This window comes from Massilia sp. TS11 (assembly GCF_022012445.1).
Classification (GTDB): domain Bacteria; phylum Pseudomonadota; class Gammaproteobacteria; order Burkholderiales; family Burkholderiaceae_D; genus Telluria.
Window position 1 is genome coordinate 114,837 of the sequence record NZ_JAKLTS010000005.1, and the last position, 113,688, is coordinate 228,524.

Here is a 113,688-nt window from a genome sequence, read left to right on the forward strand (position 1 = left end):
CGGCCGTCAAGGAAGAGAAGGCGGAAGACCGCCCCGAACTCGGCGTGCTGAAGAAAATGCAGACCATGCAGAAAGAGGCGGCCAAGGCCGACGCCGAAAACAATCCGGTCAATAAGATCGGCAATGCGGTCGGCGCGCTCGACCCGAACCGGCCGACGGCGCCGGCCGCCGCCAGCGCAGCCGCCAAGGGCAAGGAAGCCAGTGCCGAGCAGCTGCTGTTCCGCCATGCGGTCGAGGTCACGCTCGAAGGCAATTACCTGGACCTGGTCGCCTACATGCAGGCGCTCGAGTCGATGCCGACCCAGCTGTTCTGGGGACGCGCCAAGCTGGATGTGATCGAGTACCCGAATGCGCGTCTGAACCTGGTCGTGTACACGCTCAGCCTGGACGAGAAATGGATGAAGCTATGAAGCGCGCCTGCCTGATCGCCGTGTGGGCTGTGGCCGCGCCGCTGTGGGCCCAGAGCCTGCCGGACCCGACCTTGCCGCCGGCCGCGGCCATGCCGACCCAGCCGAGCGACACGCCGGCCGCGGCGATGCTGCAGGCCGCCCCGGCGCTGGCCGAGCCCCAGCTGCAGTCGATTCTGTTGGGGAAAAAGCCGGGCGGACGCCGCCTCGCATTGATTGATGGACAGCTGTATAAGATTGGCGACAAAATGCGTGATATGGAACTCGTCTCGATCGATGAGAACCGCGTCATTCTGCGCCAGGGAAAAACGACCAAAGTACTGAAGCTGTACGGGAGCAACGGCGCAGCCGGTGCGGAGACCGCGCAAAACGGGGTCACAAAGTAGACGGAACACCATGCAAAGACTAAGCATCCTGGCGGTCCTGGTCTGCGCGCTGAGTGCGTGCGCAAGCCCGGGCAAGGCGCCCAAGAACGCCACCCTTGATCAGATCGAGGCCACCCTGGCACAAGCGGCCGGGAAGGGCGCTGCGCCCGTTTCCGACGAGGCCGTGGCGAATGCCCTGCTGCCGCCGGTGTCGGCCCTGGCCGACCAGCTGCCCAAGGCGCGCCAGGCGCTGGAAGAGCGCTTCGATGTCAAAGTTAATAACGCCGCCGCGCCGCAATTCTTTAATTCGCTCGTGGCCGGTACGCGCTACAACATGCTGGTGCACCCGGATGTGACCGGCACGATCAGCGTCAATCTCAAGGACGTGACGATGGTCGAGGCCCTCGAGGCTGTGCGCGACCTGTACGGCTACGACTTCAGTATCGTCGGCAACCGGATTCAGGTGAAACCGCTGACCATGCAGACCAAGATGTTCCAGGTGAACTATCTGGTCGGTACCCGCCGCGGCCTGTCGAATCTGCGTGTCAGCTCGACCTCGGTCGGGACGGCCGGCCAGACCCAGGCCGGCAATCAGGGCGGCGTGACCGGCGGCTTGCCGGGGCAGGGCACCCCTGGCCAGCCGGGCAATCAGCAACAGAATCAGAACCAGATCGATTCGGCCAGTGTGAACACGGTCAACTCGGCCGATTTCTGGGCCGATCTGCGCAAGGCCCTGGAAGCCATCGTCGGCCAGGCCGACGGCCGCAGCGTGGTCGTCAGCCCGCAGTCGGGCATGCTGGTCGTGCGCGCCATGCCGGACGAGCTGCGCGCCGTGGAAGCCTATCTGAAGGCGACCCAGCTGTCGGTCGACCGCCAGGTGATCCTCGAGGCCAAGATCCTCGAAGTGGAACTCAGTGAAAACTTCCAGTCGGGTATCAACTGGGCCTCGTTCGCGTCCTTCCGCAGCTCGCACGGCAATCGCGTGTCGACCGGTCTGGTGTCGCCCGGCACGACGCTGCAGCCGCTGCCCTTCGATGGCAGCCAGCCGGCCAGTGCCGTGATCGGCAGCCTGACGGCCAGCAGCGGCTACTCGCTGAGCAATGCGGCCACGGCCGCGGGCTCGCTGTTTGGCTTCGCCTTCCAGACCAGCAATTTCGCCGCGCTGATTTCCTTCCTGGAGTCGCAGGGCACCGTGCATGTGCTGTCCAGTCCGCGTGTGACGGCGATGAACAATCAGAAGTCGGTGCTGAAGATCGGTACCGACGAGTTCTACGTGACCGGCGTGCAGACCACCCAGACCGTGGCCAATAATGGCAGCACGGCGGCCTCGCCGAACGTGACCTTGCAGCCCTTCTTCTCGGGCGTGGTGCTGGACGTGACCCCGCAGATCGACGATCGCGGCAATATCGTGCTGCATGTGCACCCCTCGGTCAGCCAGGTGACGACCAAGAACCAGGGCGTGAATCTGGGTAATGCCGGTAATCTGCAGCTGCCGCTGCCTTCGTCCTCGACCTCGGAAATGGATACGCTCGTGCGTGGCCAGGATGGGCGCGTGGTGGCCATTGGCGGCCTGATGCGTCAGGCCTCGGTCGACGACAATTCCGGCCTGCCTGGCGTGTCCGATGTGCCGGTGCTCGGCACGCTGTTCCGCAACAAGACGCGCACCTTGCAGAAGCGTGAGCTGGTGGTGCTGATCAAGCCCACCATCGTGGAAGACGCGACCAGCTGGAGCAATGACCTGCTCGACACCGGCCGCCGCATTCAGGACATGGACCCGCGCCGCGGCGCGACGGAGCGCAAGTAATGTACACCGCTCACTTCGGCCTGCGCGAAATCCCCTTCGGCATCACGCCGGATACCAGCTATTTCTTCACCAGCCCGCATGCGCAGGAAGCCCTGAACACGCTGCTGGTGGCGGCGCGCAATGGCGAAGGCTTCATCAAGATCACCGGTGAAGTGGGGACCGGCAAGACCCTGCTGTGCCGTAAGTTCATGGCCACGCTCGACGAGCATTTCGTCACGGCCTATATTCCGAATCCCTATCTGGAGCCGCGCACCCTGATGCTGGCCCTGGCCGATGAACTCGAGCTGACGCTGGAGAAGGACGTCGACCAGCACCAGATGCTCAAGGCCATCACCCAGCGCCTGGTCGACTTGGCCCATCAGGACAAGCGCGTGATTCTGTGCCTGGACGAAGCCCAGGCCATCCCGCTCGAAAGCCTGGAAGCGCTGCGCCTGCTGACCAATCTGGAAACCGAAAAGCGCAAGCTGCTGCAGATCGTGCTGTTCGGTCAGCCCGAGCTCGATACCAATCTCGAGCTGCCCTCGATCCGCCAGCTGGCCCAGCGCATCACTTTCCATTACCACCTCGGCCCGCTTACGCGCGACGAGATGGAGTATTACGTGGCGCACCGACTGCGCGTGGCCGGCTATACCGGCGGCCCGCTGTTCACGCGCGCCGCGATGGCGCGGCTGTATGCCGTGAGTGGCGGCGTGCCGCGCCTGATCAACATCCTCGCCCACAAGTCCATGATGCTGTGCTTCGGCGAAGGCAAACAACAAATCAAGAAGACGCACGTCGAGGAGGCGGCACGCGATACCGTCGCCACCAAAACCGTGCGCTGGCTGCCGTGGGCCATCGGCGCGGCAGCCGCCGGCGTGCTGGGTCTGGGCGCCGCTTTGTGGGTGGCGTTGCGATGAGTCTCATAAATAAAATGCTGAAGGACCTGGACGCGCGCGGCCAGATGTCCAGTCATTCGGCCCAGCCGCATATCAAGCTGGCCGCCGTCGAAGAACCGATGGTCAGTCCGCGCACCATGGTGAGCCTGGTGGCGCTCGGTCTGGCCCTGGCCTATGCCAGCTGGATGCTGTATGGCTACTTCAAGAAGCCGAAAGGGCCGCGCCCGCTCGGCGCCGCCATCACGGCCAGCGCTCCGGCCACGGCCGTGCAGGCGCCGCCCGCAGTGAGCGTGGCTGCGCCGCCGCCCGTCAGCGGGGCTTTTGGTCCGGCCTCGGCAGCCGCTTCGGCGCCGGTGGCCAGTGCGCCCGCGCCGGCCAAAGCCGCCGCCGACGCCAAACCGGCGCCCGTCGCCGCGCCCGCGCCGGTCGAGAACAAAGTGGCCGCGCCCGCGCAGAAACCGCAAGCCCCGGCGCTGGCGGCTGCGGCGGCTCCGGCCGAGCCCAAGCCGGCCGCCAGGACCGAGCCGGCGCCCAAACTCGAGGCCGCCGCACCGCGCTTGGCCGAGGCGACACCGTCCGATAAGCCGGCCGCGAAAGCCGCCAAGGGCCGCAAGAGCGCGCCGTCGGCCAGCGCCAGTGCGCCAGCCGCGCCGGTGCTGAGCGAATCGCGTGAGATGAGTCCGCAGCAGCGCGCCGAAGCCGCGTATGCCAAGGCCCTGGCCGCGCTGCCCGATGGCCGGGTGGCCGAGGCCATGTCCCAGCTCGAGCAGGCGGTCCAGCTCGATCCGCGCCATGACGCGGCCCGTCAGGCCCTGGTGCGTCTGCTGCTGGAAAACCGCCGCACCGAGGAAGCCATGCGCCAGCTGCAGAACGGCCTCTCGCTCGACCCGCGCCAGCCCGACATGGCCATGCTGCTGGCCCGTCTGCAGATCGACCGCGGCCAGTCCGGCGTCGACACGCTGATGCGCACCGCGCCTTATGCCAACGGCAATGGCGAGTATTTCGCCTTCCTCGGCGGGGCGCTGCAACGCGAGCAGCGCAATGTCGAAGCGGCCGAGGCCTATCGGATGGCGCTCAAGACCGCGCCGGGCAATGGTGTCTGGTGGGTCGGCCTGGGGATTTCGCTGCAGGCCAACAAGCAGCAGCCTGAAGCGGTGGAAGCCTTCCAGAAAGCGCGCAACGCCAGCAATCTGTCGCCCGAACTGCGCGCCTTTGTGGACCGCAAACTGGCCCAGCTCGGCGCCCGCTGAACCCGGCCGCCCGGCTTACAGGGCGGCCGTTTCTCCCCACACCTGTTTCATCGAGAAGCGCGCACCGGCTTCATCCTCGTGCACGGCGGCGGCAATGGCGAAGCCCATTTCACGGCTGCTGTGCAGAGCCGGGGTGGGGCGCAGCACAAACACGCGCCAGTCCTCGGGCGCAGCCTGATGGGCGACCACGCCGGTGGCGCCATTTTCCAGACGCACCAGCGTACCCGGTGGATAGAGGCCAAGCCGGTCGCGAAATAACCGGGCCAGGCCGGCATCGACCGGGGCCGCGCCGGCGCCCAGCAGTTGGGACAGCGCGGCCGGCGGCAGCAGCGAGCGGCGGTAATTGCGCGCCGAAACATGGGCGCAATAGCGGTCGGCCAGACCGATCAGCTTGGCATTGCGCGGAATCGCGTCGCCGCTGCGGCCCTCCGGATAGCCGCTGCCATCCTCATGCTCGTGGTGCAGCAGCACATAGTCGAGCCAGTCATCATCGACGACGCCGGCCTCGCGCAGCAGATTCGCGCCGGCGCTCGGGTGGCGCTGGACGATCGCGCGCTCCGCTGGCGACAGCATGCCCGGCTTGGCCTGAAAGTGTTCAGCCTCTTTCAGCATGCCGGCGTTCATGGTCAGTGCGGCCGCGGTGGCGCAGTCGATTTCCTCGGCACTGCTGTCGAGCGCCAATTCCATCAGCACGACCACGATGGCCGTTTCCACGCAATGGCGCACCGTGTACAGGCCGCCGATTTGATTAAGGAAGATGCTGGCCAGGGCCACGTCGGGATCGCGCTGGACGGCGGCGGCGACGCGCTGCGCAAGCTGGCGCAGCGACTGATCGGCTGCGGCCTTGCCGCGCAGGCCCAGCAGGATCTGCTCGAGCTCACGGCAGGCCGCGTTCAGTTCATGCAGCACCGATTGCGGCGCCGCGGCCAAGTGCATCATGGCAGTCCCCTTGTCAGAGACGGGCCAGGCGCTCCAGGGCCAGGCGCAGCGTCTCGTCTTTTTTGGCGAAGCAAAAACGCACGATGCCGGATTCCTGCCCATGCCGGTAGAAGGCCGAGACAGGGATCGCGGCGACCCCGATTTCGGTGGTCAGAAAGCGTGCGAAGTCCGCTTCCAGTATAGGCGAAATGGCCGTGTACCGGACACATTGGAAGTAGGTGCCGTCGGCTGGCAGCAACGTAAAGCGCGTACCGGCCAGGCCGGCGCGAAACAGGTCGCGTTTGCGCTGATAAAAGGCCGGCAGATCGCGGTAGGGCGCCGGATCGGCCAGGTGGGTGGCCAGGCCCGCCTGCATCGGGGTGTTGACGGAAAAGACGTTGTACTGGTGCACCTTGCGGAACTCCGCCATCAGCGGCGCGGGCGCCACCACATAGCCGAGCTTCCAGCCCGTCACATGGTAGGTCTTGCCGAAGCTGGAGACGACGAAGGCGCGCGCCGCCAGGTCCGGATGGCGGCAGACCGACTCATGGCGCAGGCCGTCGAACACCATGTGCTCATACACCTCGTCCGACAGCAGCAGGATGTCGGTACCGCGCACGATGTCGGCCAGGGCGCGCAGGTCGGATTCGCGCAGGACGGTACCGGTTGGGTTGTGCGGCGTGTTGAGGATGATGAGGCGCGTGCGCGGCGAGACCGCGTCGGCCAGCGCCTCCCAATCGACGCGGTAGCCGTGTTCGTCGAGCTGCATCGGGACCCCGACCGCCAGGCCGCCGGCCAGCTCGATGGCGGGTAGGTAGCTATCATAGGCCGGCTCGATGATGATGACCTCGTCGCCGGGATGGACCGCGCACAGAATCGCCGTGGTCAAGGCCTGGGTGGCGCCGGCGGTGACGGTGATCTCGCTGTCGATGTCGTACTGCTGACTATAGCAGGCCGCAATCTTGTGTGCGATGGCCGTGCGCAGGGACGGCAGGCCCGTCATCGGCGCGTACTGGTTGTGGCCGGCGCGCATGGCCGTCTCGACGGCCGACAGCAGGGCCGGGTCGCAATCGAAGTCCGGAAAGCCCTGGCCGAGGTTGACGGCGCCGTGTTCGGCCGCCAGGGCCGACATGACGCTGAACACCGTGGTGCCCACGGCCGGCAGTTTGCTTTTCAGGACGGGTGTATCAGGATGGGAGGGCTGAGTGTGCATCTGCACATTCTAGCGCGAAGGCGCCGACCCAGTCCTCGGGCGTCACAATGCGGAACAGGCGCGCGGCAGCCGTGCGCTTGTTCAGTTTGAGCAGGGCCTTGTCCTTGCTGATCAGGACATCCGCCCCCGCATCGCGCGCCAGTTCCAGGAACTTCTGGTCCTCGCGGTCGGTGCAGACCGGCAGCAGCAAGGGGCGGGCAGGCGGCTCGATCAGCGTGATGGCCGCATCAAAGGCCGCCGCCGCGCGCGGGCGGGTCTCGGCGTCGAGCGGCAGATGCGGATAGTGCAGCACGAAGCGGAACTCCTTGCGGCAGGCCGGATTCGTCACGGCCTCGACCAGACCGGCCGCCAGCGCCGCGCGCAGGGAGGCCACGCGCGGGTCCTGCCAGACGAACAAATCGAGGCAGACATTGGTATCAAGAATCAGGCGCGGTATCATGCTGGGTTGAATTTTGTTGTCACCGATTATCGTATGCTGATTGTTCTTTCGCCAGCCAAATCGCTGGACCTCGACACCCCGTTCAAATCCAAGCTGCGCAGTACGCCCGATTTTCTGAGCGAGACGGCGACCCTGATCGACCTCCTGCGCGAACTCTCGCCGGGCCAGCTGTCCGAGCTGATGGACTTGTCCGACAAGCTGGCGGTGCTGAATGTCGGCCGCTATGCGAGCTGGAGCGGGGCGCCCGAGCACAGCCGCCCGGCCGTGATGATGTTCGACGGCGACGTCTACGACGGCCTGCAGGCGCGCAGCCTGACGCCCAAGCAGCTCGAGTATGCCCAGCAGCATGTGCGCATCCTGTCCGGCCTGTATGGGCGCCTGCGCCCGATGGACCTGATCGAAGCGCACCGGCTCGAAATGGGCACGGCGCTGGCCAATCCGCGCGGCAAAGACCTGTACGCGTTCTGGGGCGAGCGCATCACCCAGGCCCTGCAGGCCGACATCGATGCCGTGGGCGCGACGGCGCTGGTGAACCTGGCCTCCGACGAGTACTTCAAGTCGGTCAAACCCAAGCAGCTGAGCGTACCCGTGATCACGCCCGTGTTCGAGGACTACAAGGGCGGCAAGTACAAGATTATTTCCTTCTTCGCCAAGCGCGCGCGCGGCATGATGGCGCGCTATGCCGCCCAGAAAGGCCTGAGCGACCCGGCCGGGCTGAAGCGATTCAAAGAAGACGGCTACGTCTACGACAAGGCCGCCTCGACCGACACGACCTGGGTCTTCCGCCGCAAAATTGCCCCCTAAACAAATCGGGGTCAGACCCCATTTTTCTAAGACGAAAAATGGGGTCTGACCCCGATTTTGCTGGAACTCAATTCCAGAACTTGTACCAGGGCTTTTCGGGCTTGGCGTAGGGCAGTTTGGAGTTCGGGAAGCTGCGCTGGAACACGCGCATGGTGTCGTCGCGCAGGTCGTTCATGCCCATCTTGTCGTAGCACTTGGCCATCATCCACAGCGCGTCTTCGATGGCGGGCGCGTCGCGGTAGTCGGCCACCGCACCCTGGGCACGGTTGAGGGCGGCCACGAAGGCGCCGCGCCGGTAGTAGTACTTGGCCACGTGCACTTCGTACGAGGCCATGGCATTGACCAGGTATTTCATACGCGCCACGGAATCGGCCGCGTAGGGACTATTGGGGAATTTGTCGACCAGCTGCTTGAAGGCGACAAAGGCTTCGCGCGTGGCTTTCGGGTCGCGCTCGGTCAGGTCCTGCTCGTACAGGAAGCCAAGCAGGCCGATCTGATCGTTAAAATTGATCAGGCCGCGCAGGTAGTACATGTAGTCGACGTTCGGATGATTCGGGTGCAGTTTGATGAAGCGTTCGACCGCTGCCAGGGCCTCGGCCTGGTCGCCTTGCTTGTACTTGCCATAGGCGATTTCCATCTGCGCCTGCTGAGCATACACACCAAACGGATAGCTGGATTCGAGCTTTTCGAACAGGCTCACGGCACGCTCGAAATTCTTCGCGTCCATTTCCTCGCGCGCCTCCTTGTATAATTTGGGGGCAGACCAGCCTTTGGTTTCGTCTGCTTTTTCCCCAAACATACCGCAACCGGCAAGAAGAACAGACGCTGCGATGGCCGCTAACAGTTTTTTTTGCATAGCTCTTTGCACGAAGTAGTGAACCGAAACAACAACGAAAGGCTGATTATAGCCGATGGGATTGCCGTGTCAGACAAGGAATCTGTAAGCGAATTTGACTTTGAGGACGAGATCGAGGGCGAGGCCCCCGGTTGGGACCCCATCGAATTGCAATTATCTGCCGAACACTGCGGCCAGCGCCTGGACAAAGTCGTGGCCGGCCTGGTGCCGCAGTACTCGCGCAGCCGCCTGGCGGAATGGATCAACGGGGGCTTCGTCACCGTCGATGGCAAGGTGGCGCGTGGCAAGGATACGGTCTACGGCGACGAAACCGTGATCGTCTCGCCCCAGGCCCAGCCTGAGGACGCCGCCTACACGCCCGAGCCGATCGCGCTCGAGATCGTGTACGAGGATGAGGACATCATCGTCGTCAACAAGCCGGCCGGCCTGGTCGTGCATCCCGGCGCCGGCAACTGGTCGGGCACTTTGCTCAACGGTCTGCTGCACCATTGCCCGCAGCTGGCCAAGGTGCCGCGCGCCGGCATCGTGCACCGCCTGGACAAGGACACCAGCGGCTTGATGGTGGTGGGTAAGACCCTGGCCTCACAGACCGACCTGGTGCGCCAGCTGCAGGCGCGCACCGTCAAGCGCGAATACTACGCGCTGGTGTGGGGCACGCCTTACCTGCAGGGGACCATCGACCGCCCGATGGGCCGCCACCCGCAGAACCGCATCAAGATGGCGGTGTCCACCAGCTTGCTGGCGAAGCCGGCCATCACCCACTTTGAGCGTCTGGGTGAAGGAAAGTTCGACGGCAAACCGGTCAGCCTGCTGCGCTGCTCGCTCGAAACGGGCCGTACCCACCAGATTCGCGTGCATATGGCCGCTACCGGCTTCCCGCTGGTCGGCGACACGCTGTACGGCAAGCCGCATCTGCAGCATCTGTTCCCGCGTCAGGCCCTGCAGGCCCGCCGCCTGGGGCTCAGCCACCCGCGTACGGGCGAGCCCTGCGAATGGACGGTGCCGCTGGCCGAGGATTTTGCGGAACTCATCGCCCAATGCGGGATCGAAGAACTTGAAGACGACTGACGTGCATCCGCTGCTGCTGTTGCCGGACTGGCCGGATCTGCCGGCGCGTGCGCGCGCCTGCAGCACCACGCGTATCGGCGGTGTCAGCAGCGGTGCGTTTGACGACGGGCAGGGCGGCGGCGGTCTGAATCTGGGCCGCCATGTCGGCGACGACGATGCCAATGTGCTGGAGAATCGGCGCCGCCTGCAGGCGGCCCTTGGCGTGCGGCCGGCTTTTGTATCGCAGGTGCATGGCGTGGCCGTGGCCGATGCGGCTGCCGTGCTGGCGCCGGACGCGCCTGTGCATACGGCGGACGCGCTGATCGCCACCACCACCGGGCAGGCCTGCACGATCATGACGGCGGACTGCTTGCCCGTGCTGTTTGCTGCCTTGGACGGCAGCTGTGTCGGCGCGGCCCACGCGGGCTGGCGCGGTCTGGCCGATGGGGTACTGGCCAGTACGGTAGCGGCCATGCGCGCGGCCGGTGCCGGCGAACTGACTTGCTGGCTTGGCCCGGCCATCGGTCCGGCCCAGTTTGAAGTTGGCGCCGAGGTGCTCGACACCTTTGTCCAGCGCCTGGGCGAGGGTGCGCGTGCGGCCTTCGCCGCCTATCCTGGCCGGGCTGGCAAGTACCGTGCCGATATCTACGCGCTCGCCCGTCTGGCACTGGGGCAGGCGGGTGTGCACCGCATCCATGGCGGCGGCCGCTGCACGGTTAGCGAACGTGCGCTGTTCTATTCCTACCGGCGCGAGCGGGCCACGGGCCGCCAGGCCAGCCTGATCTGGCTGGCTGCTGATTAATCGATACTCGGATATGGCGTCGGCGCGGGCGTCGGCGCTGGTGCGCTCGGCGGGTCGAAGCTGCCGAGATTGAAATCGAGCCCTGGCATGTCGAGCGTCGGGGCGGGCGTTGGCGCCGGCGTGGGCGCAGCGGCCGGCGGGGTGAAGTCGAGGGCGCCGAAGTCCAGCGGCGGCAGGTCCAGGTGCTCGGCGGCAGCCGGCGCCGGCGTCGGGGCCGGCGTGGGGGAGGGGGCCGACGTGGGGACATCGAAATCGAGTGCCCCGATATCGAGCGGCGGCAGATCCGCGGCCGGTGCGCTCGTGGCCGTGTCGATGCTCGCTTCGGCCTGCAGCGCCGCGGCCTCCGCGGCGGCGGCTTCCTCTTCGGCTGCCATGGCTTCTTCCAGCAAACGGCGCGCTTCCTCCGACAAGCCTGTATCCGCCGTGTCTGCCTGGGCCTGTGCTTCGGCCGCGGCGGCTTCCTCCTCGGCTGCCATCGCTTCTTCCAGCAAGCGCTTGGCTTCATCGGACAGGCCGCTCTCGGCCGGCGCGATGTCGACCATCTGCAGGGTGGGCAAGGGAGCCGGTGCGGGCGACAGGTCGAGGGCTGGCAGGGCTGGCGCGTCGGTCGGTATGTCGATGGGCATGAGCAGCGGCGCCTCGGTCGGGGCTGCTGTCGGGGCCGCGGTCGGCGCCTCAGTCGGGGCTTCGGTCGGCGCTTCGGTCGGGGCGATCAGGGTCTCAGCCAGGGCCGCAGTCAGCACGGGGGCGGGCGCTTCCGGCGTGTCGAGCACAGGCTCGACCGGTGTGATGTCGGTTTGACGCTGCAGCAGGGAGCGGATCGGGCGTTTCGGTTTGCGGCCCACGAGGTAATACAGTATGCTCAGCGGCACTATGCAGTACATCACAAAGGTCATGATTCCGCTGACGATGTTTTTTTCCGCATCCACCAAGGCCATCAGGCCGACCACATAGACCCACGCCAGTACCACTACCCACATATTTTTCTCCACAAAGAACACGCCGACACATGGATCAGTTCAAAAATCTGCCCGATGCGCAAGCGATGGCCGCCTGGATGTCGCAATTCCAGGACCCGAAAACCTGGCAACAGTGGTTCAAGGTTCCCGAGCTGGAGTCCAATCCGTTTTCAGGCATTCTCAAGGATGCCGGCGCTCTGATCAAGCCTGCAACACTTGAGAAATTAAAGCAAGATTATATGCAGGAGGTGGGGAGCCTGTGGCAAAGTTTTATGGCCGGCCAGCCGCCCGTGCTGAAAGACCGCCGTTTTTCGGCGCCGGAATGGCTGGCGAATCCCGTGTCGGCCTTCCAGGCGGCCTCGTATCTGTTGAACGCCAAGTTCCTGATGGCCATGGCGGACGCCGTCGAGGCCCCGCACAAGGAGCGCCAGAAGATCCAATTCGCCGTGCAACAAATGGTCGATGCCATGTCACCGGCCAACTTCCTGGCGACCAATCCCGAGGCGCAGCAAAAGCTGATCGACACCAAGGGCGAGAGCCTGGCCAAGGGCCTGGCCAATATGCTGGCCGACATCGGCAAGGGCCGCATCTCGCAGTCGGACGAATCGGCCTTTGAGGTGGGCCGCAACGTCGCCACCACGGAAGGCGCTGTCGTTTTCGAGAACGACTTGTTCCAGCTGATTCAATACAAGCCGCTGACCACCACCGTGCACCAGACGCCGCTGCTGATGGTCCCGCCGTGCATCAACAAGTTCTACATCCTCGACCTGCAGCCCGAGAATTCGGTCGTGCGTTACGCGGTGGAGCAGGGCAATACGGTGTTCCTCGTTTCCTGGCGCAACCCGGACAAGGAGCTGGCCAAGGTCACCTGGGATGACTACATCGAAAAAGGCGCGATCCAGGCGATGCGCGTGGCCCAGGCCATCAGCGGCCAGGAGAAGCTGAACCTGTTCGGTTTCTGCGTGGGCGGCACCATCGTCAGCACGGCGCTGGCGGTGCTGGCCGCGCGCGGTGAGCAGGTGGCCAATAGCCTGACCCTGCTGACCACCTTCCTCGACTTCAGCGACACCGGCGTGCTCGAAGTCTTCGTCGACGAAGCCCAGGTGGCGCTGCGCGAGCAGACTCTGGCCAATGGCGGCCTGATGGCGGGCCGCGACCTGGCCTCGACCTTCTCGGCCCTGCGCCCGAACGATCTGGTGTGGAACTACGTGCAGTCCAACTACCTGAAGGGCAATAGCCCGCCGCCGTTCGACCTGCTCTACTGGAATGCCGACAGCACCAATCTGCCGGGCCCGATGTTCTGCTGGTATCTGCGTAACACCTATCTCGAGAATAGCCTGAAGGTGCCGGGCAAGCTAAAGGTGGCGGGCCAGAAGGTCGACCTCGGCAAGATCGACTGCCCGGCCTTCATCTACGGCTCGCGCGAGGATCACATCGTGCCCTGGGCCTCGGCCTATGCCTCGCTGCATGTGCTCAATCCGAAGAAGCCGAAGAACAACCGCTTCGTGCTGGGCGCTTCGGGCCACATCGCCGGTGTGATCAATCCGGCCTCGAAAGGCAAGCGCAGCCACTGGACCAATGCCAAGGCCGACAAGGCGGCCAAGCCGCTGAGCGCAGAGGACTGGTTCGCCGGCGCAACCGAGCACAGCGGCAGCTGGTGGACGGAGTGGGCGGCCTTCCTCAAGCAGCACGGCGGCAAGTCGGTCAAAGCCCCGGCGCGCCTCGGCAATACCAAATACAAACCAATCGAGGCGGCCCCGGGCCGTTATGTGAAAGTGCGGGCCGACTGAGGCGCAACAGCCTAGTTTGCAATGCAATATTTTTATAGCCTGCATGGCGCCAACCTGCCTATAATGCAAGCTTGGGTGCAGTCAACAACACAGCTGGAGACGCGCTGCGGCGCAATATTGGACGCGATATGAGCAGTACGAAAAAGACCGACCGCCTGATCAAAAAATACCCCAACCGTCGACTCTACGACACCCAGACCAGCTCCTACATCACGCTGGCCGATGTCAAGCAACTGGTGCTCGATGCTGAAGAATTCACCGTCGTTGATGCCAAGACGAATGAAGACCTGACCCGCTCGATCCTGCTGCAGATCATTCTGGAGGAAGAGGCCAACGGCGTGCCGATGTTCTCCAGCGCCATGCTGTCGCAGATCATCCGCTACTACGGCCACGCCATGCAGGGCATGATGGGCTCCTATCTGGAGAAGAACCTGCAGGCCTTCGCCGACATCCAGAACCGCCTGGCCAGTAGCGCCATGGACGGCAAAGCCTTCAACCCGGAAATGTGGACCCAGTTCATGAATGTCCAGGGGCCGATGATGCAGGGGATGATGAACAGCTATATCGACCAGAGCAAGAACCTGTTCGTGCAGATGCAGGAGCAGATGCAGAACCAGTCGAAGAACCTGTTCTCCGCTTTCCCCTTCGCCAATATGGATAAGAAGTAAGCCCGGTTTTTGGTAAAATGGAGGATTCCCCCGAATTCTCCGTTTCGCCATGACTGAACTGCGCCGTCCGTCCAATCCCGCCACGCCCGCTGCTGCCGCTCCCAAAGTCGGTTTCGTTTCGCTCGGCTGTCCGAAAGCCCTGGTCGATTCCGAGCAGATTCTGACCCAGCTGCGTGCAGAAGGTTACGAGACGGCCAAGTCCTACGACGGCGCCGACCTGGTCATCGTCAACACCTGCGGCTTCATCGACGCCGCCGTGCAGGAGTCGCTCGATGCGATTGGCGAGGCCCTGGCCGAAAACGGCAAGGTCATCGTGACCGGCTGCCTCGGCGCCAAGAAGGATGCCGCCGGCCAGGACATCATCACCAAGGTCCACCCCAAGGTGCTGGCCGTGACCGGTCCGCACGCCGTGACCGAAGTGATGGAATCGGTGCACACCTATCTGCCCAAGCCGCACGACCCGTATATCGACCTCGTGCCGGCCTCGGGCGTGAAGCTCACGCCCAAGCACTACGCCTACCTGAAAATCTCCGAGGGCTGCAATCACCGCTGCTCGTTTTGCATCATCCCCTCGATGCGCGGCGACCTCGTCTCGCGCCCGATCGGCGAACTGATGATCGAAGCCGAAAACCTGTTCAAGGCCGGCGTGAAAGAGCTGCTCGTGATTTCGCAGGACACCAGTGCCTACGGCGTGGACGTAAAATTCCGCACCGGCTTCTGGAATGGCCGCCCGGTGAAAACCCATATGACCCAGCTGACCGAAGCGCTGGGCGAACTGGCCAAGCAGTACGGCGCCTGGGTGCGTCTGCACTACGTCTACCCGTATCCGCATGTGGACGAAGTCATCCCCCTGATGCAGGGCGGCCATGTGCTGCCTTACCTGGACGTGCCGCTGCAGCACGCCCACCCCGATGTCCTCAAGCGCATGAAGCGTCCGGCCAGCGGCGAGAAGAACCTCGACCGCATCCAGGCCTGGCGCAAGATGAATCCGGAGCTGACGATCCGCTCCACCTTCATCGCCGGCTTCCCGGGCGAGACCGAGGCCGAATTCGAGTATCTGCTGGACTTCCTGAAGGAAGCGCAGATCGACCGCCTGGGCTGCTTTGCCTATTCGCCGGTGGAGGGCGCGACCGCCAACGCGCTGCCCGACCCGGTGCCCGAAGCAGTGCGCGAAGAGCGCCGCGCCCGCGTGATGCTGCTGCAGGAAAAAATCTCGCGCAAACGCCTCGAAGCCAAGGTAGGCAAGACCCTGCGCGTGCTGGTGGACGAAGTCGGCCAGCGCGAAGCGATTGGCCGTTCGATGGCCGACGCGCCCGAAATCGACGGCGTGGTGCACATCAAGCGCCCGCTGATGGGCGCGAAGAAGCTCAGCGTCGGCGAGTTCATCGACGTCACCATCACCAAGGCCGACGCCCACGACCTCTGGGCCAACCCCGTGTAAGCCGAAAATCCCGGAGGCCGGGTAACCGGGTAACTGGGTAACTCGGTAACTGGGTAACTGGGTAACCGGGTAGGGCGGGTCTTCAGACCCGCGCGCGCAGCACGCAAACCAAAGAAAGGAATCCCATGTCCCGACTGTTCGCCTGCATCCTGATCCTGTTCAGCGCCGCCGCCGGCGCCACTGAGCGTCTCGAGGCCGTGCAGCGCGTGCTGCCCCAGCTCGATCAGACCTTCAGCACCCTCGCCGACAAAGAGCATATCCCCGGCATCGTATGGGGCGTGGTCCTCGACGGGAAGCTGGTGCACGTGCGCAGCCAGGGCGTAGCGAATATCGAGACCAAAGTCCCGGTCAGCGCGCAGACCGCCTTCCGCATCGCCTCCATGTCGAAGAGCTTCGCCGCCTTGGCGATTCTGCGCCTGCGCGACGAAGGCAAGCTGCAGCTGGACGACCCGGTCAGCCGCTATCTGCCAGAGCTGAGCGCCGTCGGCGCCCCCAAAGATGCGCCGACGCTCACCCTGCGCCACCTGCTGACGATGACCCCCGGCCTCCCGGAGGACAATCCCTGGGGCGACCGCCACATGCGCATGACGCGCAGCGAGCTTGCCGAACTCGTGGGCCGCGGCCTGTCCTTTTCCAGCACGCCCGGTGGCCCCTACGAGTATTCGAACCTTGGCTACATCATGCTGGGCCAAATCATCTGCAAGGTGTCGGGCCAGCCCTTCCAGGACTACATCCGCCAGCACATCTTCCGTCCGCTCGGCATGCACTCCACCGTGTGGGAATACAGCGAACTGCCGGCCGGCCGCTTCGCCCAGGGCTACCAGTGGCTCAATGGCGCCTGGGTGGCCGAACCCGTGCTGCACGATGGCGAAGGCGCGGCCATGGGCGGCATCATCACCACGCTGGACGACTTTGCCCGCTATGTCGCCTTCCTGATGGACGCCTGGCCCGCGCGTGAAGCGCCCGACAATGGCCCGGTCAAACGATCGAGCGTGCGCGAGCTGGCCGAACCGCGCGCCTTCATCAGCATGAATACCCGCGCAACCCTGGGCGAGGGCCAGGCCGATCCACGCGTGGCCTTCTACGGCTATGGCCTGAACTGGATGCGCAACAGCCGCGACGTGGTGATGGTCGGCCATGGCGGCGGCCTGCCCGGCTACGGCAGCCAGTACCGCTTTTCGCCCGAGCGCGGCGTCGCCGTGATCGCCTTCGGCAATCTGCGCTACGCCCCGGTCTACCAGCCGGTGACGAATGAGGCCTTCAACCTCGTCGAGCGCGCGCACCTGCCTGCGCGCGTGCCAGCGCCGGCCGCGATTCTGCTGCAGCGCCAGCAGGAGGTCGTCTCCCTGCTGCAGGGCTGGGACGAAAGCTTCGCAGCCAAGGTGGTGGCGATGAACTTCTTCCTCGACCGCGCGCGCAGCGACTGGGCCGCGCAATCGGCGGCGGCGCTGGCCCGCATCGGCACCATCCATAAGATCGGCCCGATCCAGCCCGAGAATGCGCTGCGCGGTACCTTCATCATCGAGGGCGAGCGCGGCCGGCTGGAAGTCTTCTTCACGCTCACGCCCGAGCGCGAGGCGCGCCTGCAGGAACTGCGGCTGCGGGTGCTGTAAGGCGGTGCTACACTTAGGCGCATGAAAACATCGCGCCAAACCCGCCTGGTCCACACCGACTACGCCGCGCCGGAAGGCTTTGCCGCCTTCCCCAGCGCTATCCACCACGCCTCGACCGTCCTGTTTGAAAACGTCGCCGCCATGCGCGCGGCCAGCTGGAAAACCAAGGACGGCTATACCTACGGCCTGCACGGCACGCCGACCACCTTCACGCTCGAGGCCCGGCTGGCCGACATCGAGGGCGGCCGCTACTGCCTGCTCGCGCCCAGCGGTCTGGCGGCGATTGTCATGGTCGATTTCGCGCTGCTGAAAACCGGCGACGATGTGCTACTGCCCGAAAACGTCTACAACCCCAGCCGCGAGATGGCGCGCTGGCTGCAGCAGGATTTCGGCATCTCCTGCCGTTTTTATGACCCAATGATCGGCGCCGGCATTACGGAGCTGATTCAGCCGAACACCAAATTGATCTGGACCGAGTCGCCCGGCTCGGTCACGATGGAGGTGCCCGATCTGCCCGCGATCTGCGCTGCCGCCAAGGCACGCGGCGTGCTCGTCGCGCTGGACAACACCTGGGCCGCCGGTCTGGCGCTCAATGGCTTCGACATGGGCTGCGACATCGTGATGCAGGCCCTGACCAAATACCAGTCGGGCGGTTCCGATGTGCTGATGGGCGCCGTGATCACGCGCGACCCTGCGCTCAATGAACGCATCGGCCTTGCGCACATGCGCCTGGGGATGGGCGTCTCGGGCGACGACGCCTTCCTCGTGATGCGCGGCCTGCCGACCCTGAAAATGCGCTTCGAGGCCCACGACGCCAGCGCGCGCAAGGTGGCAAGCTGGCTCAAGGCACGGCCCGAAGTCGCGGCCATCCTGCATCCGGCGTTTGAAGACTGCCCCGGCCACGCCCACTGGCAGCGCGACTTCACCGGCGCCGGTGGCCTGTTCTCGTTCGTGTTCGACGCCCGCTACACGCAGGAACAGACCGACCGCTTCGTCGATGCGCTGACGCTGTTTGGTCTTGGGTATAGCTGGGGCGGGGCGCACAGCCTGGTGATGCCGTATCCGGCCAAGGCGATGCGCGCCAACTGGCCGCACGAAGGGCAGCTGGTACGCTTGCACATCGGCCTGGAAGATCCGGACGATCTGATCGCCGATATGACCCAGGCCCTGGGCAAACTGGCCTAGGCGCGCTCGGGCGGGGCTTCGGTGGCGTTCAGGGCGCGGTAGCCGCGGTACAGGTTCCGCGCCATCATGATCCAGCCGACGATGATAATCAGCCCGCCGACCGTAAAGCGCAGCGTCAGCGAGCCCACGCACATCATCGCCGCGTAGATCCAGAAGCTGCGGATCATCCACGCATGGTGGCGCTGCACCAGGCCATTGGTGCGCTGGCGGCGCATGTAATTGAGGATCACCGGGATCAGATTGAAGGCGCCGGCGGAGAACAGCAGACAGGCCCCATGCAGGATGTAGAGCAGGCGCGCCTGATCGATCTGTTGGACCAGGTCTTCGGTAACGTCGAATTCAGCTTCCATGCGGCGATTGTAGCTCAGCGCAGTGCAGTCACGACACCGTCCAGCCCCACGTAATTGAGGGCGATGCTGGCCTGCAGGCGCACCACCGGCTTGGCGCGGAAGGCCACCGACAGGCCGGCGATGCCCATCATCTTCAGGTCGTTGGCGCCATCGCCCATCACGATGGCCTGGCTGGTCGCGATGCCCATCTCGGCGCACACGCGCTCCACGGAGCGTTTCTTTTCCTCGGCGTCGACGATGGTGCCGAGCACGCGCCCGGTCAGGCGGCCGTCTTCCACTTCGAGCGTGTTGGCGTGGGTGTAGTCGAGGCCCAGGCGTGCCTGCAGGCGCTCGGTGAAGAAGGTGAAGCCGCCCGACACCAGCAGGGTTTTCAGACCGGCGGCCTTGACGGCCGCCAGCATCGCTTCGCCGCCCAGCGAAATCTGCAGACGCTCGTCGTACACGCGCTGCAGGGCGCCGAAATCGAGGCCCTTGAGCAGGGCCACGCGACGGCGCAGGCTCTCGGAAAAATCAAGCTCCCCGCGCATGGCGGCCTCGGTGATTTCAGCGACCCGGGGCTTCAGGCCCTGCATATCCGCGATCTCGTCGATGCACTCGATGGTGATCAGAGTCGAGTCCATATCCATCGCCACCAGCTTGAAGTCGGCCAGGGACTGGCCGGCCGGCAGATAGCAGGCGTCGACAGCCAGCGCGTGCGCGGCCTCGATCAGGGCGGGGTCGCGTTCAAGGCCTTCGGCGCGCAGGGCATGGTCGCTCAGGCGGGTGGTGCGGGTGGCGCCCGCCTGTTGCGCCAGGCGCTCCAGGGTGGCGTAGTCGGCGGCGCGGGTTTGCAGTACCAGTCGGGTCGTCATAACAGGGCTTTGATCGTATTCTTAATCGCGGTGACACGGGTGGCCAGATCAGGCATCGGCGCGCTGATCTTCAGTTTGTCCTGCCCATTGAGTTTGATATGCCGATGCTTCTGGATCAGGGTGATGATCTTCATCGGGTCGATGGGCGGCTTGGGTTCGAATTGCAGATTGGCCGACTCCGTGTGGGCGTCGATCTTGATGATGCCCACCTGCTTGGCCGATACGCGCAGGCGGTGGGTTTCGATCAGGGCCTTGACCGGCTCCGGCATTTTACCGAAGCGGTCGATCAGTTCTTCCTGCATATCGTCGATGGCGCCCTGGCTTTCGCAGTTGGCCAGGCGCTTATAGATCGACAAGCGTTCGTGCACGTCGCCGCAGTAATCCGCGGGCAGCAGGGCGGGCACGTGCAGATTGATTTCGGTGGTCGAGGACAGCGGCGCCGCCAGGTCCGGCTCCTTGCCGGCCTTGAGGGCGCGCACCGCCTCATTGAGCATGTCCGAGTACAGCTGGAAGCCGACTTCGAGCATCTCGCCCGACTGGTTCTCGCCCAGCACTTCGCCGGCGCCGCGGATTTCCAGGTCGTGCATCGCCAGGTAGAAGCCGGAGCCCAGCTCCTCCATCTGCTGAATCGCTTCAAGGCGGCGCTGCGCCTGTTTATTCAGGCTCTGCACCTCGCTCACCAGCAGATAGGCATAGGCCTGGTGGTGCGAACGGCCGACGCGCCCGCGCAGCTGGTGGAGCTGGGCCAGGCCGAACTTGTCGGCGCGGTGCATGATGATGGTGTTCGCCGTCGGCACGTCGATACCGGTTTCGATGATGGTCGTGCAGAGCAGGATGTTGTAGCGCTGGGTGACGAAGTCGCGCATCACCTTTTCGAGTTCGCGCTCGTGCATCTGGCCGTGCGCGATGGCGATGCGTGCCTCGGGCAGTAGCTCCTGCAGCATGGCGTAGCGGTTCTGGATGGTTTCGACCTCGTTATGCAGGAAGTAGACCTGGCCGCCGCGTTTCAGCTCGCGCAGGCAGGCCTCGCGGATGATCGAGCCGTCTTCATTGCGCACAAAGGTCTTGATGGCCAGGCGCTTCTGCGGCGCGGTGGCGATCACCGAGAAATCGCGCAGGCCTTCGAGGGCCATGCCGAGCGTGCGCGGGATCGGGGTAGCGGTCAGGGTCAGCACGTCGACCTCGGCGCGCAGGGCCTTGAGCGCCTCTTTCTGGCGCACGCCAAAGCGGTGCTCTTCGTCGATGATGACCAGGCCCAGACGCTCGAACTTCACATCGGGCGAGAGCAGCTTGTGGGTGCCGATCACGATGTCGAGCGTGCCGTCGGCCATGCCCTTGATCGCCTGGGTGATCTCCTTACCGGTGCGGAAGCGCGACAGTTCGGCGATGCGCACCGGCCAGTCGGCGAAGCGGTCGGCGAAGGTCTGCGCGTGTTGTTCGGCCAGCAGCGTGGTCGGCGCCAGAATCGCCACCTGCTTGCCGCCCATGACGGCGATGAAGGCGGCGCGCAGGGCGACTTCGGTCTTGCCGAAGCCGACGTCGCCGCAGACCAGGCGGTCCATCGGCTTACCCGAGGTCATATCCTGCATGACGGCGCGGATGGCTTCGGCCTGGTCGGGCGTCTCCTCGAAGCCGAAGCTCTCGGCAAAGGCTTCGTAGTCGTGCGCCGAGAACTGGAAGGCGTGGCCATGGCGTGCAGCGCGGCGCGCGTACAGATTGAGCAGCTCGGCGGCCGTATCGCGCACCTGCTGGGCGGCCTTGCGCTTGGCCTTTTCCCACTGGCCGGAGCCGAGTGCGTGCAGCGGCGCGTCCTCGGGCGAACCGCCCGAATAGCGCGAAATCACGTGTAGCTGCGAGACCGGCACATACAGCTTGGTGTCCTTGGCGTATTCGAGGTGAAGGAATTCCATCTCGCCTTCGCCTAGGTCCATGCTGGTCAGGCCCATGTAGCGGCCGATGCCGTGATTGACGTGCACGACCGGATCGCCGATCTTCAGTTCGGACAGGTCGCGCACCATCGACTCGACCTGGGTCACGCCTTCCTGCTTGCGGCGGCCCACGCGCCGGCCGGCGCCGGCATACAGCTCGCTTTCGGTGATGAAGGCCAGGACTTCGCCGCTGTCGGTCACCAGTTCGAAGCCAGCCTGCAGCGGCGCCACGCCCAGCACGAAGCGCGCGTCGCTGCTGCGCAGGGCGGCAAAGCCGTCCAGCACCACGGGCGACAGATCGTATTCGTTGAAGTACTGCTGCAAGGTCTCGCGGCGGCCGTTGGAGTCGGCGCAGACCATCACGCGCCGCCCGGGCGCCATCAGGTAGGCGCGCAGGTTCAGCAGCGGATCGTCGGCGCGGCGGTTGGCCGCCACATTCGGCAGCGGGGCGGACAGCTCGGAGGCCGGGCCGTCGGCCTGGCGCCCGATCACGATGCGCGCATGCTCCTTGGCCAGCGTGAAGAAGCCCTCGTCATTGAGGAAGATCTCGGCCGGTTCGAGAATCGGCTTGTCGCGGTCGGCTTTGAGGAATTTGTAGCGGCTTTCGGTATCGGCCCAGAAGCGCTGGATGGCGCCGTCGATATCGCCCACCAGGGCCAGGCTGACCTGCTGCGGCAGATAGTCGAACAGGGTCGCGGTCTGGTCGAAGAACAGCGGCAGGTAGTACTCGATACCGGCCGAGGCGATCCCGCTGTTCATGTCCTTGTAGATGACGGCGCGCGAGGGATCGCCCTCGAAGCGCTCGCGCCAGCGGCTGCGGAAGGCCGTGCGCGCCGCCTCGTCCATCGGGAACTCGCGCCCCGGCAGCAGGCGCACTTCCTTGACCGGATAGAGCGAGCGCTGGGTGTCGGCGTCGAAGGTGCGGATGGTCTCGATCTCGTCGCCGAACAGGTCGATTCGGTAGGGCAGGGCCGAACCCATGGGGAACAGGTCGATCAGGCCGCCGCGCACCGAGTATTCGCCGGGCGACATGACCTGCGACACATGGGTGTAGCCGGCCAGCGTCAGCTGGTTTTTGAGTGCGCCCTCGTCAAGCTTTTCGCCCTGTTTGAAGAAGAAGGTGTAGGCCGCCAGGAAGGCCGGCGGCGCCAGGCGCACCAGGGCGGTGGTGATCGGCGCGATCAGGACGTCGCAGGCACTGGTGCGCACGCCGTGCAGCGTGGCCAGACGCTCGGACACCAGGTCCTGGTGCGGCGAGAAGCTATCGTAGGGCAGGGTCTCCCAGTCCGGCAGCAGATGGCAGCGCAGATCGGCCCCGCCGAACCACGGAATTTCATCGAGCAGGCGCTGGGCGTCGGCCGCGTTGGCGGTGAACACGGCCACGGTCTGGCCGCGCGCTTTGAGCGCCACGGCCGCCTGGGCCAGGGCATAGGCGTCGCTGGAGCCGTACAGGGCCGGCAGGGCGAAACGGTGGCCAGGCTTGGGAAGGGCTTTGACGAGATCGAAGGGCATCGGCGTAAACAATCTGAGCGGCCCGAAATTATAGCGTTTCGGGCCGTATTTCGCCGCCGAATCAGCGCTGGCGGTTGGCCACGCCGAAGGGGATGTGCACCATCGGCACGCTGGCGCCTTCCGCTCGCAGGTGGCTGAGCTGGTCGTCGAAGAACATATGCGGCCGGAACACTGACAACACGCGCGCCTTGCTCATCCCGCCGAGGAAGAAGGTCTCATTGGCCGAGACGCCCCAGCTTTTCAGGGTGGTGATGACGCGCTCGTGCGAGGGCGCGCCGCGCGCGGTGATGATGGCGATGCGCAGGATGCGCCGGTAGTCCGGGCTGGCCGCGCGCGCCGATTCCTCCAGATGCTGGAGGGCGGCCAGGCGCTGGAACAGAGTGGCCAGCGGCCCTGGCTGGTGCGGGCGCGCCACGTGGGTCAGCTCGTGCTGGTCGAATTCGGCCAGGTCCATATTGCGCTTATAGACGGCTTCGGCCTCGTCGTCGGCCAGCACGCCGTCGAAGTCGAAGGCCACGCGCAGTTCGATGTCGTCCTCGCTGTCGTCCACGGCACCGGGCAGCACCAGGCCGGCCGGGTAACCGGCGTCGATCGCCTTGCGCACGTCCTCCTCGTTCGCCGACAGGAACAGCGCGCAGTTAAATGCGGGCAGATAGGCGTAGGGCGATTCGCCCGTGGTGAAGGCCGCGCGCGTGATGTCGAGGCCATAGTGGGCGATCGAGTGCATGACGCGCAGGCCGGTCTCGGGCGAATTGCGCGACAGGAGCACCACTTCGACCGGGGCCTCCTGCGCAAACGCGCGGTTAATCTGCAGGAAGCGGCGGATGAAGGGGAAGGCCACGCCCTTGCCCAGCACCTGGTCGTGATGCGCCTCCTGGTAGGCGCGATAGGCTTCGGGACCGCTATCCAGATACACCTGGTGCGAGTCGGACAGGTCGAACAGGGCCGAGGAGGCGACCCCGATCACCAGCTTGTTCTCAATGGGGAAGGGCATTCATGCTTCCTCGTTCTGCAGTTTGTCGAAGATGCGCTGGGTCGCGCGGTCCAGTCCCTGGGTGATGAAGGGATCATCGGCGGGCACATGGCCGGCATCGACCAGCAGGCGCAGTTTGGCGAGTTTGTCGGCCAGGCCGAGCACCTGTCCCAGGGCTTCGGCCTGGGCTTCGTGCATCGTGCGGATGGCCTCCGCCACACTCGGCGGAAAGTCCCACAGGCGGGCGATGCGCGCCGACAGATAGTGGCCGGCCTTGGCCAGTCCCTTGCAGAAGGCGTCCGACTGCGGCAGCACTTCGTCATGGTGGACCTGGTCGATGACGCGGAAGGCGACGATCATGCCGACGCTTTGCATCAGGCCTGCCAGATAGGCCTCGAACACTGGGGCCTGGGCGCCGGGCGCCAGCAGGCTGGCCGCCTGCGCGCATTTTTCGGCATGGCCCCACACGGTCGGCGCCACGCGCTTGACGAAGTGGCCGGTCTGCATATTGATGATCGGCCGGAAGGCCACGCGCGCCAGCAGCATGCGCAGGCCGTTCTGCCCGAGCAGCATGACGGCCCCGTCGAGGGTCTTGATCGGCGTGGTCGAGCGGTAGAAGGGGCTGTTCGCCTCGCGGATCACTTCGGCCACCAGCACCACGTCCTGGGCGATCAGCCTGGCGATGTCGGCGCCGGACTGCGATTCGTCGCGCAGGCTGCGCAGCAGCTGCGGGATCACGGCCGGCACGCGCGGCACCAGTTCGGCACCGGCGGTCGGCGTTTTGGCCACGCGCACCAGCTCATCGAGGATGATGCGGGCGGCGTCGTGGTTGGCGCGGCCGTGTTGGCCCTGCACCAGCCAGCGGTAATACAGGTTGTCGACGTCCGCCACCATCGAGGTGGCGGTTGGCACGCTGGCCGGCGGCTCGGTCGGCGCCGGCGCCGCGGCCGCGGAAGGAGCAGCGGCCGGCGTCTCGGGACTCCCGCCGCCGAACAGGCGCGACAGCCAGCCGATCATTCCTTGGCCCCTCCCTCGGGCTTGGGCGGCGGCTCGGCGGCCGGCTTGGCCGGCGCCTCATCGAGGTCGATCGACTTGAACATGGTCTGGCCCACGTATTCCTCGTACAGCCAGTCGCCATCGTGCTGGACCACGCCTTCGGGCACGGACTTCTCGGCCACCGGAATGCGGTTCAGCGCCACGCGCATGTAGTCGATCCAGATCGGCAGGGCCAGGGTGGCGCCGAATTCGCGTCCGCCCAGCGACTTCGGCTCGTCGTAGCCCATCCAGGCCACGGCCACCAGCTTGTTGGCGTAGCCGGCGAACCAGCCGTCCATCGCATCGCTCGTGGTGCCGGTTTTGCCTGCCACGTCGGGGCGCTTGAGCTGGGCCGCGGCTTGGGCGCCGGTGCCGAAGCGCGCCACGTCCTTCAGCATCGAGTCCATGACGAACACATTGCGCGGGTCGATCGCGCGCTGGTCCTCGCCCAGCGCGGCCGGCGGCTTGGTCTCGGACAGCACGGCGCCCTTGGCGTCGACCACGCGCGCGATCAGCCAGGGCTGGACGCGGTAGCCGCCGTTGGCGAAGACGGCGTAGGCCGATGCCATCTGCTGCACGGTGACCGAGCCGGTGCCCAGGGCCATCGTCAGGTTCTTCGGCCAGCGCGCCGACTCGAAGCCGAACTTGGTCAGGTAGTCGTGCGTGTAATCGATGCCGATGGCGCGCAGCAGGCGCACCGAGGGCACGTTCTTGGACTTGGCCAGGGCCGTGCGCATGCTGATCGGGCCATCGAAGACGCCGTCGTCATTGTTTGGCGCCCAGGTGGCGCCGGCGTTCTCGCCCGGCAGCTCGAGCACCTCGTCGAGGATCTGGGTGGCCGGCGAAAAGCCTTTTTCCAGTGCAGCCGAATACACAAACGGCTTGATCGAGGAACCGGGCTGGCGCCAGGCCTGGGTCGCATGGTTGAACTTCTGCTGGTTGAAGTCGTAGCCGCCCACCATGGCGCGCGTGGCGCCGGTCTCGGCGTCGAGCGAGATGAAGGCTGCCTGCACCTGTGGCACCTGGGTGATACTCCAGCGCTTCTTCTCGTCCAGGGCCACGCGGATGACGGCGCCCGGCACCAGTTTCAGGCCGGCGCGCGCATTGGCGGCCAGTGCGGGCGCGGCCAGCTTCAGGCCCTCGCCGCTGATTTCGATCGGACCGTCGGCCGCGGTTTCGGCCTTCACCCGCTCGGGCGAGGCTTCCAGCACGACGGCCGGAATCAGGCGGTCGCTCGCGTGGCGCTTGGCCAGGGCTTCGTCGATGGCGTCGTCGCGCTCCTCCTGGTCGGCCGGCAGCTTGATGAAGGCCTCCGGGCCGCGGTACCCGTGGCGCTGATCGTAGGCCAGCACATTGCGGCGCAGGGCCTCGTAGGCGGCATCCTGGTCGGCCTTCAGCAGCGTCGTGTAGACCTTGATGCCGCGCGTGTAGGCTTCCTCCTTGTACTGGGCGTAGACCGCCTGGCGCGCCAGTTCGGCCGCGTATTCGGCGTGGCTGTCGAATTCCTGGCCGCGGTTATTCACGCGCAGCGGCTCGTGCAGGGCCTTCTGGTACTGGTCCTCGCTGATCATGTCCAGCTCGCGCATGCGCTTGAGCACCTGCTGCTGGCGGATCTTGGCGCGCTTGGGATTGGCCACCGGGTTGTGGGCGGCCGGATTCTGCGGCAGGCCGGCCAGCATGGCCGTTTCCGCGATCGACAGCTCCTGCACCGATTTGCCGAAGTAGATGCGGGCAGCGCTGCCGAAGCCGTAGGCGCGCTGGCCCAGGTACATGTGGTTCATGTACAGCTCGAGGATCTGGTCCTTGCTCAGGGCCGCTTCGATCCGGTAGGCCAGCAGGATTTCAATCAGCTTGCGCTGCCAGACCTTCTCGCGCGAGATCACGAAATTGCGCGGGATCTGCATGGTGATGGTGGAGAAGCCGGTCAGGCGTCCGCCCAGCAGCTTGCTCTTGATGGCGCCGGCCGCGCGCATCCAGTCCACGCCGCCATGTTCGTAGAAGCGCGCGTCCTCGATCGCCAGCAGGGCCTTCTTCATCAGCGGCGGCATCTGGGCGATCGGCACCAGGTCGCGGTGCTCCTCGCCGAATTCGCCGATCAGGGCGCCGTCGGCCGTGTAGATGCGCAGCGGGACCTTGGGTTTGTAGTCGGTGATGACGTCGATGGCCGGCAGATTCGGCATGACCACGGTGACCGTGTACACGGCCAGGGCGATGGCCAGCAGGGCGAGGGCGGCGACGGCGAGAATGGCGCTGCGCAGCCACAGCGAACGCTTGCGCAGGAAGGCGGGAAGCTTGTCGGTGATACTCAAGACGGCTCTCTCAGAGGCGGGTGCGGGACGGCTGATTATAGCCCCAAGCGGCTGCACCGGCGTTTAGGGATTTTTTAACTTTTCAAGGGCCGGGCCTTATGCGATAGTGGCCGCTGTTGATGCCTGTCTGATATGCATATCCCCTTTGAATTCAAGGCGGTGGCCTGACCATGCGCCTGCGTTTGCCATTGCCGACCTGGCGCCTCCTGTTCGGGGTGCTGTGCGCGTTTGCGTCCCTCGTCATTCTGACCGAGCTGGCCTTTGCCGGCCGCGCCATCCTGGGTGACCAGGCGGGCACCCTGGGCTTCGAGCGCCAGCTGGTGGACCGCTACGGCCAGCTCGAATGGCAGATCACCTCCCTGACCGCGGGCGGGCCGCTGCAGCGCGCCGGGGTGCAGGTCGGCGACCATGTGCGCTACGACCGCGTGTACGACGCCCAGCGCATCTACGGCGTCGGCGAAAAGGTCTGCATGACCATCGTGCACGGGTCGAGCCAGCGGCATATCGAAACCTATACCGTGGCGCGTGGCTGGGTCGATCCGCAGGCCGTGCTGCAGTACCTGATCATCGGCGTCTTCGGCCTGCTGTCGCTGGCCTTCGCCATCCTGATCGGCCTGCGGCGCGGCGAAAGCACGGCCTGCCGCGCGCTGGCGGTGGCGCTCTTGATTCTGTCGATCCGCTTCTACCCGATGTGCATGCCGCCGGGCTTCATGGCGACGCTGGCCGACATCGCCAGCCGCGCGCTGTTCTGGGCGATCTTCTATCTGTTCGCGCTGTTTTCGCTCTACTACCCGGACGACAAGCCAAGCGGTCTGCGCGCCGCCATGCTGCGCTTTTACCCGCTGTATCTGGCCTTGTGCATCGTGGCGACCGTGCCGCAGTTTTATCCGCTGGTGCAGTACAACTTCCCGCCGACCCAGGTGCTGACCACGGTGCTGGTGGGCCTGTCGGTGTGCCCGGCCCTGCTGGCCTTCTGGGACGGCTGGCGCAGCAGCGAAGGTGAACTGAAGCTGCGCCAGCAGTGGACCTCGATGTCGCTCGGCGTGATCTACCTGGCCTTCCTCGCATCCTGGATCAATGCGGTGATCGGCTTTCCGCTGCCGCGCAATGTGGCGCGCATGACCTATCTGTCGGTCTGCCTGCTTGGCTATGCGGGGCTGGCGTATGCGGTGCTGCGCCACCGCGTGTTCTATTTTGGCTTTGCCCTGAACCGCGCGCTGGTCAATGGCGGCGTGTGGCTGATGCTCGCGGGCCTGCTGGTCTTCCTCGAATGGCTGACGCGTCGCCTGATGCCGCTCGACTCGCGCGTGCTGGCCCTGTGCCAGGGCGCCGGCATGGGCCTGCTGGTCTACTATTTGTACCGTCCGCTGTACCGGGCGATGGAGCGTTTCATCCAGCCGCGCTTCTATCGCGACTGGCACGAGAAGGAGGCGCGCCTGCGCGCCTCCGTGCTGGCGGCCGCCGAAATCGACAGCCGCGAAGGCCTGATCGCCGCCTATCTGGCGGCACTGCGCGATTTTTCGGGCAGCGCCAACCATGCCATTTATGAGCGCCGCAGCGACGGCGGTTTCGAGCGCATCGACGAAGGCGCCAGCGACGCGCCGCACCGCATCGCGCCGAGCCACCCGCTGGCCCTGGCCCTGGCCACTCAGAAGCAGGCCGTCGCCGTGGACGAAAGCCTGCCCGCGCTCGACATGGCCCTGGCCCTGCCGACCCTGCACCGCGGTCAGCTCTCGGGCTTTGTGATCGTCGGCGTGAAGAAGGACGTGGTGCCTTACCGCCCGGACGAAGTCGAGGTGCTGGCCATGGCCGTCGACCAGCTGCATCTGGACCTGCGCGCCATCGCCGCGCGTCTGCATAACCGCATGATGGCGCAGCAGTTCGAGAGCGAGCAGATCGCGCGCCAGCGGGCCGAGGAAAACACCCGCCTGAAGAGCGAATTCCTGGCCAATATGAGCCACGAGATCCGCACGCCAATGAACGCCGTGATCGGCATGGCCCATCTGGCCCTGAAGACCGACCTCAATCCCAAGCAGCGCGATTATGTCGACAAGATCCACCGCGCCGGCCAGGCCCTGCTGGGCATCATCAACGATATTCTCGACTTCTCGAAGATCGAGGCGGGCAAGCTCGAAGTCGACCAGGTGCCGTTCTCGCTCGACGATGTACTGGGCCACGTCTCCAATCTGGCGGCCCAGAAGGCGGGCGACAAGCATATCGAGCTGATGTTCAATGTCGGCGCCGAGGTGCCGCGCCATCTGGTCGGCGACGGCATGCGCCTGGGCCAGGTGCTGATCAACCTGGTCAGCAATGCCGTCAAATTCACCGAAAGCGGCGGCGAGATCGAGCTGGCCATCGGCGTGGCCAAGACCGGCAAGGAGCACGTGCGTCTGCACTTCGAGGTGCGCGACACCGGCATCGGCATGAGCCAGGAGCAGCAGCGCCGCCTGTTCCAGCCCTTCACCCAGGCCGATGGATCGACCAGCCGGCGCTACGGCGGCACCGGCCTTGGTTTGTCGATTTCGCGCCGCCTGGTCGACCTGATGGGCGGCGATCTGCGCTGCGAATCCGCGCCCGGCGCCGGCTCGCGCTTCCATTTCCGCCTGGGCTTCAATGTGCGCCCGGCCGTGCTGCGCCCGCCGCTGCCGGCGCGCGTGCAGGGCGCGCGTGTGCTGGTGGTGGACGACCATCCGAAGGCGCGCGGGATTCTGCTGGCCGCGCTCGGCGAGCTGGGACTCGAGGCGCGCGCCGTGGACAGCGCTGCCACGGCCTGGACCACGCTGGTGGAGGCACCGGCCGAACAGCCGTTCACCCTGGTGCTGGCCGACTGGCAGATGCCAGGCATGGACGGCATTTCGCTGGCGCGATCGATCCGCAACGACAGCGGCATCACGCGCCGCCCGCCGGTGATGCTGGTGTCGGCCTTTGGCGGCGAAGACGTGCAGCGCGAGGCCTCACGCGCCGGCGTGGCCGGCTTTGTGCCCAAGCCCGTGCATGTGGCGGCCCTGCTCGAAGCCCTGATCCAGCACTTTGGCGAGCGCACCCGCCAGGGCGAGAGCGCGGGCGGGGAGGGCGGTCTGTATTTCGCCGGCACCCGCGTGCTGCTGGTCGAGGACAATGACCTGAACCAGCAGCTGGCGTGCGAGCTGCTCGACATCGTCGGCATCGAAGCCGATGTGGCCAACAACGGCCAGGAAGCGCTCGACCTGCTGATGGCGGCCGGCCCCGACAAGTACGCGCTGGTGCTGATGGACCTGCAGATGCCGGGCATCGACGGCCACGTGGCCACGCGCCTGATCCGGGTCGACCAGCGCTTTGCCGAGGTGCCGATCATCGCCATGACGGCGCATGCGATGGCCGATGTGCGCGAGCGCTGCATGGAGGACGGCATGCAGGACTATCTGGCCAAGCCGATCCAGCCGAAGGAATTGTTCGATGTGCTGGCGCGCTGGCTGGAGCACCGCCGCCTCGGCAAGCCGCTCGATCAGGCGCCCGGCAGCCAGTCGGGCGCGGTCGATGTGCGTCTGGTCGACATGCGCGAAATCGACGCCGTGGCCGGGCTGCGCCAGATGGCGGGCAAACCGGAGCTGTACGGGCGCATGCTGACCAGCTTCTGCGAGGCCAACCGCGACGCCGTCGAGAAGCTGGCGATGCTGATCCGCGCCGGCGAGCGCGACGCCGCCGAGCGCCTGGCGCACACGCTCAAGGGCCTGGCCGCCAGCATCGCCGCCACCCGTGTGCGCGCCGCCGCCGCCAGCGTGGAGCAGCTGCTGCGCGCCGCGCCCGACGGCGCCCGCATCGATGCGACGGCCGAACTGGATGCGCTCGCCCAGGCCCTGGCCGCGCTGATCGCGGAAGTGGAGCGTTTCGAAGGTCTGGCCGAAACCGCGCCCGCCCAGGCGGCGGCCTCGGTTGGCGTGGACGATCCGGCCCAGGCCCTGGGCGAGTTGAAAACCATGCTGGCCGAATTCAACGGCGACGCTTCGGACTACTTCCTGGCCGTGAAGGGCGGCCTGGCCGGCCTGATGGACACGGCCACGCTCAAGGCGGTGGCCGACCATATCGCCGCTTACGAGTATCAGGAAGCGCTTGGCCTGCTCGAGCAGGCCGTGCCGGTTCAGACGTAATCGAGGTCGTAGTGGCGGATCACGTCGTCCAGCCACTCGTCGGTGCGGCCGAACTGGAAGCCCAGGCGCTGGGCGCGCGTGGTATCGAGCCAGGTGGCCTGCGGGTAGTCGAAGGGGCTCAGCTCATACGGCTGGCCCGGCAGCTTGGCCGGAATCGCCTTGACCGGCACATCGAGCACGGCGCCGATCCGGTGGAACAGATCGAAGGCCGAGAGTGCGCCCTCGCAGGCGGCATTGATCGCGCCCTTGAAGTTTTGCGCGCCCACCCACACCAGAAAATCGGCGATCTCCTGGGCGCTGATGAAGGAGGCCGCGGCGGCCGCATTCGTGTAGCGCAGCGGAGCGCCCAGGCGGGCCAGCTCCACATAGCCGGCCAGGCGCTTGGTGTAGTCCTCCGAGCCGGCCAGCACGTGGCCGATGCGCACGGTGACCACCGGCAGTGACCCATCGCGGTACAGATAGGCCTCGGCCTGGCGCTTGCCCATGGCATAGGCCTCGGGCGGCAGCTGCTGGCGATGCCACGGATAGCGGGTGTCGATCGGCTGCGCCATGATGCGCAGGTCGTCCTCGGCAAACGGGGCTTCCTGGCTGCCCAGCAGCTCGCGGTAGACCTCGATGGTCGAGGCCATCACATAGCGCTTGACCTTGCCTTTGAAGACACGGGTGATGATGGCGGCGTCCAGCGGGCTGTAGCAGAGCTGGTCGTAAATGATGTCGTAGCCGGGAATATTCGCAAACGCGCGCGCCATGGCCAGTTCGTCATGGCGGTCGACGCGGATGCGCTTGACGCGCTCGCCGAAGGGATCATGCGCCTGGCCGCGGGTGGCAATCGTCACAGCGTGGCCCGCGCTCAGCAGGCGCTGAACCAGTAATCGGCCGAAGTAACGTGTTCCGCCCAGCACCAAAATATTCTTGCGCATGGCTAAGTCCTTTCTATTGAGGTATATTTTGTTCCTATGCAAACTGGATTTCAAACGATAAATATTGATCCCATGAATAAGAAAAACTTATTCATGCACCAAGAATGAGCAAAGCCCTGCGCAGCCTGTCCGGGCTGATCGACTTCGATTGTGCGGCCCGCTGGGGCAGTTTCAAGCTGGCCGCCCAGGAGCTGCACAAGACCCCGGCCGCCATCAGCCAGCAGGTCAAGCACCTGGAGGAGCAGGTCGGCTTTCCCCTGTTTATCCGCCATCCGCGCCACATCAGCCTGACGGAAAAAGGCAGCGAACTGGCCATTGCCGTCGGCCGCATGCTGACCGAGCTGCGCAACAAGATCGATGCGCTGCAGACGGGCGACGAGGAAAAGGTGCTGAATATTTCGACCACGCACTCGCTGGCCATCAAATGGCTGGTGCCGCGCATGCACCGCTTTACCAAGCTCTACCCGGACCTCGATATCCGCCTCGATTCGAATGACCGCCCGGTCAGCCTTGACGATGCGAGCACCGACGTGGCCATCCGCTATGGCGAGGTGGACGACGACGATCCGTCCCTGTTGTTCCGCGAGCAGCTGGTGGCCGTCTACAGCCCCAGCCTGTTGGCCCCGGGCCAGGCCGATATTACCCTGGCCGAGCTGCACAAATACCCGCTGCTGTACGAGCGCACGACCGAGTCCTGGCTGCTGTTCCTGAAGGAGAACAAGGGCGCCAAGGGCAAGTTCGATTTCTCCAAGAGCTATTCGCACTACGGGGTGCTGGCCCAGGCCGCCGTGGCCGGGCAGGGCGTGGCCCTGGTCGCCTATGGCATCGCCTATGACGATATCCAGAACGGCAGCCTGAAGCAGATCGCCAGCCGCAGCCCGCGCTTTTCCAAGGGTTACCGTTTTCTCGTCAATCCGAGCAAGGAGAAGATGCAGAAGATCCAGCGCTTCCGCAACTGGATCGTGGCCGAGATGGCCGAAATGAAGCGCAGTCTGAAGAAATAAAAAAACCGGGCCGCAGCCCGGTTTTTTGTGTGCGTTGTGGCGAAATTACTTCACGCCGTGCATCAGTTTCTGGATCAGCGGGGCCAGCAGGAAGAGCACCACGCCGGCGCCGCACAGCACGTAGAAGCTGAGCGTGTAGCCGTGCAGGGCCGAGGCCACCGACATGCCCGATTCGCCCGAGATGAAGGCGGCGAATTTGCCGGACAGGTTGTTGCCGATACCGGTCGACAGGAACCAGCCGCCCATGCCCAGGCCAACCAGGCGGGTCGGGGCCAGCTTGGTCACCATCGACAGGCCGATCGGGGACAGGCACAGCTCGCCGACGGACTGGATCCAGTACACAGCCACCAGGGTCCAGAACGGAATCTTGCCGCCCGCATCGACCATCGAGCTCAGGGCCACCATCAGGATCAGGAAGGCGAGGCCGTTGAAGAAGATGCCGAGGCTGAACTTACGCGGGATCGAGGGATTGAACTTGCCCATCTTCACCCAGATCCAGGCGACCAGCGGGGCCATGGTGATGATGGCCACCGAGTTTACCGACTGGAACCAGGCGGTCGGGAATTCGTCCATGCCGGCCAGCGAGGTCAGGAAGTGCAGATCGCCAACGCGGTGCACGATGTTCTCGGCCAGGAAGGTGAACGAGGAACCGGCCTGCTCGAAGAACATCCAGAACAGCACGTTGACCGTGAAGATGATCAGCAGGGCGATGACCTTGTCGCGCGCGACCGGGCCGACGCGCACGCCTTCAATCAGCAGCAGCACGGACAGGATAATGAACAGCAGCGTCAGCACCACTTGCAGGGTGTCGGCGCCCATCTGCAGCAGGAAGTAGGTGATCGGGGTGATGACCAGGCCGCCGATGACCACGTAGGCCATGCGCTTGCGGTCTTCCTGGCCGGCCTGGGGCGCGCCGATGCCTTGCAGCACTTTGCGGCCGAAGTAGAACCAGACCAGGGACACCAGCATGCCGATACCGGCGCAGATGAAGACGATTTTGTAGGCCGGGGTATTGCCGGTGTTGAAGACCTTCTGGGCCAGCAGCTGGGTCAGAATCGGGGCGATGAAGGCGCCCGCGTTGATGCCCATGTAGAAGATGGTGAAGCCGGAGTCGCGCCGCTCGTCGCCCATCTTGTACAGCTTGCCGACCATGGTCGAGATATTCGGCTTGAACAGGCCGTTACCGGTGATGATCGTGGCGAGGCCGAGCTTGAAGATATTCGGGTCCGGCAGCGAGATCATGAACAGACCGGCGGCCATGAAGGAGGCGCCAATCAGGATCGAACGCTGGTAGCCGATCACGCGGTCGGCCACATAGCCGCCGAGCAGGGCCGCGGCATACACGAGGGCCAGATAGGAACCGTAAATGAGGTTGGCGTCTTTTTGGCCGGCGGCATCGCCACCGTGGAACTGGGCGACGATGTACAGCGTCAGGGCCCAACGGATACCGTAGAAAGCGAAGCGCTCCCAGAACTCGGACATAAACAGCATCCACAGCGGCTGGGGGTGGCCCATGATCTGTTTAAATTCCGGAATGGCGACTTCCTGTTGAGTAGTTGCTCCACCGCTCATGCGGTTTCTCCCAAATGTAATTATCGGAATGGTGTCAGGGTGCCCGGGGTCGCCGGACGCAGCATTGTAATCTAGAAAACGAAGCTGTCCAGCCCTTTTCGGGCAGGGCTGGCGGGGTGGGGCGGAGGTGTCGTATATTGGCACGCATGCGCGGCCGCTTAGGTTTCTACTCTGTTTAAGGAATTTGCAACATGAACCACGACGTCGTGGACACTCTCGTCTCTCCCGAAGGCCGTCTCGAAATCCTGTCCAAGGCCGAAGTGGCCAAATTGCTCGATGCGGGACAGGGCGGTCTGTACAAACTTTTCCGTAACTGTTCGCTCGCCGTGCTCAACTGCGGCAGCGCCAGCGACGACGCCAAGGAACTGCTCGAACGCTACAAGGATTTTGATATCAACATCATCCAGCGCGAGCGCGGCATCAAACTCGACATCAAGGGCGCACCGGCGATTGCCTTTGTCGATAACAAGATGATCAAGGGCATACACGAGCACCTGTTTGCCGTGCTGCGCGACATCGTCTTCGTCAGCAATGAAGTCAGCGACAACCCCAAGTTCGACCTGAAAGCCAGCGACGGCATTACCGACGCCGTCTTCCACATTCTGCGCAACGCCAATATCCTGCAGCCGCAGCGCAATCCGAACCTGGTTGTGTGCTGGGGCGGCCACTCGATCAACCGCACCGAGTACAACTATTCGAAGGAAGTCGGCTACCAGCTCGGTCTGCGTGAGCTCGATATCTGCACGGGCTGCGGCCCGGGCGCGATGAAGGGCCCGATGAAGGGCGCCACCATCGGTCACGCCAAGCAGCGCATCAACAACGGGCGCTATCTCGGCATTACCGAACCGGGCATCATCGCGGCCGAGTCGCCGAATCCGATCGTCAATGATCTGGTCATCATGCCGGACATCGAAAAGCGCCTCGAAGCCTTTGTCCGCACCGGCCACGGCATCATCGTGTTCCCGGGCGGGGCCGGCACGGCCGAGGAGATCCTTTACATCCTCGGCATCCTGCTCCATCCGGACAATGTGGAACTGCCTTTCCCGCTGATCTTCACCGGGCCGGAGTCGGCGCGCGACTACTTCACGCAGATCGACGAATTTATCGGCTTCACGCTCGGCAAGGCGGCGCAGGCGCGCTACCAGATCATCATCGACGATCCGGCCAAGGTCGCTCAGGAAATGGCAAATGGCATCCGCCAGGTGCGCGAATACCGCAAGGCCTGCAGTGACGCCTACTATTTCAACTGGTCGCTGAAGATCGACCACGAGTTCCAGCGCCCGTTCGCGCCGACCCACGAGAATATGCGCAACCTCAGCCTGCACCGCAATCAGGAGGTGCACCTGCTGGCGGCCAATCTGCGGCGCGCGTTCTCGGGCATCGTGGCCGGCAACGTCAAGGACGAAGGCATCCGCGCGATCGAACAGCACGGCCACTTCGAAATCCACGGCGACGCCGACATCATGCACAAGCTCGACGAACTGCTGGCCGCCTTCGTTGCCCAGAGCCGCATGAAGCTCGCAGGCAAGGCCTACACGCCTTGCTACAAGGTGATGAAGTAAGGCTTAGAAGCGTTCTTTGCCGTAGGCCGCCTTCATGACCAGACGCTTGGTGGCGGCCATCACGAAAGTCTGGTCGTAGCCGGCCTCGAACAGGGTGTCCTGAAAGGCCGAGGCCAGGCGCGCCTTCTTGTAGGCGTTGTACTTGCGCTTGATGTTCTCGCGCTCGATCTGCTGGTACAGATTTTCCAGCGCCTGCTGGTGCTTCTGGCCGGCCTTGGCATTGCCGGCCAGGGCGGCCGGCGGCAGGGTCTTGATGATGCGCTCGGCCATCGAGATGCCGGTGGCAATCGCTTCGGAGGCGTCAAACCAGGAGAACATGGGCGGGGCTTTCGTCAAAAAGGATCGTCATTCGAGAACCAGCGCGCGAAGAAGCTTTTCTTCGGCGCTGTCTGCATGCGCTGCAGGCGCAGCATGAAGTCGTCGCGCAGGGCCAGCCAGGCGGCCTCGTCCAGGTCCTGCAGGCCGCCGTGTTCGCGCCGCTGCGGGTGGGCGCGCAGGGCCGCTTCGATGCGTGCGATCGGTTCGGCATAGGAGGCAGCGCGCTCCTGGCGGTACTGGCGCAGGGTCGGATACCAGAAGCAGTCCTCGCCTTCAAAGCCCCAGCGCCAGTCGCAGCCGATGCGGTTCAGCATCCACACGGGCACGCCCATGGCGCCGGCCACGTGGATGGTGCTGGTGTCCACGCCGATGACCAGATCGAGCTGGCTGACCAGGGCCGCCGTATCGGCAAAGTCCTTGCAGGCCGAGATGGCGTCGAGCAGGTGAAAACCGTGCGCATTGAGGTCGCGCGCACCCATTTGCAGGCTGATGAAGCTGACCCCGGGGATCTTGGCCAGCGGCGCCAGCTGCTCGAGCGAGACGCTGCGCAGCTTGTCGTAAGTGAGGTGCGGATTGCCGGCCCAGACCAGGCCGACCTTCAGGCCCGGCACCATGCGCAGCTGCTCGCGCCAGGCTTTGACATCGGCCGGGCGCGCGTGCAGATAGGGCGTCTTGACCGGAATCGTGTCGCGCGTCAGGCCCAGGCGCAGCGGCAGGCTCATCAGCGGTACATGGTAGTCGTAGCTGGCCGGATCGAGCAGCTCGTGGTCGCTGACCACGTCCACCTCAAGGCCCTGCATCAGGCGCACCAGCGGCGGGCGGCAGGAAAAGCGTACCGAGGCGGCCCCGGTGGCGCGTTTGACGAGCGGCAGAAAGCGCGCGCCAAACAGATTGTCGCCCAGGCCCTGTTCGCTCCAGACCACGAGGCGTTTGCCGCGCAGGTCTTCGCCGCGCCACCACGGGTAGTCCATGAACTGGGGTGGCAGATCGGTTTCGCCATAGGCCGCGCGTTTCAGATTGTCGTGCGCTTCGAAGCGGTGCTCATAACCTTCGAAGGCCTCGAACTGCATCAGGCCGAGGCGGTGCAGGGCCATATTGAATTCGATGCGCGCGCGCTGGCGTTCGTAGTCGGCTTCGGTGATGCGTTTTTCGCGCCAGCTGGTTTCGAGCGCCGCGCGCGCCTGCTGGTAGAAGCTGAAGCTGGCCGCGCGCTGGTCCATGAAGCCGTGGATCACGGCCTTGGTGCAGAGCAGGGCGGGCGAATTCGGATAGGCCTGCAAGGTCGCGTCGACCGCATCCATGGCCTGCTGCAGGCGGTTCTGGCGCAGGTGCACGAGCGGCAGCCAGGTCTGCGCCTCGAAATAGCACGGATGGGTCGGGGCGATGCTGCTGGCCTCGCGCAGCACCGCATCGAACTGGTGGTGCGCGAGCAGCCTGTTAAAGCGCTTGGTCAGGTCCCCCGGCTTGAGCGACTTGGTATCCATCGCGCCCGGATCAGTCTTCGCGGCGCAGGTGCGGGAACAGCAGCACGTCGCGGATATTGGGCGAATCCGTAATCAGCATCATCAGGCGGTCGATGCCGATGCCGCAGCCGCCGGCCGGCGGCATGCCGTATTCGAGCGCGCGGATGTAATCAGCGTCGTAGTACATGGCCTCGTCGTCGCCGGCGTTCTTTGCTTCGACCTGGGACAGGAAGCGCGCTGCCTGGTCTTCCGGGTCGTTCAGCTCGGAGAAGCCGTTGGCGATTTCACGGCCGACGATGAACAGCTCGAAGCGCTCGGTGATGCCGGCCATGGTGTCGGAGGCACGCGCCAGCGGCGACACTTCGACCGGGTAGTCGATGATGAAGGTCGGTTCCCACAACTGGGCTTCGGCGGTTTCTTCGAACAGGGCCAGCTGCAGCGCGCCCAGGCCGGCGGTGGCGAAGGGCTTGACGTCGAACTTGGCTAGTTCGGCCTTGAGGAAGTCGAAGTCGTTCAGCTGCGCGTCCGTGTAGTGCGGGGCGTACTTCTTGATGGCTTCGCAGATCGTCAGGCGGTGGAAAGGCTTGGACAGATCGAGCTCGCGCCCGCCGTAGGACAGCAGGGCAGTGCCGTGGGCGTCGATGGCGGCCTGGCGGATCACCTGCTCGGTGAAGTCCATCATCCAGCGGTAGTCGACGTAGGCGGCGTAGAACTCCATCATCGTGAATTCCGGATTGTGGCGCGTCGAGACGCCTTCGTTACGGAAGTTACGGTTGATTTCGAAGACGCGCTCGAAGCCGCCCACCACCAGGCGCTTCAGATACAGCTCGGGCGCGATGCGCAGGTACATTTCCATGTCGAGCGCATTGTGGTGGGTGATGAAGGGCTTGGCCGCGGCGCCGCCCGGGATCGGGTGCAGCATCGGGGTCTCGACTTCCATGAAGCCGTGCGCTTCCATGAAGCGGCGGATCGAGCTCATGGCCGCGGTGCGGGCCTTGAAGGTGCGGCGCGTCTGCTCGCTGGTGATCAGGTCGACGTAGCGCTGGCGGTACTTCATCTCCTGGTCGGCGATGCCGTGGAATTTGTCCGGCAGCGGGCGGATCGCCTTGGTGATCAGGCGGATCTGGCTGACCTTGATCGTCAGTTCATCGGTCTTGGTCTTGAACAGCGTGCCTTCCACGCCCAGGATGTCGCCCAGGTCCCAGTGGTGCAGCTCGGCCATCGATTCCTCGCCCACCTTGTCGACCGTGACGTAGATCTGGATGCGGCCCTCGCCGTGCTGGCCGGAGGCGTCCTGCAGGGTGGCGAAGGCGGCTTTCTTGCCCGCTTCGCGGCGCAGCATCATGCGGCCGGCCAGCACCACCGGAATCTCGTTGGCTTCCAGCTCCTCGCGCGACTTGGCGCCATGCGCGGCGTGCAGCTCGGCGGCCTTGTGCTGCGGGCGGAAGTCGTTGGGGAAGGCCACGCCCTTGGTGCGGATCGCGGCCAGCTTGGCGCGGCGCTCGGCCATGATCTTGTTTTCGTCGGCGGCGTGGTCGGCCTGGAGGTGGTGTTCCGTAGTCATGATGTCGATGGTCTTGGTTGCAGTGTTCAGGCGGCGAGCAGGTCGCCGAATTCAAGTTCCGTGAAGTCGCGCGCGATGCGGATCACGTTGTCATAGGCGTCGAAGGCGCTGGCGGGCAGGGTGGTGGTCAGGGCCACGGCGCGCATGCCGGCGCGGCGCGCCGCCTCCACGCCCAGCGGCGCGTCTTCAAACACGATGCAGTCGGCCGGCGCGATGCCGCAGCGTTCGGCCGCCAGCAGAAAGGCGTCCGGCTCCGGTTTGCCGCGCGCGACGTCGTTGGCGCAGACCACGGCGTCGAAATGGCGGCGGATATCCAGCCCGTCCAGCGTGAAGCGGATGTTCTCCTGCGGGGCAGCGCTGGCAACGGCCAGGGCGATGCGCGCCGACTGGGCCTGGGCCACGAGGGCGTCGAAACCGTCGACCGCGCGCAGATGCGGCGCGTAGATGTCGCGGTAGACGGCTTCCTTCTCCTGCGCCAGGCGGGTGCTGGTGGCATCGTCCATCGCGCCCAGGTAGCTGCGCATGATTTCCTGGGCCTGACGGCCGGCAGTGTCGCGGAAAAAAGCCTCGGCCTCCACCTGGCAGCCATGGCGCGCCAGGAAGTCCAGCCAGGAGCGCGTATGGAAGGCCATGTTGTCGACGATGGTACCGTCCATGTCGAAGATGAAGGCGCGGCGGCTCATCGTTCAGACGCCCTGCTTGAGCGAGGCCGAGATGAACTCGTCCAGGTCGCCGTCCAGCACGGCCTTGGTATTGCCGGTTTCGTAGTTGGTGCGCAGGTCCTTCACGCGCGACTGGTCCAGCACATACGAGCGGATCTGGTGGCCCCAGCCCACATCGGTCTTGGCGTCTTCCAGCTTCTGCTGCTCGCTCATGCGCTTGCGCAGTTCCAGTTCGAACAGGCGCGAACGCAGCATGTCCATGGCCTCGGCCTTATTGCGGTGCTGCGAGCGGTCGTTCTGGCACTGGACCACGATGCCGGTCGGGCCGTGGGTGATACGCACGGCGGAGTCGGTCTTGTTGATGTGCTGACCACCGGCGCCGGACGCGCGGTAGGTGTCGATGCGCAGGTCGGCCGGGTTGATGTCGACTTCGATCGAGTCGTCCACCTCGGGGTAGACGAACAGCGACACGAAGGAGGTGTGGCGGCCGCCGGCCGAGTCGAACGGCGACTTGCGCACCAGGCGGTGCACGCCGGTCTCGGTGCGCAGGAAGCCATACGCGTATTCACCCTCGACCTTCAGGGTGGCGGTCTTGATGCCGGCCACCTCGCCGTCGGTCTGTTCCATGATCTCGACCTTGAAGCCCTTGCGCTCGCAGTAGCGCAGGTATTGACGCAGCAGCATCGAGGCCCAGTCCTGGGCTTCGGTGCCGCCAGCGCCGGCCTGGATGTCGATGAAGCAGCTGTTCGGGTCCAGCGGATTATTAAACATCCGGCGGAACTCCATACCTTCAATGATCTTCTTGAATTCCTGAGCGTCGGCTTCGAGGGCTTCGATCGTGGCCTCGTCGCCTTCTTCCTTCGCCATCGCGAACAGGTCCTGGGCATCGGCCAGGTCACCCTTGGCTTTTTCGAGGGTCAGCACGATCGCTTCGAGCGACTTCTTTTCCTTGCCGAGGTCCTGGGCCCGCTTCGGATCGTTCCAGACGTTCGGGTCTTCCAGTTCGGCGTTGACGTTTTCTAGCTGCTCCGACTTGCGGTCGAAGTCAAAGATACCTCCGAAGTTCGGCTTCGCGCGACGTCAGATCGGCGAGCAGGGCGGAGAGGGCGTTGAGGCGTTCGGCTTCCATGGCTGGGCAATGTGTGGGTATTTGTGAAACCTTCGATTATACCCCAGAAACACCCCGCCCTTGGCGCGGAAAACGCACTGCGGTAGGATGCCGCCATGCGCCTGACACCCCTGACCCTGCTGCTGATCGCGATCGGCAGCCACGCCCTGGCCGCGCCGCCGGCCGGCACCACCGCCAAGCTTGCCATTCTTGAAACAACGGACCTGCACGCGAATGTGCTCGGCTACGACTATTTCAAGCTGGCGCCCGACCCCAGCATCGGTCTCGAACGCACAGCCACGCTGATCGCCGAGGCGCGCCGCGAATTCCCGAATACCCTGCTGCTCGATAACGGCGACACCATCCAGGGCAATGCGCTGTCCGATTTTCAGGCCATCGAGCAGCCGGTCGGCTGCGGCCAGCCGCTCGCCATCCACAAGGCCATGCGCGCGCTCGCCTATGACGGCGGCACTATCGGCAATCACGAATTCAACTACGGCCTGCCGTATCTGCAGCAGGTAAGCGGCACCAGCGCGGCCCGCTGCGCCGGTCCCGGCTACCCGCTGGTGCTGGCGAATGTGGTGGATGCCAAGACCGGCCTGCCGGTGTTTGCGCCCTACCACCTGATCGACAAGCGCGTGCGCGCCGTGGGGCCGGACGGTCAGCCGCGCGAGACCACGCTGCGTATCGGGATCATCGGCTTTACGCCGCCGGCCGTGCTGACCTGGGACCGGCGCTGGCTGGAAGGACGCGTGCGCACGCTCGGCATCAAGGAGGCGGCCGAACGCTACGTGCCCGAAATGCGCGCCAAAGGGGCCGATCTGGTGGTGGTCCTGTCGCACGCGGGACTGGAAACGGGCCCGTATAGCCCCAGCCAGGAGAATCCCAATCTGAGTCTGGCCCAGGTGCCCGGCATCGACGCGCTTCTGATGGGGCATCTGCATCTGAGCTTTCCTGATGCGGGCAGCCAGTACGCCGCCTTCAACCAGCCGGGCGTGGATAAAGTGGCCGGGCGCGTGCGCGGTGTGCCGGCCGTGATGGCCAGCATGTGGGGCAAGGCGCTCGGCGTGATCGGCCTGCAGCTGCGCTCGGACGGCAAGCGCTGGCTGGTGCAGTCCGAGCAGACCCGGGTCGAGGTGCGCTCCACCCAGCGGCCCGACAAGAGCTATGTGGCGGCCGATCCGCGCTTCGCCGACCTAATCGCGGCCGAACACGCGGCCACGATCGGTTTCGTGAAGACCCCGATCGGCAGCACCGACTTCCGCATGGCCAGCACCCTGGCCGATGTGGGCGACGTCAGCGCCATCGAGATCGTCAATCTGGCCCAGACCGAGTACGTGCGCGACTACGTGCGCGCCAATCTGCCCCAGTATGCGGCGCTGCCGGTGCTGTCGATGTCCGCGCCCTTCAAGAGCGGCAATGCCGGGCCGCGCGACTACACCGATGTGAAGCCCGGACCGCTGGCCATCAACCACGCGGCCGATCTGTACCTGTATCCGAATCTGCTTTACGCGGTGAAGGTCAATGGCGACGGCCTCAAGGCCTGGCTGGAGAAGAGCGCCGAGCGCTTCAACCGCATCGATCCAAGCCAGCGCGCGCCGCAGGAGCTGGTGAATGCGAATACCCCCGGCTTCAATTTCGACATGCCGACCACGCCCGCGCTGCAGTACGAAATCGACCTGACCCAGCCAGCCGGTCAGCGCGTGCGCGCGCTCCAGTACCAGGGCAAGGACGTGACGGCGGCGATGGAATTCATCGTCGCGACGAACAGCTACCGCGCCAGCGGCGGCGGCAATTTCCCCGGCCTCGATGGTAGCAAGACCATCTTCGCCTCACCCGACGCCAGCCGCGATGTGCTGATCGCCTACATCAAACGCGTGAAGCAGCTGCATCACGCCGAGCATGGCGCCCAGCGCAGCTGGCGTTTCAGCCGCGTGCAGACGGCCGGGCCGGTGCTGTTCCGCGCCGCGCCGGACGCGCAGACCCTGGCCACGGCGGCCGGCATCGGCAATGTGCGCCTGATCGAGGCCAGCGACGCCCAGGGCTACGCCGTGTTCGCCCTCGACCTCGGGCAATAAGTCTCAGTGCAGGCGCTGGCGCGGCGGCTGCACGAGGATGAAGGGGCTGATGACCGAGGCCCACAGTTCCAGGTCGGCCGCAGTCCAGGCCTGGGCCTGCTCATCGCTGACCTTGGCCAGCTTGCCCTCCGCCATCCAGCGCTGTACGGCTTCCTTGTCGTCATGCGCGATATGCATGGCCACGCGCACCAGGTCGAGCTCCTCGCTGACATACACCACATTGCCCTGAGCGAAGTGGCGCACCAGTTCCGACCACGGAATCTTGGCCGTCTCGCGGTTAATCTTGGCGAACAGTTCGGTGTCTTTTTCAGGTTCGAGTTTCATGGCGCAGCGGGGAAAAGCGAAAGGCCGACAGTGTAGCGCACCCCGTGACAACTCGTGACAATTAACGCGAGGCAACTGTGCTAGCCTAGCAAAATTGTCGAGAGGAGAAACGCATGCATGAAAAACGCGCCTATGTGCGCGCCCTGATCCAGGCCAACGCCGCCGTGGCCGACGCCTTGGGCGAGCGCTGGGACGAAGTCAGCCTGCTCGACATCTCCCAGGTGGGCGTCGCCTTCCATGCCGAGCACGGTTACGACTCCGGCCAGACCCGCATGCTGCGCTTCGAACTGCCCGGCCTGGCCGAGCATAACGAAGCCTTAATGCAAGTCGTCCACAGTGGGCGCGCCGGCGTGCCGAGCGGCTACCGGATCGGCGCCCGTTTCATCGCGCTCGACGAGGACACGCGCGCGCGCATTGCCAAATTCATCGTCCACACCATGTAGAACAAGAAGGAGACCCATGAAACGTACCGTGATGAGCCTGCTGCTGGCCGGCGCGACCCTGGCAGCCCAGGCCGCCCCCAGCAAGGCCGAGCTGACCCAGCAGGTTGCCGACACCGAGCGCGCGTTTGCGGCCACGATGGCCAAGCGCGACTTCGAAGGCTTCAAGCGCTTCCTGTCGGACGAGGCCGTGTTCTTCAGCGGCGGCCAGCCCCTGCGCGGCAAGGACGCCGTCGCCGCCGCCTGGAAGAAGATGTACGAAGAGAAGGAGGCCCCGTTCTCATGGGAGCCGAAGGAAGTCGAGGTACTCGATTCCGGCACGCTCGGTTTCTCGTCCGGCCCCGTGTACAGCCCGACCGGCCGCATCCAGAGCAAGTTCAGTTCCATCTGGCGCCTCGAATCCGACGGCAAGTGGCGCATCATCTTCGACCACGGCTGGCCCGTCCCCGACTGCCCCGCCAAATAAGATCCCAAACGGTGTCAGGTCCGGCAATCGGACATTTGAGGAACTTTCCAAGTTTGCCGAAGTTCCCGGATGTCCGATTGCCGGACCTGACACCGTTCAGGATTGGACCTGACACCGTTCAGGATTCGGCGTGTTCGATGAGTAGCTGGACCTTGGTGACGCCGTTGTATTCGTTGGCGTCGAGGCGGAAGGCGACGCGCGCGCGCTCGGCCAGGGCTTCGCTGTGGTTGAACCAGATGGCGTCGTAACGCTGGCCGTTCTTCTCGAGCAGTAGCTTGAGGTGCTTTTCCTTCAGCACGCGCTGGCTGATCACGCGGAAGTCGTCGCAGAATACGGGCGGCGGGAATCCTTGGCCCCAGACTTGCTGGTCGAGCAGCTCGATGAAGCTGGTGCTGTAGTAGCTGTCTTCGAGCGCGCCGTCGGTCTCGATCACGCGCTCGAGCTGGGCGCTGCTGAGCCACTCGCGGCCGACTGCTTCAAAGCTGGCGGCGAATTCTTCGAAGCGGCTGGCGGCAATCGTCAGCCCGGCCGCCATGGCGTGGCCGCCGAATTTGTCGATCACGCCGGGACTGCGCTTGGACACGAGATCGAGCGCGTCGCGCAAATGGAAGCCTTGGATCGATCGGCCGGAGCCTTTGAGCTGGCCTTCGCCGGCCGGCGCGAAGGTGATCGTGGGCCGGTAGAAGCGGTCTTTCAGGCGGCCGGCGACGATGCCGATCACGCCCTGGTGCCAGCTGTCGTCCACCACGCTGATGGTGCTGCGCTCGGCCGGGTCGTAGGCGTCCAGGTGCAGCATGGCTTCTTCCTGCATGCCGGCTTCGATCTCGCGGCGCTGCTGGTTGATCGTGTTGAGCTCCTGCGCGATGGCCCAGGCGCGCCCTTCGTCGTCGGTGGTCAGGCATTCGATCCCGAGCGCCATGTCTTCGAGGCGGCCGGCGGCGTTCAGGCGCGGCCCGAGCGCGAATCCGAGGTCGAAGGGGGTGGCCTGGAAGGCGTTGCGGCCGGCCACGCGAAACAGCGCGGCGACGCCGGCATGCATGCGGCCCTGGCGCATGCGCTTGATGCCTTGGGCGACCAGGATGCGGTTGTTGCTGTCGAGGCGGACGACGTCGGCCACGGTCCCGAGGGCGACCAGGTCGAGCAGGCTATCGAGCTTGGGCTGGGTGGCGGCGTCGAATACGCCGCGCTGGCGCAGTTCGGCGCGCAGGGCCAGCAGCACGTAGAACATCACGCCGACGCCGGCCAGGTGCTTGCTGGGGAAGCCGCACTCGGGCTGATTCGGATTCACGATCACGCGCGCATCGGGCAGGGTGGGGCCGGGCAGGTGGTGATCGGTGATCAGCACGTCGATGCCGCGCGCCTTGGCCGCGTCGACGCCGTCGATGCTGGCGATGCCGTTATCGACGGTGATGATGATGTCGGGCGTGCGTTCGCGCGCGGTCAGTTCGACGATTTCGGGTGTCAGTCCGTAGCCGTACTCGAAGCGATTCGGCACGATGTAGTCGACGCGGGCGCTCATGGCGCGCAGGCCGCGCAGGGCGACCGCGCAGGCGGTGGCGCCGTCGCAGTCGTAGTCGGCCACGATGGTCATGCGCTTGCCGGCGCCGATGGCGTCGGCCAGGAAGCTGGCGGCGGCGCTCACGTGCAGCAGGCCGGAAGGGGCGATCAGGGCACTGAGTTCGCTCGATAGCTGCTCGGGTGCTTCCAGTCCGCGCGCGGCGAACAGGCGCGCCAGCACGGGGTGGACGCCGCTCTGGCGCAGCATTTCGGCGGTGCGGAAAGGGACGGGGCGGGTGCTGATACGGGTCATTGGCTCAGGGCTTGCAGGCTGGGGCGGTGCCAGAACTGATACAGGGAGGTGGGGCGCAGATCGAAGGCGGCCAGGCGCTGGCGGTCGCTCAGGATCAGGCGCAGCTGGCGCAGACTGCCGCTGCGCAGCGCGGCCAGCAGGGGCGCGAACCAGGTCTGCTCGAGCCGGTCGATCTCGGCCAGCCAGCTGCCCCAGTCGCCGCGCAGGGCGGGGCCGCTCAGGCTGTCGAGGTAGATGCTGCCGCCCTGGCCGGGTGCTGGTGCGGCGGGCAGGTCGAGCCCATATGGTGCCGGGCTGGCATGCACGACTGCGGGCTGACTGGGCGCGGGCGGGGCCCAGATCCAGCAGCCGTTGACGGGCGCCTGGCCGCGCAGCTCACGCGCGGTATTCACGGGGTGCTGGAACCACAGCATCTGGATCTCGTTCTGCAGCTTGCGCAGGGCCAGCGCATTGGCGCCGGTCGGCGTGTAGTCGCTCAGGTTTTCGCCGGTGGCGATGTCGGGCGAGGCGGTGTCGATGCCGGTCCACTGGTCGGCCCGCATCTGCCAGGTGCTGGCATTGCCGTAGCTGAGGGTGATGCCCAGCTCTTCGCACAGGGGCGCGGCGGCGGCGTGCAGGGCGCGCGCTTCTTCGTCATCCAGATCGAGCTGGCGCCAGTCGGCCATGACGAGGTGCTTGCGTGTCACCTGCACATGGGTGGGATGGACCAGAAAGCGCTGGCCGGGACCGGCCGGCAGCAGGGCGCAGCGGGCGGCCAGCCACTGCTCGTGCGGCAGCAGGCGTTGGCTGTCGTCGAAGGGCAGGGCGCTGCGCCGGGCGCGCGCCAGCAGCAGCGCCAGTGAGGGCGTCTGCATGACCTTGGCCAGATCGCCCGCGACCTCGGGCAGGGGCAGGCCGAATGGGAGAACGAGGGTGGCGTGTGACATGCCGCTATTGTAGGGCATGGCGCGAATTGGTAAGCGTTTGTGGCAAACCCTGCCACGGTCGGCCCGGCTGTGGCACACTTCGGGGTCGATTGTCTTTTACCTACCATGAGTCTCATGAAACAACTGCCCTTTGAATGGCTGGTCGGCCTGCGCTACACGCGCGCCGGGCGGCGCAGCGGGCGTAACAGCTTCATCTCCTTCATCTCCGCCATCTCGGTGGCCGGGATCGCGCTCGGCGTGGCCGCCCTGATCATCGTGCTGTCGGTGATGAACGGCTTTCAGAAGGAAGTCACGGACCGCATGCTGTCGGTGCTGGCCCATATCGAGGTCTTCGATGGACGCGGCAGCATGCCGGACTGGCAGCAGAAGGCGCAGGAGGCGGCGCGCAATCCGGCCGTAAAAGCGGCCGCGCCGTTCACCGAAACCCAGGGCATGCTGATTGTGGACGATGTCCTCAAGCCGGCCATCGTGCGCGGCGTGCTGCCGTCCGAGGAGGCCAAGGTGTCGGACGTGGCGCGTCAGGTCAAGCTGGGCAGCCTGGCGGCGCTGGAGCCGGGCGCCTTCAATATCGTGCTCGGTGCGGCGCTGGCGCGTAGTCTGCATGTGAGCGTGGGCGACAAGCTGACCATGGCGCTGGCGCAGGGTCAGGTCACGCCGGCCGGGGTCATTCCGCGCATGCGCGCCTTCCGCGTGGTCGGCATCTTCGAAGCCGGGCATTACGAATTCGATTCGGCCTTCGCCTTCGTCCACCTGGCCGACGGCGAGAAGCTGGAGCGTCTGGATGCGCCGGCCGGCCTGCGCCTGAAAGTGGCGGATATGCACAAGGCGCCCCAGATCGCCGCGGAATTGCGTAAAAGCATGAGCGGGGAACTTTACTTCCGCGATTGGTCCAAGTTGAACCAGACCTGGTTCGCTGCTGTGCAGACCGAGAAAAAGATGATGTTCATTATTCTTGCCCTGATTATTGCCGTGGCTGCTTTCAATCTCGTGTCCTCGCTCGTGATGACGGTGACCGACAAGCAGGCCGACATCGCCATCCTGCGCACGCTGGGCGCGTCGCCGCGCTCGATCATGAAGATCTTCATGGTGCAGGGCGGCCTGGTGGGCCTGATCGGCACGGCCACGGGCGTGGGCCTGGGCGTGCTGGTGGCGCTGAATATCGACGTGATCGTGCCCTTCATCGAACATCTGCTCGGCGTGCAGTTCCTAGCCAAGGATGTCTACGTGATCAGCACCGTGCCGTCCGACCTGCGCTGGAGCGATGTCGGCGCCATCGGCGGCATGGCTCTGGTGCTGGCCTTCCTGGCGACGCTGTACCCCAGCTGGTCGGCCGCGCGTGTCAAACCGGCGGAGGCGCTGCGCTATGAATAATCCGCAGATCGTGCTGTCCTGCCGCGGCCTGGCCAAGACCTTCAGCCAGGGCAGCTATTCGGTCGATGTCCTCAAGGGGATCGACCTGTCCGTCCAACGCGGCGAGCGTGTGGCCATCGTCGGCGCGTCCGGCTCCGGCAAATCGACGCTGCTGCATCTGCTGGGCGGGCTCGATACGCCGACGCGCGGCAGCGTCACCCTGCTGGGCGACGATGTCGCCGCCCTCAGCGAAACGGAGCGTGGCAATCTGCGCAACCGCTCGCTGGGCTTTGTCTATCAGTTCCACCATCTGCTGCCGGAGTTTTCGGCACTGGACAACGTGGCCATGCCGCTGATGATCCGGCGCATGGCACGCGCCGAAGCCCAGGCCGAAGCCCAGGCCATGCTGACGCGCGTGGGCCTCGCGCACCGCGTCAGCCATGTGCCGGGCGAGCTGTCGGGCGGCGAGCGTCAGCGGGTGGCGCTGGCGCGCGCGCTGGTCACCAAGCCGGCCTGCGTGCTGGCCGATGAACCGACAGGCAATCTCGATCACAGCACCGCGCAGCAGGTGTTCGACCTGACACTGGAGCTGTCGCAGACCCTGGGCACGGCTTTCATTATCGTTACCCACGACCCGGACCTGGCGCGCCGCTGCGACCGGGTGCTGCGCATGAGCGACAACGGCCTGCAGGAAGGCTGATATGTGGATCGACACCCACTGCCACCTGGACGCGCACGAATTCGGCGCCGATGCGGTGGCAGTGGCGCAGGCCGCGCAGGCTGCGGGTGTCGGCATGATCGTGCTGCCTGCTGTGGAGGTGGCCAATTTTGAGGCGGTGCGGGTGCTGTGCCAGCGCCAGTCCGGCCTGTGCTACACACTCGGGATTCACCCCATCTACGTGCCGCAGGCGCGCGAGGAAGATCTCGATACGCTGCGCGCCGCTGTCCGCGTGGCGCGTGACGATCCTTATTTTGTCGGCATCGGCGAAATCGGCCTGGATTTCTTTGTGCCGATGCTGACCGAGCCGGGCATGCGCGCGCGCCAGGAATTCTTCTTTCGCGAGCAGCTGCGCATCGCCCGCGAGTTCGACCTGCCGGTGCTGATGCATGTGCGCCGCTCGCAGGACATCATCCTCAAGCATCTGCGCCAGCTGCCGCCGGCTGGTGGCATCGCCCACGCTTTCAATGGCAGCGAGCAGCAGGCTGGCAGCTTCATTAGCCTGGGCATCAAGCTCGGTTTCGGCGGCGCCATGAGCTTTACGCGCGCGCTCCAGATCCGGCGCCTGGCGGCGACGCTGCCGCTGGACGCCATCGTGCTCGAGACGGACGCGCCGGACATTTCGCCGGCCTGGCTGCACCCCGGCCGCAACAGCCCGGAGGAGCTGCCGCGCCTGGGCGCCGTGCTGGCGGAGCTGCGCGGCATGGCGCCGCTGGACGTGGCCGAGGCCACCAGCGCCAATGCCTGCGCCGTCCTGCCGCGTATGGCCTCCCTGATGTAAGCACGGAGCCGGCAGAGGTGCTGCCATGCGTTCGCTCATCATTGGCATGCTGGGCGGCGTGCTCGCCCTGCAAACCCTGCCGGCGCTGCCCGATCCTCCGTTTTGGCTTGGCCTGTTTGCCGCTGCGGCACTGAGCCTCGTCCTTGCGCGCGGCCGTCGCGCTGGCTGGCTGCTGCTGGCGGGTGTGCTCGCTGGCTTTGCCTGGGCTGGCCAGCTTGCCAGCAACGCGTTGGCCGAACAATTGCCGCCTGCACTGGAAGGCCGCGATCTGAGCCTGGCCGGGGTGGTGTGCAGCCTGCCTTTCCGGGCTCCCGATGGTGTGCGCTTTGAAGTCTGCGTGGAGTCGGGCGAGGGTGTGCCGCAGCGGATCGTGCTTGGCTGGTACGCGCGCGGCACGGCACTGCCGCCGGTGGCGCCCGGCCAGCGCTGGCTGTGGCGCGCGCGCCTCCAAAGGCCGCACGGCGCGGCCAATCCCTACGGTTTCGATATCGAGGCCTGGTGGCTGGAGCAGGGCATTCGCGCCACCGGCTACGTGCGCTCGGGGCGCCTGCTGGCCGATTTTGTAGCCACCCCGCGCACCCTGATCGAGCGGGCGCGCGCTGCCCTGCGCGCACGCATTGAGCAGGCGCTGGCCGGTGCGCCCTACAGCGGCGTGATCGTCGCCCTTGTCATCGGCGATCAGCGCGGCATCGGGCAGGATGACTGGGCCGTCTTCAACCGCACCGGCATCGGCCACCTGATCTCCATCTCCGGTCTGCACATCACCATGCTGGCGGCCCTGGCTGCCCTGGTGGCCGATGCGCTGTGGCGGCGCAGTGCGCGGCTGCCGCTGGTGCTGCCGGCGCAGAAGTTCGCGTCAATCGTCGGGCTGACGGCGGCGGGGCTGTACGTGCTGCTGGCCGGGGCTGGGGTGCCGGCGCAACGCACCTTCTGCATGCTGGCAGTGGTCGTGCTGGCGCTCTGGCTAGGGCGGGTGGTGCGGGTGTCGCACATCCTCTGTCTGGCGCTGGGTGTGGTACTGCTGCTGGACCCGTGGTGCGTGCTGTGGCCTGGGTTCTGGCTATCTTTTGGCGCGGTGGGCGTCATCTTGTATGCCCACGCGGGGCGCGTTCACCGGCTGCATGGCTGGCGTGAGGCACTGCGCACGCAGTACGCGGTCACGCTTGGTCTGGTGCCGCTGTCCTTGCTGCTGTTTGCCCAGGTGTCGCTGGTCAGCCCCCTGGCCAATGCCGTCGCCATTCCACTGGTGAGCGTGGTGGTGGCGCCGCTCTCTCTGCTTGGCGCCGTCGCGCCGGCGCCGCTGGGGGGCTGGCTGCTGCAGCTTGCGCACGCGCTGATCGCGCTGTTGGCGCGCCTGCTGTATTGGCTGTCCGGCGTCGACTGGGCGGTGTGGTCGGCGCCCGCGCCCAGTCTGCCCGTGTTTGTACTCGCCATGATCGGCACCCTGTGGTTGCTGGCCCCGCGCGGCTGGCCCGTGCGCTGGGCGGGTATCGCGGCCTGGCTGCCTTTGCTGCTGGCGCGTCCGCAAGCGCCGCCACCGGGGCAAGCTTGGGTGACGGCCTTCGATGTCGGCCAGGGGATGGCCCTGCTGATCGAAACGGCGCAGCACCGCCTGATGTACGACGCCGGCCCGGCCTACACCCCGGAGAACAATGGCGCCAACCGCGTGCTGCTGCCTTATCTGCAGGGACGCGGCATCGGCCGCCTCGATGGCTTCATCCTCAGTCATCGCGACATGGACCATGCGGGCGGTGCGAATACGCTGTTGGCGAGCGTGCGTACGGACTGGGTGCTGTCATCGGCCATGGGCTCGCCCTGCGTCGACGGCCAGCAATGGGAGTGGGATGGCGTCCGCTTTCGCATCCTGCATCCGCTGGCAGCCAGCTACGCCAATCCGGGCCTGAACAGTAATGCCCGATCCTGTACCTTGCTGATGGAAGCGGCCGGCCAGCGCATGCTGCTGGCCGGCGACATCGAGGCCGCGCAGGAGGCTGAACTGGTGGCGCGCGCTGGCACTGGGCTGCGCAGCGCAGTGCTGCTGGCGCCGCATCATGGCAGCGGCACCTCGTCTACGCCCATGCTGCTGGATGCGGTGGCGCCCGGCCACGCCCTGTTCCAGGTCGGCTACCGCAATCGCTATCATCATCCCAAGGCCGCGGTGGAGGCGCGCTATCGGCAACGCGGCATACAGATCTGGCGCAGCGACCGCGATGGCGCGGTGCGCGTGGAATTGGGGCCGCAGGTGCGCGTCAGCGCCTATCGGGCCACGCAGCTGCGCTACTGGTTCAGTGCTGCGGGGCCAGCGGGAGAGTGATGCACACTTCCAGTCCGCCGCCTGTGCGGTTGCTGGCGCGGATGCTGCCCTGATGCGCGGTCAGCACGCGCTGGGCAATCGCCAGGCCCAGGCCGTGGCCATCCACATTGTCGGCCGCGCTTTCGGTGCGGTAGAAGGCGTCGAAGATGCGCGGCAGTTCGGCCTCGGGGACGCCTGGGCCGCGGTCCGCCACGCAGATTTCCGCTGTCCCGACGCCCTGGTGCAGGCGCACCTCGATCGGCGCGCCTTGCGGACCATGTTTGACGGCGTTGCGCAGGATATTTTCGAGCGCGCTCCAAAGCAGGTCGGGCGCGGCGCGCACCGTGCAGTCGGTCTGCGCATCCAGGCCGATTTGCTGGCCTTTTTGCTCGGCTTCGAAGGCGATGTCCGCCACCAGACTATCGAGCATGTCGCGCAGGTTGACCGGTTCCATGCGCGGCTGGGCGGCGGCGCTGTTGAGGCGAGCCAGTTGCAGCAGCTGGCCAACCAGCTTGTCCATGCGCGCCGATTCCTTCTCGATCCGTTCGAGGCAGGCCTGGGTCTTTTCGGGTGTCTGGTGGGCCAGGCCGATCGCCGCCTGCATGCGCGCGAGCGGCGAGCGCAGTTCGTGCGAGACGTCGTGCAGCAGGCGGCGCTGGCCCTCGACCAGGTTGTGCAGCTGCTGGCTCATGCGGTCAAAGTCGCGCCCCAGGTCATTCAGTTCATCGCTGGGGCCGGGCAGCGCGGTGGCGAAGCGCGGCGACAGATCACCGGCTGCCGCGGCATCGAAGGCGCTGCGCAGGGCGCGGATCGGACGCGCAAAGTACCAGGCGAGGAGGGCGGCGAACAGCAGGCTGGCGAGCGTGGCGGCGCCGATCGTCAGCACGGGCCACCACTGGCGGTCGGGCGGCGGGCCGCCTGGGCCATGGTGGCCTTCACGCGGCATCAAGCCGGGCGGAGGCGGCGCGCTGCCGGCGCGATCTGGGTGCGGCTTCTCCGCCAGCTCGTGAAAGGCGTGCTCGCCAGGGCCGGTGCGGCGTTCGTGCTCGACGAAGATCAGATAGCGGCGCCCATCGGAGAGGGCGACTTCCTCGACCGGTTTGCGCGCACCGCCTTCCTGCAGGCTCTGGCGGGCGGCGGCCAGCAGCGTGACCGGAACGCTGCGCCCAAGCGCATCGCGCCCGCTTTGGTCCACTGCATACACAGTGCGCAAGTGCTGGGCCGCCAGCAGTTCGGCCAGCGCGGCTGGCCCGCCATGGCGCAGCGTGGCCGCGGCGGATTGGGCCAGAAATTCAGCCGAGGGGCCGCGCTCCAGCGTGGTGCCGGCCGGCGTCTGGCGGGCCAGATCGCGCAGCCAGAAGGCGCCGCCGATGGCCAGCGTCGCCGCCACTTGCGCCAGCAGGATCGAGAGGAAAAACTTCCAGAAAAGGCGGCCCATGGCCTACTCGCGGATCAGCTGATAGCCCAGCCGGTACACGGTCTGCAGCGGCGAGCGGCCGTCGGCCAGGGTGCCGAGTTTGTGGCGCAGGGCGGACAGGTGCACGTCGATATTGCGGTCGAAGCGGGTCAGCGGCCGCCCCAGACCCTGCTCGGACAGAATGGCCTTGCTGACCGGGCGGCCGGCGTGGCGGGCCAGCACTTCGAGCAGATTGAATTCCGTGCTGGTGAGGTCCAGCATGGCCCCATTCCAGGTGGCGCGCCGCTGCTCGGGCCACATGCTCAGACGGCCGACAAGCAGGGTGGTGTCGCCTTCAGTCTGGGCGCCCGCTTGCGTGCGGCGCAGGATGGCGCGGATGCGCGCCGTCAGTTCGCGCGGCGTGCAAGGCTTGGGAACGTAGTCGTCGGCGCCCAGTTCCAGGCCGAGAATGCGGTCGGTGTCGTCGCCGCGCGCCGTCAGCATCAGCACCGGCATCTGGCTGCGCGCACGGATGCGGCGCAGGGCTTCGATGCCATTCACCCTTGGCATCATCACATCGAGGACGGCGATGGCGAACTGGCCGCTCAGGGCCGCCAGCGCGCCGTTCTCGCCATCGTGGCGGCAGGTGACGGCAAAGCCTTCCTGCTCCAGGTATTCCTGGAACATGGCCAGCAGTTCGGTGTCGTCGTCGATGAGCAGCACTTCCGTCATGATGGCCGCATCATAGCGCAGGCGCACGCCCGGGCGCAGCGGCCTTTACCTGCTTTTACATTCCCCTGACGGCGCTTTACACCTGCTGGCGACAGAATGAAGGCACATCATTCAATCGGAGAGCAAGGATGAACCTCAAAGCTTTGAGCGCAGCACTGATGTTGACGATGGCCGCCGCCGCGCAGGCCGAACCGGGGCCGCAGGGCATGGAGCATGGTCCGCGCGGTGGCCCCATGCACGGCCCGGATGGCCCGATGGGGCATGGTCCGCGCATGGGCGAACACGGCCCCGGCATGCCCTTTCTGCATGGCGTGAAGCTCAGCGACGAGCAGCAGGACAAGGTCTTCGCCATCATGCATGCGGCTGCGCCCCAGGTCCACGAACAGGAAAAGGCGCTGAAAAACGCACGCGAGGGCATGCACGAACTGATGCGCGGCCGCTTCGACGAGGGCAAGGCCAAGGCGCTGGCCGAGGCCGAGGGTAAAGCCGTGGCGGCATTGAGCCTGGCCCGCGCGCGCACCCACGCCCAGGTGCTGGCTCTGCTGACGCCAGAGCAGAAGCAGCAGCTGGAGGCGCATCCGGCGCCGCCGCCGGCCCGCCATTGAGGAGCGGCGATGACCATTACCAGCGTGACCAGCACCGCTGCGCTGAATAGTTACCAGAGCAGCAGCACCAGCCCCACCCGCAGCCAAGGCGTGGAGGGCCACCATCACCATGAGGGGCCGCCCGACGGCGGCGCCTTCATCGATGCGATTGCCAGTGCGCTGCAGTCGATTGGCGGCACCAGCGCCAGCAGCGCAGACAGCGGCGGCACGGCGAGCAGCACCGACCCGGCGCAAGCGCTGGGCAGCTTTCTGCATAGCCTGGGCCAGGCCATGCGCGCAGCCGGCGGCGCGGCGGCGCCAGCGGGGCCGCCGCCGGAGCAGGGCGGCGCACAGGGCGCGCGTGGCCACCACGGGGGCGGCATGGCGGCCGACCTGCAAAGCCTGATTAGCCAACTCAGCACCAGCGATAGCAGCAGCAACGACAGCACCAAGGCGCTTCAGGATAGCTTCAACCAGCTCCTGGGCGCCTTGGGCATCCAGACCAATAGCGACAGCGGAAGCAGCCTGAAGACTTTCCTGCAGGCGCTCGCGAGCAATCTGCAGGGCGCGAGCGGCAGCGGCAATATCGTCAACACGAGCGCCTGAGGTCTCACGCAGGTCGGAGACTGCCGTTGGCGCCAGTTTGGCTACAATGGCGGGATGACGAAACCGATCCTGCATTTTGCCCACGCTAACAGCTACCCGGCGGGCACCTACCGCCAATTCTTCCAGCATCTCGGCGCGCGCTTCGATGTGCGCGCGCTCGAGATGCACGCCCACCATCCGGATTACCCGGTCGATGACGGCTGGCGCAATCTCGCGCGTGAGCTGATCGCCCAGCTTGAGCGCTACGATGCGCCCGTGGTCCTGTGTGGCCATTCGCTTGGCGGCATGCTGTCGATGATGGTGGCGAAGAAGCGGCCCGACCTCGTGCGCTGTCTGGTGATGCTCGATTCGCCCGTGGTGGCGGGCTGGCGTGCCTTCTTCTGGCGCTCCCTCAAGCATCAGCCCTGGGCCGACCGCTACACCCCGGCCAAGCACTCGGCACGCCGGCGCGAGCTGTGGCCATCGAAAGAAGCGGCCCACGCCCACTTTGCCGCCAAGCCGGGTTTTGCCGCCTGGGCGCCCGGCGTACTGGCCGACTACATCGAGGCCGGCACCAAGCCGCATCCGGAAGGGGTGACCCTGCGCTTCACGCGCGAGATCGAAACCGCCATCTACCGCACCTTGCCGCACCACCTGGGCCGCCTGGTGCGCACGCCCTTCCCGGTGCCGGCCGGCTTCATCGCGGGGACCCGCTCCTACGAGTGCCGTCAAGCCGGTTTGGAGGCGACGCACCGTCTGGTGGGGAAGAATTTTGTGAACATCGAGGGTGGCCACCTGTTCCCGATGGAGCGCCCGCAAGAGAGCGCCGCAGCCGTCATCGCCATGGTCGACAGGCTGTTGGAGGGTCGGGATTTGGCGTAAAATCGCGGGATCGAACCACTTCTGGGACTGCGCAGCGATGACTATCAAGAGCGATAACTGGATCCGCCGCATGGCGGAAGAACACGGGATGATCGATCCCTTTGAGCCGGGCCAGATCCGCGAGCGCGAAGGCAAACGCATCATCTCCTTCGGCACCTCGTCCTACGGTTACGACATCCGCTGCGCCGACGAATTCAAGGTCTTCACCAATATCAATTCGACCATCGTCGACCCGAAGAACTTCGACTCCAACTCGTTCGTGGACGTGAAGAGCGATGTCTGCATCATCCCGCCCAACTCCTTCGCGCTGGCGCGCACGATCGAATATTTCCGCATCCCGCGTAACGTGCTGACCGTCTGCCTGGGCAAGTCGACCTATGCGCGCTGCGGCATCATCGTCAATGTGACTCCGTTCGAACCCGAATGGGAAGGCTATGTGACGCTGGAGTTTTCCAACACCACGCCGCTGCCCGCCAAGATCTACGCGGGCGAAGGCTGCGCCCAGGTGCTGTTCTTCGAAAGCGATGAAGTCTGCCAGACGTCCTACAAGGACCGTGGCGGCAAATACCAGGGCCAGCGCGGCGTCACGCTGCCGAAGACCTGATTCTCAGGCCCTGAGCAGCTCGGCCAGGTGCGGGCACACCCAGGCAGTGTCGATGCGCTCGAGCGGCACCGGCCTGCGCGCGCGCGCAGGCGCGGCCAGCGCGGCCTCCAGTGCGTCGAGCCAGGCCGCCTGATCGAAAAAGCCACAGAGCTGCACGCCAAACTCCTGCGCGAACTCGCGCACCGGGCCCGTATCCGAGGCCACCAGCGGCACCCCCGCCGCCGCCGATTCCAGAAATGACCAGGACAGCACAAAGGGTGTGGTCCAGTAGGCCCGCACTTTGCAGATCTGCGTGAGTGCGGCGTAAGTCCGATAGGGCAGGGTGCCGGTGAAGTGCACGCGTGCCGGATCGAGCGCCGCGCCCACCTCGGCCAGCATCGCCGCCTTCCAGCTTTGGCCGTGCGGTGCGGCGAAGGAATAGCTGTTGCCATCGCCGCCCGTGATCACCACCTGCAGTTGCGGACGCCGCCGCAGCAGCGCCGGCAGCAGGCGCATCAACACGTGGAAGCCGCGCACCGGCTCCAGGTCGCGCGCCGCGAACCACAGAATCTCATCGCCATGCGCGAGCGCGGGCAGTTGCGGCGCAAGCTGCAGCTTCAGCCCCGGCGCCGGCTGCAGACGCGCATAGTCGATCCCATCGTGCAGCACCTGCATCTTGGCCTGCACCCAGGCCGGAAAACCGCTGCGCTGCCAGGCCGTGGGCGCCAGCGGCAGATCGGCCAGCTCCAGCTGCTGCAGCGTGAGGGTATTGCGCAGCCGCAGAGCAGCGCGGCGGCGGAAATCGAAGACCGGGCCTTCGGGGTCGAAGCCGCAATCGGGACCGTCCGGGTCGTAATAAAACTCGCCGTAGACCACCAGGCGCGCCTTGGGGAAGACGTCCTTGATGAACAGGCCTTCGCCCCAGCCGCTGTGGACCACCACGGCGTCCGGCGAGAATCCTTCCGCGCGCAGGCGCAGGGCGGCGCTGGCGCAGGCCTCGGCGTGGGCCAGCTGCTGTTCGAGCGGATGGCGGCCATTCGGCAGCGGGCCATAGGCGAGGCGGCGCACGCCGACCGGCGCTGGCGCGTCGTGATGGGAGAGGGCGAGAACCGTGTTGGCGCTGTCGCGCGCCAGATGGCCGGCCCAGTGGACAAACTGGGCCGGAAAATTCTGGTGGATGAAGAGGACCTTCATCCGCCCGGCTTACTTCACGCAGTCGACGAAGTAGCCACGCTTGCCATTGACTTCCTGCTTCACCAGGCCGTGCACGTCGGTTTCGAAACCGGGGAAGCGCTCGTTGAAGTCGCGCGCGAAACGCAGGTAGTCGACGATGGTCTTGTTAAAGCGCTCGCCCGGAATCAGCAGCGGGATGCCCGGCGGGTAGGGCGTCAGTAGGATGGCGGTGATGCGGCCTTCCAGGTGGTCGATGTCGACGCGCTCGATCTCGCGGTGGGCCATCTTGGCGAAGGCTTCCGAGGGCTTCATCGCCGGGACCATGTCGGACAGGTACATCTCCGTGGTCAGGCGCGCCACGTCATAGGCCTTGTAGAAGTCGTGGATCTGCTGGCACAGGTCGCGCAGGCCCATATGCTCGTAGCGCGGATTGGCGGCCGCGAACTCGGGCAGGATGCGCCACATCGGCTGGTTCTTGTCGTAGTCGTCCTTGAACTGCTGGAGGGCGGCCACCAGGGTATTCCAGCGGCCCTTGGTGATCCCGATGGTGAACATGATGAAGAACGAGTACAGGCCGCACTTCTCGATGATCACGCCGTGTTCGGCCAGGTATTTGGTGACGATCGAGGCCGGAATGCCGCTCTCGCCGAACGAACCGTCCAGCGCCAGGCCCGGGGTCACGATGGTGGCCTTGATCGGGTCCAGCATGTTGAAGCCCTTGGCCAGCTTGCCGAAGCCGTGCCAGTTGTCGTCTTCGCGCAGAATCCAGTCTTCGCGCGAGCCGATGCCGTCTTCCGAGAACTCGCTCGGACCCCAGACCTGGAACCACCAGTCGTGGCCCCACTCGGCGTCGATCTTCTTCATCGCGCGGCGGAAGTCCAGGGCTTCGAGGATCGATTCCTCGACCAGTGCCTTGCCGCCCGGTTCCTCCATCATGGCCGCGGCCACGTCGCACGAGGCGATGATCGAGTATTGCGGCGAGGTCGAGGTGTGCATCAGATAGGCCTCGTTGAAGGTCACCTGATCGAGCTTGGTCGATTCCGACTCGCGCACCAGAATCTGCGAGGCCTGCGACAGGCCGGCCAGCAGCTTGTGGGTCGACTGGGTCGAGAAGATCATCGACTCCTTGGCGCGCGGACGGTCCTTGCCGATCGCGTGCATGTCTTTGTAGAACTCGTGGAAGGTGGCGTGCGGCAGCCAGGCTTCGTCGAAGTGCAGGGTATCGATCTGACCGTCGAGCATGTCCTTGAGAGTCTCCACGTTGTAGAGCACGCCGTCATAGGTGGACTGGGTGATGGTCAGGATGCGCGGCTTTTTGTTCACGGCTTCGCGCGCGAAGGGGTTGGCTTCGATCTTGCGCTGGATGGACTCCATCGTGAATTCCTGCAGCGGGATCGGGCCGATGATGCCCAGGTGATTACGCGTCGGCATCAGGAACACCGGGATGGCGCCAGTCATGATGATCGAGTGCAGGATCGACTTGTGGCAGTTGCGGTCCACCACCACGATGTCGCCGGCGGCGACGGTCGAGTGCCAGACCATCTTGTTCGAGGTCGAGGTGCCGTTGGTCACAAAATAGCAGTGGTCGGCATTGAAGATGCGCGCCGCATTGCGCTCCGACTTGGCCACCGGGCCCGTGTGGTCGAGCAGCTGGCCGAGTTCCTCCACGGCGTTGCAGACGTCGGCGCGCAGCATGTTCTCGCCGAAGAACTGGTGGAACATCTGGCCGATCGGCGACTTCAGGAAGGCCACGCCGCCCGAGTGGCCCGGGCAGTGCCACGAGTAGGAACCGTCATTGGCGTATTCGACCAGGGCGCGGAAGAAGGGCGGCGCCAGCGAATCCAGATAGCTCTTGGCTTCGCGGATGATGTGGCGCGCGACGAACTCGGGCGTATCCTCGAACATGTGGATGAAGCCGTGCAGCTCGCGCAGGATGTCGTTGGGGATATGGCGCGCGGTACGCGTTTCACCGTACATATAGATCGGGATGTCCGCGTTCTTGTAGCGGATTTCCTCGACGAAGGCGCGCAGGGCGGCCAGGGCGAAGTTGGTCTCTTCCACCGAGCCTTCGCCGAATTCCTCGTCGTCGATCGACAGCACGAAGGCCGAGGCGCGCGACTGCTGCTGGGCGAACTGGGACAGGTCGCCGTAGCTGGTCAGGCCCAGCACTTCCATGCCTTCCTTTTCGATCGCCGCGGCCAGCGCGCGAATCCCCAGGCCCGAGGTGTTCTCGGAGCGGAAGTCTTCGTCAATGATGACAATAGGGAAACGGAATTTCATGGACATGGAAGTCTCCAAAGCAAAAGGCCGTGAGGGGTGTCCACTCACGGCGCTAAAAATTTAAGCGCGGATTGTCGCAGAAACTGTCTTGCGGGACAAGCGAAAATCCGCGCGCGCTTCAATGCCCGGCCGGGGGCGCCGACGCCGCAGCGGCAGCGGCTTCCGCATGGGCGGCCGGAGCGTGGCCGCCACCGGTCAGGCTGCCGATCGGGTCGACATGGAACCAGGCGAACAGACCGAGCGCCAGGCCGACCACGGCCACCCCCTGCGAGGCGATCTTCAGCCAGCGGCGCCGCGTCAGCAGGGTGATGGCGGCCAGCGAAATGGCGATCTGCTCGGCCGTGGTGGCCTGGGCCCACTGGTGGTGCGAATGCAGGGCCTCGTCCGACTTCTTGTTCCACTCGTCGGACTCCTTCTCCAGCTTCTCGGCGTCCTTCTTGATCTGCTCTTTTTCGCTCTTGTAGCGCGTGACCTCGGCCTTGTAGCGTTCGACGTCGGTGCCGGGCAGGGTCATGGCCAGCTCGGCCAGGTTCTGCTTGGCCGACTTGCTCTGATAATAGGCCCAGGTATTGGCGGCCTCGGTCTTCTTGATCGCCGCGTTGTTCTTGAACAGCGCCGCATCGTTCTGGGTGGCGCCGCCCATATAGCCAAACATTGCGCCGACGGTGGCCAGAATGGCCGTCATCACGGCGATGCTGCTGGCGAAATCGTCGGCCTGGTGGTGGGCGTGTTCAACGGCGTGGTCGTGCGGACCGTGGACGTGGAAACCGTGTCCAGACATGGGAACTCCTAAACTTTTTGGTAAGTGACAAAGGCATAGTCCCAGCCGTTCTCGGACGAATGCTGGGGCTGGCGCGCCACTTCGCGCCACACCGTCTTGTCGATGGGCGGGAAGAAAGCGTCGCAGTCGAAACGGGCGCCGATTTCGGTGACGATCAGTTCATCGGCCAGGGGCAGGGCGGCTGCGTAAATCTGGGCGCCGCCGATGACGAAGGCGCGCGCCTCCCCGACCAGGGCCAGGGCGGCCGCGAGCGAGGCTGCACATTCCACCCCCGCGTGCTGCCAGTCAGGATTGCGCGTGATGACGATGTTGCGCCGGTTCGGCAGCGGGCGGCCGATCGAATCGAAGGTCTTGCGGCCCATGATGATCGGGTGGCCGCTGGTGGTGGCCTTGAAGAAGGCCAGATCTTCCTTCAGCTTCCAGGGCAGGGTGTTGCGGATGCCGATGCCGCCGGCGGCGTCGGTCGCCACGATCAGGGACAGGTGCGCCATCAGACCGCCACCGGGGCCTTGATGGCCGGATGCGATTCGTAGCCGACGATCTCGAAATCCTCGAAACGGTAGTCGAAGATCGAGTCCGGCTTGCGCGCGATGCGCAGCGTGGGCAGGGGCAGCGGCTGGCGCGCCAGCTGGGTGTCGACCTGCTCCATGTGGTTGCTGTAGAGGTGGCAGTCGCCGCCGGTCCAGATGAATTCGCCCACTTCCAGATCGGCTTGCTGGGCCATCATATGCGTCAGCAGCGCGTAGGACGCGATATTGAAGGGCACGCCCAGGAAGATGTCGGCGCTGCGCTGGTAGAGCTGGCAGGACAGCTTGCCGTCGGCCACGTAGAACTGGAAGAAAGCATGGCAGGGCGGCAGCTTCATCTGCGGCACATCGGCCACGTTCCAGGCCGAGACGATCATGCGGCGCGAGTCCGGGTTGTGGCGAATCTGCTCCATCACCTGCGCAATCTGATCGATGTGTTCGCCGCTCGGCGTCGGCCAGGAGCGCCACTGAAAGCCGTAGATCGGCCCCAGATTGCCCTCGGCATCGGCCCATTCATCCCAGATCGAGACACCGTTTTCCTTCAGGTAGGCGATATTGGTCGCGCCCTGCAGGAACCACAGCAGCTCATGGATGATCGAACGCAGGTGCAGCTTCTTGGTGGTCACCAGCGGGAAGCCCTGCTGCAGGTCGAAGCGCATCTGATAGCCAAACACCGAGCGCGTTCCGGTGCCGGTGCGGTCGGTCTTTTCGGTGCCGTGGTCGCGCACATGGCGCATGAAATCGAGATATTGCTTCATGGGAAACTGCCGAATAAAGACAGGCTATTTTAGCGCAGGGGGCAGAGGCCGGCCATGTCAACTTGATGAAACCACAGCAGTTTCCAGCGCGCCGCTTTGTCCTGCGGGTCCAGGTCCTTGGGCGAGACCGATTCGGCCGGGGCAAAGCGCGCATCCGGCTGGAAGGCGCGCGCGTTCAGGCTGGCGTACAGGTCCTCACCCTCGCGGTAGGCGGTACAGACAACCACGCCACAGTCGGCGCACATGAAGACCTCGGCCTGGCCGCTGCCCTGGCGGATGGTCAGAACGCGGCTGCTGTCGCGCACCCGCAGGATCAGTTCGCCCGCCGGATCGGAAAACCAGGCGGCGCCGTGCTTGGTGCAAAAGTCGCAATCGCAGGCGCCCGGACCGATATTGCTCGGCAAATGGGAGATGACGGCGCGCGCCTGGATATTGCCGCAGTAGCAGCCGCCTTCGAGCACAGGCATGGCAGAACCTCAGGGAGAAAACAGTCGACAGCATACACCGGCGGACTATAATCCGCAGCGAAGGGGGCGCCATGCTGAAATTCGATTTCCAGATACAGACCCGATCCGGGCAGAAGATCGAGAGCATCCAGATCGCCGGCCGCGACCAGGCTGATGCGGAGCGCAAGCTGTTTCAGATGTACCGCCAGTGCACGATTTTGCGCTGCCAGACGCGCGATTCCGAGGAAAAGACCTGGCAGGCCACCTCGGTGGAAGACATCCTGACCCTGATCTCCAAGGACAGCTAGACGAGAAAGCCCGTCTCCGTCAGTTCATTGACGAGGGCGTCATAGTCGTGCGCGCCGCGGCTGTTGGGCGCGTAATCGAAGACCGATTGATTGTGGGCCGGGCTTTCGGCTAGGCTGACGTTTTCCGCGATGCGCGTCTGGCAGACATCCTCACCGAAGCGTTCGCTCAGAGACTGGAAGATCTCCGCGGCCATCTTGCGGCGTGCATCATAGCGGGTCAGCAGAAAGCGGCGCGGCACCTTATGTTTGAGAACCGTCTCGAGTGCGCGCAGCGACTTGTCGACCTGCAGGGCCGCCTTGGCCGACAGATGATCGGCCGAGACCGGGATAATCACGCCCTGGCAGGCGAAGATGGCATTCAGCGACAGGACCCCGATGAGCGGGCTGCAATCGATGAGCACCGGCCGGCCCTCGTCGAGGAAGCGTTCCGCCTTCAACGCCGTATTGAGCCGGTTGACCACGTTATAGCCCTTGCCGAACAGGCTATCGACCTTGGCCAGTTCCATATGGGCGGGGATCAGTTCCAGGCCCGAGGGCGTTTTCAGCAGCAATTCGCGCAGCGGCCGGTTACGCTGAAACAGCGCCAGCAGAGTGTCGTCGCCGCCATTGGCCTGCAGGCCCGAGATGTTCGAGAAGTGAGCCTGCGGATCAAGATCGATCCCATACGGCAACCGACCCCGACGGGCGAGCGCCGCCGCCAGATTGACCGAGGTCGTCGTCTTGCCCACCCCGCCTTTCTGATTAAAGACCGCAATGATGCCCAAGCCCGCCCCCGCAGCGATGTCCTCCGGCAATTATAAATCGATAATGAACGGTGTCAGGTCCGGCAATCGGACATGCGTGAACTAATTTGTCGCGGTGTGGTCGTCGCGTTTGAGCGACCTTCCGCGGGAAAGAAAGTTCTCAAGTGTCCGATCGCCGGACCTGACCCCGTCCAGAAACGCATCTGTCGCAGCGTGGTCATTGCGTTCGGCGGACACCAGCGGCGCGGAAAAGTTCTCGCATGTCCGATTGCCGGACCTGACCCCGTCGGGTTAGACCCCGTCGGGTTAGTGCATGACGTGGACGGGGTGGAATTGGAGGGCGGCGAGGTTGGCGTAGACGCCGCCTTTGGCGACCAGCTCGGCATGGGTGCCGGTCTCGACGATCTGGCCGTCCTCCATCACGATGATGCGGTTGGCGCGCTGGACCGTCGCCAGGCGGTGCGCAATGATGATCGTGGTCCGGCCTTCCATCGCGGCTTCGAGCGCGGCTTGCACCAGGCGCTCGGATTCGGCATCGAGTGCGCTGGTCGCTTCGTCCAGCAGCAATAGCGGCGGATTCTTCAGCAGCGCGCGGGCAATCGCGATGCGCTGGCGTTGGCCGCCGGACAGGCGCACGCCGCGCTCGCCCAGGAAGCTTTGGTAGCCCTGCGGCAGGCGCTCGATGAATTCGTGCGCGGCGGCCTGGCGCGCGGCGGCGATCACCTCGGCGTCGCTGGCGTCGGGGCGGCCGTAGCGGATGTTCTCCATGGCGTTGGCGGAGAAAATCACGGTGTCCTGGGGCACGATGCCAATCGCGCCGCGCAGGGTGTGCAGGTCGAGCGCGGTGATGTCGACGCCGTCCAGGCGGATGCGCCCGGCCTTGGGGTCGTAGAAGCGCAGGAACAGCTGGAACAGGGTGGTCTTGCCGGCACCCGAGGGGCCGACCACGGCCACGGTCTCGCCGGGCTGGATATGCAGGCTGATCTGGTCCAGCGCGGCGGTGTCGGGCCGCGAGGGATAGCTGAAGCTGACGTTCTCCATCGCCAGCGCGGCGCCGTTGGCGGTGCGCTTGGGCAGGGGCTGCGGCTGGGCGGGGTTCTGGATGGCGCTGCGCACGTTCAGCAGTTCGAGCAGGCGCTCGGTGGCGCCGGCCGCGCGTTGCATCTCGCCCATGGTCTCGCTCAGCGCGCCAATGGCGCCGGCCACGATCGAGGCGTACAGGATGAACTGGCCGAGGTCGCCGCCGGTCATGCTGCCTTCGAGCACGGCGTGCGCGCCCAGCCACAGCACGAAGACGATGGCGCCGAACACCAGCAGAATCGCGAGCATGGTCAGCATCGAGCGCGCGCGGATGCGCCGCATGGCCGTTGCAAACGCGCCTTCGACGGATTGGCCGAAGCGCTCGGCTTCGATCTGCTCGTGGGTGAAAGCTTGCACGGTCGGCATGGCGTTCAGAATTTCGCCGGCGAGGGCGGAGGCGTCGGCAATCCGGTCCTGGGAATCGCGCGACAGCGCGCGCACGCGCCGCCCGTACAGCACGATCGGCACGACCACGACCAGCAGCAGGCCGATGATGATCGCCGATAGCTTGGCGCTGGTGACGAACAGCATCACGAGGCCCCCGATGAACAGCAGGGTGTTGCGCAGCGCCATCGAGATGCTGGTGCCGACCACGGTCTGGATCAGGGTGGTGTCGGTGGTCAGGCGCGACAGCACTTCACCGGTCTGGGTGGTCTCGAAGAACTCGGGGCTCTGCTGCACCACGTGGCGGTAGATGGCGGCGCGGATGTCGGCCGTCACCCGTTCGCCGAGCCAGGACACCATGTAGAAGCGGCAGGCCGTGGCCACGGCGAGCACGCTGGCCACGCCGAACAGGGCGAGGAATACGGCGTTCACATGGCCGGCCGAGCCGATACCGGCGCCGCTGCCGAAGCCGAGGTCGATCATGCGTTTGAACGCGGCCGGGATCGACAGCGTGGCGCCGGCGGCGACCAGCAGGGCCAGGCCGGCCAGCACGAATTGCAGCCGGTACGGACGGAGGAAGGGGAACAGGCCGCGCAGCGCGGCGATCGGTCCTTTGCGGGTGGTGTCTTTGGCTGGGGTCGACATGTGTTGTTCTGATTAAAGCTGCATTTGGCGGGCGTATCCCGTCATTTCAAGGTAGCCGTGTCCGGCCGGCTTGCCGTTTTGTTCCAGGCGCACGGCGCCCTCCCAGTAGACGGCGCCGGTGCTGCGGCGGGCGTCGAGTTCCTGGTCGGGCATCAGGGGGCGCAATTGCCAGCTGTCCTTGCCAAGGCTGAGGCCGGTGGCAACCGGGTAGCGCGCCTGGGTGCGCGGCGAGGTCCAGGTGCTGCTCGGCGTGAAGCTGACCTGGTCCGGTCCGTAGGCCTCGCTACGGCCATCGGCGCGGCGGCGCACGGCGTGGGCCCATAGTTTACCACCGCTGAGCGCGCGGATCTGGAAGGCCATCAGCGCGGAGCCGTCGTCGAGGTTGGCGCCGACCCAGTCCCAGCCGGCGGCCTTTGGGTCGAGCGCGGTGCTCGACCATTCGTGGTCGAGCCAGGCGTCCCCGCTGACCGTCTCGCGCGTTTTGCCCTGCACGACGCTGCCGCTGACGCGCAGCTGTGGCTCGCTATAGTAGTAGCTGGCGTGCTCGGGGCGCGGTCCCTTCTGCGAATAGCCTTGCTGGCCCTGCAGCAGGCGCGGCTGGGTCGGGCTGAAGATCAGGTCGTAGCTGAGCTCGGCATCGCGCACGCTGGCCTGGTAGCGGCCGTCCGGCAGGCGCTGCAGGCGCCATTGGTCGAGGCCGACGTCGGTGTCGCCTTCGCGCGCCCAGGCCAGACCGAGGCCGGCGCGGGTGCTGCGCTGGACGTGCAGCAGCTTGCCGCGGCGGGCGTCGGCCAGGGCGGCGTGGCCGATGATGATCTGGGTCGGGGCGAAGGCGCTCGGGTTGGCGCGGTCGTGCCCGGTAGCGCTGCGGAAGAAAGTGATCTGAAAACCGAGCTTGGCGCCGCTGGCCGTGCTCAGCCAGCCGGTGGCATACCACCACTCGGTCTTGAAGCTCGGATGGGCGCCGAGGTCGGCCGGGAAGTTCAGGGTCTTGCCGGGCGTGACCGGGGTGAAGGCGGGCGGCGCGGCGAAGGCGGCGCTGGCCAGCAGCAGTAGCAGACAGAGCAGGCGGCGCATCACCAGTCCTCCCGTACCGCGCGGATCGGGCCGCCGGAGAGTGCGTGCCGGCCCGCGCCCAGGGCCGTCAGGCTGGCGGCGCCCAGCAGCAGCGCCGCCACGGCGCCGATCAGCGGCCAGGGCAGGTGCAGCTCCATGCTCCAGTGGAAGGACTGCGGATTGACCACATCCACCAGCACCAGGCTGATCACGAAGCCCAGCGCGAAACCGCACACGATGCCCAGGCCGGTCAGGGCCGCGCCTTCGAGCGCGAGCTGGCCCAGCACCTGGGCGCGCGTCACGCCGATATGGCGCAGCATGCCGAACTCGCGCGCACGGGCGATGGTTTGGGCCGAAAAGGTGGCCGCCACACCGAACAGGCCGACCAGAATCGCTACGCCTTCGAGCAGATAGGTGACGGCGAAGCTGCGGTCGAACACCTGCAGGCTGATGCTGTGGATGGTCTCTGGCTGGACCACGACCAGATCGGCGCCGTAGGGCTGGGCGCGCAAGGTGGCGGCCAGCGTCTCGGCCTTGACGCCGGGCTGCACATACAGGGCGGCGTCGCTGACATCCAGATCGCCGCTGAAGGCGCGGTAGCTGGCCAGCGGCAGCACCACCGAGCCGGTCGGGCGCGCATAGTCGCGCCAGACGCCGGCGACGTACAGGGCGCGCAGCTGGCCGCCAATCGGCAGGCGCAGGGTGCTGCCGGGTTTGGTCTGGTAGAGGTCGATCATCGCTTCGGACACCCAGACTGGCGTCGCGCCGCTTGGCACCGGCAGGCTGGGGCCGACCAGGAACAGGGCGCGGTCCGGGTGCTGCAGGTCGAAGTCGCGCGCAATCAGGGCGACGGCCGGGCGGGCCGGATCGAGTTGCACGGCGCGGGTACGCAGAAACTCCACGCGCTGCAGGCCGGGCAGGGCGGCCATGGCGCGCTGTTCGGCCGGGCCGAGGGCGGCGCTGTCGCCCGCCATGGCGGCGCGCACATACAGGTCGGCCGGCAGGATGTGGCGCATCCAGTCGTCGAGCGAGACGCGGAAGCTGGCCACCATGATGGCCATCGCCACCATCAGGCTGAACGAGGACAGCACGCCGCCCATCGCCACCGAGGCCTGGCCCGGCGCATTGGCCAGGCGGGCCAGGGCCATGGCCGGCACCGGCGCCAGGCGGCCGGCGCGGCGTGCAATGGCGCCAAACAGGGTGGCGGCAAAGCGCGGCATCAGGCTGATGGCGCCGACCAGCAGCAGCGCCACGGCCAGATAGCCGAAGATCGGCAGTTCATATACGGGCGGCAGCAGCACGAACACGCCCGCCAGCGCCAGGCACAGCAAGCCGGGCCAGACGCGCGCCACCGTGGCCAGGGCCGCTTCTTCATTACCGGATTTGAGGGCGGCGGCGGGTGCGGCGCGCGCCGCATCCAGGGCCGGGGCCAGACAACCGGCCACCGCCACGCCAAGACCGAGCAGGAAGTAGACGAGGGCGCCGAGCGGGGCCGGCTGCAGCTCGGGCGCGACGCCGGCGAAGAAACCGGCGCCGAGGTCGCCGCCGAGCAGGCGCAGGGTCGCCGCGGCGATCGCGTAGCCACCGGCCACCCCGAGCGCGGAACCGACCACGCCCAGGGCCAGGCCCTCACGCAGAATCTGGCGCAGCAGCTGGCCGCGCTCCAGGCCCAGCACGCGCAGCAGCGCAAACTGGCTGCGCCGCCGCACCACGGACAGGGCCTGGGTGGAAAACACCAGGAAGGCGCCGGTGAACAGGGCCACCAGGGCCAGCACGGTCAGATTGACGCGGTAGGCGCGGCTGACGTTCTGCTGTTTGTCGAGCGCGGCCTCGCCACCGGGCTGTTCGACCAGGAAGCGGCCCGGATAGCGGGCATTGAGCTCGGTCTGCAGGCTGTGCTGGAAGGCGGCGCGGTCGAGCCCGGCCTCGAGGCGCAGGTCGATGCGCGACAGCTTGCCCAGCTGGGCCAGGCGCCACTGGGCCGTGCCGATATCGAGCACGGCCAGGCGCTGCCCGGCGCGCGCCTGGGCCAGGGTGCCGGCTACGCGCAGCGTCACTTCGCCGGCGCCGACGCGCAGGCTCATACGCTCGCCGGTCTGCTTGTGCAGCCAGGTCTGGGCCGCGGGCGAGAGGAAAATGGCGTCGTCGGCCAGAATGTCCTGCGGCGCATTGGCATCGGGCAGCGGCAGCAGCTGCGGGCTGAGCGTCGGCGCACGCAGCGCATCGATGCCGATCAGCTTGAGCGTGCCATGGGCGCCGCTGACGGCGGCCTCGAGTTCCAGCACGGGGGCTGCTTCGGCCACGCCGCGGTGACGGGCGATGTCGGCGTACAGGGCTTCGTCGAAGCTCGGTTCGGTGGCGCGCACTTGCAGCTCGGCCTGGCCAGCCAGGCCTTGCAGGGCGGCGCCGAATTCGTTCAGGGCGGCGGCATTGATCAGGTGGATGGCGAAGCCGAGCGCGACGCCAATCGCAATGGCGGCAATCGCCACTAGCGCGCGCACCGGATGGGCGCGCCATTCGCCAAGAATCAGCCAGCGTGCCAGCATCTCAGAGCACTTTTCCGGGGTTCATGATGTTGAGCGGGTCGAGCGCCTGCTTGATGGCAGCCATGATGGCGAGCTCCACCGGCGACTTGTAGCGCTGCAGTTCCTCGCGCTTGAGGGCGCCAATGCCGTGTTCGGCCGAAATCGAGCCGCCATGGGCATCGACCTGATCGTGCACGATGCGGTTGATTGCGGCCTGATTGCTGAGGAAGGCCTCGTGCGAGGCGCCCGCGGCAGGGGCGACATTGAAGTGCAGGTTGCCGTCGCCCAGGTGGCCGAAGCACACGACCTGGCAGCCCGGAAAGGCCGTGCCGAGGGCTGCCTCGGCCGCCTGGATGAAGTCGCCGATGCGCGAAATCGGCACCGACACATCGTGCTTGATATTCTTGCCGGCCGCGGCCTGGGCCATCGAAATATGCTCGCGCACGGCCCACAGGCCCTGCGACTGGGCCTGGGATTCGGCCACGACGGCGTCGCTGCACAGGCCGGCGGCCAGGGCCTCGCCGATGCTGCTTTCCAGCAGGGCCGTGACATGGGCCTCGGATTCGCTGCTCGACAGTTCCACCAGCACGTACTGCGCCGGCCCCTTGGGGAAGGGGCGCGGCAGCTGAGGGAAGTGGGTCGCCACCAGATCCAGACACAGGCGCGACATCAGCTCAAAGCCGGTCAGGCTGGCGCCGCAGGCTTCCTGCAGCCGGGCCAGCAGGGCTAAGGCCTGCTGCGGCGTATCGAGCGCGACCATCGCCACGCGCACAGCCTTGGGCTGCGGATAGAGCTTGAGCACGGCCGCCGTGATGATGCCGAGCGTGCCTTCGGCGCCGATGTACAGGTCGCGCAGGTCGTAGCCGGTATTGTCCTTGCGCAGGCCGCGCAGACCGCTCCACACCTCGCCCTGGGGCGTGACCACTTCCAGCCCCAGGCAGAGTTCGCGCGTATTCCCGTAGCGCAGCACGGCCGTGCCGCCCGCATTCGTCGACAGATTGCCGCCGATCGTGCAGCTGCCTTCCGAGGCCAGCGACAGCGGGAACAGGCAGCCCGCATGGGCCGCCGCTTCCTGAATCTGCTGCAGAATACAGCCGGCCTCGACGGTGACGGTGCGGTTCAGCACGTCGATACTGCGCACCTTATTCAGGCGTGCCAGCGACAGCACGACGGCCTGGCCGCTCGCGTCCGGCACCGAGCCGAGCACCAGACCCGTGCGCCCGCCCTGGGGCACGATCGGCACGCCGGCGCTCGCGCACAGACGCACGATGGCGGCCACCTGCTCGGTATTGGCCGGCCGCAGCACGGCCCGGGCGGCGCCCGTGAAGCGGCCGCGCCAGTCGGTCAGATAGGGCGCGCAGTCGGCCCCCGTCAACACCTGATCGGCGCCCAGCAGGGCCACGCAGTCGTGCAGAAAATCGCTCATTTACTGGCGTTCACCTTGTCGATCAGTTCCTTGGCCAGGCGCTTGGCCTCGCGCTTGTAGGGCCGCAGGAACAGTATGCTGGCGAGGAAGAACACCAGCACCAGGGCCGTTTCGCCCCAGGCCATCAGGCGCGAGGCGGGGTCGGTGTCGCTGTAGCCGCGCACCACGCCCTCGGTGAAGTACAGCAGGATCATCATCGACGACCACTGCAGCGTGTAGACGTCGCGCTTGATCACGCCACGCAGCGGCACCAGCAGCGGCAGAGCCTTGAGGGCCAGCAGCGAGCCGCCCGGCTTGAGCGGGGCCACCCAGACTTCCCAGGCCAGCAGCCAGAAGATCAGGATGACGATGCTGGCCAGCGCGGCCGCGTGAAAGCCTTTTTGCGCCTTACTCAGCATGGCGCCCCCGTGCCAGCTGGCGGGCCGTCTCAGCCAGACGCTTGCCGAGCGCGATCGCCAGGCGCTTTTCGTCCTCGCTGATCGGCTTTTTGCCTTCCAGGCCGGACCAATGGGTGGCGCCATAGGGGCTGCCGCCGCTGGCCGTGGTCATCAGCTCGGGATGGGTGTAGGGCAGGCCGAGCACCAGCATGCCGTGATGCAGCAGCGGCAGCATCATCGACAGCAGCGTCGATTCCTGGCCGCCGTGCAGGCTGCCGGTCGAGGTGAAGACGACGGCCGGTTTGCCGACCAGCGTGCCGCTGAGCCAGTCGGCCGAGGTGCCATCGAGGAAGTATTTGAGGGCGGCGGCCATATTCCCGAAGCGCGTCGGCGAGCCCAGGGCCAGGCCCGCGCATTCCTGCAGGTCGGCCAGCTCGACATAGGGCGAACCATGATCGGGCACGGCCGGGGCGGTCGCTTCGGACACGGGCGAGACGGCCGGCACGGTGCGCAGGCGGGCGTCGACCCCGGGCACGCTCTCGATGCCTTGGGCGATCAGCTGGGCCAGCTGGCGCGTGGCGCCGTGACGGGAATAATATAAAACAAGAATTATCAGGTTCTGGGAGCTCATCGTTGGTATTATAGGGCGCTTTGCCAGAGGGAGTTTTCGCAGTTCGTCCATGCTTTCCAAGACCGTCCAGTCCATTTCGCGCTCGACCACCGATATGATTAATGCCGGCGTCGATGTCGTCCGTGGCCTCACCCTGAGCGAGGCGCGCGACCTGTTCCGCTTCGCCTATCGCCGTCTCGGGCAGGAAAAGCTGCCGGAAGTGGCGGGCAGCCTGACGTTTACGACCGTGCTCTCGCTGGTGCCGCTGCTGACGATCTGCTTCGCCATCTTCACCACCTTCCCAATGTTCGAGGCTTTCGAGGTCGGCCTGCAGAAGTATTTCGCCCAGAGCCTGATTCCGAAGGGGATTGCCAGCACCATCCTCAACCATCTGACCCAGTTTGCCAACAAGGCGTCGCGCGTCTCCTTCTTCGGCGCGATTGCCCTGCTGATCACGTCGGGCCTGACCCTGCACCAGATCGAACAGGCCTTCAACCAGATCTGGCGTGTGCGCCGTCCGCGGCCGCTGGCCCAGCGCGCCCTGATCTACTGGGCCCTGATGACGGTCGGCCCGCTGCTGATCGGCCTGTCCGTGACGGTGACCTCGCAGCTGTTCATGGCCACCAGCGGCCTGCTGGCGCGCTGGCCCTTCATCGGCACGATGTTCTACACCACCTTGTCGGTGGCCCTGACCTCGGGCGCCTTCATGCTGCTCTACCTGACCGTGCCGAACCGCTATGTGGACTGGCGCGACGCGCTCTGGGGCGGGGTGGTGGCCGGCCTGTGCTTTGAAATCGCCAAGCGCCTGTTTGCCGTGTTCATCCAGCAGTTCCCCAGCTATGCCGTCGTGTATGGCGCGCTGGCGGCGCTGCCGCTGTTCCTCATCTGGGTGTATCTGTGCTGGATGATCGCCCTGATCGGCGCACTGCTGACGGCCTCGCTGCCGGTCGTCAAATACGAACGCTGGTGGTATGCACCCGGCCCCGGCGATGAATTCATCGATGCAGTGGCGATTCTGGAAGTGCTGTACCGCCAGGGGCGCGAGCGCAAATCGGCGCTGACCAGCCGGGTGGCGATCCGCTACTACACGCGGGTGGGCTTCGATGAGATGCTCGACCTGCTCGAAAAAATGGAGCAGGCCGGTTGGGTCGGACGGGTGCAGGTGGAGCAGCCGCGCAAGCTGGGCGCCTGGGGCAAGAAGATCCGCTATCAGGCCGAACACTGGGTCTTGCTGGCCAATCCGGACCAGGTGCGCCTGGCCGATGTCTACCGCATGTTCGTGTTCCAGGGCGACGGCCCGCTGGCGCGCAAGGTCGACGCGATCGTCGAGTCCGGTCTGGACCAGTCGATCGGCGCCTACTTCAACGCGGCCCCTACCAGCTGATCTTCCCGTTCAGCATCTGCCAGTACATCACCCAGTCGCCGCGGAAGGAATACAGTGGGTAAGTGAAGGTGGCCGGGCGGTTTTTCTCATGGACGAAATGCCCGATCCAGGCGCAGCCGTAGCCGGCCACCAGCGCCGCCGGGCCCCACCACCAGTCGAAAGTCATCAGGAGCTGGGCCAGGCAGATCAGGGCCAGGGTCGAACCGATGAAATGCCAGCGCCGGCACAGGCGGTTGGCATGCTGCGACAGATAAAACGGGTAGAACTCGGCGAAGCTCGTGTACATGCTTTAACTCCAGGGCAGGCTGGCGGCAAAGGCGCGCAAGGCATCGAGGACGGCGTCGGGCTGCTCCTGCATCAGGGCATGGCCGGCCTCGACCATCACGATCTTGCCATGCGCGATAGACGCTGTCAGCCCCTTGGCCGAGCGGGCCGGCGTCATCATGTCCTTGCTGCCAAAGATGAACAGGGTCGGACAGCTGACGGCCGCGGCCGCCGCGGCGCCGTTGGCGTACTGGTTGCAGGCCGCAAAGTCCGTGTAGAACAGCTGGGCCGGGTTGATGGCAGACATGCGCTGCATCAGGCGGCGCGCCGCGCCGTGCACGCTGACGCCCGGGCCGGCCGTGGACGGGCGCGGCAGCTGCGAGGCATGCGACCAGGCCGTGACCATCTCGATGGCCTGGGGCTCGTTGTCGCGCGCCGTGGCGAGCAGGGCGTCGGCCACCTTCATCGGATAGGTGCTGCCCAGCATGGCCAGGCCCGCGATGCGCGCCGGCGCGCGGGCCGCCGCTTCGAGCGCGATCAGCGAGCCCATGCTGTGGCCGATCAGCGCGGCGCGGGCAATCCCGGCCGCGTCCAGCAGGGCCCACAGCCAGTCGGCCATGGCTTCCACGCTGCTAAGGGCGGGCGCTGCGCTGCGGCCGTGGCCGGGCAGGTCGAGGGCCAGTACGTTGTAGCCGTGGTGGGCCAGTGCGCGGCTTTGCAGCGCCCACACCGAATGGTCGTTCTGGGCGCCATGGATGAACACCAGGCTGGGCTTGGCCGGGTCGAGCGCTTTGCCACCCGTGTAGACATAGGCGGGCAGGCCGTTGACGTGGAATTCCATCTCAGGCCCCTTTCTGCGAAGCTTTGAGCGCGCGCGCCAGATCCTCGATCAGGTCGTCGGCATCTTCGAGACCGACCGACAGGCGCATCGTGCCTTCGCCGATACCGGCCGCGGCCAGCTGGGCGCTGGGCACGCGGAAATGCGTGGTCGAGGCTGGATGGATGACGAGGGACTTGGCGTCGCCCACATTGGCCAGGTGCGAGAACACCTTGAGCGACTCGACAAAGCGCTGGCCGGCCGCGCGGTCGCCCTTGAGCGTGAACGAGAACACGGCGCCGCAGCCCTTGGGCAGCAGGCGCTGGGCCAGCGCATGGTCGGGGTGGCTGTCGAGCTCGGGATAGGCGATCGCTTCGACGGCCGCCTGCTTGCTCAGAAACTCAACCACCTTGCGCGTATTGGCCACATGGCGCTCCATGCGCATGCCCAGGGTTTCGATTCCCTGCAGGATGGCAAAGGCGTTATGCGGGCTCATGCACGCGCCGAAGTCGCGCAGGCCTTCGCGCCTGGCGCGCAGGGCAAACGCGCCGACCGTCGACTCCTCGCTGAACACCATGCCATGAAAGCCCTCGTACGGCTCGCACAGGGTGGGGAAACGGCCGCTGCGCGTGTGCGCCGCCTGCCAGTCGAAGTTGCCGCTGTCGACCAGCAGGCCGCCGATGGCCGTGCCATGGCCGCACAGAAATTTGGTCGCCGAGTGGAACACCAGGTCGGCGCCGTGGTCGAAAGGTTTGAGCAGGGCCGGCGTGGTGAAGGTTGCATCGACCAGCAGCGGCAGGTCGTGCTCATGCGCCAGGGCGGCCACGGCCGGGATGTCGAGCACATCCAGGCCCGGGTTGCCCAGCGCTTCTGCGAACAACAGCTTGGTGTTCGGGCGAATCGCCGCGCGCCAGGCATCGTGGTCGCGCGGGTCGACAAACGTGGTGTCGACGCCGAAGCGCTTCATCGTGTAGGCCAGCAGATTGTGCGAGCCGCCATACAGTGCGCGCGACGCCACGATGTGGTCGCCGGCGCCGGCCAGCGTAGCCAGGGCCAGGTGCAGGGCGGCCTGGCCACTGGCCGTGGCAATGCCGGCCACACCGCCTTCGAGCGCGGCGATACGTTCTTCCAGCACCGCATTGGTGGGGTTGGAGATGCGCGAGTACACATGCCCGGCGCGTTCCATGTTGAACAGCGCCGCCGCGTGCTCGGCATCGCGGAAGGCAAACGAGGAGCTGAAATACACAGGGGTGGCACGCGCCCCGGTCGCCGGATCCGGCGCCGAACCCGCGTGCAGGGCCAGGGTGTCAAAGCCCGGGGAGAGGTTTCCGCTCATGGCATTCTTCTCGGTAAAAAAGATGGGGCGCATCGTAGCACCCTTGCGACAGCGGCCGCCAGCGCAAAACTGGATTTTTTAGCATGCATCGGCTACAGTCCTTGTGAATAAGTATTTTCACCCGCTGCGAAGGATGGCCATCATGAAAGTTTCTGAAATTCTCCAAGTCAAGGGCGACATCCTCTACACCGTGACGCCGGACATGCCCCTGGTCGAAGCCGCCAACACGATGGCCGAGCGCGACATCGGTTCCCTGGTGGTGATGGAGTACGGCGACCTGGTCGGCATGCTGACCTTCCGCGAGGTGATGAAGGCCCTGCACGCCAATGGCGGCGCGCTCGGCGCGGGCACGGTGCGCAAGCACATGGACGACCATCCGCTGACGGTGACGCCCGAGACCGAGGTCAATGAGGTGCGCCGCATGATGCTGGAAAAGCATGCGCGCTATCTGCCGGTGATGAACGCCAAAACCCTGCTCGGCGTGATTTCCTTCTACGACGTGGCCAAGGCCGTGCTCGAAGCCCAGAGCTTCGAGAACAAGATGCTCAAGGCCTATATCCGCGACTGGCCGGCTGAAACGACCCAGGAAGACGAGTAAGCATCAGGGGCGCCGCGGCGCCCCTGATTGTTGCTGGCTCAGGCGGCGCTGGCCGTGTCCTGATTCAGCCACTCGAGCAGGGCCGGCGCCGCCATCGGGCGCGCGTACAGGAAACCCTGGGCCACCGGGCAGCCGATGGCGTGCAGGATTTGCGCCTGGCGCTCGTCTTCGACCCCTTCCGCCACGATCGACAGGCCGAGATTGCGGCCCAGCTGGCAAACCATTTCGGCAATGCTGGAGCCGCGCGCCGAACTCGTGATCTCGGTGACGAAGGCGCGGTCGATCTTCAGACGGTCAACCTGCAGGCGCTGCAGATAGGACAGCGAGGAAAAGCCGGTGCCGAAATCGTCAATCGCAATCGAGACGCCGGTCTGCTTGACCTGGCTGAGCATCTTGATCAGCAGATCGGGTTCTTCCATCGCCATCGATTCGGTGATTTCGAGTTCGACGAATTCGGGCGGCGCCTTGGTTTCCTCGAGCGCATTGCGCAGGATGTCGAGGAAGAATGGGTGGCGGAACTGCACCTGCGAGACGTTGATCGAGATCGTGAAGTCCAGGTAGCCGAGCTCGCGCAGGCGCACGAGTTCGCGCATGGCCGTGCGCATCACCATTTCGCCGATATCGATGATCAGGCCCGAGTACTCGGCGATCGGGATGAAGCGGTCGGGCGTGATGAACTTGCCATCGGCCGTCTGCCAGCGCAGCAGGGCCTCGGCCCCGACCGGGCGGCGCGTGGCGATGTCGATCTGCGGCTGATACACGACATACAGTTCGTTCTTGGCGAAGCCGTTGCGCAGGGCGTGCATCATGCGCACGCGCTCGCGGATCTCGACGCCCATGGAGCGCGAGAAATAGAAATGGCCGGCGCGCTGCATCGACTTGGCGCGCTTGAGCGCGATGTCGGCGTCCTTCAGGGCGTCGGCGCCGCTGCCGTCATGCTCGGCCAGGCGCACCAGGCCCATGGTGGCGGTCAGCTGCACGTCCTGGCCGTCGATCGAGAAGGGCGTGTCGAACAGCGGCAGCACGGTGTCGGGATTGACGCTGCTGGACGAGCCGAGCACGCAGAAGATGTCGCCGCCAATGCGCGCCACCGTCAGCTCCGGGTCGAGCCGGTTCTTCAGACGTTCGGCCACGGCCAGCAGCAGCAGGTCGCCGAACTGGTGGCCGAGCGCGTCATTGGTCTCGGCAAAATGGTCGAGGTCGACCAGGGACAAGGTGGCGTCTTCGCGCGCCGGCGAATCGAGCACGCTGTCTAGGATTTCGATCAGGCGCGTGCGGTTCGGCAGCTTGGACAGCTGGTCGTAGAAGGCCGCATTGTGCAGGTGGGTGACCAGCTCCACATTGTCGAGCCCGACCGCCACGTGGCTGGTGAACACGTCGAGCAGGCGCAGTTCGATGTCTTCGATCGGCCGGGCCAGCTTGAAGTAGGCGGCGAAGTCGCGCCCGGCCTTGCCCGGGAAGTAGAGCAGCAGGTGGGCGTTTTCGTAGATGTTGGCGCGCTCGCTCAGCGCGCGCTCGAGCCCCGCAGCGACCTCGGGCGCATGGGCCACGCTCAGGCAGACCGCATCCAGATGGACGAAACTGCCGGCGCGCGCCACCACCATCAGCTCGTGCACGCCATGCAGCGGGCACTCCTTCACGCACAGCAGCCCGTCGGCGGGTTGGCCGAGCAGGCGGGCCACCTGGGCGAGCACGCCGGCGGCGAAATTATGCATGCCGTGCAGGGCCATCAGCTCGGTGCCGGCGCGCACGATCTGGTCGAGCCCGCGCCGGCTGGCATTGATGGCGCGGATCTGCTCGTAGGAGCGGATCGCCGCCGTCACCGTCGTGTACAGCTTGATGCGCGTGAGTTCGGACTTGGTCTTGTAGTCGTTGATGTCGAAATCGCGGATGGCGTCGATCTCGGGCGCGTAGCCGGGCTGCCCGGTGCGCAGGATGATGCGCACATCGGCCAGCTTCAGGGTTTCGCGGATATAGCGCACCAGGTGCAGGCCGGCGTCGTCCTGTTCCATCACGACGTCGAGCAGGATCACGGCCAGATCGGTTTCGCGCGCGAGCAGGGTGCGCGCTTCCTCGGCCGAATAGGCGTGCACGAATTCGAGCGGGCGGTGCTGCATGTCCAGATTGCCGAGCGCGAAAGTCGTGGTCGAGTGCACGTCTTCATCGTCGTCGATGATCATGACGCGCCAGGCCGGGCGGGACGCGGCAGGAACCTCGGCGGCTGGCGGTTCCTCGAGGAAGACCAGATCGTCGTGTTCGTCCTCGGGAAGTTCCGAAGGCGCGCTCGTCAAGGGCATGAATTCCATCTCCAGCATGCAGATTATGGCCACAGTATATAGCGGATTGTTACGAAAATGGCAGGGGGAGGCGTTTTGCCCACAGTGCGCTTTCCGTATAGGGCAGAACCGGGCCGGGGCAGGGCTGGTAGAATGTGATTTCCCATTGTTTTCATCGGCAGATTCCTATGTCCGGCAATACTTTCGGTAAGCTTTTCACGGTCACCACGTTTGGCGAGTCGCACGGCCCCGCCATCGGCTGTGTGGTCGATGGCGTACCGCCGGGCCTGGCGCTGTCGGAGGCCGATATCCAGCCCGAACTGGACCGCCGCAAGCCCGGCACCTCGCGCCACGTCACCCAAAGGCAGGAAGCGGATCGGGTGGAAATCTTGTCAGGTGTGTACGAAGGCCGCACGACCGGCACCCCGGTCATGCTTTTGATCCGCAATGAGGACCAGCGTTCCAAGGACTACGGCAATATCGTCGAACGTTTTCGTCCCGGCCATGCCGACTACACCTACTGGCACAAATACGGCATCCGCGATCCGCGCGGCGGCGGGCGCTCCTCGGCGCGCCTGACGGCGCCGGTGGTGGGCGCGGCGGCGATCGCCAAGAAATGGCTGCACGAACAGTATGGCACCGTCATCCGCGGCTGCATGAGCCAGCTGGGCGAGATCGCCGTGCCTTTTCAGGGCTGGGAGCATGTGCACGCCAACCCCTTCTTTGCCGCCAGCGGCGACGCCGCCCTGATCGCGCAGATGGAAGCGGCGATGGATGAACTTCGCCGCGCCGGCGACTCGATCGGCGCGCGCATCGATGTCTGCGCCAGCGGCGTGCCGGTGGGCCTGGGCCAGCCGATCTACGACAAGCTCGACGCCGACATCGCCTACGCCATGATGGGCATTAATGCCGTCAAGGGGGTCGAGATCGGAGCTGGTTTCCGCTCGGTGGCGCAGAAGGGCTCGGAGCATGGCGACGAGCTGACGCTGCAGGGCTTCCTCAGCAATAACGCAGGCGGCGTGCTGGGCGGGATTTCGACCGGCCAGGACATCACGGTGTCGATTGCGATCAAGCCGACGTCCTCGATCCGGGTGCCGCGCCGCTCGATCGACAAGGCGGGCGAGGAAGTGCTGGTCGAGACCTTCGGCCGCCACGATCCCTGCGTCGGCATCCGCGCCACCCCGATCGCCGAGGCCATGCTGGCCCTGGTGCTGATCGACCACGCGCTGATGCACCGCGCCCAGTGCGGCGACGTGCACGTGGACACCCCGAAGATCGCCTGATGGCGCCAGTCCAGCGCGCACGCTATTCGGGCTTCCTGTTCGTCTACTACGCCCATGCGGGCGTGTTCACCACCTTCGCCAGTTTGCTGTTTGCGGCGCGCGGCATGTCCGCGCCCCAGGTCGGCATTCTGATGTCCTTGATTCCGGTGATGCGCATCGTCGGCCCGAACGTCTGGGGCTGGGTGGCCGACCGCAGCGGCCAGCGCCTGACGGTGCTGCGCGCCACGGCGATCGCGGCATTAGTTGCATTTGCAACGATTTTTGTGGCCGACAGTTTTCCCGCTCTGTTCTGGGCCATGCTGTTTCTGAACCTGTTCACCAGCGCCCAGACCCCACTCGGCGAGGCCCTGATGCTGACCGAGATGCGCGGCGACGTGGCGCGCTACGGCAAGGTGCGCCTGTGGGGCTCGGCCGGCTTTATCGCGGCCGTGCTCGGCTTCGGCTATGTGCTCGAACTGTATGGCATCCATCTGCTGCCTTGGCTGGCCGGCGCCATGCTGGTGCTGACGGTGCTGGCCACATTCACGATCCGCGCGGTGGCCCCGCTGCCGCATACGAGCGCGCCGCTGCCGCTCGGCCAGGTGCTGCGCAAGCGCGAGGTGCAGGCCTTTTTCATCTCGACCGGGCTGGCCGTGGCGGCCCACATGTCGCTGTACGCCTACTACTCGCTGTTCCTCGAAGTGCATGGCTACAGCAAGACGGTGATCGGCATGATGTGGTCGCTGGGCGTGCTGTGCGAGATTGTGTTCTTCAATTTTCAGGCGCCCGTGTTCGGCCGCTTCGGGGCCGCGCGCGTGATGCAGGCGGCGCTGCTGGTCGGCTGCCTGCGCTTTGCGCTGATCGGGGCGGCGGCCGAGTTCAGCGCTGTGCTGGTGGCCATGCAGTGCCTGCATGCGCTGACGTTTGCAGCCCACCACAGCGCCAGCATCGTGACCCTGCAGCGTTGGTTCAGCGGGCCGTTGCTGGCGCGCGGGCAGGCCTTGTTCATCAGCCTGGCGTATGGGGTGGGTGGTTCGATCGGCGGGCTGGCGATGGCGGCCGCGTGGAAGCAGTTCGGGCCGTCCTCGGTGTATTACCTGGCGGCCCTGTTTGCCCTGGGTGCGTGGTGGTGGGCGCGGCGCGCGACGGCGCCGCATCCGGTCTGACTCAGGCGAGCTTGCTCGCCACTTCCACCTGCAGGCGGCGTTCGACCGTCTTCACCACCAGGCCGCGGATATCATTGAGCAGGCCGAATTCCGTCTGGCTCAGCTGAATTTCGGGGAAGCTCTCGTCCCAGTCGCCGTAGATGAAGCCGGCCGGCTGGCCATTGGTCAGCAGCGGCAGGATCACGAAGCTGCGCGCCGTCGACAGGGTGTTCTTCCACCAGTCGGGCAGCTTGGCGGCGAATTTCGGGTCCTTGGCGTTTTCGATGAAGATCACGCGGTCGCTGTTGAGCGCGGCGTGGAAAACGTTCGGCTCGTAGGCGTCGGAAAACACCATCTGCGGAATCAGCTCGCGCACGCCGGTGCCGAAGCCCATCTTGGCGACGTACTGCTTGTCGCGCCGGTTGCGCAGGAAGGCCACGGTACGGGTGAATTCCAGGCCCTGATAGACGGTTTCGAGCGCCATCGACATCATCTGGCCAGGGCTGGCCGTGGCCTGGACGTCGCGCATGTCGGCCACGCCGGAAATCAGAATCTTGTTGCCCTCGGCCCGGATGCGCATCGCCGCCAGTTGCTTGACGCGCTTCTCGTGCGGCTTGGCCAGCGGGGCGATCGACAGGTCGTTGGCGGCGCTGGCCCGCGCCTGGGCGATGGCGCCTTGCAGGATGCTGGGCTCGAGCCGCAGCATGGGGGCGAACGCGCTCAGGATGCGCTCGACTTCCTTGGCGCCGGCGGCGTCGTCGGCCCACATCTTGTCGGCGCACTGCGAGGCCATGGTCGACACGGTGGCGATCCAGTCGGCGTGCGAGAGTTCCTCGTCGTCGTCGCGCGGCGCGATCTGGCGCATGCCGGACAGCAGATTCTTGGGCAGGCCCCAGCGCTCGGCGGCGGCGCGGCCGATATCGGCCACGCTCAGGCCCAGCACGGCTTCAGCCGATTTGTCCTCGTTGCCGGCGCCGCCGTGCTGTTGCAGCATCAGCCAGCGGTCGGGCATGTAGAAAGTCAGCAGCATGCGGCCCAGCGTGTGCAGCATCGAGCAGACCACGGTCTCCTCGGCGTAGCGGCTGTGTGCGCTGGTGGCGACCTGCTGCGCGACCATCCCGGCCAGCACGGCCTTTTCCATCTCGGCATGGGCGATCGCCGAATTCGGCGAGGAATTGCTCAGTTCTTCGATCAGCTTCAGACCCAGGGCCAGGTGGCCGATCGCCTCGGTGCCGAGCACCAGCACGGCCTTGGAGACGGTGTTGATGCTCTGCCCAAACGCCGAATACATGCCCGAATTGGCCAGGCGCAGCACCTTATTGGTCAGCACCGGGTCGGACAGGACCGTCTGGGTCATATTGAATTCGTGCTCGTCCTCGCCGCGCATGGCGCCCAGGATGGCATTGATGGCCTTGGCGAAGGCCGGCATGTCGCCCTGTTGGCGCATACGCTCCCACAGCAGGGCCAGGGTCTTCTCGGCGGTGGCCGATTGCAGAGTGGTCGTCGTCATTGGCCCCCCGCGCGCAGATCGGATGGCATGAAGGCCTCGTACAGATTTTCCTTCAGGGCTGCCAGCGCGACATTGGCTGGCATCGGCTTACCAGTGAGGTAGCCCTGGATGTATTGGCAGCCGCGCTGTTCCAGGTAGTGCAATTGATCCTCGGTCTCGACACCCTCGGCGACGACCGAGAGCTCCATGTGTTTGGCCAGATCCAGCACCGCATTGCAGATGCCGGCGTCCTTGGTGCTCTCGGGCAGGTCCTTGATGAAAGCGCGGTCGACTTTGAGCACGGAAATCGGGAAACGCTTCAGATAGGCGAGCGACGAATAGCCGGTGCCGAAGTCGTCGATGGCGATGCGCGCTTTGCGCTCGGCCATCTTGCCCAGAATCGTTTCGGCGTGGGCCGGATCGATCATCAGCGTGCCTTCCGTAATTTCCAACACGAGCTGTTCGCCCGGAACGCCCGAAAACGCGATCGCGTCGTCGAGCACCTCAAGGAATTTATCGTTACGGAATTGGCGCGGACTGATATTGACCGAGATATAGAGCGGGCGCTTGGCCACCTCTTCAAATTGCTTGAGTTGGACGCAGGCCGCCTTCAGCGCCCAGGCGCCGAGCAGATTGATCAGGCCATTGGTCTCGGCGATCGGGATGAAGCGCGCCGGCGGCACCATGCCCAGGCCCGGATGCTTCCAGCGCATCAGGGTCTCGAAACCCTGGATCTGGCGCGTCGGCGCATCCACAATGGGCTGGTAGTAGAGCAGGAATTCGCCCTCGCGGATGGCCTGGAACATGGCCGCCTCGAGCGAGATATCGTGCTGCGGCGGCCCGCCCGCGCGCTGGCTGTAGGTGATCGCGCGGCCCTTGCCGGTTTCCTTGGCGCGCGACAGGGCGGCGTCGGCCAGAGCCAGCAGGCGGTTGTCGTCCTCGGCGTGCTGGGGGTAGATCGAGACCCCGATCGAGGCGCCGACATAGATCGTGTGATTGTCGATTTCGAAGGGCGACTGGAGGGTGGCCAGCAGGCGCCCGGTGACCAGCTTGATCTGGGCCTCGCTGAAGGTGCCGGGCAGCACGGCCACGAATTCATCGCCGCCGACGCGCGCCAGCGTGTCCGAGTCGCGCAGCACCTTGCGCAGGCGCTGGCCGGCCTGGCGCAGCACGGCGTCGCCAATTGGGTGGCCGAGGCCGTCATTGACTTTCTTGAAGCCGTCCAGACCCACCGTGGCGACCGAGAAGCCCTGGCCCGAGCGGCGCGCCTGGGCGATCACCATGCGGATCCGGTCCGACAACAGCAGGCGGTTGGGCAGCTCGGTCAGGGCGTCATGGGTGGCCATGTGGCGCAGGCGCTCTTCGGTGGCGTGCTGGGCCGTCATATCGCGCCCGACCACCAACAATTCCTCGGCGGCGCTGGCGCTTTGCTCGAAACTATTGAGGCGCAGCTCGAACCAGATTTCTTTCTCGGGAGTCTTGAGGCGGGCTTCGACGCGCACCGGCTGGCGGTATTGGCCGGTGTCGGCAATGGCATTCTGGAGCGCGGGCTGGTCGGTGTCGGGCGCGAGATCGCTGAGCAGCGTGCCGTTCAGTTCGTGGGCCAGGCCAATCAGCAGGGCCGCGCGGCGGCTGGCAAACAGAATCCGCCCGTCGAGATCGAGCCGGAACACGACATCGCCCGCCGCTTCCATGAGCGTTGCCAGTTCCTGGCGCGGCGCGGCGTCTGTTGATGTCGGGGCAGGGGACTGCATCTTCTGTTTTTTGACTAATTGTGTTTGGCGTCGTGGCAGTTTACCAAAGCTGACGTGAATGTATCAGAGAAACATACAGCAAAGCATTAAAAAACAGCTTTTAAGCCCTTGATTTCGCACACCTTGATGTGGCGCAGATGCCGCGTTGGCCTTGATTTGGGGCAACTTTCTGACCAGTGCGCGATTGGCTTGCCGCCGTCGCCGCTTTCGGCTAGCCTGCCATTTGCCTGCATTGTCGCGCAATCGCCATGCATGTGCGACGCTTTGTGCAACAAATTCAATTTCCGACACAGGTGCGGCATGGCCGATTTTGACACCCACAGCGTATTTAACCAAGCGAGCCCCTTCCAGGACGTCAATCTGTTCGCCTGTGATCCGGCTTTGCAGGAGGCGGTGGCGCGTGAGGGGGCGGGCTGGGCCGGTTCGCAGCTGTACGCGCTCGGCTGGGATCTGGGCCAGGCCGAGATGCAGGAGCTGGCGCGCCAGGCCAATGCCCAGGGGCCGCGCCACCAGATGTATGACCGGGGCGGCCGCCGCGTCGACGAAATCGAATTCCACCCGGCCTGGCACAGCATCATGGCGCGCATGATCAGCGAGGGCGTGCACGCCTCGCCCTGGGACAGTGGCCAGCCCGGCGCCCATGTGGCGCGCGCGGCCCAGTATTTGCTGTTCGGCCAGTGGGAGAACGGCGCCCAGTGTCCGGTGACGATGAGTTTTGCCAGCGTGCCGGCGCTGCGCCAGGCGCCGCCGGCGATCGTCGCAACCTGGCTGCCCAAACTGCTGTCGCGCCAGTACGACGCCCATTCGCGCCCGGTGACGGAAAAAACGGGCGTGCTGATCGGCATGGGCATGACGGAAAAGCAAGGCGGCACCGATGTGCGTGCCAACACCACTTTCGCGCGCCCGCTCGGCGATCCGGCCCAGGATGCCTGGGAGATTGTCGGGCATAAATGGTTTTTCTCGGCGCCCCAGTGCGATGCCCACCTGATTCTGGCCCAGACCGAGCCCGGTTCCAGCCGCGGCCTGTCGTGCTTTTTCGTGCCGCGCTTTCTGCCGGATGGCCAGCGCAATGCGATCCGCGTGCAGCGCCTGAAGGACAAGCTCGGTAACAAGTCGAATGCCTCGTCGGAGGTCGAATTCCACGGCGCCCAGGGCTGGCTGGTGGGCGCCATCGGACGCGGCGTGCCGACCATTCTGGAGATGGGCAGTCTGACCCGGCTGGACTGCGTGATCGGCACGGCCGGCATCCTGCGCGCCGCCCTGACCCATGCGCTGCACCACGCGCGCCAGCGCCATGTGTTCGGCAAACCCCTGGCGCAGCAGCCCTTGATGCAAAACGTGCTGGCCGATCTGGCCCTGGAGTCGGAAGCGGCCACCGCGTTTGCCTTGCGTCTGGCGCGCTGCTTTGACGAAAGCGCGGACCCGGCCCAGCAGGCGCTCGGCCGTCTGCTGACCCCGGCGGGCAAGTACTGGCTGTGCAAGCGCGGCCCCGGCTTTGGCGCCGAGGCGATGGAAGTGATGGGCGGCAATGGCTATGTCGAGGATGGGCCGCTGGCGCGCCTGTATCGTGAGCTGCCCGTCAATTCGATCTGGGAAGGTTCGGGCAATGTGATGTGCCTCGATGTACTGCGCGCGCTGGCCAAGTCGCATGCGGCGCGCGACGCGCTGCTGGCCGAGCTGCAGCTGGCCGTCGGCCGCGATCCGGCCTTCGACCGCGCGCTGTCGGCTCTGACCCTGAGTCTGGCCTCGCCGCAGCAGGACGAAACCATGGCGCGCGTGCTGGCCGAGCGCATCGTGCTGCTGGTTCAGGCCGGCTTGCTGCTGCGCCACGCACCGCCCTATGTCAGCCAGCCCTTTGTCGCCAGCCGCCTGCCGGAAGGGCCGGGCGGGGCCTATGGGCGCCTGCCGGCGAGCACAGATTTTGAGCTGATTCTCGGCCGCGCGCTCACCGCCTAGTCATGGCGGCCAAAGCTTGGGATAATTCACATTCAACCTTACCGAATGCCGCCATGAAACAAGATCCGCGTTTTCCCAATCTGTTTATCCTCAACCATCCGCTGATCCAGCACAAACTCAGCCACATGCGGGCCAGCGACACCTCGACCCGCACCTTCCGCGAGCTGCTGCGCGAAATCACTTTGCTGATGGGCTACGAGATCACGCGCGATCTGCCCCTGACCACGCGCCGCATCGCCACCCCGCTGCAGGAAATCGACGCCCCCGTGATCGCCGGCAAGAAGCTGGCCGTGGTGCCGATTCTGCGCGCCGGCATCGGCATGAGCGATGGCCTGCTGGAACTGGTGCCCTCGGCCCGCGTCGGCCACATCGGCGTGTTCCGCCATCCCGAGACCCATCTGCCGGTCGAGTATCTGGTGCGTCTGCCGGACCTGTCCGAGCGGACCTTCATTCTGTGCGACCCGATGGTGGCGACCGGTAATTCGGCTGTGCACGCCGTCGATGTGCTGAAAAAGCGCGGCGTGACCGACGAGCAGATCATCTTCCTGGCCCTGGTGGCCGCGCCCGAAGGCGTCGAAGTGTTCCAGAAGTCGCACCCGCAGGTGAAGATGTATGTGGCCTCGCTCGACTCGCACCTGAACGACCACGACTACATCGTGCCGGGCCTGGGCGACGCCGGCGACCGCATTTTCGGTACCAAGTAAGCATGTCGGTCCAGAACGATCCGGCGTTTCAGGCGCGGCTGCGCGCCCTGAGCGAGCAGTTCGCCAAGACCATTCCCGTCACCCTCGACCAGCTGCGCACGGGCCGTGCCATGCTGGCCGACGGCAGCGCCGACGAAGCCTGCTACAAGCAAGTGCTGCAGGCGCTGCACGCGGCGGCCGGCTCGGCGGCCACGTTCGGCTACCCGGAATTCGGCCAGCAGGCCCGCCTGGTCGAGCACGCGCTGCTGGCCCTGCGTGCTGCCGGCCCGGTCGCGGCGGCCGATTTGCACAGCTGGCTCGCCAGCCTCGACCGCTTCATCGCCTGGGCCGAGCAGGATCCGCAGGCACCGTTTCCCGCTGCTTGAGCGAGTTCACTTTAGCGCTTTGATATGGCGCAAAAACACCTCGGTGTCATTTCGATAAAGTGCTTCCCATAGCGGGCGAGCGCACGTTTAACAAATATTTTGTTATTTGGGCGTTATCTCCGGTATAATGATGGATCGTTGGTTCGAGTTGGTCTTGCAGGTCTGCTGTCATTTCCTTTCTTGTTCTTCAAACGATCTACCCGGGCGCAAGCCCTTTAACACTAAAGGAAATTAGTAATGGCAACTGGCATCGTCAAATGGTTTAACGACTCGAAAGGCTTCGGCTTCATCACTCCGGACGAAGGCGGCGAAGATCTGTTCGCGCACTTCTCGGCTATCCAATCGCAAGGCTTCAAGTCCCTGCAGGAAAACCAGCGCGTTTCGTTCGACGTGACCACCGGTCCGAAAGGCAAGCAAGCCTCGAACATCCAGCCGCTGTAATCCACACGGCACTCAGAAAGATCCCCGGCATGCCGGGGATTTTTTTTTGCCCATTCCCAGCGGAAAAAATGGGGTCAGACCCCATTTTTCCGCCCAGATAAATGGGGTCTGACCCCGATTTATCTTTGGGGAAAGGGTTTGCTTGCTCGCGCGCGCTGTCGAGGGCTTGTGGCCTAGCGCCGGCGCCAGTAGTCGGCCTGGGCGTAGGTGTGGCGCAGGAAGTCGACAAATGCCCGGATGCGCAGCGGCAGATGGCGGCGCTGGGCGAATACGGCATAGATGTCGTTGCCAGGCGCTGCGTAATCGTCGAGCACGCTGACGAGGCGGCCGTCCTCGATGTCCTGGCCGACTTCCCACATCGAGCGCCAGGCCAGGCCCTTGCCAGCCAGCGCCCAGTCGTGCAGGACGGCGCCGTCGTTGCAGACCATGGCGCCGCTGACTTTCAGCGTGACGAGCTTGCCATTGTCGCGGAAGGTCCAGCCGCGCTGGCTGCCTTCGCTGCTAATGGCCAGACACTGGTGGCGTTCCAGATCGGCCAGGGTTTGCGGGCGGCCATGCCGCTTCAGATAGGCCGGGGTGGCCACGACCACGCGGTGGTTGTCGGCCAGCTTCACGCTGACCAGGCTGGAGTCGGGCAGGGCGGCAATCCGGATCGCCACGTCCACCCCTTCGCCGACCACGTCCACGATGCGGTCCGACAAATTCAGATTGATCGTGACGGCGCGGTGCTCGGCCAGAAACGAGGGCACGAGCGGGGCCACGTGCTGGCGGCCAAAGCCGGCCGGGGCCGAAATAAGCAGATGGCCGCTGGCATGGGCGCTGCGTTCCGACACTGCGGCCTCGGCATCCTCCAGATCGGTGAGGATGCGCTGGCAGTCCTCGAGGAAGGCCGCGCCCTCATTGGTCAGGGCCAGCTTGCGCGTCGTGCGGGTCAGCAGTTTGACGCCCAGGCGGGCTTCCAGGGCGTCCAGGCGGCGCCCGATCATCGCCGGCGCAATGCCCTCGGCCCGGGCCGCGGCCGACAGGCTGCCGCGCGCCACCACGTCGACAAAGGTGGAAATCTGACGGAAATGGTCCATGGCGATCTTTTACTAAAACGCACAAATGTTGTGAGTAATTGTCTCGTTTAATGACTTCATAGTGAATATACTGGAATCCATATGATCCACCAAGCACTCAAGGAGCCCACATGAGCCTCACCCTTCCGGCCGGCATGCAAATCACCGGCGCCATCCAACCTGGATATGAACGTGTTCTGACGCCCGATGCCCTGGCCCTGGTCGCCAAGCTGTCGCGCGCTTTCGAGCCGCGCCGGCAGGAACTGCTGGCCGCCCGCGTCGCCCGCGCCCAGCGCCTCGATGCCGGCGAGCGTCCGGACTTCCTGGCGGAGACGGCCCATATCCGCAATGGTGACTGGAAAATCGCCCCGATTCCCAAGGCCCTCGAATGCCGCCGCGTGGAAATCACCGGCCCGGTCGAGCGCAAGATGGTGATCAACGCCCTGAACTCGGGCGCCGACTCCTACATGACCGACTTCGAGGATTCGAACACGCCGAACTGGGACAACCAGATCACCGGTCAGATCAATATGATGGACGCGGTGCGCGGCACGATCTCGCTCGAGCAGAATGGCAAGTCCTACAAGCTGAACGACAAGGTCGCGACCCTGGTCGTGCGCCCGCGCGGCTGGCACCTGGACGAGAAGCATGTGCTGGTCGACGGCAAGCGTATCTCGGGCGGCATCTTCGACTTCGCGCTGTTCATGTTCCACAATGCCAAAGAGCAGCTGGCCCGCGGCGCCGGTCCGTATTTCTACCTGCCGAAGATGGAATCGCATCTTGAGGCGCGCCTGTGGAATGACATTTTCGTCATGACCCAGAACGAGCTCGGCCTGCCGCAGGGCACGATCAAGGCCACGGTGCTGATCGAAACCATTCTCGCCGCCTTCGAGATGGACGAAATCCTGTACGAACTGCGTGAACACAGCGCGGGCCTGAACGCCGGCCGCTGGGACTACATCTTCTCGTGCATCAAGAAGTTCAAGGTCGACAAGGACTTCTGCCTGGCCGACCGCGGCAAGGTGACGATGACCTCGCCGTTCATGCGCGCCTACGCCTTGCTGCTGCTGAAGACCTGCCACAAGCGCGGCGCACCGGCCATTGGCGGCATGTCGGCCCTGATCCCGATCAAGGGCGACGAAGAGAAGAATGCCGTCGCCATGGGCGGCGTGCGCAACGACAAGGCGCGCGATGCCGGCGATGGCTACGACGGCGGCTGGGTCGCCCACCCGGGTCTCGTGGGCCTGGCGATGGAAGAGTTCACGAAGGTGCTGGGCGACAAGCCGAACCAGATCGAGAAGCAGCGTCCGGACGTCAACGTGACGGCCGCCGACCTGCTGAACTTCCAGCCCGAGACCCCGATCACTGAAGCCGGTCTGCGCTACAACATCAATGTGGGCATCCACTACCTCGGCAGCTGGCTGGCCGGCAACGGTTGCGTGCCCATCCACAATCTGATGGAAGATGCGGCCACGGCCGAGATTTCGCGCTCCCAGGTCTGGCAGTGGATCCGTTCGAGCAAGGGCGTGCTCGAGGACGGCCGCAAGGTCACGGCCGAGATGGTACGCGCCATGATTCCGGAGGAGCTGGCCAAGGTCCAGGCCGTGGCCCCGAATGGCAATGGCCCGACCTACACGCGTGCGGCCGAGATTTTCGAAACGATGTCGACCTCGGACAGCTTCGCCGAGTTCCTGACCCTGCCGCTGTACGAAGAAGTCTAAGACGCCGTCAGCGTCGACGAGCGGGCCCACGCGGCCCGCTTTTTTTTGCCCCACCGACAAATCGGGGTCAGACCCCATTTATCCGATCGGAAAAATGGGGTCTGACCCCATTTTTTCTGTGGGGGATTTTTATGCGCCGACGGCCTTGTTTTCGAGCAGGGCGGTGAATTGTGCGGCCGGTACGGCGGGGCTCAGGTAGTAGCCCTGTAGCAGGTCGCAGCGGTGGTCGCGCAGGAATTCCAGCTGGGCCAGGGTTTCCACGCCCTCGGCCACCACCTCCAGCCGCAGGCTGTGCGCCAGCGCGATGATTGAGGTGACGATGGCGGCGTCGTCCACGTCGCCCGGCACGTCGCGCACAAACGAGCGGTCGATTTTGATGATGTCGACCGGGAAGCGCTTCAGGTAGGACAAGGACGAGTAGCCGGTGCCGAAATCGTCGATCGACAGGCGGATGCCGAGCGTGCGCAGGCGGTGCAGAATCTGCAGCGTGTCCTGGGCGTGCTCCATCAGCGTGCTTTCGGTGATTTCCAGCTCCAGCAGGCGCGGCGGCAGACCGGTCTGGGCCAAGGTGTCTTCGATGATGCTGGAGAAGTTCTTCTGCAGCAGCTGGCGCACCGACAGGTTGACGGCCACGCGCAGCGGCGTCATGCCGGCATCAAGCCAGGCCTTCAGTTGAGCACAGGCCGTGCGCAGCACCCATTCGCCCAGCGGAATGATGAGGCCGGTCTCTTCGGCCAGCGGGATGAACTCGGCCGGCGATACCATGCCGCGGGTCGGATGGCGCCAGCGCACCAGCGCCTCCATGCCGATGATCTGCTCGCTGTCGAGGCGCGCCTGCGGTTGGTAATGCACTTCGAGCTCGCCGTTTTCCATGGCGCGGCGCAGGTCGCTCTCCAGGCGCACATGCTCGGACAGCGACTGCTCCATCGAGGCCTCGTAGAACTGGAAGCCGGTATTGGTCTTCTTGGCGCGGTACATGGCATTGTCCGCGTGCTTGACCAGGGTGGCCACGTCCAGCCCGTCGCTCGGGTACATGGCGATGCCGACGCTGGAGGTCACGAAAATGTCGTGGCCGTCGATCTGGAAGGGCGAGGACAGTACGCGGCAGATGTTCTGCGCGGCGGTTGCGGCCGGGCCCGGTCCGTCGACGTCGGACAGCAGCACGGTGAATTCGTCGCCGCCCAGGCGCGCCACCACATCGACGTTGCGCACGGTGCGGCGCACGCGCTGGGCCACGGCGACCAGCAGGCGGTCGCCGACATCGTGGCCGAGGTTGTCGTTGACGTATTTGAAGCGGTCCAGGTCCATGAACAGCACGGCCAGCTGCTTGGCCTCCTTGCGCGCCTGGTCGACGGCCTGGCCGAGCAGATCGAAGAACAGGGTGCGGTTGGGCAGGCCGGTCAGCAGGTCGTTGTAGGCCAGGTGGCGGATGCGCTTCTCGGCACGGTTGGCCTCGATGATGCGGCGCACTCGCTGGCTCAGCACGGCGTAATGGATGGGCTTGGGAATATAGTCGCTGGCGCCGGCCGCAAAAGCGCGCTCGACCGAGGAATTGTCCTCGAGCGCGGTGATCATCAGCACGGGAATCGTGTTCCCGCCCGGCAGCTCCTGCATGCGCGCGCAGGCCGTGAAGCCATCCATCACCGGCATCACGGCGTCCATCAGGATCACATCGGGCTGGAAGCGGCGCAGCATCTGCAGCGCCTGGGCGCCATCGGCCGCTTCTTCCACGCGGAAGCCGTCGCGCTGCAGCGTGAAGCGCAAGGTCGAACGGGTGCTGCGGTCGTCGTCGACGACCAGCACCTGGGCCACTTCTTCGCTGCCATCGGGGCTGATGCCGTCGCTGCCGCTGACTTCATTGGCGAGCAGGGTGGCCACGGCCGTGTAGGCGCTGCGCAGGCGCGGCAGCAGCGGGCCGATTTGGTCGAGCTGGCCCAAGCCGGCCAGGTCTTCGGCTTCCTTGGCGAACTGGGCCAGATGGACGGCGCCCAGATTGCCGGACGAGCCCTTGATCGCGTGGGCCTTGGCGCGCGCATCGCTGGCGTCGCCCGCCTGGAGAGCGTCGTCGAGTCCCTGCAGATAGCGCGGCGTGTCCTCCAGGAAGGGGCTGATCGCCTGCGGCAGCGAGGCGCCGAGAATCTCGCGCAGCTTGTTGAAGATCGTGTGGTCGAGCGGATGCTCGGTCGACTCGTCCACGCGCTCGGCCTCGGCCTGGCGGGTGTCCGGATCCTCGCCGGCGCGCGGCAGCCATTTCTCGAGCTTCTGGCGCAGTTCCACCAGCGTGATCGGTTTGGCCAGATAGTCGTCCATGCCCGCGGCCAGGCATTTTTCGGCGTCGCCGCGCTGGGTGTTGGCCGTCATCGCCACCAGCGGCGTGCGCCGGCCCGCGCTTTCCTCGAAGGCGCGGATATGGGCCGTGGCTTCATAGCCGTCCATCTCCGGCATCGAGCAGTCCATCAGAATCAGGTCGAACTGGCGCGTGCGCGCCGCTTCCACCGCCTCGCGCCCGTTGGAGGCGAATTCGCAGGCGCAGCCGTTCATGGCCAGCATGCCGGCCGCCACCATCTGATTGGTGCGGTTGTCTTCGGCCACGAGGATGCTGTATTCCTTGCGCGGCAGGGCCGGCGAGCGCACCTGATTGGTGCTCGGCGTCTGCGGCGCTTCGAGCAGCAGGTCTTTCAGGGCGGCGATGAAGCGGTCCTCGCGCAGCGGCTTGCCAAGCGAGGTATAGCCGTCCACCAGTTTCGAGCTGTTCGGGGTGCCGTAGCGGTCCAGAATCAGCACGCGCGTGCCGGGGGCGATGTGCTCGACTTCGTGGGCCAGATCCTTGCCATCGTCATCGGTGGCGCCGATGTCCATGATGACGATCTTGTAGGGGCGGTGCTGGTCGGCCGCCAGGCGCAGCTGGGTCAGAGCCTCGCCGCCCCAGCGCGTGGTGTGGATGTCGATGCCGTGGCGGCCCAGGGCCTGCTCGATGAAGCTGCGCACGATGTCGCTGTCGTCGACGGCGATCATGCGCAGGCCGGCCAGCACATTGTCCTCGGGGTCGGTCACCGGATGCTGGGCCGGCTTGCAGCAGATCGTGAAGCTGAAGGTCGTGCCTTCGTCGGGCGCGCTCTCGACCCAGATCTCGCCGCCGAGCAGGCCGACCAGTTGCTTGCAGATGGCCAGGCCCAGCCCGGTGCCGCCGTATTTGCGCGTGGTCGAGGGATCGGCCTGGGCGAAAGACTGGAACAGATTTTCCTGCTGCTCGGCCGTCATGCCGATGCCGGTGTCGCGCACGTCGAAGCGCAGACCGAAGGGCTCGCCCTCGGCGCGGCTGATGCGCACGGCCACTTCGCCATGCTCGGTGAACTTGACGGCGTTACCGAGCAGGTTGATCAGAATCTGGCGCAGGCGCAGCGAGTCGCCATTGACGCGGTCGGGCACGTCGGGTCCGACGATATAGCCAAGCTCGACATCGCGCTGCTGGGCCTGCTTGGCGACCAGCTCGATGACTTCCTCGACCAGCTGGCGCAGGTCGAAATCGACTTCTTCGAGCGTCAGCTTGCCCGCTTCCATCTTCGAAAAGTCGAGAATGTTGTTGATCAGGTCGATCAGCGTGCGCGCCGAATTCCAGGCCACGTCCACGCATTCCTGCTGCCGCTTGTTGAGGTTCATCTCCTTCAGCATGTCGAGCATGCCGACCACGCCATTGAGCGGGGTGCGCACCTCGTGGCTGACGGTGGCGGCGAACTGGGCTTTCATCAGGGCCGTGCTGACGGCCTGGTCGCGCGAGTCCTTGAGTTCGGCTTCGCGCGATTCGAGCGTGTCCATCATCTTATTGAAGGCCGTCGCCATCTGGATCAGGTCGCGCGGGCCCTGGGCGGCCGCACGCATGCCCGATTCGCCGGCCTCGGCGCGCCGCATCAGCTGCGACAGGGCATTCAGGGGCGTGATCATATTGCGCGTGGCCAGGCGCACAATGCCGAGCATGATGGCGGCAAACGAGAAGGTGATCGCCAGATTGCCCAGCAGCAGAGAGGTGGTCAGCTTCTTCAGATTGTCCTTGCCGACCTGGATGTGCACATAGCCGAGCAGCTGGGGCTCGCGCTCCTGCAGTTCGAAGGGCGAGGCTTCGGCCTGGCCGCCGTACACGGGCGCGGTGAAATGCCAGGCATCCGAGTTCTCGCTGGTCAGGCCGGGGCGCACCGGTGCCGTGGCGGGCAGGGCGGCGGCATCGAATTTCACGCCCGGCTGGGCGCGCGCCAGCAGCAGCGCATGGTGCGTGTCGGTGATCTGCACGGCCTGCACGTCGGGAAAGGTCAGGGTGGCGGCCACCACTTCCTGGGCGTTCTCGGGCGAATGGTAGAGCAGTGCCAGGGTCGACTGGCGTGCCAGGTTTTCGGCAATGTGCTGGCCCTGTTCGATCGAGTTATTGCGCATGCTTGAGCTGGCTTCCCAGGAGTTCATCAGGGAAGAGAACAGGGCGAGCGCGAAGATCGAGGTCGAGATGATGACCGTGAGCTGGCGGCGAAAACCTGTCCGGCGCAGATAATTTCGGAAAATCAAATCATGGCTCCGGGTAGACGAAATCGAAAGTGCGCTGCTGCTGATAGCCAATGGAAAGCCCCATATGGCTGGCCGTACGCAGATTGATGGCGGCGTGCAGTTCGCGTAAGGGCTGCACTCCCTTTTTCCGGACGTCCCCGGCGATCATGCCCATGGCCGAGGCCGCGAGCGTCTTGCCCAATTCCAGATTGTTGGGGGTCATGGCGAACAGCACCCCTTTCTTCGCGTGCAGGATATTGCTCGAGAAGACGGGGATATTGCTGTTCCAGCTCTCGCGCAGAATCAGCGGGAGCAGGGTCGATTCTTCCACCGTGGTGGTGTCGTGCGGCAGCCAGACGGCATCGCGGCGCGCGTCGGCCTGAGCGAACAGGGCGCTGTAGTGGTGGGCGGCACTGGCCAGGTCGCTGGCCTGGACGGCGTTCAGTTCCAGGCCCTGGGCGCGCGCCGCCTCGCGCGCCACGCGCAGCAGCCAGTCGCTCTTGCGCGGGTCGTACACGACATGCACGCGGCGCACCTCGGGCAGCAGGCTCTTCAGGCGCTGGAACAGCACGGCCGGATCGGGCGTCAGGCTGATGCCGGTGGCGTTGACGTCGTCGCCCGAAAGCAGCAGGGCGCCGCCGACCAGCACCTGGATATCGCGGTCGAGCCCGTTGGCCGACTGGATGCCCTGGCGGCCGAGCGCGATGACGACGCGCGTGTTATTGCGTTTGAGTTCGTTGCGCAGATCGCTCGTGTCCATGCGCGCATCGACCGGATAGCTGCGCACATGGGTGTGCGTGCGCTCCTCGATGCCCTGAATCATGGTCAGGTAGGCACTGCGATAGGGTTCGGCCACATTCGGAAACAGCACAGCGATCGTGCCCTTGGACAGCGAGGCCTGCACATCGGGCCGGCGCAGCTGGTCTTCGAGCTGGGCCAGGGTCATGGGGCGCAGCTGGGCGCGCGGCGGCAGGCCCAGGCCGTCATCGGGCAGATCGATGAACAGGCTGGTGGCGCTGGCCGACGCGCTGCTGGCGACATCGTGCAGGTCGGCGCCCGCCGCGGGCAGGGCCAGGCCTGCCAGCCAAAGCGACAGTCCGACAATTTTGAGGCCGCGCACGGTTTGGGCGCGGTCGCTGAAAACACACATCATGGATGACGCAGCTCAGTGGTCTTTTTTTATTTTTGCTTGGAAATATTTGCCAGAGTATACGTCAGCCGCGCATTGGCGAGGGGGGAAATCTGTATCTATCGGTCAAGCTTCTGGATAGACGAAGTCGAAGTTGCGAAGTTGTCGTGTAGACAAGCTGATGCCGACGTGGCTGGCCGTGCGCGTGTTGATGGCGCTGAGGACGTCGCGCAGCGGGCTCATGCCGCGTTTGGCTTCGCCGGCCAGCATGCCGAGCGCGAGGTTGGCCAGCGAGCGGCCCAGCTCGACATTGTTGGGATACAGGGCGAACAGCGCGCCTTTTTTCACATGGCCAAAGCTGTTCGAGAACACCGGCACGGCCCGGTTCCAGGACTCGCGCAGGACGATCGGCATCAGCGTCGCTTCCTCGACCGTGGTGTTGTCGTGCGGCAGCCAGATCGCATCGCGCCGCCCGTCGGCCGCGCCAAAGCATTGTTCGTACTGGCGCGCGGCGGTGGCCAGGTCGCGCGCCTCGTACAGGCCGAATTCCAGGCTCAGGCTGCGCGCCGCCTCGCGTCCCAGGCGCAGCTGGGCGTCGGCATTGGCGGGATTGGCGACAACGAACACCCGTTTGAGATTCGGCTGGATGGCCTTGACCTGGCCGAACAGCAGGGCCGGGTCGGGCGTGAAGCTGATGCCGGTCTGCTTGTCGCCTTCGGGCAGGGCGTTCACGCCGCTGAGCACGACGGGCATCTCGAGCGTGGGCACCAGCTTGAGCGCGCGTGCGCCGAGCGCCACCATGACGCGCGTGCCGACCCGGCGCGCCATGGCGCCGACATCGGTGCCGCTGGTGTCCGGCCCGAGCGGGAACGCGTGCGCGCGCAGATGGGTGGCGTCTTCGATGCCCTCGATAATCTCGGCGAAGTGCTTGCGGAAGGGCTCGCCAATGTCGGGAAACATCACCCCGATCGGCTCGCCACCGGCGGCCTGCAAACGCTTGAGGCTCTCTGCCGTGCTGGCCAAAGCCGGCCCCAGCGGCAGGGCGAGCGCTGCCGCGAGCAGGCGCAGACGCGCGCGCTCGGGGGAGGGCGCCGGAGGCGCGTCAGACTCGGGCAGCACGCATCCTCGGCAAGGCAGGGCGCACCGGACAGCGGGACGGAGGCATGGTTTCGGGCAATTATTGTTGAATTCTTAACCGAACATTGTAATTCGGGAAAGCTCGGGAAGCGTATGCTTTTTCCGACAGCAACAAAAAAACTCAGCCTCCAGCCAATTTTCGCTGGGCCAGGGGCGGCCGGGCAAGGAAATCCTGCAGCGTGTCCTGGTCGATCCGGCCGCCGTCCAGGTGCCAGAGCAGGGCGTCGATGCGGTCCGCGCCCCAAAAAATCTCGCCATCGCAAGCCAAGGCCGGCACGCCGAAGACGCCAGCCGCCAGGGCCGCGGCGGTGGCGTCGGCCAGGGCCTGTTTGACCGGCGCGCTGGCGGCAGCGGCCAGCAGGGCAGCACCATCCAGGCCGCAGCCTTCGGCGATCGCGGCGGCCGTGGCCGGGTCGGACAGGTTGGCGCCATCTTCCCAGCAGGCGCGGCTGGCGGCGACGGCAAAGCGCAGGCGCGCATCCTCGTCGATCAGTGCGCAGGCCATGCGCAGCACCAGCAGCGGATTGAACGGATGGCCGGGCGGCCCACGAAAGCGCAGGCCCTGGCGCGTCGCCTGGCGCAGCACATCGCGGAAGGTGTAGTCGCGTTTGCTGGGAATCTCGGCCGGACCCTTCTGGCCATTGGCGTTGAGCAGGCCGGCAAACAGCACCGGCCGCAGCCGCAGGCGCGCACCGGCGTCCTGCAGACGGCCGAACTGATGGGTGGCCAGCCAGACATAGGGGCTGACCGGGTCGTAATAGACGAAGACGTCTTTCATGCCTCGTTCTTCCATTGGCGCAAGGCGGCGAAGGCGGCGACGGTGTCCGCATCGTCGCTCAGGCGGCCAGCGGCGATCAGGCTATGGCGGATCGTGGGTTGCCCGACGCGCAGGAAGGGATTGGTGGCGCGTTCAAGGCCGATGGTGCTGGGTACGGTGGCCTGACCGGCGGCGCGCGCGGCGGCCACGGCGGTTTGGCGCGCTGTCAGCGCCGCATTATCGGGCTCGACCATGACGGCAAAGGCCAGGTTGCTGGCCGTGTATTCGTGCGCGCAGAACACCTGGGTGTCGGGCGGCAAGGCGGCCAGCTTGTGCAGCGAGGCCTGCATCTGCGCCGGACTGCCTTCGAACAAGCGGCCGCAGCCGCCCGCAAACAGGGTGTCGCCACAGAACAGGAAGCCCGCGTCGGCGGCGTAATAGGCGATGTGCCCGCGCGTGTGGCCCGGCACGTCGAGCACGCGCAAGCTGCAGGCCGGCGAGTCGAGGCGCAGCAGATCGCCTTCGCCGACAGCCCGTTCCACCGCCGCGATGCCGTCATGGCGCGGGCCGAAGACCGGCGCCTGCCAGCGCGCGCGCAAGGCATCCACGCCACCGGTGTGGTCAGCATGATGATGGGTGAGTAGAATGGCGGTCAGGCGCAGGCCGTGGTCGGCCAGGGCCTGTTTGATGGGGGCCGCGTCGCCAGGGTCCACCACCAGGGCGGCTTGCCCGTCATGCACAAGCCACAGATAGTTGTCGCGAAATGCCGGTACCCGCAGTACCGCCAGCGTGGAGCGCGAATCGGAATTCATGGAAAGGAAGGCATGGATAGCGCGGCGTCCGAAACGTCCATTATAGCGCTGCACGAATGGCTGCAATCGCCGGCCGGCGCTTACGTCCGCGCCTTCGAGCAGGAATGTCTCGACGCGCTGACGGCCGATATCTTTGGCTTCCATGCCGTGCAGATCGGCCTGCCGCAGATCGACGCGCTGCGTGCCAACCGCATGCCGCACAAATGGCTGGCCGTCAGTGCGCCGGTGGCGCGCGCGCCCGATAGCGGCCAGCGCGCGCATGAGCTCGTGCTCGATTTCGAAGAGCTGCCGTTTCCCTCGCAAAGCCTGGACCTGGTGGTGCTGCCGCATGTGCTGGAGTTCGCGGCCGAGCCGCACCAGGTGCTGCGCGAGGTCGAGCGCGTGCTGATCCCCGAGGGGCAGCTGATCATCTGCGGCTTCAATCCGGCCAGCCTGTGGGGTCTGCGCCAGGGCTGGGGCCGCATCACGCGCAGCCCCTACCTGCCGGTCGAAGGCGAGTTCATCTCTATGCTGCGCATGAAGGACTGGTTAAAATTGCTGAATCTGGGCGTGAGCCGCAGCCATTTTGGCTGCTATGCGCCGCCGATGCGCAGCAGCCACTGGCTCGAGCGCTTCGCCTTCCTCGAATCTGCCGGGCAACGCTGGTGGTCGCCCTTGGGCGCCGTCTACATCGTGCAAGCGGTCAATCGCGTGAAAGGCATGAAGCTGATCGGTCCGGCCTGGAGCCGCAGCACGGCCAGCAAGGGCGCGGCCCTGCCAGTTACCAATAGAAAGTGAGCATGACGAAAGTCGAGATTTATACGGACGGGGCCTGCAAGGGCAATCCCGGCGCCGGCGGTTGGGGCGCGCTGCTGGTGGCCAATGGTCAGGAAAAAGAATTGTTCGGCGGCGAAGCGCACACGACCAACAACCGCATGGAGCTGCTGGCCGTGATCGAAGCCCTGAATGCGCTGACCCGGCCCTGCCAGGTGGTGCTACATACCGATAGCCAGTACGTGCAGAAGGGCATCTCGGAATGGATTCACGGCTGGAAGGCGCGCGGCTGGAAGACCTCGACCAAGGAGCCGGTAAAGAACGCCGACCTGTGGCAGGCGCTCGACAGCGCGCAGGCGCGCCATCAGGTCGAATGGCGCTGGGTGCGCGGCCACAACGGCCACCCCGGCAATGAACGTGCCGACGCCCTGGCCAACCGCGGCGTGGCCAGCGCACGTGCTTGATATAATCCGGCTTTCTTCTTCGACTCCACTATGCGCCAGATCGTTCTCGATACCGAAACCACGGGCCTGAGTCCGCGCAACGGCGACCGCGTCATCGAAGTCGGTTGCGTGGAAATCGTCAACCGCGCGCTCACCGGGCGCAATTTCCACTGTTATATCAACCCCGAGCGCGATTCGGACGAAGCGGCGCTGGCCGTGCACGGCCTGACCACCGAGTTCCTGCGCGACAAGCCGAAATTCGCCGAGATCGCGCACGCCCTGCGCGACTTCATCGACGGCGCCGAGCTGATCATCCACAACGCGCCCTTCGACCTGGGTTTTCTCAACCACGAATTTAAGCTGCTGGGCCTGCCGGAGTTTTCGAGTTTCGCCAATGGCGTCATCGACACCTATCTGAGCGCCAAGGAACTGCACCCGGGCAAGCGCAACTCGCTCGACGCCCTGTGCGAACGTTACGGCATTTCGAATGCCCACCGCACGCTGCACGGCGCCTTGCTCGACTCCGAGCTGCTGGCCGAAGTCTACCTGGCCATGACGCGCGGCCAGCACAGCCTGGGCATGGACCTGGAAGTGGCGATGGAAACCGTCGACGACGGACTCGAAGCCGTCGCCCTGGGCGAGGTGCTGGTGCTGGGCGCACGCGAAGACGAGCTGGTGGCGCATGCCGCCGTGCTCGATGGAATCGACAAGGGCGTGAAGGGCACCTGCGTCTGGCGCAGCTATGAAGCGCCGGCCGAGCCCGTTCAAGCCGCTCAATGAAAATAGTTTGCACGATAGCTTGCACAAAATCGAAACCGCTGTCATAATAGCGGTCGCTTCGGGAGGTTAGCTCAGGGGTAGAGCACTGCATTCACACTGCAGGGGTCGCAAGTTCGAAACTTGCACTTCCCACCAAAATTCAGAAAGGCCTGACATCGTCAGGCCTTTTTTCATTTCCGCATATGCATTGCGTTGCGCTTGGCGAACGGCATTTCCTCGCGTACGCTATCCTTGCCGTCTATCAATTCTTTCTGGTGTTTGTTTTTGCGGACCATGCGCGCCCGTTTCTTCCATTGCTGCCTCCTCGGCCTGTTGTTTGCAGGTCTGCTCTGTGGCATCGGTGCGCGCGCGGCGGATTTGCCGCTGAACCAGATGTCCTACCAGACCTGGAGCACCGAAGGCGGCCTGCCGCAGATCTCGGTGCACGCGATGGTCGAGGACGGCGAAGGCCTGCTGTGGATCGGCACGGAAAAGGGCCTGGCGCGCTTCGATGGCTCGCGCTTCGATGTCTTCGACCGCAGCAACACGCCGAAGCTGGCCAGCAGCTGGATCACGCGCCTGCTGCGCGACCGGCGCGACCGCATCTGGATCGCCAATCTGCGCAATCTCGTGCGTTGGGAGCAGGGCAAGTTCATCGAGCAGCCGCTCGGGACCCTGTCGCCAGGCATGATCGTCGATCTGGCCGAGGATGCCACGGGCCGCATCTGGGTCGCCGGCGACAGTTTGCTGGCTGAAAGCAAAGGCGCAATGGCCCCGGTCCCGGGCTGGGAAGGGCGGCCGCAGGCACTGTTAGCCGATGGTCCGAGCGTGTGGGTGGCGGCCCAGGGCGGTGTGCTGGCCGAATTCAAAAACGGGCACTGGACGCGGCGCAGCCATGCCGCGCTGGCCGGCCTGACCGTGGCTTCCTTGGCCAAAACCCACGGCGCCATCTGGATCGCGACCAATCGCGGCCTGTTCAAGTACGAGAACGAGGAAGTGCAGCCGGTCGTGCTGCGCAAGGGCACGCCGCCGAAAGTCACAGCCCTGAGTCTGGATGGCAAGGGCCGTCTGCTGGTGGCCACCGATGCGACCATTTATCGCATCGGCGCGAACGGCGAGATCGAGGGCTGCGACACCACGGCGACGGGGTTTGCCGGCATCATCAGCCTGTTCACCGGGCGCGATGGCAGCTTGTGGATCGGCAGTTATCAGCAGGGCCTGCGTCATGTATTTGAAGGGCGGGCGCGCAGTCTTGGCACGCTCGAAGGCCTGCGCGATCTGCGCACCTGGAGCGTGCTGCCCACGCCTGACGGTGTTGTTGTCGGCCACAATGCCGGCTACGACCGTCTGCGCGATGGCCGTTTTGAGCCACTGGTCGGTGCCGATGCCTTGCCCGAAACCTCGGGCTACTCGGCGTTTCAGGATGCGCGCGGCCAGCTCTGGTTCGGAACGCGCGGCGCACTGGCGCGGCGCGAGGCCGATGGCAGCCTGACCAACTTCCCGCAATTTAACGGCAAGCAGATCAATGGCATGCTCCAGGATCGCTCCGGCCTGATCTGGGTGGCCAGTGGTGGCGGCCTGTTCACGATTGACGACAACGATCAGGTGCGCGACATCGGCGAGGGCCGGGGCCTGGACGAAAAGATGGTGCGCAGCCTGATGTTCGACAGCGTCGGGGCGCTGTGGGTCGGCACCGAGCGCGGCCTGTTCCGCCAGCGCGGCAAGCGCTTCGAGCGCGTCAATCAGCTTGGCCTGGGCCAGGTATTCGTCAGCACCATGCTGCAACTGAGCGATGGCCGCATCGTCGTCGGCACCTATGACGATGGGATGTACATCCAGGATGGCGACGGCTGGAAGCTGCTGGACAAGGCCGCCGGCCTGCCGAGCATGAGCGTGTTCTTCATGGCCGAGTACCGCGGCTATCTGGTGGTCAGCTCGAGTGAAGGCGCCTATCGGGTGCCGATCGCGACGCTGGCGCGCAGCGAGCCGGCCGTGCGCGATCTGGAAGTGCTGCTGCTCGATCAGGGCGAGCGCCTGGGCAAGTCGCGCGTGCGCTGCTGCAATGGCGCGGGCATGGGCAAGGGCGCCATCGCGGGCGACACGCTGATGCTGCCGACCCTCTCGGGCCTGGCGATTGTGCCGCTGCATGGGGAGCGCGAATCCTTGCCCGTGGTACGCCAGCTGGTGCTGACGACCAGCGAAGGTAGTCAAAGCTCCGGCGTGCTCGATGCCGGCATGCACCTGTCGCCGATCACCCTGCCGCAAGGCGTGCGCGATATGGAAATCGGCTTTTCGGTCATCGATTTCCGGCGCGCCAATGCGCTCGCCTATCGCTACCGCCTGGTCGACTTCGACCGCGACTGGATCGAGGCCGGTTTGCAGAACAAAGGCGTGTACAACCATCTGCCTCCTGGTCGCTGGAAGCTGGAGGTGCAGGCGCGCCATCTGTATGAACCCTGGGGGCCGAGCACCCTGGTCGAGATCGTGGTGCCGGCGCGTTTTGTCGAGGGCGCGACCTTCCGTGCACTAGTGCTGCTGCTCGGTCTGGCTGCGCTGATGGCCTTGATCCGTCTGCGCGAGCGCCGTCTGTTGCGCCAGAAGAAGGAGCTGGAAACGCTCGTGGCCGAACGCACGGCCGATCTGGAGCGCACCAACCGCACGCTGGCCGAGGCCAGTGTCACCGACACCCTGACCGGCCTGCACAACCGCCGCTTCCTGCAAGATCAGATCGACGTGCTGGTGGCGGGCACGATGCGCGCGCGGCAGGATCAGGCTGCCGACATCGTGCTTGGTCTGGCCCTGATCGACATCGACCACTTCAAGGCTGTCAACGACACCTGGGGCCATGCCGTCGGCGATCAGGTGCTATGCCGCGTGGCCGATGCGCTGCGCAGCGTGGGCCGTGCCAGCGATATTCTCGTGCGCTGGGGCGGCGAGGAATTCCTGGTCGTGCTGCAGGGTACGCACCGCGACGAACTGTTGGGCATTGGCGAGCGCCTGCGCGAGGCGGTGGCGCATTCGCCGGCCAAGCCGGGCGAGCCGGGCCGCATCACGGCTTCGGTTGGCATCGTCGGCTTCCCGCTCGAACACAATACCGGGCAAGACTGGCACACAGCCTTGGCCCTGGCCGACAAGGCCCTGTATGCGGTCAAGGAATCCGGGCGCAACCGCGTTGCCACACTTCATCTCAGCGATCCCGATCTGGCCAGCCTCAGCGGCCGCCAATTGATCGAACAGCTTGGCGCGCTGCAGGCCGCCGGCCGCGTGCGCCTCGAATTCGCCAGCAGCAAGGCATTCTGATTTCGCCAATCCCCGCACCATTGGTCAGGCTCAAAGCTTGCGCAGTCTCGGTCGTTAAGCTTTTGGCAACGACAGCGCCGGAGGATGCGATGCAACCCTCACCGATATCCCGCGACAATCTTCAGACCTATCTGTGGTTCCGCCAGGCGGCCGAGCGCGGCAATGCCTATGCCCAGCTCAATCTGGGCCTGATGTACAAAAAAGGGCGCGGCGTCGTCCGCGACGACGGACATGCCTTCCGCTGGCTGCGCAAGGCCGCGCTGCAGGGCATCGCGTTTGCCCAGAACCACCTCGGCACCATGTACTACGAAGGGGCCGGCGTGCCGCGCGACGAATGCCTGGCCGCCGAATGGTTCCGCCGCGCGGCCGAGCAGGGCGACGCCTCGGCCCAGCAGAATCTCGGTCAACTCTACAAGCGCGGTAACGGGGTCGAGCGCAATGCGGAACTGGCCCTGGCCTGGTTCTACCGGGCCGCCGAACAGGGCCTGGCCAGCGCCCAGAACCTGTTGGGCGAATGCTATTTGCGCGGCGAAGGTGCGCCGCAGAACTTTGCTTTGGCCATGGCCTGGTTCCGTAAGGCGGCCCTGCAGGGCGACGCGGCGGCCCAGCGCAATCTGGGCGGCATGTACGCCAAAGGCCAGGGCAGCCAGCGCGACGAAGCCCTGGCCTTGTTCTGGTGCGCGCGCGCGGCGCGCCAGCGCTAGGTCCGCCGCACAAAAGTTCTGCACGCGAAATCTCGCATTGACGTAACATGTGCGAGACCGCAAACAATCCGTGTGCAGATGAAACTTTTGACTTGCCTGCTGGCGGCCTTGGCCGCTGTTCCATCCCTGGCCGCGCCGCTGTCCGTGCAAGTGCTCGACAGCGCCGGCAAACCGGTGGCGGACGCTGTTGTCTTCGCCGAACTGGAGGGCGCCCCGGCCAAGGGCGGCGGCAAACAGGCGACGATCGAGCAGAAGGGCCTGAAGTTCATTCCCTTGGTTACGGTGGTGCAGACTGGCACCACCATCAATTTCCCGAACAACGACAAGGTCCGGCACCACATCTATTCGTTTTCGCCGGCCCATAAGTTCGATCAAAAACTGTATTCCGGCACGGCCGCCACGCCCCAGGTGTTCGACAAGGCGGGCGTCGTTGTCCTCGGCTGCAATATTCACGACCGCATGGTGGCCTATGTGAAGGTGGTCGATACGGCGCTGTTCGCCAAGACCGATGCCGAGGGCAAGGCCACGCTCGACATCCCGGGTGGCGGCAAGTACGCGGTGAAAGCCTGGCACTACAACCAAGCGGGCGCGGGTGCGCCGGACCAGAGCTTGACTGTGAAAGGCGCCGAGGCCTTGCCACCGCTGGTGTTCCGCACCGCCCTGAAGCCGCCGGCAAGCGAGCCGGAGCAGGGCAGCTGACATGATCCGCTTCCGCAGCCTGGAGGCCCGCATGGCCTCCTTCTTTCTGATTCTGATCATCGCGGTCCAGCTGATCGGCCTGGTCGCAACCAAGGTCGGCATCGACAGCAATGCGGTGCGCGCAATCTCGGCCGAACTGGCCAATGGCGAGAAGGTGTTCCGCAACCTGCTCGAGCAGAACATGCAAAAGCGCCTCGACAGCGCCAAGGTGCTGGCCCAGGACACCGCCTTCAAGCAAGCCATCGGCAATGACGAAGGGGCCGACCGCGACACGATCGAATCGGTGCTGGTCAACCACGGCCGGCGCGCCAAGGCCGCGCTGACCATGCTGATCAGTGGCGAGCGCAAAGTGCGCGTGGCCACCGGGGTGATGCAGGCCGGCGCGCTTGAAACGCAGGTCATGGGCATGCTCGACAAGGCCGACCAGCTCGACGGTGCGAGCGCCATCGGCGTCGTCGATGGCCGGCCCTACCAGATTGTGGTGATGCCGGTGAAAGCGCCGGTCACCATCGCCTGGGTCGTGATGGGCTTTGCGATCGACAGCACGCTGGCCAACAATATGAAGGAAATCGACGCCATCGACGTCAGCCTGATGATCCATGGCCGCAACGGCAGCTGGAATCAGGTCGGCTCGACCTTGCCGCCGGAAGCCAGCAATGAACTGGCTGCCGTGCTTGGCGGCCAGGGTCAGGCGCCGGCCGGCGCTTTCGATCTCAAACTCAGCGACACCCAGTACCGCGCCCGCCTGCTGTCGCTGGGGGCGAATGATGAGGACACGGCCATGGTGCTGCTGGCCCGCTCGGTCGACGCTGCCATGTCGGAATACCGGGCGCTGGAGCGCCTGCTGCTGGTGCTGTCCAGCATTGGCGTCGTGCTGGCTGGGGTCGGTGCGGTCTGGATCGCCAAGCGCATTGCCCAGCCGCTGGTGGAGCTGGCTGGCACGGCCAAGCGCCTGGAGCAGGGCGACTACGCGGGCGACATCGATGTGCGCCGCGGCGATGAGCTTGGGGCGCTGGCCAAGGCCTTCGACTCCATGCGCGACGGGATCGCCAAGCGCGAACAGGAAATCCGCCGGCTCGCTTATTGGGACACTCTGACCAATCTGCCCAACCGCGCCCAGTTCACGCTGCTGCTGAACGACTCGATCCGCGCCGGGCGGACGGTGTTCGTCATCATGATGGACCTCGACCGCTTCAAGCACGTCAACGACGTGATGGGCCATTCGTTTGGCGACGCGCTGCTGGGCAAGGTGGCCGAGCGCATCGGCCAGACCCTGGCCAGCACGCCGGGCGCCCAGCTGGCGCGCCTGGGCGGCGATGAGTTCGCCGTGCTGCTGCCGGGCCTGAGTCTGGAGGATGCGCGCAGCATCGCCAACCGCATTCTGGCCGCGCTCGAAGAGCCGCTGTCGATCGAGGATCAGACCGTGGATATCGGCGCCGGCGTCGGCATCGCCGGTTTCCCGGTCCATGCGGAGGCGGGCGAAACCTTGCTGTCGATGGCCGAGGTGGCGATGTACACGGCCAAGCTGCGCAACGATGGCGCGGTGGTCTACGACGCCGCCATCGACAAATCGAGCGCGCAGAGCCTGTCGCTGTTGACCGAGCTGCGCCATGCGATAGAACGCCACGAGTTCCGCCTGCATGTGCAACCGAAAATCGATCTGCAGACGGGGCGCGTGGTTGGCGTCGAGGCGCTGGTGCGCTGGGTGCATCCGGAGCGCGGCAATGTGTTCCCCGACCAGTTCATTCCGTTTGCCGAGCAGACCGGCTTTATCCGTGTGCTGACGCGCTGGGTGCTGGAACAATCGGCCCTGCTATGCCAGTCGCTGGCCGCGCAGGGGCTGAACTTGAAATTCTCGGTCAACCTGTCGACGCGCGACCTGCTCGACCAGGACCTGCCGAACAAGTTCAAAGACGTGCTGACGCGCCATAACCTGTCGCCCTCGTCGTTCTGCCTGGAGATCACCGAGAGCGCCATCATGGACGACCCGGTGCGCGCCGAGCAGACCCTGCACCGCCTGCACGCGATGGGCGTCGACCTGTCGATTGATGACTTCGGCACCGGCTACTCCTCGCTGGCCTATCTGAAGCGCCTGCCCGTGAACGAGCTGAAGATCGACAAGTCCTTCGTGCTCAATATGGAGAAGGACGTGGGCGACACCAAGATCGTGCGCTCGACGATCGACCTCGGCCACAACATGGGCCTGCGCGTGGTGGCCGAAGGCATCGAAAACGAAGCCGTCTGGCACCTGCTGGCCGAGCTTGGCTGCGACCAGGGCCAAGGCTATTACATGAGCCGTCCGATCCCCGGCGACAAGCTGGCCGACTGGGTCGCCAGCTGGCGTGCGCCGGTGGCGGCCGCCACAGCCAAATAATTGTTCGCGCCGCTTTCAAAAATCCAACAGATCATCGGGCCTGTTTCTTAGGAAACAGGCTATCATCAGGCATTCTTTTCACTTCACCAACGAAAGAGGATGTCCATGATGTTGCGACGCGCGAGCCTGGTGCTCAGCCTCATCGCTGCCTTCGGCGGCACGGCCCTGGCCCAGACCTGTCCCGGCACCGGCCCGGGCTTGAGCTACCCCGTAAGCAAGAAGGTCGATCAGATCGACGACTACTTCGGCACCAAGGTGGCCGACCCCTATCGCTGGCTGGAAGACGCCAACAGCGCCGAAACCAAGGCCTGGGTCGATGCGCAGAACCAGGTGACCCAAGCGTTTCTGAACACCATTCCCGCGCGCGAAAAGATCAAGGAACGCCTGACCAAGCTGTGGAACTACGAGCGTTTCAGCGTGCCCTACAAAGAGGGCGGCCGTTACTTCTTCAGCCGTAACGATGGCCTGCAGAACCAGTCGGTGCTGTACACGGTCAAGCAGCTGGGCGATACGCCCAAAGTCGTGATCGACCCGAACACCCTGTCGGCCGACGGCACGGTGGCGCTGTCGGGCATGGCGGTCAGCCCGGACGGCAAGCTGCTGGCCTACGGCACGGCGGCCTCGGGCTCGGACTGGAACGAATGGCGCGTGCGCGATATCGAGACCGGCAAGGACCTGAGCGACCACCTGAAGTGGGTGAAGTTCTCCGGCGCCTCCTGGACCAAGGACGGCAAGGGCTTCTTCTACAGCCGCTACGACGCGCCGAACGAGGCGACCAAGCTGGCCAGCGTCAACGAGTTCCAGAAGCTCTACTACCACCGCATCGGTACCGACCAGAGCCAGGACGTGCTCGTCTACGACCGCCCGGACCAGAAGACCTGGGGCTTCGGCGGCCAGGTGACCGACGACGGGCGCTATCTGATCATCACCGTCACCAACTCGACGGCGCGCAAATACCGCATCTTCTACAAGGACCTGCAGGCCAAGGATGCCAAAGTCACGCCGCTGATCGACAATTTCGACGCGGGCTACAACTTCATCGACAATGTCGGCACCGTGTTCTACTTCAACACGGACCGCAAGGCGCCGCGCTCGCGCATCGTCGCCATCGATATCCGCCATCCGGAAGAAGCGAACTGGAAGGAAATCGTGGCCGAGAGCGCGCAGTCGCTGCAAGGCGCGAACATCGTCAACCATCAGCTCGTGCTGACCTACCTGCAGGACGCGCATAGCGTGGTCAAGGTGGCCGACCTCAAGGGCAAGATCGTGCGCGAAGTGAGCCTGCCGGGCATCGGCACGGCCGGCGGCTTTGGCGGCAAGGCCAGCGACAGCGAAACCTTCTATTCCTACTCCGGCTACACGACGCCGACCACGATTTACCGCTACGACATGAAGAGCGGCAAGAGCAGCGTGTTCCGCCAGCCCAAGGTCGACTTCGACCCGAGCCAGTACGAAACGCGCCAGGTCTTCTACACGAGCAAGGATGGCACCAAGGTGCCGATGTTCATCACGGCCAAGAAGGGCCTGAAGATGGACGGCACCAATCCCACCTATCTGTATGGCTACGGCGGTTTCAATATCTCGATGACGCCGGGCTTCTCGGCGGCCAATCTGGCCTGGATGGAAATGGGCGGCGTGTATGTCGTGGCCAATCTGCGAGGCGGTGGCGAGTACGGCGAGGCCTGGCACGAGGCCGGCACCAAGCTGAAGAAGCAGAACGTGTTCGACGACTTCATCGGTGCGGCTGAGTGGCTGATCGCCAACAAAGTGACGTCGACGCCCAAGCTGGCCATCGGTGGCGGCAGCAATGGCGGCCTGCTGGTGGGCGCGGCCATGACCCAGCGTCCGGAGCTGTTCGGTGCGGCCCTGCCGGCCGTGGGCGTGATGGACATGCTACGCTTCCACAAGTTCACGATCGGCTGGGCCTGGAAGTCGGACTACGGTTCGTCCGAGAATCCGGACGAGTTCAAGGCCATTTACGCCTACTCGCCGCTGCACAATCTGAAGCCGGCCTGCTATCCGGCCACGATGGTGACGACGGCCGACCATGACGACCGCGTCGTGCCGGCGCACAGCTTCAAGTTTGCGGCGGCGGCCCAGGCGGCGCAGCAGGGCCCGGCCCCGCTGCTGATCCGCATCGAGACCAAGGCAGGCCACGGCGCCGGCAAGCCGACCAGCAAGCAGATTGAAGACGTCGCCGACCGCTGGGGCTTCCTGACCAAGGTCCTCAACATGGACGTGAAGTAATCCCCAAAGGCCGGCGCAAGCCGGCCTTTTTACTTCCAAGAAAAATGGGGTCAGACCCCATTTTTCCGGCCAGATAAATGGGGTCTGACCCCGATTTGTTTGGCGGGCAAGAGCGTGTGCTTTGGGATGTTGTGACGGACCTTTTCTATTTGAAGACGGCGATGAAGACTCTGATTTCCCTGATCTGCTTGAGTGGCGCACTGGCTCAGGCCGCTGAGCCGGCGGCTTTGCGTACGCTGCCGGGCTTGTTTGATGTGATGCCGGACCCGGCCGCGGGGCGCGTGCTGATCCGCCTGAGCGAATATCACAAGCCCTTCCTGATGACGACTTCGCTGCCCTATGCGCTCGGCTCCAACGACGTGGGCCTGGACCGCAATATGCCGGCCGAGCCGCGCATCGTGCATTTCGAGAAGCATGGGCAGAAGGTGCTGCTGGTGCAGGAGAACACGCGCTTTGCCGCCAACAGCCTCGATCCGGATGAGCGCGCCGGCGCGACCCAGTCCTTCGCCGCCTCGGTGCTATGGGCCGGGCAAATTCAGTCGAGCGCGGGCGGGGCGGATGTGGTCGACCTCAGCAGCCTGCTTTTGAGCGACCGGCATGGCATCGCTGAACAGCTCGCGGCGACGGGGCAGGGCGCGTATGCGGTCGATGCCGGCCGCAGCGCCGTGCTCAGCGAGCAGGCCAAGAGCTTCCCGGACAATGTCGAACTCGAGGCGCTGCTGACCTTTTCTGGCAGCGGCAAAGGCCATTTCGTGCGCGATGTGGCCGTCGATCCCACCAGCCTGAGCCTGCGCCAGCACATCAGCTTTGTGCGCCTGCCCGACAAGGGCTATGTGCCGCGCACTTACCACCCGTATTCGGGGGGCTTCGACGTCAGCTACCTCGACTTTTCTACGCCGCTGGGCAAGGCGCTGGACGTGCACTGGCAGGTGCGCTACCGGCTCGAAAAAACCGATCCGGCCGCCGCCAGCAGCCCGGTCAAAAAGCCGATCGTCTACTACGTCGACCGCGCCACGCCGGAACCGGTGCGCACGGCCTTGCTCGAGGGCGCGCGCTGGTGGGCCAGTGCGTTTGAGAAAGCGGGCTTCAAGGATGCCTACCGCGTCGAGATCCTGCCCGAGGGCGCGGACCCGGCTGACATCCGCTACAACGTCATCAACTGGGTGCACCGTGCCACGCGCGGCTGGTCGTATGGCTATGGGCTCAGCGATCCGCGTACGGGCGAAATCATCCGCGGCACGGTGCTGCTGGGCTCGCAACGCGTGCGCCAGGACATTCTGATTGCCGAAACCCTGCTGGCTCCGTATGGCGGCAAGCCGGATACCATTCGTCAGCAGGCGGAGCAGATGGCCTTGGCGCGGCTGCGCCAGCTGGCCGCGCACGAGGTCGGCCATACGCTCGGCTTCAATCACAATTTCGCGGCGAGCCGCCACGGCAATGGCTCGGTGATGGACTATCCGCACCCGCTGCTGAGTCTGAGCGGCGACGGCCAGATCACGCTGACCAATGCCTATGGCGTTGGCGTCGGGCCGTGGGATGAGTACATCGTGCAAGCCATCTATGGCCAGTACGCGGACGAGGCCGCTGGTCTGCAAGCCTTGCGCAATGCGGCGCGCGCCAAGGGCATGGCCTATGTGGCCGATGGCGAGGCACGCTCGACCGGTTCGGTCCATCCGGACGGCATCCTGTGGGACTTCGGCCCTGATTCGATCGCGACCTGGGACCGCATGATGGCGATTCGCGCCAAGGGCCTGCAGCAGTTCAGCATGCAGGTGCTGCCGCCGGAGCGCGATACGGGCCAGATCGAGGCGCGTCTGGTGCCGGTCTACCTGTTGCACCGCTACCAGGCCGAGGCGCTGGCGCGTCTGATCGGTGGCGCCAGCTTCGACAACAGCACGGCCGGTGAAGTGCAGGCGGGCATGGCCAAGGCAGGCAGCCGCCCGGTGGCTGCGGCCACCCAGCGCGCCGCCCTGACGCGTCTGGCCGATAGCTTGAAGGCCGAGCAGCTGGCCCTGCCGCCAAACGTGCTCGATATCCTGACCCCGCCCGGCACGGGTTTCGCCCGCAACCGCGAATATTTCAGCACGCGTATGAATAGCGTATTCGATGCCTTTGCCGCCGTCGAGGCGGCGGCCGGCCATGTCGGCAGCTTCCTGTTCGACAGCGCGCGTCTGAACCGCCTGGCCTGGCAGCAGGCGCGCGATCCGGCCCAGCCGGGCGTGCAGGAAGTGGTCGATGCGGTGCTGGCGGCGACCTGGAAGCGCGAGACCATCCCGGCCAGCGTGACGGCCGGCGAGGCCGTGCAACTGGCAGCCAACTGGACGGTGCTCGATGGTCTGCTGCAGGCGCTCGATAGCCGCGCCCTGCATGCGCCGGTGGACGCCAGCCTGCGTCAGCAGCTGGCGGGTCTGGCCGAGTGGCTGGGCAGCCATCCGGCCAAGGGTGGGGTTGGCGCCAGCCGCAAGCAGGCGCGCGAGCAGATTCTGGCCTACCTGAACGATCCGGCCCGCCTGAAGCTGCGCGCCGCGCCGACCGTGCCGCCGGGCGCGCCGATCTGAATCAGGGATCGCGCCGCGGTTTGAGCGGCCGGCGTTCGCCGCGCCCATGGTCATTGAAATGGGTCAGCGGATCGACGCCGGCTGCCGCCACATCGGGATTGGCTTCCAGATAGGCCTGGCCGTCGAACTCCCGGTTCCACATTGCGTACTCGTAG

At 65.6% G+C, this 113,688-nt stretch carries 95 protein-coding genes and 1 tRNA gene (2 of these 96 running past the window's edge); 47 read left to right on the plus strand and 49 right to left on the minus strand.

The window, feature by feature from the left end:
• The 5 genes in view from LZ005_RS09420 to LZ005_RS09440 are tightly spaced (at most 10 nt apart) and all read left to right on the plus strand, a layout consistent with a single transcriptional unit that may run on beyond the window.
• Positions 1-410, plus strand: the end of a protein-coding gene (locus LZ005_RS09420; protein WP_237807010.1) for a type II secretion system protein M. It extends 439 nt beyond the left edge of the window; the window shows 410 of its 849 coding nt (coding positions 440-849); its start codon lies off the left edge, out of view; its stop codon occupies positions 408-410.
• On the plus strand, positions 407-793 hold the full coding sequence (locus LZ005_RS09425) for a general secretion pathway protein GspB (protein ID WP_237807012.1): 387 nt from the start codon (positions 407-409) through the stop codon (positions 791-793). Before LZ005_RS09420 ends, LZ005_RS09425 begins: the two co-directional genes overlap by 4 nt.
• 10 nt (positions 794-803) lie before the next feature.
• Positions 804-2,576: a pilus (MSHA type) biogenesis protein MshL gene (gene mshL, locus LZ005_RS09430; RefSeq protein WP_237807014.1), complete on the plus strand. Its 1,773-nt coding sequence runs from the start codon at positions 804-806 to the stop codon at positions 2,574-2,576.
• On the plus strand, positions 2,576-3,472 hold the full coding sequence (locus tag LZ005_RS09435; RefSeq protein WP_237807016.1) for an ExeA family protein: 897 nt from the start codon (positions 2,576-2,578) through the stop codon (positions 3,470-3,472). The genes mshL and LZ005_RS09435 overlap by 1 nt, the downstream gene beginning before the upstream one ends.
• Positions 3,469-4,701, plus strand: a complete 1,233-nt coding sequence (locus LZ005_RS09440; RefSeq protein ID WP_237807018.1) for a lipopolysaccharide assembly protein LapB — start codon at positions 3,469-3,471, stop codon at positions 4,699-4,701. The genes LZ005_RS09435 and LZ005_RS09440 overlap by 4 nt, the downstream gene beginning before the upstream one ends.
• A gap of 15 nt (positions 4,702-4,716) precedes the next feature.
• Here the strand turns inward: LZ005_RS09440 and LZ005_RS09445 are convergent, their stop codons facing one another.
• Genes LZ005_RS09445 through LZ005_RS09455 form a run of 3 tightly spaced genes read right to left on the minus strand, consistent with a single transcriptional unit; the run spans position 4,717 to position 7,271 of the window.
• The gene (locus tag LZ005_RS09445) at positions 4,717-5,640 is read right to left on the minus strand and encodes an HD-GYP domain-containing protein (protein WP_237807020.1); all 924 of its coding nucleotides are present in this window, start codon (positions 5,638-5,640) and stop codon (positions 4,717-4,719) included.
• Between the two features lie 13 nt (positions 5,641-5,653).
• A complete protein-coding gene (locus LZ005_RS09450) occupies positions 5,654-6,832 on the minus strand; it encodes a pyridoxal phosphate-dependent aminotransferase (RefSeq protein WP_237807022.1) in 1,179 nt (392 codons plus the stop codon).
• Positions 6,807-7,271 (minus strand): putative toxin-antitoxin system toxin component, PIN family, encoded by a 465-nt coding sequence (locus LZ005_RS09455; protein ID WP_237807024.1) that lies wholly within the window; start codon positions 7,269-7,271, stop codon positions 6,807-6,809. Before LZ005_RS09455 ends, LZ005_RS09450 begins: the two co-directional genes overlap by 26 nt.
• Before the next feature lie 33 nt (positions 7,272-7,304).
• Here LZ005_RS09455 and yaaA point away from each other — a divergent pair, with 33 nt between their 5' ends.
• Positions 7,305-8,075, plus strand: a complete 771-nt coding sequence (gene yaaA, locus LZ005_RS09460) for a peroxide stress protein YaaA (RefSeq protein ID WP_237807025.1) — start codon at positions 7,305-7,307, stop codon at positions 8,073-8,075.
• 67 nt (positions 8,076-8,142) lie between these two features.
• Here the strand turns inward: yaaA and LZ005_RS09465 are convergent, their stop codons facing one another.
• A complete protein-coding gene (locus tag LZ005_RS09465) occupies positions 8,143-8,931 on the minus strand; it encodes an outer membrane protein assembly factor BamD (protein ID WP_237807027.1) in 789 nt (262 codons plus the stop codon).
• Positions 8,932-8,991: 60 nt separating this feature from the next.
• On the opposite strand from LZ005_RS09465, the gene LZ005_RS09470 reads away from it, so the two are divergent.
• Positions 8,992-9,999, plus strand: coding sequence for an RluA family pseudouridine synthase (locus tag LZ005_RS09470; RefSeq protein WP_237807812.1), 1,008 nt, complete (start codon positions 8,992-8,994; stop codon positions 9,997-9,999).
• Positions 9,986-10,780: a peptidoglycan editing factor PgeF gene (gene pgeF, locus LZ005_RS09475; RefSeq protein ID WP_237807029.1), complete on the plus strand. Its 795-nt coding sequence runs from the start codon at positions 9,986-9,988 to the stop codon at positions 10,778-10,780. The genes LZ005_RS09470 and pgeF overlap by 14 nt, the downstream gene beginning before the upstream one ends.
• Here pgeF and LZ005_RS09480 read toward each other — a convergent pair.
• Positions 10,777-11,760 (minus strand): hypothetical protein, encoded by a 984-nt coding sequence (locus tag LZ005_RS09480; protein WP_237807031.1) that lies wholly within the window; start codon positions 11,758-11,760, stop codon positions 10,777-10,779. The two genes, pgeF and LZ005_RS09480, sit on opposite strands and share 4 nt — an antisense overlap.
• Positions 11,761-11,789: 29 nt before the next feature.
• Between LZ005_RS09480 and phaC the strand changes: the two genes are divergently transcribed.
• From phaC to LZ005_RS09505, 5 genes are all read left to right on the plus strand, one after another.
• A complete protein-coding gene (gene phaC, locus LZ005_RS09485) occupies positions 11,790-13,529 on the plus strand; it encodes a class I poly(R)-hydroxyalkanoic acid synthase (protein ID WP_237807033.1) in 1,740 nt (579 codons plus the stop codon).
• A gap of 128 nt (positions 13,530-13,657) precedes the next feature.
• On the plus strand, positions 13,658-14,197 hold the full coding sequence (phaR, locus tag LZ005_RS09490; RefSeq protein WP_237807035.1) for a polyhydroxyalkanoate synthesis repressor PhaR: 540 nt from the start codon (positions 13,658-13,660) through the stop codon (positions 14,195-14,197).
• A gap of 49 nt (positions 14,198-14,246) precedes the next feature.
• Positions 14,247-15,638 (plus strand): 30S ribosomal protein S12 methylthiotransferase RimO, encoded by a 1,392-nt coding sequence (rimO, locus tag LZ005_RS09495; protein ID WP_237807037.1) that lies wholly within the window; start codon positions 14,247-14,249, stop codon positions 15,636-15,638.
• A gap of 125 nt (positions 15,639-15,763) precedes the next feature.
• Positions 15,764-17,251, plus strand: coding sequence for a serine hydrolase (locus LZ005_RS09500; protein WP_237807039.1), 1,488 nt, complete (start codon positions 15,764-15,766; stop codon positions 17,249-17,251).
• 21 nt (positions 17,252-17,272) lie between these two features.
• On the plus strand, positions 17,273-18,436 hold the full coding sequence (locus LZ005_RS09505) for a cystathionine beta-lyase (RefSeq protein ID WP_237807041.1): 1,164 nt from the start codon (positions 17,273-17,275) through the stop codon (positions 18,434-18,436).
• On the opposite strand, the gene LZ005_RS09510 is transcribed toward LZ005_RS09505, so the two are convergent.
• The 6 genes from LZ005_RS09510 to LZ005_RS09535 form a co-directional block, all read right to left on the minus strand.
• Positions 18,433-18,786 (minus strand): hypothetical protein, encoded by a 354-nt coding sequence (locus LZ005_RS09510; RefSeq protein ID WP_237807043.1) that lies wholly within the window; start codon positions 18,784-18,786, stop codon positions 18,433-18,435. The genes LZ005_RS09505 and LZ005_RS09510 overlap by 4 nt on opposite strands.
• A 14-nt stretch (positions 18,787-18,800) precedes the next feature.
• Positions 18,801-19,637 carry a phosphoserine phosphatase SerB gene (gene serB / locus LZ005_RS09515; RefSeq protein WP_237807045.1) on the minus strand — a complete coding sequence of 279 codons (837 nt, stop codon included), beginning with the start codon at positions 19,635-19,637 and terminating at the stop codon, positions 18,801-18,803.
• Entirely contained in the window at positions 19,634-23,077 is a 3,444-nt protein-coding gene (gene mfd, locus LZ005_RS09520) for a transcription-repair coupling factor (RefSeq protein ID WP_237807046.1), read from the minus strand. The genes serB and mfd overlap by 4 nt, the downstream gene beginning before the upstream one ends.
• 61 nt (positions 23,078-23,138) lie before the next feature.
• Complete coding sequence (locus LZ005_RS09525) at positions 23,139-24,071, minus strand: 5'-nucleotidase (RefSeq protein WP_237807048.1); 933 nt, start codon at positions 24,069-24,071, stop codon at positions 23,139-23,141.
• Positions 24,072-25,067: an HDOD domain-containing protein gene (locus LZ005_RS09530; protein ID WP_237807050.1), complete on the minus strand. Its 996-nt coding sequence runs from the start codon at positions 25,065-25,067 to the stop codon at positions 24,072-24,074.
• Complete coding sequence (locus tag LZ005_RS09535; RefSeq protein WP_269106635.1) at positions 25,064-27,394, minus strand: penicillin-binding protein 1A; 2,331 nt, start codon at positions 27,392-27,394, stop codon at positions 25,064-25,066. The genes LZ005_RS09530 and LZ005_RS09535 overlap by 4 nt, the downstream gene beginning before the upstream one ends.
• A 170-nt stretch (positions 27,395-27,564) precedes the next feature.
• Between LZ005_RS09535 and LZ005_RS09540 the strand changes: the two genes are divergently transcribed.
• Positions 27,565-31,521: a response regulator gene (locus tag LZ005_RS09540; protein WP_237807052.1), complete on the plus strand. Its 3,957-nt coding sequence runs from the start codon at positions 27,565-27,567 to the stop codon at positions 31,519-31,521.
• Here the strand turns inward: LZ005_RS09540 and LZ005_RS09545 are convergent.
• Positions 31,512-32,441, minus strand: coding sequence for an NAD-dependent epimerase/dehydratase family protein (locus tag LZ005_RS09545; RefSeq protein WP_237807054.1), 930 nt, complete (start codon positions 32,439-32,441; stop codon positions 31,512-31,514). The genes LZ005_RS09540 and LZ005_RS09545 overlap by 10 nt on opposite strands.
• 104 nt (positions 32,442-32,545) lie before the next feature.
• Between LZ005_RS09545 and LZ005_RS09550 the strand changes: the two genes are divergently transcribed.
• The gene (locus tag LZ005_RS09550) at positions 32,546-33,445 is read left to right on the plus strand and encodes a LysR substrate-binding domain-containing protein (protein ID WP_237807055.1); all 900 of its coding nucleotides are present in this window, start codon (positions 32,546-32,548) and stop codon (positions 33,443-33,445) included.
• 45 nt (positions 33,446-33,490) lie between these two features.
• Here LZ005_RS09550 and LZ005_RS09555 read toward each other — a convergent pair whose 3' ends face one another.
• The gene (locus tag LZ005_RS09555) at positions 33,491-35,017 is read right to left on the minus strand and encodes a peptide MFS transporter (protein WP_237807057.1); all 1,527 of its coding nucleotides are present in this window, start codon (positions 35,015-35,017) and stop codon (positions 33,491-33,493) included.
• A 191-nt stretch (positions 35,018-35,208) separates the two neighbouring features.
• Here LZ005_RS09555 and ppnN point away from each other — a divergent pair, with 191 nt between their 5' ends.
• Positions 35,209-36,579, plus strand: coding sequence for a nucleotide 5'-monophosphate nucleosidase PpnN (gene ppnN / locus LZ005_RS09560; protein WP_269106636.1), 1,371 nt, complete (start codon positions 35,209-35,211; stop codon positions 36,577-36,579).
• Between the two features lie 3 nt (positions 36,580-36,582).
• Here the strand turns inward: ppnN and LZ005_RS09565 are convergent, their stop codons facing one another.
• The 5 genes from LZ005_RS09565 to prfB form a co-directional block, all read right to left on the minus strand.
• Complete coding sequence (locus LZ005_RS09565) at positions 36,583-36,897, minus strand: hypothetical protein (protein ID WP_237807059.1); 315 nt, start codon at positions 36,895-36,897, stop codon at positions 36,583-36,585.
• 14 nt (positions 36,898-36,911) lie between these two features.
• Positions 36,912-38,381 carry a hypothetical protein gene (locus LZ005_RS09570; protein ID WP_237807061.1) on the minus strand — a complete coding sequence of 490 codons (1,470 nt, stop codon included), beginning with the start codon at positions 38,379-38,381 and terminating at the stop codon, positions 36,912-36,914.
• Between the two features lie 10 nt (positions 38,382-38,391).
• Positions 38,392-39,924, minus strand: a complete 1,533-nt coding sequence (gene lysS, locus LZ005_RS09575; RefSeq protein WP_237807063.1) for a lysine--tRNA ligase — start codon at positions 39,922-39,924, stop codon at positions 38,392-38,394.
• Between the two features lie 26 nt (positions 39,925-39,950).
• Positions 39,951-40,607, minus strand: coding sequence for an HAD family phosphatase (locus LZ005_RS09580; RefSeq protein WP_237807065.1), 657 nt, complete (start codon positions 40,605-40,607; stop codon positions 39,951-39,953).
• A gap of 3 nt (positions 40,608-40,610) precedes the next feature.
• Positions 40,611-41,715 (minus strand): peptide chain release factor 2 gene (gene prfB, locus LZ005_RS09585; protein ID WP_237807067.1). Its coding sequence is split into 2 segments (ribosomal slippage): positions 40,611-41,633 and positions 41,635-41,715, totalling 1,104 coding nucleotides; the frame shifts between segments, so codons are not numbered across the junction.
• 95 nt (positions 41,716-41,810) lie between these two features.
• On the opposite strand from prfB, the gene LZ005_RS09590 reads away from it, so the two are divergent.
• A complete protein-coding gene (locus LZ005_RS09590) occupies positions 41,811-43,772 on the plus strand; it encodes a bifunctional 2',3'-cyclic-nucleotide 2'-phosphodiesterase/3'-nucleotidase (protein ID WP_237807069.1) in 1,962 nt (653 codons plus the stop codon).
• 3 nt (positions 43,773-43,775) lie between these two features.
• On the opposite strand, the gene LZ005_RS09595 is transcribed toward LZ005_RS09590, so the two are convergent.
• Positions 43,776-44,096, minus strand: a complete 321-nt coding sequence (locus LZ005_RS09595; RefSeq protein ID WP_237807070.1) for a DUF2288 domain-containing protein — start codon at positions 44,094-44,096, stop codon at positions 43,776-43,778.
• A gap of 113 nt (positions 44,097-44,209) precedes the next feature.
• Here LZ005_RS09595 and LZ005_RS09600 point away from each other — a divergent pair, with 113 nt between their 5' ends.
• Complete coding sequence (locus LZ005_RS09600) at positions 44,210-44,539, plus strand: PilZ domain-containing protein (RefSeq protein WP_237807073.1); 330 nt, start codon at positions 44,210-44,212, stop codon at positions 44,537-44,539.
• Between the two features lie 16 nt (positions 44,540-44,555).
• The gene (locus LZ005_RS09605; protein ID WP_237807075.1) at positions 44,556-45,002 is read left to right on the plus strand and encodes a DUF4440 domain-containing protein; all 447 of its coding nucleotides are present in this window, start codon (positions 44,556-44,558) and stop codon (positions 45,000-45,002) included.
• A gap of 118 nt (positions 45,003-45,120) precedes the next feature.
• On the opposite strand, the gene recJ is transcribed toward LZ005_RS09605, so the two are convergent.
• Together recJ and LZ005_RS09615 are read right to left on the minus strand one after the other, a co-directional pair.
• Positions 45,121-46,812, minus strand: a complete 1,692-nt coding sequence (gene recJ, locus LZ005_RS09610; protein WP_237807077.1) for a single-stranded-DNA-specific exonuclease RecJ — start codon at positions 46,810-46,812, stop codon at positions 45,121-45,123.
• Positions 46,809-47,738 carry a hypothetical protein gene (locus LZ005_RS09615; RefSeq protein ID WP_237807079.1) on the minus strand — a complete coding sequence of 310 codons (930 nt, stop codon included), beginning with the start codon at positions 47,736-47,738 and terminating at the stop codon, positions 46,809-46,811. The genes recJ and LZ005_RS09615 overlap by 4 nt, the downstream gene beginning before the upstream one ends.
• Before the next feature lie 105 nt (positions 47,739-47,843).
• On the opposite strand from LZ005_RS09615, the gene LZ005_RS09620 reads away from it, so the two are divergent.
• Genes LZ005_RS09620 through LZ005_RS09635 form a run of 4 tightly spaced genes read left to right on the plus strand, consistent with a single transcriptional unit; the run spans position 47,844 to position 52,901 of the window.
• A complete protein-coding gene (locus LZ005_RS09620) occupies positions 47,844-49,109 on the plus strand; it encodes a lipoprotein-releasing ABC transporter permease subunit (protein ID WP_237807081.1) in 1,266 nt (421 codons plus the stop codon).
• The gene (gene lolD, locus LZ005_RS09625) at positions 49,102-49,788 is read left to right on the plus strand and encodes a lipoprotein-releasing ABC transporter ATP-binding protein LolD (RefSeq protein ID WP_237807083.1); all 687 of its coding nucleotides are present in this window, start codon (positions 49,102-49,104) and stop codon (positions 49,786-49,788) included. The genes LZ005_RS09620 and lolD overlap by 8 nt, the downstream gene beginning before the upstream one ends.
• A 1-nt stretch (position 49,789) precedes the next feature.
• Entirely contained in the window at positions 49,790-50,587 is a 798-nt protein-coding gene (locus LZ005_RS09630; protein WP_237807085.1) for a TatD family hydrolase, read from the plus strand.
• Positions 50,588-50,612: 25 nt separating this feature from the next.
• Positions 50,613-52,901: a DNA internalization-related competence protein ComEC/Rec2 gene (locus LZ005_RS09635; RefSeq protein WP_237807087.1), complete on the plus strand. Its 2,289-nt coding sequence runs from the start codon at positions 50,613-50,615 to the stop codon at positions 52,899-52,901.
• Here LZ005_RS09635 and LZ005_RS09640 read toward each other — a convergent pair.
• Both LZ005_RS09640 and LZ005_RS09645 read right to left on the minus strand, forming a co-directional pair.
• Positions 52,873-54,318, minus strand: coding sequence for a cell wall metabolism sensor histidine kinase WalK (locus LZ005_RS09640; RefSeq protein ID WP_237807089.1), 1,446 nt, complete (start codon positions 54,316-54,318; stop codon positions 52,873-52,875). The two genes, LZ005_RS09635 and LZ005_RS09640, sit on opposite strands and share 29 nt — an antisense overlap.
• Positions 54,319-54,321: 3 nt before the next feature.
• Positions 54,322-55,008 carry a response regulator transcription factor gene (locus LZ005_RS09645; protein WP_237807826.1) on the minus strand — a complete coding sequence of 229 codons (687 nt, stop codon included), beginning with the start codon at positions 55,006-55,008 and terminating at the stop codon, positions 54,322-54,324.
• A gap of 128 nt (positions 55,009-55,136) precedes the next feature.
• Between LZ005_RS09645 and LZ005_RS09650 the strand changes: the two genes are divergently transcribed.
• Genes LZ005_RS09650 through dcd form a run of 4 tightly spaced genes read left to right on the plus strand, consistent with a single transcriptional unit; the run spans position 55,137 to position 57,663 of the window.
• Positions 55,137-55,613, plus strand: coding sequence for a Spy/CpxP family protein refolding chaperone (locus LZ005_RS09650; protein ID WP_237807091.1), 477 nt, complete (start codon positions 55,137-55,139; stop codon positions 55,611-55,613).
• 9 nt (positions 55,614-55,622) lie between these two features.
• Positions 55,623-56,198, plus strand: a complete 576-nt coding sequence (locus tag LZ005_RS09655) for a hypothetical protein (RefSeq protein ID WP_237807093.1) — start codon at positions 55,623-55,625, stop codon at positions 56,196-56,198.
• Positions 56,199-56,252: 54 nt separating this feature from the next.
• Complete coding sequence (locus LZ005_RS09660; protein ID WP_237807095.1) at positions 56,253-57,059, plus strand: alpha/beta fold hydrolase; 807 nt, start codon at positions 56,253-56,255, stop codon at positions 57,057-57,059.
• Between the two features lie 37 nt (positions 57,060-57,096).
• Entirely contained in the window at positions 57,097-57,663 is a 567-nt protein-coding gene (dcd, locus tag LZ005_RS09665; RefSeq protein WP_237807097.1) for a dCTP deaminase, read from the plus strand.
• A 3-nt stretch (positions 57,664-57,666) separates the two neighbouring features.
• Here dcd and LZ005_RS09670 read toward each other — a convergent pair whose 3' ends face one another.
• The 6 genes from LZ005_RS09670 to LZ005_RS09695 form a co-directional block, all read right to left on the minus strand.
• Entirely contained in the window at positions 57,667-58,836 is a 1,170-nt protein-coding gene (locus LZ005_RS09670) for a glycosyltransferase (protein WP_237807099.1), read from the minus strand.
• 9 nt (positions 58,837-58,845) lie between these two features.
• Positions 58,846-61,095 carry an arginine/lysine/ornithine decarboxylase gene (locus LZ005_RS09675; protein ID WP_237807828.1) on the minus strand — a complete coding sequence of 750 codons (2,250 nt, stop codon included), beginning with the start codon at positions 61,093-61,095 and terminating at the stop codon, positions 58,846-58,848.
• Positions 61,096-61,213: 118 nt separating this feature from the next.
• Positions 61,214-61,876: a DUF4337 domain-containing protein gene (locus LZ005_RS09680; protein ID WP_237807101.1), complete on the minus strand. Its 663-nt coding sequence runs from the start codon at positions 61,874-61,876 to the stop codon at positions 61,214-61,216.
• 8 nt (positions 61,877-61,884) lie between these two features.
• A complete protein-coding gene (locus LZ005_RS09685) occupies positions 61,885-62,367 on the minus strand; it encodes a dihydrofolate reductase (RefSeq protein WP_237807103.1) in 483 nt (160 codons plus the stop codon).
• The gene (locus LZ005_RS09690; protein WP_237807105.1) at positions 62,367-63,161 is read right to left on the minus strand and encodes a thymidylate synthase; all 795 of its coding nucleotides are present in this window, start codon (positions 63,159-63,161) and stop codon (positions 62,367-62,369) included. Before LZ005_RS09690 ends, LZ005_RS09685 begins: the two co-directional genes overlap by 1 nt.
• Positions 63,162-63,190: 29 nt before the next feature.
• On the minus strand, positions 63,191-63,628 hold the full coding sequence (locus LZ005_RS09695) for a GFA family protein (protein WP_237807107.1): 438 nt from the start codon (positions 63,626-63,628) through the stop codon (positions 63,191-63,193).
• 71 nt (positions 63,629-63,699) lie between these two features.
• Here LZ005_RS09695 and LZ005_RS09700 point away from each other — a divergent pair, with 71 nt between their 5' ends.
• On the plus strand, positions 63,700-63,915 hold the full coding sequence (locus LZ005_RS09700) for a hypothetical protein (RefSeq protein WP_237807109.1): 216 nt from the start codon (positions 63,700-63,702) through the stop codon (positions 63,913-63,915).
• On the opposite strand, the gene LZ005_RS09705 is transcribed toward LZ005_RS09700, so the two are convergent.
• From LZ005_RS09705 to wrbA, 7 genes are all read right to left on the minus strand, one after another.
• Complete coding sequence (locus LZ005_RS09705; protein WP_237807112.1) at positions 63,912-64,709, minus strand: ParA family protein; 798 nt, start codon at positions 64,707-64,709, stop codon at positions 63,912-63,914. The genes LZ005_RS09700 and LZ005_RS09705 overlap by 4 nt on opposite strands.
• 255 nt (positions 64,710-64,964) lie before the next feature.
• Positions 64,965-66,767: an ABC transporter transmembrane domain-containing protein gene (locus LZ005_RS09710; RefSeq protein ID WP_237807114.1), complete on the minus strand. Its 1,803-nt coding sequence runs from the start codon at positions 66,765-66,767 to the stop codon at positions 64,965-64,967.
• 12 nt (positions 66,768-66,779) lie between these two features.
• Complete coding sequence (locus tag LZ005_RS09715) at positions 66,780-67,844, minus strand: carotenoid 1,2-hydratase (protein ID WP_237807116.1); 1,065 nt, start codon at positions 67,842-67,844, stop codon at positions 66,780-66,782.
• Positions 67,844-70,369, minus strand: coding sequence for an FtsX-like permease family protein (locus LZ005_RS09720; RefSeq protein WP_237807119.1), 2,526 nt, complete (start codon positions 70,367-70,369; stop codon positions 67,844-67,846). Before LZ005_RS09720 ends, LZ005_RS09715 begins: the two co-directional genes overlap by 1 nt.
• Before the next feature lies 1 nt (position 70,370).
• The gene (locus LZ005_RS09725) at positions 70,371-71,774 is read right to left on the minus strand and encodes an FAD-binding oxidoreductase (RefSeq protein ID WP_237807121.1); all 1,404 of its coding nucleotides are present in this window, start codon (positions 71,772-71,774) and stop codon (positions 70,371-70,373) included.
• Positions 71,771-72,172, minus strand: coding sequence for a DUF2069 domain-containing protein (locus tag LZ005_RS09730; RefSeq protein WP_237807123.1), 402 nt, complete (start codon positions 72,170-72,172; stop codon positions 71,771-71,773). The genes LZ005_RS09725 and LZ005_RS09730 overlap by 4 nt, the downstream gene beginning before the upstream one ends.
• A complete protein-coding gene (gene wrbA, locus LZ005_RS09735) occupies positions 72,162-72,782 on the minus strand; it encodes an NAD(P)H:quinone oxidoreductase (protein WP_237807124.1) in 621 nt (206 codons plus the stop codon). Before wrbA ends, LZ005_RS09730 begins: the two co-directional genes overlap by 11 nt.
• 49 nt (positions 72,783-72,831) lie before the next feature.
• Here wrbA and LZ005_RS09740 point away from each other — a divergent pair, with 49 nt between their 5' ends.
• On the plus strand, positions 72,832-74,145 hold the full coding sequence (locus LZ005_RS09740) for a YihY family inner membrane protein (RefSeq protein WP_237807126.1): 1,314 nt from the start codon (positions 72,832-72,834) through the stop codon (positions 74,143-74,145).
• On the opposite strand, the gene LZ005_RS09745 is transcribed toward LZ005_RS09740, so the two are convergent.
• Genes LZ005_RS09745 through LZ005_RS09755 form a run of 3 tightly spaced genes read right to left on the minus strand, consistent with a single transcriptional unit; the run spans position 74,135 to position 76,562 of the window.
• Positions 74,135-74,431, minus strand: coding sequence for a DUF962 domain-containing protein (locus LZ005_RS09745; protein WP_237807128.1), 297 nt, complete (start codon positions 74,429-74,431; stop codon positions 74,135-74,137). The two genes, LZ005_RS09740 and LZ005_RS09745, sit on opposite strands and share 11 nt — an antisense overlap.
• 3 nt (positions 74,432-74,434) lie before the next feature.
• A complete protein-coding gene (locus LZ005_RS09750) occupies positions 74,435-75,250 on the minus strand; it encodes an alpha/beta fold hydrolase (protein WP_237807130.1) in 816 nt (271 codons plus the stop codon).
• Position 75,251: 1 nt separating this feature from the next.
• Positions 75,252-76,562, minus strand: a complete 1,311-nt coding sequence (locus LZ005_RS09755) for an O-acetylhomoserine aminocarboxypropyltransferase (protein WP_237807132.1) — start codon at positions 76,560-76,562, stop codon at positions 75,252-75,254.
• A 142-nt stretch (positions 76,563-76,704) separates the two neighbouring features.
• Between LZ005_RS09755 and LZ005_RS09760 the strand changes: the two genes are divergently transcribed.
• Positions 76,705-77,160 (plus strand): CBS domain-containing protein, encoded by a 456-nt coding sequence (locus tag LZ005_RS09760; RefSeq protein WP_237807134.1) that lies wholly within the window; start codon positions 76,705-76,707, stop codon positions 77,158-77,160.
• A 38-nt stretch (positions 77,161-77,198) separates the two neighbouring features.
• Here the strand turns inward: LZ005_RS09760 and LZ005_RS09765 are convergent, their stop codons facing one another.
• A complete protein-coding gene (locus LZ005_RS09765; protein ID WP_237807136.1) occupies positions 77,199-79,457 on the minus strand; it encodes a bifunctional diguanylate cyclase/phosphodiesterase in 2,259 nt (752 codons plus the stop codon).
• Between the two features lie 167 nt (positions 79,458-79,624).
• Between LZ005_RS09765 and aroC the strand changes: the two genes are divergently transcribed.
• On the plus strand, positions 79,625-80,719 hold the full coding sequence (gene aroC / locus LZ005_RS09770; RefSeq protein ID WP_237807138.1) for a chorismate synthase: 1,095 nt from the start codon (positions 79,625-79,627) through the stop codon (positions 80,717-80,719).
• Positions 80,719-81,864 carry an MFS transporter gene (locus LZ005_RS09775; RefSeq protein WP_237807166.1) on the plus strand — a complete coding sequence of 382 codons (1,146 nt, stop codon included), beginning with the start codon at positions 80,719-80,721 and terminating at the stop codon, positions 81,862-81,864. Before aroC ends, LZ005_RS09775 begins: the two co-directional genes overlap by 1 nt.
• 1 nt (position 81,865) lies before the next feature.
• Here the strand turns inward: LZ005_RS09775 and LZ005_RS09780 are convergent, their stop codons facing one another.
• The gene (locus tag LZ005_RS09780; protein ID WP_237807168.1) at positions 81,866-83,353 is read right to left on the minus strand and encodes an HDOD domain-containing protein; all 1,488 of its coding nucleotides are present in this window, start codon (positions 83,351-83,353) and stop codon (positions 81,866-81,868) included.
• Positions 83,350-85,086 carry a bifunctional diguanylate cyclase/phosphodiesterase gene (locus LZ005_RS09785; RefSeq protein WP_237807170.1) on the minus strand — a complete coding sequence of 579 codons (1,737 nt, stop codon included), beginning with the start codon at positions 85,084-85,086 and terminating at the stop codon, positions 83,350-83,352. Before LZ005_RS09785 ends, LZ005_RS09780 begins: the two co-directional genes overlap by 4 nt.
• Positions 85,087-85,386: 300 nt before the next feature.
• On the opposite strand from LZ005_RS09785, the gene LZ005_RS09790 reads away from it, so the two are divergent.
• From LZ005_RS09790 to LZ005_RS09805, 4 genes are all read left to right on the plus strand, one after another.
• Positions 85,387-87,042, plus strand: a complete 1,656-nt coding sequence (locus tag LZ005_RS09790; RefSeq protein WP_237807172.1) for an isovaleryl-CoA dehydrogenase — start codon at positions 85,387-85,389, stop codon at positions 87,040-87,042.
• 53 nt (positions 87,043-87,095) lie between these two features.
• On the plus strand, positions 87,096-87,746 hold the full coding sequence (upp, locus tag LZ005_RS09795; RefSeq protein WP_237807174.1) for a uracil phosphoribosyltransferase: 651 nt from the start codon (positions 87,096-87,098) through the stop codon (positions 87,744-87,746).
• A gap of 2 nt (positions 87,747-87,748) precedes the next feature.
• Positions 87,749-88,111, plus strand: coding sequence for an Hpt domain-containing protein (locus LZ005_RS09800; RefSeq protein WP_237807176.1), 363 nt, complete (start codon positions 87,749-87,751; stop codon positions 88,109-88,111).
• A 237-nt stretch (positions 88,112-88,348) separates the two neighbouring features.
• On the plus strand, positions 88,349-88,552 hold the full coding sequence (locus LZ005_RS09805; RefSeq protein WP_237807178.1) for a cold-shock protein: 204 nt from the start codon (positions 88,349-88,351) through the stop codon (positions 88,550-88,552).
• 173 nt (positions 88,553-88,725) lie between these two features.
• Here the strand turns inward: LZ005_RS09805 and LZ005_RS09810 are convergent, their stop codons facing one another.
• On the minus strand, positions 88,726-89,631 hold the full coding sequence (locus LZ005_RS09810) for a LysR family transcriptional regulator (RefSeq protein ID WP_237807180.1): 906 nt from the start codon (positions 89,629-89,631) through the stop codon (positions 88,726-88,728).
• A gap of 110 nt (positions 89,632-89,741) precedes the next feature.
• Between LZ005_RS09810 and aceB the strand changes: the two genes are divergently transcribed.
• A complete protein-coding gene (gene aceB, locus LZ005_RS09815; RefSeq protein WP_237807188.1) occupies positions 89,742-91,331 on the plus strand; it encodes a malate synthase A in 1,590 nt (529 codons plus the stop codon).
• Between the two features lie 129 nt (positions 91,332-91,460).
• Here aceB and LZ005_RS09820 read toward each other — a convergent pair whose 3' ends face one another.
• The 5 genes from LZ005_RS09820 to gloB all read right to left on the minus strand — a co-directional run bounded on the left by LZ005_RS09820 (position 91,461) and on the right by gloB (position 99,696).
• Positions 91,461-95,879 carry an EAL domain-containing protein gene (locus tag LZ005_RS09820; protein WP_373889318.1) on the minus strand — a complete coding sequence of 1,473 codons (4,419 nt, stop codon included), beginning with the start codon at positions 95,877-95,879 and terminating at the stop codon, positions 91,461-91,463.
• 4 nt (positions 95,880-95,883) lie between these two features.
• Positions 95,884-97,014, minus strand: coding sequence for an ABC transporter substrate-binding protein (locus tag LZ005_RS09825; RefSeq protein WP_237807198.1), 1,131 nt, complete (start codon positions 97,012-97,014; stop codon positions 95,884-95,886).
• 102 nt (positions 97,015-97,116) lie between these two features.
• Positions 97,117-98,109 carry an ABC transporter substrate binding protein gene (locus tag LZ005_RS09830; RefSeq protein WP_237807206.1) on the minus strand — a complete coding sequence of 331 codons (993 nt, stop codon included), beginning with the start codon at positions 98,107-98,109 and terminating at the stop codon, positions 97,117-97,119.
• A gap of 139 nt (positions 98,110-98,248) precedes the next feature.
• On the minus strand, positions 98,249-98,905 hold the full coding sequence (locus LZ005_RS09835) for a 2-hydroxychromene-2-carboxylate isomerase (RefSeq protein ID WP_237807208.1): 657 nt from the start codon (positions 98,903-98,905) through the stop codon (positions 98,249-98,251).
• Positions 98,902-99,696: a hydroxyacylglutathione hydrolase gene (gene gloB, locus LZ005_RS09840; RefSeq protein WP_237807210.1), complete on the minus strand. Its 795-nt coding sequence runs from the start codon at positions 99,694-99,696 to the stop codon at positions 98,902-98,904. Before gloB ends, LZ005_RS09835 begins: the two co-directional genes overlap by 4 nt.
• Positions 99,697-99,708: 12 nt before the next feature.
• Between gloB and LZ005_RS09845 the strand changes: the two genes are divergently transcribed.
• The 10 genes from LZ005_RS09845 (at position 99,709) to LZ005_RS09890 (ending at position 113,533) form a co-directional block, all read left to right on the plus strand.
• Complete coding sequence (locus LZ005_RS09845; protein ID WP_237807212.1) at positions 99,709-100,473, plus strand: class I SAM-dependent methyltransferase; 765 nt, start codon at positions 99,709-99,711, stop codon at positions 100,471-100,473.
• A 2-nt stretch (positions 100,474-100,475) separates the two neighbouring features.
• Positions 100,476-100,913 carry a ribonuclease HI gene (gene rnhA / locus LZ005_RS09850; RefSeq protein ID WP_237807226.1) on the plus strand — a complete coding sequence of 146 codons (438 nt, stop codon included), beginning with the start codon at positions 100,476-100,478 and terminating at the stop codon, positions 100,911-100,913.
• 30 nt (positions 100,914-100,943) lie between these two features.
• The gene (dnaQ, locus tag LZ005_RS09855) at positions 100,944-101,672 is read left to right on the plus strand and encodes a DNA polymerase III subunit epsilon (RefSeq protein WP_237807228.1); all 729 of its coding nucleotides are present in this window, start codon (positions 100,944-100,946) and stop codon (positions 101,670-101,672) included.
• A 60-nt stretch (positions 101,673-101,732) separates the two neighbouring features.
• A tRNA-Val gene (locus tag LZ005_RS09860) sits at positions 101,733-101,807 on the plus strand.
• A gap of 138 nt (positions 101,808-101,945) precedes the next feature.
• Positions 101,946-104,951, plus strand: a complete 3,006-nt coding sequence (locus LZ005_RS09865) for a ligand-binding sensor domain-containing diguanylate cyclase (RefSeq protein WP_237807230.1) — start codon at positions 101,946-101,948, stop codon at positions 104,949-104,951.
• Positions 104,952-105,040: 89 nt separating this feature from the next.
• Positions 105,041-105,655 (plus strand): tetratricopeptide repeat protein, encoded by a 615-nt coding sequence (locus tag LZ005_RS09870; protein ID WP_237807232.1) that lies wholly within the window; start codon positions 105,041-105,043, stop codon positions 105,653-105,655.
• A 78-nt stretch (positions 105,656-105,733) separates the two neighbouring features.
• Positions 105,734-106,354 (plus strand): methylamine utilization protein, encoded by a 621-nt coding sequence (locus LZ005_RS09875; RefSeq protein ID WP_237807239.1) that lies wholly within the window; start codon positions 105,734-105,736, stop codon positions 106,352-106,354.
• A gap of 31 nt (positions 106,355-106,385) precedes the next feature.
• On the plus strand, positions 106,386-108,728 hold the full coding sequence (locus tag LZ005_RS09880; RefSeq protein WP_237807241.1) for a bifunctional diguanylate cyclase/phosphodiesterase: 2,343 nt from the start codon (positions 106,386-106,388) through the stop codon (positions 108,726-108,728).
• 105 nt (positions 108,729-108,833) lie between these two features.
• Positions 108,834-110,975 (plus strand): prolyl oligopeptidase family protein, encoded by a 2,142-nt coding sequence (locus LZ005_RS09885; protein ID WP_237807248.1) that lies wholly within the window; start codon positions 108,834-108,836, stop codon positions 110,973-110,975.
• 161 nt (positions 110,976-111,136) lie between these two features.
• Positions 111,137-113,533, plus strand: a complete 2,397-nt coding sequence (locus LZ005_RS09890; RefSeq protein ID WP_237807250.1) for a zinc-dependent metalloprotease — start codon at positions 111,137-111,139, stop codon at positions 113,531-113,533.
• Position 113,534: 1 nt separating this feature from the next.
• On the opposite strand, the gene LZ005_RS09895 is transcribed toward LZ005_RS09890, so the two are convergent.
• Positions 113,535-113,688: the end of a phytanoyl-CoA dioxygenase family protein gene (locus LZ005_RS09895; protein ID WP_237807252.1), read on the minus strand. The gene runs 902 nt beyond the window's last position; the window shows 154 of its 1,056 coding nt (coding positions 903-1,056); the start codon falls outside the window, past its right edge; its stop codon occupies positions 113,535-113,537.

Excerpts from the sequence above, each read along its gene's own strand:
- LZ005_RS09870 (WP_237807232.1), top strand. The coding sequence starts at position 105,041 with ATGCAACCCTCACCGATATCCCGCGACAATCTTCAGACCTATCTGTGG.
- LZ005_RS09605 (WP_237807075.1), top strand. The coding sequence starts at position 44,556 with ATGAAACGTACCGTGATGAGCCTGCTGCTGGCCGGCGCGACCCTGGCA.
- LZ005_RS09865 (WP_237807230.1), top strand. The coding sequence starts at position 101,946 with ATGCGCGCCCGTTTCTTCCATTGCTGCCTCCTCGGCCTGTTGTTTGCA.
- LZ005_RS09440 (WP_237807018.1), top strand. The coding sequence starts at position 3,469 with ATGAGTCTCATAAATAAAATGCTGAAGGACCTGGACGCGCGCGGCCAG.
- LZ005_RS09675 (WP_237807828.1), bottom strand. The coding sequence starts at position 61,095 with ATGAAATTCCGTTTCCCTATTGTCATCATTGACGAAGACTTCCGCTCC.
- LZ005_RS09670 (WP_237807099.1), bottom strand. The coding sequence starts at position 58,836 with ATGAAGGTCCTCTTCATCCACCAGAATTTTCCGGCCCAGTTTGTCCAC.
- LZ005_RS09715 (WP_237807116.1), bottom strand. The coding sequence starts at position 67,844 with ATGCGCCGCCTGCTCTGTCTGCTACTGCTGCTGGCCAGCGCCGCCTTC.
- LZ005_RS09550 (WP_237807055.1), top strand. The coding sequence starts at position 32,546 with ATGAGCAAAGCCCTGCGCAGCCTGTCCGGGCTGATCGACTTCGATTGT.
- LZ005_RS09525 (WP_237807048.1), bottom strand. The coding sequence starts at position 24,071 with ATGCCCTTCCCCATTGAGAACAAGCTGGTGATCGGGGTCGCCTCCTCG.
- aroC (WP_237807138.1), top strand. The coding sequence starts at position 79,625 with ATGTCCGGCAATACTTTCGGTAAGCTTTTCACGGTCACCACGTTTGGC.
- LZ005_RS09425 (WP_237807012.1), top strand. The coding sequence starts at position 407 with ATGAAGCGCGCCTGCCTGATCGCCGTGTGGGCTGTGGCCGCGCCGCTG.
- mfd (WP_237807046.1), bottom strand. The coding sequence starts at position 23,077 with ATGCCCTTCGATCTCGTCAAAGCCCTTCCCAAGCCTGGCCACCGTTTC.
- LZ005_RS09645 (WP_237807826.1), bottom strand. The coding sequence starts at position 55,008 with ATGACGGAAGTGCTGCTCATCGACGACGACACCGAACTGCTGGCCATG.
- upp (WP_237807174.1), top strand. The coding sequence starts at position 87,096 with ATGAAACAAGATCCGCGTTTTCCCAATCTGTTTATCCTCAACCATCCG.
- LZ005_RS09445 (WP_237807020.1), bottom strand. The coding sequence starts at position 5,640 with ATGATGCACTTGGCCGCGGCGCCGCAATCGGTGCTGCATGAACTGAAC.
- LZ005_RS09780 (WP_237807168.1), bottom strand. The coding sequence starts at position 83,353 with ATGACGACGACCACTCTGCAATCGGCCACCGCCGAGAAGACCCTGGCC.
- mshL (WP_237807014.1), top strand. The coding sequence starts at position 804 with ATGCAAAGACTAAGCATCCTGGCGGTCCTGGTCTGCGCGCTGAGTGCG.
- lolD (WP_237807083.1), top strand. The coding sequence starts at position 49,102 with ATGAATAATCCGCAGATCGTGCTGTCCTGCCGCGGCCTGGCCAAGACC.
- LZ005_RS09545 (WP_237807054.1), bottom strand. The coding sequence starts at position 32,441 with ATGCGCAAGAATATTTTGGTGCTGGGCGGAACACGTTACTTCGGCCGA.
- LZ005_RS09450 (WP_237807022.1), bottom strand. The coding sequence starts at position 6,832 with ATGCACACTCAGCCCTCCCATCCTGATACACCCGTCCTGAAAAGCAAA.
- LZ005_RS09590 (WP_237807069.1), top strand. The coding sequence starts at position 41,811 with ATGCGCCTGACACCCCTGACCCTGCTGCTGATCGCGATCGGCAGCCAC.
- LZ005_RS09740 (WP_237807126.1), top strand. The coding sequence starts at position 72,832 with ATGCTTTCCAAGACCGTCCAGTCCATTTCGCGCTCGACCACCGATATG.
- LZ005_RS09700 (WP_237807109.1), top strand. The coding sequence starts at position 63,700 with ATGCTGAAATTCGATTTCCAGATACAGACCCGATCCGGGCAGAAGATC.
- LZ005_RS09775 (WP_237807166.1), top strand. The coding sequence starts at position 80,719 with ATGGCGCCAGTCCAGCGCGCACGCTATTCGGGCTTCCTGTTCGTCTAC.
- yaaA (WP_237807025.1), top strand. The coding sequence starts at position 7,305 with ATGCTGATTGTTCTTTCGCCAGCCAAATCGCTGGACCTCGACACCCCG.
- LZ005_RS09650 (WP_237807091.1), top strand. The coding sequence starts at position 55,137 with ATGAACCTCAAAGCTTTGAGCGCAGCACTGATGTTGACGATGGCCGCC.
- LZ005_RS09810 (WP_237807180.1), bottom strand. The coding sequence starts at position 89,631 with ATGGACCATTTCCGTCAGATTTCCACCTTTGTCGACGTGGTGGCGCGC.
- phaC (WP_237807033.1), top strand. The coding sequence starts at position 11,790 with ATGGATCAGTTCAAAAATCTGCCCGATGCGCAAGCGATGGCCGCCTGG.
- LZ005_RS09555 (WP_237807057.1), bottom strand. The coding sequence starts at position 35,017 with ATGAGCGGTGGAGCAACTACTCAACAGGAAGTCGCCATTCCGGAATTT.
- LZ005_RS09800 (WP_237807176.1), top strand. The coding sequence starts at position 87,749 with ATGTCGGTCCAGAACGATCCGGCGTTTCAGGCGCGGCTGCGCGCCCTG.
- dcd (WP_237807097.1), top strand. The coding sequence starts at position 57,097 with ATGACTATCAAGAGCGATAACTGGATCCGCCGCATGGCGGAAGAACAC.
- LZ005_RS09790 (WP_237807172.1), top strand. The coding sequence starts at position 85,387 with ATGGCCGATTTTGACACCCACAGCGTATTTAACCAAGCGAGCCCCTTC.
- LZ005_RS09680 (WP_237807101.1), bottom strand. The coding sequence starts at position 61,876 with ATGTCTGGACACGGTTTCCACGTCCACGGTCCGCACGACCACGCCGTT.
- LZ005_RS09570 (WP_237807061.1), bottom strand. The coding sequence starts at position 38,381 with ATGGATACCAAGTCGCTCAAGCCGGGGGACCTGACCAAGCGCTTTAAC.
- LZ005_RS09730 (WP_237807123.1), bottom strand. The coding sequence starts at position 72,172 with ATGCTGAGTAAGGCGCAAAAAGGCTTTCACGCGGCCGCGCTGGCCAGC.
- LZ005_RS09630 (WP_237807085.1), top strand. The coding sequence starts at position 49,790 with ATGTGGATCGACACCCACTGCCACCTGGACGCGCACGAATTCGGCGCC.
- LZ005_RS09540 (WP_237807052.1), top strand. The coding sequence starts at position 27,565 with ATGCGCCTGCGTTTGCCATTGCCGACCTGGCGCCTCCTGTTCGGGGTG.
- LZ005_RS09615 (WP_237807079.1), bottom strand. The coding sequence starts at position 47,738 with ATGTCACACGCCACCCTCGTTCTCCCATTCGGCCTGCCCCTGCCCGAG.
- LZ005_RS09580 (WP_237807065.1), bottom strand. The coding sequence starts at position 40,607 with ATGAGCCGCCGCGCCTTCATCTTCGACATGGACGGTACCATCGTCGAC.
- LZ005_RS09655 (WP_237807093.1), top strand. The coding sequence starts at position 55,623 with ATGACCATTACCAGCGTGACCAGCACCGCTGCGCTGAATAGTTACCAG.
- LZ005_RS09685 (WP_237807103.1), bottom strand. The coding sequence starts at position 62,367 with ATGGCGCACCTGTCCCTGATCGTGGCGACCGACGCCGCCGGCGGCATC.
- LZ005_RS09875 (WP_237807239.1), top strand. The coding sequence starts at position 105,734 with ATGAAACTTTTGACTTGCCTGCTGGCGGCCTTGGCCGCTGTTCCATCC.
- rnhA (WP_237807226.1), top strand. The coding sequence starts at position 100,476 with ATGACGAAAGTCGAGATTTATACGGACGGGGCCTGCAAGGGCAATCCC.
- LZ005_RS09640 (WP_237807089.1), bottom strand. The coding sequence starts at position 54,318 with ATGGGCCGCCTTTTCTGGAAGTTTTTCCTCTCGATCCTGCTGGCGCAA.
- LZ005_RS09890 (WP_237807250.1), top strand. The coding sequence starts at position 111,137 with ATGAAGACTCTGATTTCCCTGATCTGCTTGAGTGGCGCACTGGCTCAG.
- LZ005_RS09750 (WP_237807130.1), bottom strand. The coding sequence starts at position 75,250 with ATGGAATTCCACGTCAACGGCCTGCCCGCCTATGTCTACACGGGTGGC.
- LZ005_RS09745 (WP_237807128.1), bottom strand. The coding sequence starts at position 74,431 with ATGTACACGAGCTTCGCCGAGTTCTACCCGTTTTATCTGTCGCAGCAT.
- LZ005_RS09530 (WP_237807050.1), bottom strand. The coding sequence starts at position 25,067 with ATGATCGGCTGGCTGTCGCGCCTGTTCGGCGGCGGGAGTCCCGAGACG.
- ppnN (WP_269106636.1), top strand. The coding sequence starts at position 35,209 with ATGAACCACGACGTCGTGGACACTCTCGTCTCTCCCGAAGGCCGTCTC.
- LZ005_RS09710 (WP_237807114.1), bottom strand. The coding sequence starts at position 66,767 with ATGTCGACCCCAGCCAAAGACACCACCCGCAAAGGACCGATCGCCGCG.
- LZ005_RS09465 (WP_237807027.1), bottom strand. The coding sequence starts at position 8,931 with ATGCAAAAAAAACTGTTAGCGGCCATCGCAGCGTCTGTTCTTCTTGCC.
- serB (WP_237807045.1), bottom strand. The coding sequence starts at position 19,637 with ATGACGACCCGACTGGTACTGCAAACCCGCGCCGCCGACTACGCCACC.
- LZ005_RS09600 (WP_237807073.1), top strand. The coding sequence starts at position 44,210 with ATGCATGAAAAACGCGCCTATGTGCGCGCCCTGATCCAGGCCAACGCC.
- LZ005_RS09505 (WP_237807041.1), top strand. The coding sequence starts at position 17,273 with ATGAAAACATCGCGCCAAACCCGCCTGGTCCACACCGACTACGCCGCG.
- LZ005_RS09760 (WP_237807134.1), top strand. The coding sequence starts at position 76,705 with ATGAAAGTTTCTGAAATTCTCCAAGTCAAGGGCGACATCCTCTACACC.
- recJ (WP_237807077.1), bottom strand. The coding sequence starts at position 46,812 with ATGACCCGTATCAGCACCCGCCCCGTCCCTTTCCGCACCGCCGAAATG.
- LZ005_RS09620 (WP_237807081.1), top strand. The coding sequence starts at position 47,844 with ATGAGTCTCATGAAACAACTGCCCTTTGAATGGCTGGTCGGCCTGCGC.
- LZ005_RS09845 (WP_237807212.1), top strand. The coding sequence starts at position 99,709 with ATGGATAGCGCGGCGTCCGAAACGTCCATTATAGCGCTGCACGAATGG.
- rimO (WP_237807037.1), top strand. The coding sequence starts at position 14,247 with ATGACTGAACTGCGCCGTCCGTCCAATCCCGCCACGCCCGCTGCTGCC.
- LZ005_RS09595 (WP_237807070.1), bottom strand. The coding sequence starts at position 44,096 with ATGAAACTCGAACCTGAAAAAGACACCGAACTGTTCGCCAAGATTAAC.
- LZ005_RS09785 (WP_237807170.1), bottom strand. The coding sequence starts at position 85,086 with ATGCAGTCCCCTGCCCCGACATCAACAGACGCCGCGCCGCGCCAGGAA.
- wrbA (WP_237807124.1), bottom strand. The coding sequence starts at position 72,782 with ATGAGCTCCCAGAACCTGATAATTCTTGTTTTATATTATTCCCGTCAC.
- LZ005_RS09725 (WP_237807121.1), bottom strand. The coding sequence starts at position 71,774 with ATGAGCGATTTTCTGCACGACTGCGTGGCCCTGCTGGGCGCCGATCAG.
- LZ005_RS09880 (WP_237807241.1), top strand. The coding sequence starts at position 106,386 with ATGGCCTCCTTCTTTCTGATTCTGATCATCGCGGTCCAGCTGATCGGC.
- LZ005_RS09835 (WP_237807208.1), bottom strand. The coding sequence starts at position 98,905 with ATGAAAGACGTCTTCGTCTATTACGACCCGGTCAGCCCCTATGTCTGG.
- LZ005_RS09755 (WP_237807132.1), bottom strand. The coding sequence starts at position 76,562 with ATGAGCGGAAACCTCTCCCCGGGCTTTGACACCCTGGCCCTGCACGCG.
- dnaQ (WP_237807228.1), top strand. The coding sequence starts at position 100,944 with ATGCGCCAGATCGTTCTCGATACCGAAACCACGGGCCTGAGTCCGCGC.
- LZ005_RS09435 (WP_237807016.1), top strand. The coding sequence starts at position 2,576 with ATGTACACCGCTCACTTCGGCCTGCGCGAAATCCCCTTCGGCATCACG.
- gloB (WP_237807210.1), bottom strand. The coding sequence starts at position 99,696 with ATGAATTCCGATTCGCGCTCCACGCTGGCGGTACTGCGGGTACCGGCA.
- LZ005_RS09885 (WP_237807248.1), top strand. The coding sequence starts at position 108,834 with ATGATGTTGCGACGCGCGAGCCTGGTGCTCAGCCTCATCGCTGCCTTC.
- LZ005_RS09805 (WP_237807178.1), top strand. The coding sequence starts at position 88,349 with ATGGCAACTGGCATCGTCAAATGGTTTAACGACTCGAAAGGCTTCGGC.
- LZ005_RS09565 (WP_237807059.1), bottom strand. The coding sequence starts at position 36,897 with ATGTTCTCCTGGTTTGACGCCTCCGAAGCGATTGCCACCGGCATCTCG.
- LZ005_RS09765 (WP_237807136.1), bottom strand. The coding sequence starts at position 79,457 with ATGCCCTTGACGAGCGCGCCTTCGGAACTTCCCGAGGACGAACACGAC.
- LZ005_RS09720 (WP_237807119.1), bottom strand. The coding sequence starts at position 70,369 with ATGCTGGCACGCTGGCTGATTCTTGGCGAATGGCGCGCCCATCCGGTG.
- LZ005_RS09635 (WP_237807087.1), top strand. The coding sequence starts at position 50,613 with ATGCGTTCGCTCATCATTGGCATGCTGGGCGGCGTGCTCGCCCTGCAA.
- lysS (WP_237807063.1), bottom strand. The coding sequence starts at position 39,924 with ATGACTACGGAACACCACCTCCAGGCCGACCACGCCGCCGACGAAAAC.
- LZ005_RS09690 (WP_237807105.1), bottom strand. The coding sequence starts at position 63,161 with ATGAAGCAATATCTCGATTTCATGCGCCATGTGCGCGACCACGGCACC.
- LZ005_RS09510 (WP_237807043.1), bottom strand. The coding sequence starts at position 18,786 with ATGGAAGCTGAATTCGACGTTACCGAAGACCTGGTCCAACAGATCGAT.
- LZ005_RS09480 (WP_237807031.1), bottom strand. The coding sequence starts at position 11,760 with ATGTGGGTAGTGGTACTGGCGTGGGTCTATGTGGTCGGCCTGATGGCC.
- LZ005_RS09660 (WP_237807095.1), top strand. The coding sequence starts at position 56,253 with ATGACGAAACCGATCCTGCATTTTGCCCACGCTAACAGCTACCCGGCG.
- LZ005_RS09455 (WP_237807024.1), bottom strand. The coding sequence starts at position 7,271 with ATGATACCGCGCCTGATTCTTGATACCAATGTCTGCCTCGATTTGTTC.
- LZ005_RS09825 (WP_237807198.1), bottom strand. The coding sequence starts at position 97,014 with ATGATGTGTGTTTTCAGCGACCGCGCCCAAACCGTGCGCGGCCTCAAA.
- LZ005_RS09695 (WP_237807107.1), bottom strand. The coding sequence starts at position 63,628 with ATGCCTGTGCTCGAAGGCGGCTGCTACTGCGGCAATATCCAGGCGCGC.
- LZ005_RS09500 (WP_237807039.1), top strand. The coding sequence starts at position 15,764 with ATGTCCCGACTGTTCGCCTGCATCCTGATCCTGTTCAGCGCCGCCGCC.
- aceB (WP_237807188.1), top strand. The coding sequence starts at position 89,742 with ATGAGCCTCACCCTTCCGGCCGGCATGCAAATCACCGGCGCCATCCAA.
- phaR (WP_237807035.1), top strand. The coding sequence starts at position 13,658 with ATGAGCAGTACGAAAAAGACCGACCGCCTGATCAAAAAATACCCCAAC.